Raw genomic sequence first — 115,343 nt, 5'->3', positions numbered from 1 at the left:
GACGGTATTACGTTTATGCCGTTATGTGGCTTGTTGCCGGTTATTTGAATCCCCAATAGTTGTATGCGACACTGCGTTCAACTTTGTTTTCTATATCATCGGGCAGATTGCAGAAGAAGTCGATGCCGGTGCGTTGCTCTAACTCGTCGATGGTGATGACATAGTCTTTAAGCGGGTCGTTGGAGTGGTCGGCATTTATGTGTTCTGCCCAAAATGCAAAGGCCGAATATTGGTCGCCTTTCTTTAGCAGCAGTGCCATATAGAAGTATTTTGGCACAATCATTTTTCCTTTTATGCGTGTCAGTATCTGGCTCTCGTTGTCGATGGTGCCACCTTTGCATACATATAGTGTATCGCCGATGGCGGTTGGGGTAACGTCGCGTACTTTCTGTTCCATTACAGCCCATAGTTTGGTATTGAAGGCATTGCGCTGCGGCTGCATGTTGGTCATGTGGAAAGTCTGATAGTTGGCTTCTTTGGAATACTGGCGGTCGGCCGACGGGCAGATATGTCCGTGGTCGTATCCTGAACGTACGAACAGATCATCGCTCCAACGGTACTGTTCGGGCAGTTGGGGATCCCATGGATATTGGCGTTCGTTGGGGTGATTGCCGGGATTGCTCTCGGGATTATACCGGCCTGCATCGCCTTTGTATGTATGGTTCTTGTTATACGATGTGTTGTTTTTGTCCTTATGGTCTACCATGAAATAGCACGACCATCGTTGCGACTTCTTTTCCGTATCCCATTCAACGCAGTAGTTCAGGCCGTATGTATCACCCGAATAATATTTCAGGATAATGCTCTTTCCGTCTTTTGTCTTCGGAAATTCCAATCGTGTCACTTCCTTGCCATATGTAGTCACGGTGTTTCGGTTGATGTTGGCATAGCTAGTGCCGGTGCCTGCGCTTACGTTGTCCGAATCGTCGTCGGAGCATGATGCTACCGAGACTACGGTGAATAATACAGCCAGCAAGCGGGTTGGGGTTTTAAAGAGAGTTGTCATCTTATTTCGTATTTTGTATAAAGCAGACTGCAAATATACGGAAAATCTGCGATATAGACGTATATAAGGCAAAGAAAACAGTAGAAAGAAAAACGAGGATGCCTTGTTGGGGCATCCTCGTTGATGTGGTGTATGTTGCACTATTCTTATTTGATAATAGTGGTTTCTCCGCTTGTAAAGGTGAAGTCATCGATGAGAACATCTGCACCAGGATTCTTTGAGTTCATGATAACGATGCAGTATGTACCTTCGGTGGTTATAGTGAGGTTATGTGTCACTTGTACCCATTCGTTATTGCTGATATTGTTGGTGTACTCACCATAAGCGTATGTACCTGCTTTGCCGTCAACAATAGGCACAACTCCCGGACGTACTGATGCACCGGTAGAAGTAGCGGCCTTTGCGTAGAATGTCATGGTGTATTCTCCTGCTTTCAATTGCATTTCCTTGTATCCTATTCTCTTGTTTGCAGAACTTGTTCCACCAACTTTTACTGAATATTTTCCGCTGTGTGCATCTGTACTCTGGGAGAGTGTTGCATTTCCTGCGGTAGATTCTGTTTTCCAGTTATTAGGCAATCCGCCAACCCATGTTTCAAAATCACCGTTGGTAGTGGTGATGTCACCTTCGTCATTGCCACCAGTGTTTCCGCCTTCTTCCTTACCTTCTTTTACGGCAAAGTTCTTCACTTCCCATGTTCCTGAACTTGTTTCACATTCGTAATAGAGAGCGAATACCACGCTTTCTTTACCGATGATTTCAGCGGGAACAGCAGCTGTAAATTTGGTCCATGTCTTCCAGTCTCTTACTTCTGTCAATGTTCCGGTGATATCTGTCCACTTTGTTGTTGCTGGGTCGCCTGTGTAGTCTTTGGTGACAAGTACTTTGTTGGCTATACCGTCAATAGCATCTCCGGTTGTTGTTGTTACATAACGCAAAATGTACTCAAATGTTATGGTTGCCTCTGTCGATTTCGACATATTCACGGGCTGAGCTACAAGGTAGCTTGCAGAAGGTGTTGTTGTTTTGCTTGCATTGTCATATCCTGTAGCTTTGGCATATCCATAGCTGTCAATAACCCACGGTTGTCCTTTCACGTTATTTACAGTGAATACACCAAATGAACTTGCAAATGTTTCGTTGATATACGTGCCTTCTACCGGTTTGTCATCACCACCACCGATATCACCGTTCCCGTTGAGGGAAACAACATAGTTGCCTGTAGTATATTCCAACGTCCCGTTATAGTTCATGAGTTTTCCGCATATAACAACAACATCACCTTGTTTGAGTGCATCTTCTCCGGAAAACTTCTTACGGTTAGGACCTGCATATCCGTTATATACACGGAATTGGTTTGCTGTTGTACCATCATCAGAAATGTAATATTTCAGACTTCCATACGAGGGATCATAACTGCCTTTGTCTACAGATACGACAATACCTTTTACATATACATCAGTCTCTTCATTTCCACCTTCGTTGATATATTTTATGGCAGCAGCCACATTGTACGGATTTTCTATCGTACCGCTTCCTGCAGGGTCAACGGTTTCGCTCGGGGTGTTTCCCCCTCCTCCCGGAATCTCATACGGCTCGGGAACGTCCTCACAGCTTGTGAATGTAAATGCAGCCATTGTGATGGCAAGCATTGATAATAATATCTTTTTCATAATAGTGTTTTATTTTATTTGTTTATTTTTCAGAATTAATGATTTCTTCCACGTCAGAGCCTTCGCGTAGCAGTATCTGCCATGTGTATCCATATTTGGACGGGTCGTTGGCATAGACGGTGAATATACCTGTCAGGTTGATCTTGCCCGTAGGCATTGGCAGGGCTGCGAAGTCGGCATATGTACTTGAGCGAACTACGAACGATGCATAGTTGCCGCTCATAGGCACTTTGCCGTTGACGGCAATTGAGCGGCTGACACCGTTTCCGGCATCTTTCTCTGCATCGCTTGCCCATACTTTGATCCCGTCGGCCTCGTCCATGGTCACGTTCTTAACGGTCATCAACTTACCACGGCATGCTTTTACGTAGTCGGCATCCTGCATGCGTGCCACATCAAACTCCTCGGGCTCCACCTCGTGTGTGAAGTTGGCGTCGACATATTTGAAGTGCTTCTGCCACAGTACGCGGCTCATGCGGCTGGGGAATGTCTTGCCAGATGCATTGGTGTAGGCCACGCCTATCTGCGGCTGATTGCCATACAGGCCGATGTGCAGTCCCTTGAGGTCAACGAGTATCTCCTTGCCTACGGGCAGATAACCGTATAGTCCGCCCTGTGCTATACATATAAGTATGGCGCCGGTCTCATCTTTCACGGCCACTTCGTTGTATATATTGCCTTCGATGTCGTTGCCTGTCACGATAACCTTTATCTGCACGTCTTCCTTTATCATTACGGTGTCGTTGGCGCTCTTCATAGTGTTCACATATTTGTCGAGCAGTTCCTTCACCGTGATTACGTTTGTCTCTTGCAGTTCGGCATTGCCGTAGGCATTCTCGGTGTTGGGAGCGCTCCAGTCGGTGTCGAATCCGTAGTCCTCGCCGGCCATACATCCGGCCATCATTGCGCATACGAACGCCATGAGAATATATTTCATCTTTTTCATATTCGTTGCGTTTTTTTATTTAGAATTTATATGTTAGGTTGAGCATTCCGTTGGTGCCGTAAGCGTAGAACTTCATCGGGTTCTTCGAGAACTTGTATGTACGCTGGTTGCCACCGCCTGTGTAGTCGCTGCGGCTCTGCTCGTATCCTCCCGTCACGATGTCCTGGTTGTTGAGGATGTTGGTAAGTGTTAGGTTGATTGACAGCGATCCTTTCTTCAGACGGATGTTGCGGCCGATAGAGGCGTCGAGCATGAAGCCGCCCTTGCCTTCAGCTTGTTCGAGTATGCCGGACTTGATGTTACCCTCGGCATCGTAAACATCGCCGTAAACTGTTTGGCGTGCATCCAAGGCTTTTTCGTATCTGAAACTCGGCGAGTACGACAGATAGATGCGGTCGTAGTAGTTGCCGTTTAGGTCGATAAACCATCCGTTCGCGTGGTAGCTCAGTCCGAGGCTCAGTGCTGTGAGCGGAGTGCCGCTTTCGCGCATATCCTTGTTGTAGCAGATGTCATCGTAATATTTGGCCGATGTCGAGTTCATGTAGCGTACGGTTGTGTTGTCGGTGTATTTTGCCTCGCTTATCTGTCCTAACAGCTTGATGCTGAATGCCGAGTTGAGCTTGATGTTGGCACCCAGCTCTGCACCGTAGTACTCCTTATCTACACCGGTGAACGACACGTACGAGAACGAGTTGGGGTTTTCGATGTTGTTGGCAGTGATGAGGTTGTCGAAGTAGAAATTCTGCCACTCGGATGCGTCTGTCACACGGGAGTAATATCCGTTGAGCGACAGGTTGAGCCATGAAGAGCGCAGCTGATAGCCGGCTTCGGCCGAGAATACCTTTTCATTCTTCAGGTTGCTTACGAAGTCGTTGTTGATTTCGGGAGAAACGAACGATGCCGATGCCGTAGGTGTGCGCAACTCATATCCCACGCCCAAGGCCACGGTGTTGCCTCGTCCGAGGTTGATGTTGACGCCGGCCTTGGCACCTCCGTCGAGGAATCGTGCCGTTTCGCTCTTGCCGTATGAATTGTCCTTGGCCAGTCCGTTTCGCATCTTTCCGTCGCGCTGCATTGATGTGGCACCGACGCGACCGCTGAGGAAAGCGTGTACCGAACGGAAATCGGTGGCGTATGTAGCCCATGCGTTAGCCTTGTCTACAAGCAGATTGTAGTTGTAGCCGAACTTGTCGCCTTCGCGCACCTCTGCGTTGGGGTGGTTCAGGTCATACTGCACTTCGTCCGATCCTGCCGCATACGTTCCCAAAGCATATGTGTTTATGTTGTGGAATACCGATGCGCCGAGCAGGTCTTCCATAGTCTGGTAGTGCATACCTTTCGTTGTCTGAAGAGCGGCACCGATGTTGAGTGACGAGCGCTTGTTGAGCTCCATTTTCAATGCCGAAGACAACGTGAGCATCAGTTGGTCGTTGTTCTTGGCCTGTATGTAGTACATGGCATCTTTGCCTTGTGCCGCCAACTGCTGGTTGGAGTAGTACAGACGGTCGAAGTTGATCTGACGGTTGGCTTTTGATTCCGTCCAGAAGTTGTACGAGTTTTGCCAGTCTGTAAGACACTGGTCTGTACGGCCTGAAGTGTTTGTCTCGTCCCACACATCGTAGAAACTCGACGGCAGGTTCTTCCAGTAGTTGGGGTGGGGGTTGTCCGAGTTGCTGTAGTTCAGCTTGGTACTTTTATAGTGGCTGTACTTTCCGGTGAGGGCCGTGGTCAGCTTCATGCCGTCGTCAATCTTATAGTCCCATGTCAGCATGGCCGTGGGCGCATAGTCGTTCACTACGCGCGAGTTGCGCTTCTTGCCGTTCTGATATCCCCAGTACGGATTGTAATATCTGTCGTTGGCCAGCCAGTATGCCTCGTCTGTAGCTGCACCCTGCGATGCGCGTTCCGTAGGGTTGCCCCATGTCACGAGCGAAAGGCTGTGCTTGTCGCTGATGACCTTCTCCACACCGAGGAAGTAAGACAGCGAGTTGTAGAACGTTCCTTCCACATATCCTCTGTCTGCCCAACGGTACATCACTGCTGCCGAATATGCCCATCCCTTGTCGCTGATTCCGGAGTTATAGGTGTATCCGCCGCGAAGGGTATAGTTACGGTTGGCTCCGCTCAGGGTCACGCGATGGCCTACCGGCTGTGACGAAGGCCTGAAATTGTAGTTGTTTGAACCGCCCATGGCCGACATGGAGAAACTGTTGTTCTCGAACGGCAGTGCAAATTCCATGTTGCGTGTCTGGGCGTTCAGTCCTCCAATCATGGAATATCGGAATTGCCCGGATTCGGCGTCGTTCATCGGAGCACCGTTGATGTAGATCTCGTTGTACTTCTGATTGAAGGCACGATACCTGAACCTGACAGGACTGAACAGGTAGCCCACCTGACCGGCATACAAGTTGCTGTTGGAATTGATGATGGTCACGTTCTGCGACATGTCATCGTCTTCTCCCAGCTGAGCTTCGGTAAATGTGAAAGCCTGTTCGTCATCTATCGTGACGTTTTGCTTCTGCTGCCGGTCTGTGCTTTGTGCAAAGGCCGCCGGAGTGCAACATAAGGCTAACACTGCTAATTTCAGCTTTTTCTGCATAGTTAATTTTTGATTATTATTTGTAATTACAAACGCAAAGTAACTAAATTAAAGTGATAAATAAAAGAAATTTCGATGATTTTTTAATTAAACGTGCAATTTTATCGTATAAAATACCGATATTTGCGTATCAAATATTATTATGGTATGAAAAGAAAAATATCTTTATTGTTATTGGCGCTTCTTTTAGGGGCTTTTCAGACATGGGCACAGGATAAGAAATTCAGCGTCTATGCCGTAGGTTTTTACAATCTTGAGAATCTCTTTGATACTTGTCACGACGAAGGAAAAAGAGATTATGAATTTCTTCCCGACGGCACATACAAGTGGAACGGAAGAAAATATACTCACAAACTGCACAATCTGGCGCGTGTGCTGTCAGACATGGGCACCGATATGATGCCAAAGAACATCGGTTGTGCAGTGATAGGTGTGAGCGAGGTGGAAAATGCCAAGGTGCTCGACGACCTCACGGCCCAGCCGGAACTTGCAGCCCGTGGTTATAAATACTGTCACATCGAAGGTCCTGATCGTCGCGGTGTTGATTGTGCCATGCTTTACAATCCCAGACTTTTCACCGTGCGCGATGTCAAGCTCGTTCCCTACGTTCAGGAATTGGAGAAAGACAGTGCTTTCTATACCCGCGGTTTCCTCACCGTGAGCGGCACAATGGCCGGAGAGCATGTCACTGTCGTAGTCAACCACCTGCCAAGTCGTTTCAGCGGTTCGTTCTATCGTGAGTCGGGCGGCCGTCAGCTCCGTGTGCTCAAGGATTCACTGATTAAGGACGATCCCAACGTGAAGATACTTGTGATGGGCGATATGAACGATGATCCTATGGACAAGTCGATGGCCGAGTCGCTGGGAGCAAAGCGCGAAATAAAGGAGGTCGGCGACAGCGATATGTACAACCCGTGGTGGAACGTACTGGCCAAGGAAGGCCGTGGTACGCTGATGTACAACGGTGCTTGGAATCTCTTCGATCAGATAATCCTTTCACCCTCGTTGCTATGCCGTGACGGCAAGAAAGACTATTCGACGCTGAAATATCTGAAACATCAGATTTTCCGTCGAGACTATATGATCCAGCAAGACGGCAAGTACAAGGGCAGTCCGCTGCGTACACATGCCGGTGGCGTGTGGCTCGACGGGTTTAGCGACCACCTTCCCACTATAGTATATTTGGTCAAGGAGCAGAATAGCGTGAAATAACCATATTGTAGCAGTGACACACTCGACATGAATTTTGGGGAATATAGCGGTTTTTGACTTTAAGAGAATCTGAAGAAAACCGCTATATTCGTATCATACGTACAACATCATAATCATAACATAATGAAACATTTCCTATTGTCTACACTTTTACTGACCTCTCTCGGCATAAATGCCGAACCAGCGTCTGACACTCTTTTCGTCTATCTTAAGAGTGGCGGCTTCAATGCTTTTCCGATGTCTGTTGTCGACCGGCAGACAACAGAAGAAGGATGTATTGTCGTACGTACTGCCACAGGTGAGGATTTTTCATATCAACTCACAGATGTGGCCAGTACGTCCTATACGGGGCCTGTGGAGACGTTGCCTTCCATCACATCGTTCGGCATACAGAGCAGGCATAACGATGAAGTATATGAAGACATCGGGTCAACCATTACCGATGATTCGGTAATCACTGTATCGGTGCCAACCATAGGCAGATGGCTCACTCCGTCTTTCGAACTGTCCGACGCGTTTGCCTCGGCATACATAGATGGTATCAGACAGCAGAGCGGGCTGAGCCGTAACAGCTTCCGGTCGGACAGAACATACGTTGTTGCACGTCCCGGTGAGTTTATCTTTACCCGGACGGGAACGGGTAGCAGTGCAGCATGGTCTATGTTGCCCTATGGCCGGCGCTATCGTGTGACGGCCGACTGGCTTGTGGATCGTTCCGACAATGTGCCGCGAATGGATATAGACATAGATAACGGAGAGATGGTGAGCAGCAAGGAGGTTTATCTTTCGGCCAGACTAACGATAGACGGAGCGGGAGTGTTCCCCTCGATGGCTGCCACTGATGTACAGATAAAGGGCCGCGGTAATACCAGTTGGAGCAGCAACCCTTGGGACAAGAATCCCTATCGTCTTAAATTTGTGAAGAAGCAGGCACCGTTCGGGCTGAAAAAGGCCAAGAGCTGGGTGCTTCAGGCCAATAGTCAGTCACGCTCGATGATGGCCAATGCCGTGGGGATGAAGATAGCGCGTATGGTGGGTACGGCCGCGGCAAATCATGTGATACCCGTGGAACTTTACATCAACGGCAACTATCGTGGCAGTTATGTATTCACGGAAAAGGTCGGCGTGTCGGCCAACAGTGTCGATGTGGAAGATGAAAGCGTGGCCGCGTTGCTCGAACTTGACACATATTATGACGAGGCATACAAGTTCAGAACCGACCGTTATAACCTTCCCGTAAATATAAAGGACCCCGATTTAAGCGAGAACGAGACCCGTCTTGCATTTGATGATATAAGGAAAGACTTCAACCGCCTGACCGATGCACTTTACCGTAAGGAGGACATATCGTCGCTGGTAGATGTGGATATGCTTGCACGCTATCTGATGGTTAACGACCTTATTGTCAACTATGAGATACAGCATCCAAAGAGCACTTATGTATATAAGGCCGACTTGACCGATGAAGCCGGCAAATATGTGTTCGGGCCGGTGTGGGATTTGGACTGGGCATTCGGTTACGAGACCAATAAGAACTATTGCACTGTTGACCAAAAGGTTGATTTCTGGACAGCAAAATCCAACAAGATGGAGGCATGGACGTTTATACGCGATTTGCGCCAAAATACCGGTGAGGTTGTCGACAAGGCATATTATAAGGTCTGGACGGATTTCATGGACAATCATTTGCAGGAAATCAGAGATTATTGTGGTGACTATTACCGTTATGTCCTTCCTTCGTTCCAGCATAATGCGTCGGTATGGGGCGACGGAAACGGATACGCTTCGGTGAGCGGCAATATGAGTTCGTGGATAAACACACGTGCAAGACACATATATTCCAAACTGACTCCCTACGACCTTACAGAACCGGACGACCCGGGAACAGATGGTATCGTAAACGTAAGCCGGCATGGTGGTGAGGCATCATGTGTAGATGTGTATAGCTTGTCGGGCATTCTTATGCTGCGCGACGTTCCGATAACTAAATTGCGCGGTTCGTTGCCCAAGGGCATATATATAGTCAATGGCAAGAAGTTGAAGATTTAAAAAATATAAAATCCGAAGCAATATGAATGCAGAGAAGCATCCGTTGAGTCCTTTTTTGCCGTTGGGTGCACGGGTACTGATGCTGGGAAGTTTTCCGCCGCAGCGAGTGCGTTGGTCGATGGATTTCTTTTATCCTAATTTTCAAAACGATATGTGGAGAATACTCGGATATATATTTGCCGGTGACAAGAACCATTTCATCTGTCCCGGTGAAAAAAGGTTCGACCGAGAACGGATTGAAGCATTTTGCCGTGAACAGGGAATAGCGTTGTATGACACTGCCGAAGAGGTGGTGCGGTTGAAAAACAATGCTTCAGACAATTTTCTTCAGATAGTGCGTCCTGTAAACCTGGCCGCTCTGCTTGAAGCTATTCCTATATGTAGCTCGATTGTTGTTACAGGACAGAAAGCCGCTGAGACCTTGAGTGGCATTATAGGAGTTGAAACTCCTCAAGTGGGCAAGAGTATAGAAGCTGATTTTGCAGGACGCCGGTATACGATATGGCGCATGCCGTCGTCTTCAAGGGCCTATCCGAGGCCGATAGAGTGGAAAGCAGAGTTTTACCGTAAAGTCTTCGGACTGTAGATGACATAATATATAATCAATATTAGAAATATGACAATAATAGGAATTGCAGGTGGTACAGGTTCAGGCAAAACCACCGTCGTGAAGAAGATAGCCGAGGCGCTTCCGCCACACTATGTGGCTGTGGTGCCGCTTGATTCGTATTATAATGATACCACAGGTATGACTGACGAGGAGCGTCATTCGATCAATTTTGATCATCCGGATGCTTTTGACTGGAAGTTGCTTACGGAGCATATCAAGATGCTCAAGGCCGGTTTGGCCGTCGAACAACCCACTTATTCTTATCTGAAATGTAACCGTCTGCCGGAAACTGTGCATGTGGAGCCGCACCCGGTGATAATAATCGAGGGAATAATGACATTGCTCAACAAACGTCTGCGCGAGATGATGGATTTGAAGATATTTGTGGATACGGATTCTGACGAACGCCTTATACGCAATATCCAGCGTGACGTGATAGAGCGTGGGCGTACGGTAGACATGGTGATTGACCGATATCTGAAAGTGCTGAAACCAATGCACGAGCAATTTATCGAGCCAACCAAGAAGTATGCAGATCTCATTGTTCCGCTCGGTGGAGAGAATAAGACGGGAATAAGCATTCTCAGGTCATATATAGAAGGGATTGTCACCAATGTGCGACAATCTTGAAAAATCATCAGACCCATATTCTTGTATTTGGCTGCATGAATTTATCCATAAATACAATTTTCTGCGGCAAAATGCAAGAATATGGGCCTACACTAAGAGATGGAGATGCCTTTTTTTAAATTCACCTCCAGCCATTCTTTCGCTTATTCCTTTTTGGCAGAGTCGTCTTCCATATAGTTGTCACCGGGATTATGGGCATCGGTTGTTGCCGACTGCATCATGGTCTTTTCGAAATGCCGGCGGTCGGTATTGATTTTAAGTGCGTTTATCACTTCGGTAACTCCATATAGCAATAGGCTCCAGCCTATAATGATCAGTGGAGCGCTTGCAATCCATATAGGATGTACTATTGCAACCAGTCCGATAATAAGGACAAGTGCCGGACTTATCCAGAAAAACAGCGGTATACGTTTTATCTTACCTGCCGAGACGAGACATACCATTTGGTTGACGGCCCCTAAGATAAGTATTGCTCCGAGAATGTATGCCATTGTGTCGATAACAAAGTTGGGACGCAAGGACAGAAACAGTCCGAGGATAATGCTGCCCACTCCGACGATAGGAAACGGAGGTGATCCTCCGGCAATGACATTGCCGTTTGAGTCTATGACTGTAGTGCCGCCAGTGTTGCGTCTTTCACTGATATATATTGCAACGGATATGATACCGGACAATAGAAATAGTACTCCGATGACTATTACAATCCATGTTGCTGTGACATCGGGATATTTTATGAGCAGGCCTCCGATGATGACAGAGCAGGCCGCGCGGAAAATAGAACTTTGAAGTACTTTCATAATTAATAAGATTTTTGTTCGTTTTATTTTATAATAAACTCTTGTTTGTATTTGGTAGGCTCTGTATGTCCTCAATTTTTGTATGTTGCAAAAATACGGAATATATCTGTAATGACACAATATTTTTAATACTTTTGCAGAATAAAAACGTTCATTTTATTTTAGTATTCTTACGATGAAAGTATAAAGAAGGATGAATTCTTTTTTTGATACAGGCCTTGCTGTTTTCAATATATGTCTATTCTACAGATTTGCTACAGTCTTTTGACTGCTCTCAATAAATAAAAAGGGAAAGACATGCCGGCTTGCATGCTTTCCCTTTTCTTTCAGATTGTATTAACGATTTAAACTTATACGGATGTCTGCTATTTATTGTTTTCTCATACTTATCTGTGTCCTCCGAAACCGTTGGATTTTCCGGCTTTATCAGCTCTGCCATGACTGTTGGATCTGACGCTTGCACTTGATGTGCGTATGCTCTTTTGTGTGTTCGTCGGTCGGCTTATTTTGGTATTGTTGCCCATATTGCCTCTCGAAATTTTCGTAATGCGATTGGCCGGTGCCGGTCTCGATGTGGTTGTGTTGTGTATGCGTGTGCTTGTTATTTTCTCTTTTCTTGATGAATTTATTGTGGCACTGTTTTTGGGCATTTCTGCTTGTTTCTTTGTTGCCGTGGTGAATGTCATGGTCCTGTTTCTCTCCGGCATCTTTATGTTGTGTTCATTTGATGTGCTGCGGTTTCCGCCAAACCGGTTATTGTCTTTCACCGACGGTTTGTTGCCATGGTTAAACGAGTGTTTGTCGTCTTTATTATGGTTTTTATTGTTCACGGTGATGTGTGTCGAACTGCCGCCTGTGTGGTTGTTTTGTCTATGGTGTAAATCACCTTTGTTCCAACGGTCGCGCATGCCGTGGTGTGATGCACCGTTGTGCTTGAACTCATGCCTGTGCTTGTGATAGTAGCTTCGTCCTCCGTTGCTGCGCCAGCTGTGGCCTCCGCGATAGGACACATATACTGTAGGGCGTGCAAAATAGAAGTAGTCGCGTCGCGGATATCGGGCATATATTCCGAAATGCCAGTAGCCTGCATTCCAATATAGCGGACGATAGAAATATGTGGCTGCACAGAATGCGTTCCACTGCCATTCGAGAAGAATGTGCCCGAAATCGGTGTTTCGGCGTGTCCAGTATGTGCCGTAAAGGTCGTCGCGGCTTGCCACGCTCATCAGATAGTCGAGATTAATCTCATAGGCGGCATCATATTGACGGTCGTTCAGGTTGAGTTCGTATGCCATCTTGTCTGTAAGGAAGAGTGCTTCTCTGCGTGCCTGCTCGTAGCTCATGGCCTTTACCGATACTGCTATCGTCAGTATGGTTATTATTGTCATCAATATCCTTTTCATAATTGTGATGTTTTATGTGGTTAAACTCTTTTTTATTGTCTCTGATGCAAAGTAACATCAATTTTTGAATCTATGCAAGGGATTTTCCCTAAGTAGCTGTGGGATTTTCCCTATATGATGTGATTGTTTGAGTGCCGGAGTATGACAGTCCGGTAAATTTTTATGCACATCATGGTCCGTTCTTGTTTCTTTTTTATTACCTTTGTGGGGTCTTAATCCATGCACGTGATTTTGTTTCACGTTGTTTGAAATGGTAAATACGGACTTCACAGAGTTTGTATGTATCTTTAAGAGTGCATCAAAAGTCAATTCTATATGCAGCGTTTTTGTAAACTTGTGACATTAAATATGTTTGTGGCTATGATAACCGGCTGCGGAGCGGTCGGCTATGCGCAGGAGACAGGTCAGCGGGAAAAACCGTGGAAGAATCTTGAGTATAGGGCCGGGCTGCAGACCACCATGTCAAATGGCAACACCCCGTTGTGGATCAATGCCAACAGACATGGATTGAGTTCGCTTGAGGAAGTGAACGGATATGTGCGTGGTGCGGTGGAGCGCCCTCTGCGTCGTGATTCGGCTTTCCGTTGGGGGATGGGTTATGGCGTGGACATGGCCGTTGCGTATGGTTTCACGAGCAATGTCGTAGTACAGCAGGCCTACGTTGAGGGTCGTTGGCTGCATGGGGTTATTACAGTCGGAAGCAAGGAATATCCCATGGAACTGAAGAACAACAGTCTGTCAAGCGGTTCGCAGACTTTCGGCATCAATGCACGCCCTGTCCCTCAGGTGCGCATGGCTCTGCCTGAGTATTGGACAGTTCCGCTCACACGTGGGTGGCTACACCTGAAGGGACATGTCGCTTTCGGCCGTATGACCGACGACAATTGGCAGCATGATTTCACCGGTCGCCGTAATAAGTATGCCGACAACGTTCTTTATCACAGTAAGGCTGGATACCTGAAAATCGGCAACGATGATGTGTTCTGTCCGTGGTCGGTGGAGATGGGGCTGGAGATGGGAACACTTTTCGGCGGTACATCGTATGTCCCTGCCGGTGGAGGAACAATGAATGTATTTGAAAACGGGACCGGACTGAAAGCTTATTGGAACGCCTTTATTCCAGGCGGTTCTGACGCCAATGAGACACAATACACTAACTTTGAGGGTGATCAGCTGGGCAGTTGGATGATGCGTGTCAACTATGAGAATGAAATTTTTGGTGCGCATTTTTATGTGGATAAGTTCTTTGAAGACCATTCGTCCATGTTCCAGCTCGACTACAACGGATATGGAACCGGAGAGGAATGGAACATAAAGAAGAAAAGCAAGTATCTTCTTTACGACTTCAAGGACTGGATGCTTGGTGCGGAGGTCAATCTGAAGAAAGGAATTTGGTTGCGTGATATTGTGTTCGAATACATTTATACCAAGTATCAGAGTGGTCCGGTATATCACGACCGCACTCCGTCAATGAACGATCATGTGGGCGGGCGTGACAATTTCTATAACCATGGCATATTCACAGGGTGGCAGCATTGGGGACAGGTCATCGGAAATCCTCTTTACCGGTCGCCTGTTTATAATAAGACAGGAACCATAAATGTGGACAACAATCGTTTTATGGCCTTGCATCTCGGATTGGGTGGCGCTCCATCAGACAATGTGAGCTATAGGCTTCTGGCGACATACCAGGAAGGGTTGGGCACATACGACAAACCTTATACCCATGCAAAGACAAACGTTAGTGTGATGGCAGAAGCAACATACGCGTTTAACGGCAGAAGACTGAAAGGCTGGAGTGTCCGCTGTGGTTACGGAATGGATTTCGGAGGTATCCTCGGAGATAATTACGGTGCGCAGATTACTATATTGAAAACAGGATTATTGTCATTATGAAAACAATAAAGTCTATTATCGTCATGGCATTTGCAATATCGGCCATGATGTCGTGTGAGATAGAGACATCCGGCAACGGAGACCTTGACGGCTTTTGGCATCTTGTGCGTGTGGACACACTGTCAACAGGAGGAATGTGCGACATGTCGGGCAGACGTGTTTTCTGGAGTGTACAGGTAGGTATTCTTAATGCCACAGATTATGACAGGTATCATAAAGGATATCTGTTCCATTTTGACAAAACGGATTCTTCTTTGCATATATTTGACCCATACAAGGACAACCGTACAGAAGGTGACATCAAGATAGAGGATCCGTCGGAACTGTATCATTTGGGTATAAATGCCATTGACGAGACTTTCATCATCGAACAGCTTGAGGGAAGCCGCATGACACTTGTCACTGACGTGCTCAGGCTCAGCTTCAGGAAAATGTAATCAGATCTTTTTTCCAGCGACAATACTCAGAAACGTGTTTACAAGTATTTTGGCATCAAACCACCATGAGTGATGTTCCAGATAGTACAAGTCGAATTCAAGACGCCGCAACATCTTTTCCATGGTATCCGTATAGCCGTTGTATAGTGTGGCATATGAAGTCACTCCGGGACGTATCTGATAAAGATAAATATAGCGGGGGTCGTGTTCCATTATCTGCCGGATGTAATATTCTCTTTCAGGGCGTGGACCGATGAACGCCATGTCTCCTTTTATCACGTTCCACAACTGCGGTAATTCGTCAAGATGATGGTTGCGGAGATATCGTCCGGTCCTTGTCAGCCGTGTGTCGTTTTCTTGCTGGCACAGTTCCGGTTCGTTCTTTTCCGCATCCACTTTCATGCTTCGGAACTTATATATATAGAAAGGTTTGCCGAAACGCCCTATGCGTTCCTGCTTGAATATGGCCGGCCCTTTGTCTTCCATACGCACGGCTATGTAGCAAATGAGAAACAGCGGGGAGAAGAAAACAAGGCACAGGCAGGCTATAAGGAAGTCAATCGTTCGTTTCAGACATCGTTCCACCGTGTTCATGCCGTCGTATATATGATCTGTTTTGTTTCCCATTTTTTCTTTTTCGTACTTTCTATATGTCCGTATAATGGCATCTGATGGATTCCTTTTTATTTTTCAGTGTCCAATACTTCGTATTTGGAGTGATTGCTTTTATATTCCGGTACAATCTTTTTCATCTCCGTTACGGTCTTCATATCGTCATACTTATAGCTTTCGGCTATCAGTATGTCTATCATATTCTTCACTTTGTTGAAATCATACTCTCTGACCGTTGCTATTTTTATCTTCTTGTTGAATGTCGGTTTGGTTATCTCTTGGTCGTTGAGCACTTCCTCGTACAGTTTCTCGCCGTCTCGCAGTCCTGTATATTTTATGTCGATGTTGTTGGCGCCGCTCAGCTTTATCATGCGTCTTGCCAAGTCTGCAATCTTTACCGGTGCACCCATGTCGAATACGAATATCTCTCCTCCGTGTCCTTTCGTTCCGGCTTCGAGCACGAGTTTGCATGCTTCGGGTATGAGCATGAAGTATCTGAAGATGTCAGGATGGGTCACTGTCAGCGGCCCTCCGTTCTTTATCTGTTCCTTGAACAGCGGTATCACCGATCCGTTTGAGCCGAGGACGTTGCCGAAACGTGTTGTGACGAACTGTGTAACACCGTTCTTGCTGTTGTTCTTGATGGCCTTGTCGAGACTTTGCACATATATCTCACAAATGCGCTTGGAGCATCCCATGACGTTTGTCGGGTTTACGGCCTTGTCGGTCGATATCATGACAAATTTCTTTACGCCGTATTTCACCGACAGATCTGCTATTATCCTTGTTCCGTTAACGTTGTTCTGGATGGCCTCGCATGGGTTGTCTTCCATCATCGGCACATGCTTGTAGGCCGCTGCATGGAACAGATAGTCGGGCTTGTACATCTTGAAGAGCGTTTCCATGCGGCTTTGGTTGCATATCGACGTGACAATGGTTTCGGACTTGATGTGCGGATATGTCTTTTTCATGAACAGGCGCATGTCGTGCTGAGGGGTTTCCGCCTGGTCTATCATTACAATTCTCTCCGGCATGAACTCGGCCACCTGACGTGCTATCTCGCTGCCGATGCTTCCTGCCGAACCGGTTATCATGATGCTCTTACCGCGCAGCATGTCACCGACAGCCTTGAGGTCTGTCTGTATCTCGTCGCGCGGCAGCAGGTCTTCTATTTCGATTTCTTTCAGCTGATTGGTTGAAATGTCGCTTTTACCGTCCCATTCGGTTGTGGTGTTCATTATAAGTATGGATATGCCGGCTTCTATCAGCTGGTCTGCCATTACGGGATTGTTGGCAAGTGCCTTTTGTTTCAGAGGTGAGATGAGCAGTGTCTTGACATTCAGTTCGGTCATCTTATTCACGATGTTGCTGTCGTTTCGGTACACTTTTATTCCCATCAGCTCTTTTCCCACCATGTCTTCAGCGTCGCTTATGAAGCCGTACAGCCTGAACTGTCTTGTCTCTTCGGTGTTGATGGCGCGGGCTATGCTCGTCCCTCCGTTCTTCACACCGTAGATGAAAGCCGGTTTGGCTGCCTGGTCCATCCGGTAATACTCGAACATGTATTTGACGATCATGCGTGCCGTCCACATGATTACTGTGGAGAGGACGAACGTCGATGCCAGTTCGCGCATCCTTATGGGCACGAACCAATCGTCGAAGTTGAAGAATTGTCTTAGTATGGCAATGATTGTCACTCCGATGAAATTGCCCATTGCAATTCTGCTTATATCGGAAAACGATGTATATCTCATCACTCCCGAGTAGGTGTGCATGGCTCTGAATCCGATGATATAGAATATAAGGTAGAAAGACAGCGTGCCCACTATGGGCATGAAGTTGTCTGATGTCATTTCGGCGCCATGGTCAAGTGTGTAGCACGTAAGTCCTGAGAATATGACAACAAGGCAGTCAAAGATAAAGACGCACCAATACGGCAGGGCGTCTTTTGAGAAATACCAATGTGACAGTTTGTTTAATATGCTCATCTGCTTGTTCTTTCAAGTTATATGATTTTCTTAATTGTCAGGAATATAATCTTGAAGTATTCCCTTAAATTATGATTCTCGATATACCGCATGTTAAGCCTTATCTTGTCGGGCATGATTTGTTCCACATATACTTTGTCCGGGTCGTCAGCCTGCCCTAATATTACGTTCTCGTCCGCATACTTTATGGAGGCGTAGTCTGTGATACCCGGTCTTATGCTCAGCACGCGCCGTTGTTCGTCGGTATACATGTCTGTGTATTTCCTTACTTCCGGTCGCGGCCCCACCAGACTCATATCGCCTTTCAGCACATTGAACAGTTGGGGCAGCTCGTCGATTTTGTATTTGCGGATGAAGTAGCCCACGCGTGTTATGCGTGAGTCGTGTCCGCCTATGGTTATCAGTCCCTGCCTGTCGGCTCCGATGCGCATCGAGCGGAATTTCAGAAGCCTGAATCCCGCGCCGTCTTTTCCTACACGTTCCTGACAATAGAATCCTCCGCCCTTGCTCTCAATCCTTATCATTACATAGATAATGAAGAAAACAGGCGATAGGGCTATCATTCCGAGCACGGAGAAAAATATGTCGAACAATCTTGTCAAAACGCGATGTCTGTGAAATTCTGTAATACAAAATCTGCCTGTTCGTCGGTAAGCCTTGTATGCAGCGGCAATGTTACTTCGTTGCAGAACATGTCGTAGGCATTCGGGTAGTCGCTGATGTCAAAACCCATGGCCTTGTATGCTGTCATCATGGGCAATGGCTTGTAGTGAACGTTGCAGGCTATTTCTCTCTTTGCCATTTCCGTTATCACATGGTTACGGTAGTTCTCGTCTTTGCCGAGCAGCCTGACGAGATACAGATGGCCCGACGAACGGTGGTTCGGGCCATAGTGTCCGAGCACCTGTACATCGTATTTTTTCAGCGTCATGTCATATCTCTCTATCAGCTGGCGGCGGCGCTCCAACAGTTCGGGGTAGCGCTTCATCTGTATAAGTCCGATGGCGGCCATGACATCTGTCATGTTACACTTATAGGCGGGCGACAGGATATCGTATTCCCATGCTCCGAGCTGTGTCTTGGCCAGTGCGTCCTTGCTCTGTCCGTGCAGCGACATGAGCTGGAACTCCTTGTACAACAGTTCGTTGTCGAAGCCGTCAGTGGTTTTCCACGTCAGTGCTCCGCCTTCGGCTGTGGTGAAATTTTTCACTGCATGGAAACTGAACGATGTGAAGTCGGCTATGCTTCCCACCATTTTACCGTGCCGGCAAGCCCCGAAAGCATGTGCGGCATCCGCCGCTATGACCACCCGGCCTATGGATTTCTGTATGTCGTTGGACGGCCTGAACAGGTGGCGCTTGCTTTCAACAGCGGCCATGATCTTGTCGTAGTCGCACGGAACTCCGCCCAGGTCGACGGGAATCACCACCTTGGTACGCTCGTTGATGGCATCCGCCAAACGGTCGTAATCCATCTCCCACGAGCCTTTCCCAGTGTCTACGAGCACCGGTCTGGCCCCTACGTGGCACACCACACTTGCCGATGCCGTGTATGTATATGCCGACGTGATGACTTCGTCGCCCGGTCCTACGCCTAATATTCGCAATACGAGTTCGAGACATGCCGTGGCAGAGTTGAGGCATACAGCTTTTTCCGTGTTGCAGAAAGCCGCAATCTGCCGCTCCAGTTCTTTGGTTCGTGGACCGGTAGTTATCCATCCGGACAGCAGCGCGTCGCGCACTTCGTCTGCTTCTGCCTCCGTTATATCAGGTGGTGAAAATGGTATCTTCATTATACTTGCGTTTTTTATCTGTTTGATTCTACGTTAAACTTCTTGTTCATCAACACTTTGTATATGCCTTTCAGATAGCCGCAGCCATAGCTCATGTGTATTACAAGGAACACATATGGCAGAAGCACCGTAAGGGTGGGGCGCTTGAGAGATAACGAATGTTTGAGGCCAATGGCGAGACCGATGGCAAAATACAGTGCCAGTACGGTGATATATGCATAGAGAATCAAGTCGGACAGCATGCTCATTGCTCCTCCGGCGATTATGCCGAGTACGAAGAGCATGGGAAAAAACTGTCTCATACTGGCCGGACTGCCCAGCTTCTTGTTGACCAATGGCTTGTATAGTCCGTATTGGTAGTACATCCGGCTCATCTTGCCGATTGTGTCGCGTGCGGTATAATTGATGACAAGTTGTGGTATGAGATATATCTTTCCGCCGTGATTTGTCAGGCGGGCGTTTAACTCATCGTCCTGATTGCGCGTAAGGTCGGTGTCGAACAGGCCTATTCTGTCGAAGACGTCACGCCGGTAACACCCGAACGGTACGGTGTCGGCAAGCATTATGTCGCTTGCGCCTATCTTGTGTCTCGAATTTCCCACGCCAAAAGGGTGGCTTGAGGCTATGGCTATGGCATGGCAGATGGCGGTGTCTCTGGCCGGCACCGTGTTCCAAACGGCACCGACGTTGTCTGCTTCCAGGCTGTACAGGTATCTTACCAGCGTCGACACGTAGTCGGAAGGATAAGTGCAGTGGCCGTCTATTCTGATGACGACGTCACCGTCAGACTTCCGTATGCCTTTGTTCAGGGCGTATGGCACCGTATGGTGCTCATTGTCAAGCAGGCGGATGTATGGTGCACGGCGGCTGTATGCCTTTATTATTTCGGCTGTGTTATCTTTGCTTCTTCCGTCGACAAACAGCACCTCCATAGCTTCTTTCAGGTAGTCTTGGGCTATGATGGACTCTATACATGTGCTGATGTATCGTTCTTCATTATATACAGGACATATTATCGTTACCTTTGGCTCTGCCATGACGGTTGTCTATCGTTTTTTTATTTCATGTTTATACATATATGAAACGCTTGCCGTTGCCCTTTATTGCATATCGTATTCATATTTTTTCATTCGTTGGCAGCATGCTGCCGCATGGTTGAAGCGACACCGTGAGGTGTCGGCCGTATGCGGTCACATGGTGGTCACCATTCGTACTCTTCCGTAAATCCGTCGTATACGGGCTTTTTGTCCCATCCGCATGCTTCGCAGACTGCACGGATACGTTCTTGTATGGCGGGTGGGATAGGGATGGCGCCACGGCGGTAGGTGAAGAATTTGGTGCGTCCCAGGTCGTTGATAAGGGCATTTCTTACGGACTGCTCCGTCTTGCGCGGCATTTCGTCAAAGAACAGAGTCATTCCTACGGCCATTTTCTGCTTCTTGTTGCTCTTGAAATAAGGACATTCGTTGTCTGTTGTTTTCGCGTATCGCGGATTTAAAATGCTTACAACCGGCATGTCCTCGGGTGTATGGTCTTTGATTATCCATCTGAGACATTGTTTCCGTGTCGGGCATTTGTCGTTGTAGCACAGCAGATAGCTTTGGGCATGTTTGGCGAAAAGTTCGTTGTCTGTCATTGTTTTGCAGAATTTAAGTATAAAGGAAGACAAAGGTAAGGGTTTTATTTGACAACACAAAAAAATAAATGCGGTTTCATTGTTCCTGCTTTATTTTGTGGAGGTTTTTGCATTTGCGGCTTTGATGTTATTCTGATGGATCTTCGACATTATCATAATCATATCCGAAACGGTTCGTTCTATACCCTCATTGTCATGTCGTCATGTCGGTACGGGGCTGCCGTACTGCCGGTACAAGGCCTCTGTACTAACAGTACAAGGCCGCTGTACCAATGGTTCAACGGCCTTGTGATACTTTCAGAAACGCACGCAAACCACTTAGTTTCTTTGAAATGCTCATGCTAAAGATGCGGTAAGAGCACTTTTATGGTGTCGTGTGGTGTGAACAGTTTTGCTTTTTTAAGGCATTGTGATTTCAATTCTGTTATTTTCTGCGGGCACGATGCTATTTCGTCCATCAAGCGGTGAAACTCCGCGATGTCACCGAATTTGTATCCGTATCCTGTTTTGCCTTCGTAGATTACATCATCAAAACTTTCCCATCGTGCTGCAACCACCGGCAATGCCGCTGCGTATGCGTCGATGATTGTGCCTGGTATTCCTTCTGTATAAAAGCGGGTGGGGAACACAAGGGCAAAATAGTTTTTAAGCGTATTGACGCTTTCGGTGTATGGCACACATCCTTTGTATGATATATATGGCGGAAACGTTGCCATGAGTTGCTGGAACCATTCAGTCTCGTTTACGTCTACCGGGCCGTATATGTCTAACGTATATACGGTCTTGTCGGCTTTGTCGTTGATGTCTTTTATAACGCTGATGGCATCTTCTATGCCTTTTTTTTGCATTACACGTGAGAAAATGCAGAGTTTCATGGGCAAGGTCTGCTCATGATTGCGGGTGGCTGACGATTGCTTGATGGCCGGCAATTCTTTGCTGTTGGGCATTGTATATACATTGTTGAATCCAAATGCGTGCATCCTTTTGTGTAATGACTTTGTTTCCACATATATACCGTCGAATCTTGACAGGCTGCGAGCCAATGTCTTATTGCCGGAAAGCATATCAGGCAGCCATCCGCCGATCACTACATAGTGTAGCTTCTTGTGGAAGAAAATATTCAAGAAGCAGAGCAACGGGGCTATAACTCGTATGCCGTTGTGGGCGGGGAGTATTATGACATTGTCGCATGAATGAAGCATGCGTATTCCGGTGAATGGAAGTTTTATAAGGAATTTCAGACCGTTGTGGGTATCGCAGAGTGTCACATGTTCGTCTCCCAATACGTTCTTCAGCTCCTTTGCCAGTGTTTTAGTCTTGACTGTTTGACCGTCGAGAAACTCTTTCCCGAAGCCAAAATGTCCTATCACGCCTGCCTTCTTTTTCATTTCTTTATGCCGTATATATAGTGATGTGTATATAATGTTGTCTGGTTTATCTGTTACATTCAGCCAATGCGTTTTTGATGGCGTCGAGCCATCCGTGCCCGAATTTCAAATCCGGTTCTACATAATTGCCCTCTCCCCATTCGTTCCATGCTTTCAGGAAAAGAATCTGATGCTCCGGCTGCTTGTCTTTTATCAGTTTTATCGCGTTCTTAACTGTTTCTTGAAACTTTTCAGGTGTACTGTTTACCAATGGGTCGGTCTTGATTCCTGCACGTGGCGTACGGTCCCATTGCGGGAGAAGCGTAGGATAGACATTTTCCCATGAGTCTTCTTCCACGTAATAGTGCCGCATTGCTTTTGCGTAGTCTGTCCGTATGGTTGCCGGTAGGAATGTCTGGCCTGCCATGTAGTAATACAACATCTTTAGTTTGCCGTGACACAACGACTGGGCGCGCGCAAGTCCGGATGATATTACTGCGTCGAAGCCTTTGTTCAGAATATCTTTATAGTAATCTGCCGCATGCTCTGTGTCCCACAAAGTGGCTTTGTTTGACGATACGGATTTTCCTGAAGCATTTACTGTATACCCGATGAAATGTATTCCCGGCAGCCCGTTTTCTTGTGCGAGCTTTTGCCATAATGATATGAATCCTTCAACGTCGGGAATGTCGCGTGGTGCCCAAACCGCAAAAATAGGCTTGCCGTCAACTTTTATATAACGCTTGTCTTTGAATGCGGGCAGTAGGGCATGGAAGTGGGCGATGTGGTCTTCAAACGAATATTCCATCTTCATAATCATAGAATCCCGCTTTGTACTTTTCTCTTTAATCCACGTTTTGTTTGTCCAGTCATGATTTGCCCAGCACAAACAGAACGGGAAATCGGGCTTGCCGCTTTGGAGAACCTCGTTGAACGGGCGCTCGAGAAGTTGCTTGCCGTTGCCGAACCAATAATGGTAATAGCAAAAACCCTCTATTCCGGCTTCTCTTGCAAGTTGCGCCTGTTGCTCACGCACTTCGGGAAGACGCAGATCATAGAATCCTAAATCAGCCGGAATATGTGGCTGATAGTGTCCATAGAACAACGGTTTGGCTTTTGCTACGTTGGTCCATTCGGTGAATCCTTTTCCCCACCATTCGTCATTTTCGGGAATTGGATGGTATTGTGGTAGATATAAAGCTATGATACGTGGGTTCATATATATTGTTATACTTGTTTTACAATCTTTGCAGGAATACCGGCAGCGACAGAATATGCCGGAACGTCTTTGGTCACAACGCTGTTTGCGCCGACAACGGCACCGTCGCCGATTGTGACGCCGGGCATTATGCATACGTTGTTTCCCAACCATACGTTGTTTCCTATCACAACAGCTCCCTTTGATACCGGTTTCCGTAGATACGGACATATCTCAAGTTGAGAACGTTCTGTCATTCCATGAGAGTTGTCTGTGATGAGCACATTTGTGCCTGTAAGCAGATTGTTCCCTATTCTGATACTGTTTGCCGCCGTAATATGGCAAAAGTCACGTATGCTGCAGTTGTCGCCTATCACGATTTTGGGCTTGGGGTCGGTTGTTGCGGCACTGTCAGGCCATGCTGTGAGTTGTATACCTCGTGATATCTGGGTATTATTGCCTATCGACACGAGGTTGAGGCCGTGCAGCTTGGTTGCTTTATAGGCTATGACGCAGTCTTTGCCCAAACTGGCAAAGCGGCGGCGCAGAAAGCCGGTGTAGATATGCGCTGTTACGGCCCGGCATAATTCCGGCAATTGGGCCGGTACTAAGAATGACAGCTGCCGGCCGGCCGACTCACCTGTTGTTTTTATCAGCTTGTACATCATAGTATCTCTTTATACATATTGTATACTTCGTTGACGTTGGCCTCGGTGGTATATAAAGTGTTTACTGTGTGGAAAGCTCTGTCGCGGTAGGCATCGAAGCAGTCGGTCGGCTCATTTGTCACGTTAAGCAAGTGAGCGGCCAGTTCGTCGGCGTTGTCGAACCGTAGAGCTATCTCTTCGCCAGTCAGGCAGAGGCCGGTGTTCATCTGTTCTTTGGTTCCGCCGTTGTTGCGGCCTATGGCCAGACAGCCGTTGAACATGGCCTCGGGCATTACGCGCCCGAAGCCTTCGAAGCGTGACGGAACGATGGTGGCTCTGGCTCCGCGCATCAGCGTTGCCATACCGCTCTTTTCGCCGAGCCATATTATGTGGGTGGCTGTTCCGTTGTTGCGTGTCATGCTCTTCAGTTTCTCTTCGTACCCGCTGTCGGGGCTGCCTCCGGCGATGAACAGTTTTAGTGGCTTTGCCGTGCGTGCGGCGTATATGGCGTATGCCTCTATCAGAAGGTTGAGCCCTTTGGCCGGTTCGATGCGTCCGGCAAACAGGAAGTAGTCGCCACTGGCTGTTGCGGGCATCGTTGTTTGTGTGGCCATTATTCCGTTGTATATCACCCTCGACGTAGGTTTGCCATCCTGTTTGTGATGGCGCTGTATGTCTTTTGTGATACAAATAGAGTAGGAGCGGGGCCGGCCGAGCTGTCGCTCCAGGCTGCGGTGTGACGGTATGTAATGCAGACCGAAATCGAGGTCGCCGTATTCTCGTATATGGTATATGTGGGGTATGTGCAGTGCTTGGGCCGCGTTGTAACCGATGTTTGTCACACTCACGTTTGTGTGTATAATGTCGGGCTGTAGTTCCTTCATCGCTGCTGTCAGTTGCTTTGACGAACGGTGGTTGAGGTACAGTCTTCCCACAAGTCTTGGCACGAACAGCAGACAGTCTGTCAACCCGTTGGCAGGAGGGAAGGTGCATGACCTGTAATTGAGTACTATCGTCCTTACACCGAGCTGCGACAGCGTATTGTACAGGCCGTGGGTATCGGGTAAGACGACCGTGGGCTTCACTCCCATGGTCATCAGTCCTTTCAGCATCGCGATGAATGACTTTGATGCTCCTCCGGTTTCTGTGGTGGCATTTAGTATATATACTGCGTTAATCATCAGCTTCTGTTTCTTCTATACATTCATTTTTTTTGTTGTGGGTGCCTCTGTAAGGAACATACTATATATGGGTATGAAAAAGCAGAACCACAGCGGAAAACCTCTCACTATGAAATTAAGGAAAGCCAGGATTATGCCTGATATCACCGCGCGTTTGTATGTGGCATTACGCGTTGTTACAAAGTAGAATATAATCAGCAGCATTGTTCCCACGATACCGTTCTGGTATATGAACACCTTGTAGCCGGCGTTTCCGAATCCTTCATCGTATGTCTTTCCGAACACCACGTCGGACGACGATATGAACCTTTCAAATTCAACGGAAAAATCTTCCCGTGTTCTGTTGTTTCCCACAATATCTCCGTCTTCAACCTCAAGACGCAGTAATATCAGGTCGTGCAGAAGGTTATCGCCACCATTGTATACAAAGGCTCCGGTAATGATTATGGCGATGGCAGATACGGCCAGTATAACCTGACGGGCGATATGCTTTCCCTGAACCCATAGGTTAAGGAATATCACGAACACAAGCATGACGTATGCCGCGAGCGAGAATGACATCAGCGTGGCTGCGAGCAGAACCATGTTGTACCATTCTCTCCATTTGCCGTACTGGGTGAGCAGCAGAAACACTGTGGCCGTACCCATCTGACCGGGCTCAAGGAACACCGCGTGGAAACGAGGTATGAGGGTGAACAGCGAACGGTCGTCAAGTAGGAAAAAGTAATAGTTGGTATATGAGTACAGGTCGTCACGGAAGCTGACGTTCGTGTTTGGGAGGTTGATGCCCATGAGATACTGGAAGTATCCGAAAATGGAAACAACGAGCAGTATGGCCATTATTTTTGATATAAAGGTAGACAGCTCCAGACCCACTTTTTTGTTTATGCGGAATAAAGAAAGAAATATAGTGGTGTTGAATACGTTTATAATGTACGAGTTGATATTGTCGTTGTGAGTCAGGGCCTGATATGTTACCAGTAACAGATATCCTACAGTTGGTACTATAAAATCGGTTCTTGTAAACAATGGCTTTTGCATGGTTGACGATACGAACATGGCCATTGTTACAAACATTGTAGATATGATGATATAGTAAGAAGATAATGCCCACATGAACCATGGGTTCAGTGAGCCGAAATAAGCTATTGTCATTCCTGAATAAAAAAGGAAACGTGTGAGCGAGTCTTTTCTTATCAGGTACAGACTACTAATGTCGTTTATATTAAACATACATGAAGTCTTTTGAACGTATTTTTTACAAAGTCCTGTTCTGCCTTTTCCAGTGTGAAGAACCAGGCGGAAATGAATCCGGTTGATACCGACAAAACAAATGTCAGTACAAATCTGTATGGGGCAGTGATGGCCGTTGTGCAGATGTATCCTGTTGCGGATATAACAAAGAGCGTGGGCAACAGACGTAATATGACATTTCGTACATATTGTCCTGCATTGAGCCCGGCGGCGCGTTTTATATAAGGTATGCGCATCATCGAGACAAGCAGTTCGATGATGAGGTAAAGAACCATGATGTCCTGTGCTTGTCCGCCATAATATAGTATAGCCCATGCCATCGGCAACGACAAGAGCTTGGGGGTGTACATTAGGATGGTGTAACGGCGTATGTTGCCCAAAGCCTGGTTTACCACGTTGAGGCCCATGGTAAGCTGGTCGCAAAGGAACGACACTAGAATGAATCTGCAGAACATTACCGCGTCCTCGGGCACATCTTTCAGCCACAACATGAGTATTTTAGGCATTTCTATCATGATGGGGATAGATATTATTGCCATGAGCAGTACGGAAAACTTGCTCTCTTTCTCGGCCAGAAAGAACATTCTCTCCCGGTTATTCTCTCCCTCGGCCTTGATTATTTGCGGGGTCATGGCGTTAAGGATTGATGTCACGGTGAAGGCCATGGCACCGTATATCTGGAATGCAATGCCGTAGGAGGCGTTTATGACAGTGCCGAAAAAGTGGTTCAGAACAACGGCAAATCCCTGATTGCGTGCCGAGACAGCTCCCATGCCGTAGGTTGTCCAACTGGCAAATCCGGCAATGTGCGACAGGCATTTTCTGTTGATTGATTTGGGGCGTATTATGATGCAGCTCTCTTTGAAATAGACAAGCGCGTATATTGTGAACGACAGAAAATTGACGACCAGTATGCCCAGCATCATGATTGCATATACAAACAGTTTGTCGGCGCTGATGTATGTGAGCCATATTGCAAGACCAAATTTCAGTATGCCGTCAATCACCTCTACCACCGATATATATACAATGTTTTCGCGTGCGATGAACAGCGACTTGTAAGGGGCGGTAAGTATGGTTATGAAGAGCGTCAGTGTGGTAATCACATATATGTCTTTGGCCGTTTCTGTTCGTACAGGGTCGATGTTGAGCACATTCGAGATAAGCCATTCCTTTATCAACAGCAATGCTCCACACAGAACTATACCGATGATGATGTGCAGTAACAGGCTGTTGGCAAATATCTCTTTGATGTAGTTCTCGTCTCCTTTGCCCTTGTAGTAAGATATGTAGCGCTGTGTGGTGATGACTAAAGAGTTGAGCACAAAGCCAAGCATGGCAATCAGACCGCCGATGACAGAATATAGTCCATAGTCAGATATGTTTAATGCGTCAAGCACTAATCTTGTTGAATATAAGGATAATCCAATGTTGATTATTGCTTTGCCGTATTGTGCTAAGGTGTTTACTATTATTCTCTTGGTTTGTGTCATATCGTTGTCTGTGACTCTCCTCCAACAAGGTCATATATAGATTGTAATTCTGATCTTGTCTTATTTCAGTTTGAACATATCTTTGATTGAATACACACTTATGGCGATAAAGGTCATGAAGCATATGCCCAACACAAACAACATTCTCTTTGGACCGTCAGCTTTCACGGGCATGGCAGCACCCTTGATGACTGTAAACGCCGGAGTGCGCTCCTGTAGTCGGGCTTTGGCGGCCTGATACTGCGTCATCAGTGTGCTGTATGTGTTATATTTCAGCTGCATGTCGTTTTCCAAATCATTCTGTTTGGCTCTGAAACTTTCCAACGTGATGTTGGTGTTGGCGTCGGCATAGATCCCATACTTTCTGCGTGCCTCCTCATATTCCTGCTTGGCTTCGTCGGCCAACTGCTCGTAATAATCAAGGTCTATGCGTGCTTTGTTAGTACGGTACTGCGTGATGAACACTTGCAGATGTGTCTTTACAGAGTCGGCCAGTGTCTTGCAGATTAGCGGGTCTTGAGCCTTTGTGCTTATAGTGATTACAGCAGTCTTCTTGTCTATGGATATACCAACGTTGGCTCTTATGGCATCGGCGATGTCATTTTGGGTTTTCGACAGAATGTACGGCTCGATACCGTTTCCAGAACCTCTTTTGGTCGTATCTTCTTTTTCTGTAAGTTTTGCTATGCTGCTTTTCAGCCAGCCGAGTGGAATGTTCCACCATGCCGTTTTCTGATGTTTCTTGTAGTAATCGTACAGTGTGGTGTTGATGTTACCTTCCAGGCTTTTCAACTTGACGTCAAACAGTCCTACTACGAATCCGTTGTCTTCCATCAAGTCGGGATAGAGCAGGGGAGAGATGGCATCGTTGGTCTGCATGCTTGAGATGTCAAAACCAAACGACGAAGCTATCGAACCAAGTGTACCTTCCATTCCGCTGTTGGCCACCTCGGGTGCCAGACTGAGACTGGATGTGTAGTATCGCGGCACGCATACAATCAATACACTCGACATCACAAATGCTATGGGTAAGGCCTTGAAAAACAGCTTTTTCTTTGCTAATATCTTTTTTAGTATGATTCGTATGTCGATTACTTCCGACATATTGTCGTTCACATTATTGTTTGTCATAACGTATGTCTTTTTGGGGAATGGGATTACTTAACCAGATTGGCTATCGTTATCAGCATCGTCGCTATAGATGCCGTGCTTGAGCCGATGGTCACGATTTCGGCTGTGCTCATCTTCTTCTGCTGCATCTTGCTCGGCACTATGATCTCGCATCCGGGCATAGGTTTGGTTCTGTAGCCCACACGTGCTTTCTGTCCGTTCATGTACACTATGAATGTGCGGCTTTTCTTTGCACGGTTACCCCAGCCTCCGGCCTGGTCTATATAGTATCCCACACCCTTACCCTCGCGGTAGGCAACCGTAGATGGCGACATGACGTCGCCGCTGACCTTGACCGTGCTCGAATACTCCGGCACAAGAATGCGGTCGCCCTCACGCAATATTACGTCGTAGTTGCTGCCAGGGTTTTCAATTGCTTTTTCCAAGTCTATGGCTACGTAGTAAGTGTTTCCGAAGTCGAGTTTCTTTGTGTCCAGCGTGTCTTTTTCGCCGCTTTGTGTCAGCAGCATCTTTCTCACGTCTTCCATTTTCAGACGTTCGTCTTGTGTTATTGTACGTTCCAGACGGGCTCCTTTCACGTATGCCGTGTTGGTGACGCCTCCGGCCTGCTTTATCATCTCGCTCAGTCGCGTGCTCTTCTGGGGCAGTGTGTATGTTCCGCTGTAAAGAACTTCACCTTCTATCTTTATGTTCTGTAGTTGGGAATATCCGGGCGATTTTCTTACATAGATTTCGTCATACGGCTGTAGTACGAATCCCGGTTCACCGTCGATAATGAATCCGTCCTTTATGGCAAACGAGTATGTGCGGGCAATTGTGTCGGAAGTGGTCACGGCATGATTGTCGTTCATTCGTCTCGACACGTCCACCTTCATCATAGATGCCACGTCGTTAAGTCCTCCGGCCTGCAATATCAGGTCTTCAACGGTCTCGTTGTCCGCATATTGATATACTCCGGGGTACATCACTTCTCCATATATCGTCAGTGTCTTTTCCTCCTGCAGGTCTTTCTTGCTCGGTATGTAGAGCACGTCCTCGTTGCGCAGCGGGATGTCGGCCACACGACCTTCCATTATACCGGCGACGTCCACCGACATAACCTCGAGTGTGCGGTCGGGTTTCATGCGGTGCATGACACCGTGGGCCGTAAATGCGTCCTCGGTCACGCCCTCGGCATTTTCTATAAGTGCACGCACTGTCGATATGTCACCGCCCACCTGATACATTCCCGGACGGAACACAGCTCCCTTTATTTCGACCATGTTCGAATAGCGTGGCAATATGGAATCGATGCTGAGCGAATCCTCATCTTCCAGACGGAACGAGTTCATGTCGAATTCGCCGACATTGTATACAGAATATTGCGTGCCTGCCTTACGTACCAGACGGATGGACTTTCTGTAGGCATCCCCGGCAAATCCTCCGGCGTACTTGAGCAGCGTGCCTACGCTCTCGCTCTTTTTCATTTCATAGAACATCGGACGTTTTACTTTGCCCGTGATGTTTACAATGCAGTCGTACGGTCCCACAATGATCACGTCGTTGTCCGTGAGGCGTACGTTTCCTGCGAGTTTTCCGTTAAGTATATAGTCGTAGATGTCGACAGTGGAAATCAGTCTGTTGTTGCGGTACACCTTGATGTTACGCATTGTACCTATGTCGTTGATGCCTCCTGCCATGTACAGGGCATGAAACACTGAGGCAAAGGCGGACAGGGTGTACGTGCCGGGCACGTTGACTTCGCCCATCACATTGACGGATATCGTTTTTGTCTGCCCTACGGTAAGTCTCATCTGCGAATTCTGATAGCGTGCGCCCAACTGTCTGCGCAGTGCCTTGTTGGCTTCGTCTACAGTCATTCCGCCTATGGTCACAGGTCCGAATCCGTCTATGTTTATTGTGCCGTCGGGAGATACTGTGCTCTCGAAAGTTCCGGTCGACGCTCCCCATATATCAATAAACACTGCATCGCCGGCTCCCAGACGATAGTCTTTCGGTGTGGCGATGTTCATGTTTGGCTCGAAACTTAAGTCTTTGTTATTGAAAATGTCGCGTCCGAAGATCTTACGTCTGTTCTTTTCCTGATTCATCATTTCCTCAAGATACATGCGGTCGTATATTTCCGTCGAGTCGGGCATGAACGTGCTCAGTTCTCGCTGCATCTGCATGAAATCGGGATTGGTATTGTCATAAGTACGTTTGGACTGAGATGTAATCCTGCCGTCCTTTTTACGATATTTAGATATGTCGGCATTGTCTTTCTCCTTGCCGTTGTTTTCTCTTGTGCGCACCTTGCTGTTAGGCGATGTCGTCAGATTTTTTGCACCGAGTGCACTTCCGTTGTTTTCTTTTTCATATTTGTTTTTTATGCGCTTTATCTGATCTATAGTGACACCCTTTTGCATGAGTTTAGTCACAATCTGCGACTGGGAAGTGCCTTTGCCGTGTTCTTGAATAACAAATTCCATCACGGCTTCATCACTCATCGACGATTGGGCAAAAGACGCAACTGCCATCATGGACAGCATGACAATCGAAACTAAATATTTTTTCATACTTTATTATGTCTGGTAAGTATCTTCGTTTTTTTATTTTTGATTAATACTTATTTAAACTTCATTTTCACGAATTTATTGCAAAAAAATAATGCAAATCAAGAGCATAATCACCAAATTTGTTTGGATGTTATGCCGAGATGCAGCTTATTTTCTGCAAAAATAATGCAAATCGAGAGCAGAATCACCAAACTTGTTTGGGTGTTATGCCGAGATGCTGCTTATTTTCTGCAAAGATACACAATTTATTAAAATAAAAACGGCTAATTCGGATAAAATGACTATCTTTGCAAAGTTTTTCAGCGGAAAACGACGGTATGCCGTTTCACAATACCTGGGGTTGACTGGATTTGACAGCGGGCAGAAATGGTACGTAAGCATGCGGAGTGACGACTGTTGACTCCATAATAACATCGGTCAAAAATTTATCTGGCGAAAACAATTATGCTCTCGCTGCCTAATCGAAGTATAGTAGATTATCGGCTTTATCCAGCTACAAGGTAGCAGGACGAGACATCGCTCAAAGGCTGTTGTTCCGAAGCTCTTTGGCCAAGCGGTGCAGTTAAATCGGAAATAGTCATGCCGCGCCCCGGCGGTGTGATGAAATTTTAGGGGATAAGGCTGCGATTGGTGGTCCGGATCTTGTCGCAGCACGAAAACCGAAGGCTGGAATAAGCATGTAGAAAGCGTATGGTTTCCCTGTTTGGACGAGGGTTCGACTCCCTCCAGCTCCACTTGGCGGGTCGGATAGATTCCGGCCAACAGAAGCCAAAGCAAGACTAAAGAGGAGGGTGTATCAAATTGAAGCGATTTGATACCCCCTCTTTTTATAAGGACTTGAGGGTTCAATAATTTTATGCCCTCTCTTTTTGTTTAGATTCCCCAAATATTCGACTCTCGGTGGTCCCTCTTCCGATTATACGTAAAAAACGCCGGAATCAGTGGTATTTCCCCCATTCTTAGCCGCTTTTGCTATTTTGGAGCACATTTTCTTGAGGTTAAAGGCAATGGCAAAGAAGGCAAAGTCCATTTTGACTTTGTCCAGTCCGAAGTGACGGAAGCGTTTATATCCCATGTCGTATTTCATCTGTCCGAAAACGGCCTCCGGTTCGATACATCTTCGTCCCCGGTGTTCTATACCTTCTTCCGATGTCAGCCGTTCCCGGGCCTTTCGTCGGTACTCCGCCAGAGGATGGTTGACTTCGATTATCCTGTCACCTTTTGCCTTGAAGTAGCTGCCCCTCAGAGGGCATCCCTCACATCGTCGAGCTTTGTAACGGGAGGATTTGGAAATATATCCGCTTTTGGTTTTTGTACGGGTTGTCCCTATACGTTCCATATGCTGCCCCATCGGGCATACGTAATAGTCTCCGTCGGTATTATAATAAAGAGCCTGCGCACTGAATGAATCCGGCACATAATGCATCCGCTGCTCGCGATGGAACCTGTTGTATTTGACATAGGCATCGATTCCGGCCTCTTCCATAAAGCGGTAATTTTCCTCGGAGCCGTAACCGGCATCGGCAACGCCTGTCTGCGGATGTTTGCTGTAACGGTCGAAAAACGAGTTGAAGAAGGGTATCATGGTAAGGGGATCGCTGGGAGTCTGAAACAGTCCGAAGTCAAGGATGAACTGATTCTCCGTTCCAATCTGCAGATTATATCCCGGCTTTGTCTGGCCGTTGTTCATGGCATCCTCTTTCATCCGCATGAACGTGGCGTCACAGTCGGTCTTGGAATATGAGTTCTGATTGCCCAAAATGCGCAGTTTCTCGTCATATTCGTTGAGTTTATCGGCTTGTTCCTTAAGTTGTTTTATCTGTCTCTTTCGCTCCTTGCGCCGCTCTTTCTGCTCTTTTGTCCCGGGTTTGGGTTCGTTATCAAGACTGCGGTTAAGTTCTTCCGTGATATTCTTCAGATCTTCCGGGGTGAAACTTTGACCGTTTTCTTGTTCGGCGTTTTCCTGCGCAATGGACTCGTCTATCTGTTAGAGAAGAACTTTTATTTTTTCGATAAGTTTTGCCCGGAGCTTTTCTGTTGACTTACGCCATACAAAAGTGTACTTGTTGGCTTTGGACTCAATCTTGGTTCCATCGATGTATTCAACGTCAAGTGTGATGAAGCCTTTTTCTGCAAGGACAATGACCAGCCGGGTAAAGACCAGGTTGATCTCATCCTTGACGCGGTTTCGGAAACGGTTGATGGTATTGAAATCCGGCTGCTCGTAGCCGGCCAGCCATATGAAATGGATGTCACGCTTCAGGGCCGTCTCTATCTTTCGACATGAGTAGATGTTGTTCATATAGCCTAGATGACTGCCTTGAGCATCATCTTGGGATGATACGGACTGCGGCCGCGTTCCTTGTATAGTTTCTTGAAATTTTCAAGTTTGAGATTGTCTATGACCGCATCTACAACAAGGACAGGATCGTTTTCCGCAATATCTTTGTTAAGACGCTGAGGAAAAAGTATCATTTGTTTGGGATTGTAATCCCGAAAGTGTATCTTTGTAGACATTTAATTTATATATATCACAAAGATACAGCATCCTTGCTATATGACAAAGCCCCGGCTTGGGAAAGTCGAGGCTTTGTTTTATGTTTTTCTGCAGGTTATAAAAAGAAGGTGCATCTGAATTTTGATACACCTCCTTATGTCACAACAGTCTACTGTTAAATCATTTAATTAAGACATGTCTTGAAATTTACTAAACATCAATGGATTGCAAATGTTAAAAGTAATCTTTACAACTTAAAATAATTGGCAATCTCCTTTGTCATCTCGTAGATTATGACTAATTTTGCGAAATTAATTAACTTAATATTATATCCGATATGAAAACAAGAGAAAAATTTCAGCCAGTTACAGATGGCAGAAATGAAATATTTGAGGTATTTCGAAAGAAACAGGGGGATTTAGATATTATTGGCGTAGAAAGACAAGGACTTATATATTACATTATACTATTAGGAGGTTTTAACTCTCATAAAGCGTGGGTATCCATTATGATGGACGGCGAAATGAAAAGCATATTGGACGGTTTGTTGGATACATCCATTGGAACAATCGAAGTACTAGCGCAAAAGTGTCCTCTGCTTTCTCAATCGATACTTGATGGTCTTGATAAGAGATTCAATAATGGAGCGTTTATTAATGTTGCTGGAGATTGGTTCTTTAATAGAGACTTTTGGTTCAGTATGGATACAGAAGCGTGGGTCAATCTTTCAACAGAGGTTTGTTTTGAACTTATAGAAAGATGTACTCAGATGTTGAATGAATTTTCTAATTTCAAGGGATTTAGCTTTAGCGAAAAGGCGAAAATCTCAGCAAAAGACGTCTATAGAGGATATAAAAAAATTAGACCGTATATTGCTATTGCCAAAATAGCCATACCACACTAAATTGTGATATTCTCTTTAAATGCTTGAGGTCATGAACAAAGAATTAAAAGCCATCGTATGGCTGGTTGCTTTACCAGGCTTCTTGATGGAATGTATAAACTTATTATTTTAAAGCTAAAATTATGAGTTGCCCATATTGCGAGACTGAGCTTTTGGATTATGACGAAAAGACTCTTAGGCATGTTGGAGAATTTTTCCTCAAAATGACTAAACCATGGAATATTGCTAAAGGTATATTCAATGTAGGAAAAACTATTTATTATGATTTCTCTGACATTCCACAAACAGAAAAATATCTTTATTGTAAAAAATGCGATGTTTATTTTATACGTTGCTGTCATTGCAGTCATTTGAATTGTATAGGAAGCGATATTATGGTTTCTCCTAAAAAGATTACATGTGTAAATTGTAGCAAAGATTATGTGTATGCTACCCATCCTGACCCAGATGCAGATCATGGCTTTTAATTAATTGTAATCTTTTGAATACAACCATTATATAAAAGGATGTTGTTATGACACCGGCTGTAATATTCGGAAGCATAAACATGGCGACTTCTATCGCCGCTTACTTTGGTCTAATTGAGAGTGTCGGTGGTAATGTTCAGAAATTACTTCATCAAGCATTCAAAAGTGCAATTCAAAATCTGGAGTATGCCCAAACCGCATCTTCAGATATAAATAGGTTAGATTATATAAAGACAGCGAAAGAGCGATTTATCGATGCCATTTCAGTTGAAGAAAATGAAAATCTTATTTCATCCTATGTCGGGCTTGCTATGTGTCAGCATCTGATGGGAGATATTGAAAATAGAGATATAACGATTCAAAGTATAAATGATGTGAAACTAACATTATCTGAAAAAACTAAGGCAGTATCAAAAACTGCCTTCAAAATAATAGGTATAGGCAATATTTATTCGCTTTACAAAATTGTGAAGGGTGAAAATCCATACACAACTGATTATGCGAATAGATTAGCCAAATTTGAAAATTATAAACAATTGGCTTTAGCTACAAAATAAAATGCAGACAATAACAGAACAAGTAGAAGAGATACTCGACAAACGACTTGGTCGAGGTATATATGATGGACATGGTAGGCTTCAAAAGATTGAAGCGCATATCTCCACACTTGCGACTGTCAGGGAGAAGATTGAGCAACTGGATGCACTTGTATCTACTATATCAAAACAGATAGAGACTTTTTATGTGGCTGTTTGTTTTCATCGTTGCGACATTTTTTTATTTGTATATCACCATCGGTTTTCGCTTGCTTGACACCTGCAAGGCGTGAGACACACAGAGGGGATGTTCGCCCTTTGGCTTAAAAATACAAGCTGACAACGGGAGGTCTGGAGATTTTTCAGGCAAAAGGCTAAAGAATATCCCCGTCGCCACACGTTTCCCAATGTTAAGCAAGTTAAAAATCGTTGTTGATTAGACAATAACAGGAGCCACGACTACGGAACGGTGAAAACATACTGCCACATAATCGGCATGAAATCTCATCTAAAATCGCTAATTTTGCATTATGAAGCAGATTGTAAGATGTAATAAGAATGATTATCCTGCGCTTGTCGGTATATGGGAGCGTTCGGTGAGGGCGACCCATGATTTTTTTGGATGGAACTGTCATTCAAGCGATAAAAACAGCTTTGATACTTGATTATTTTCCGAATGTTGATCTATATGCGCTGACAATAGATGATTCTATCGCAGGTTTCATCGGATTGTGTGATGACAAAATTGAAATGTTGTTCATAGACGATTGCGTTCGTGGATGTGGTTATGGCTCAGTTCTGATTGGTTTCTCCAAAACAAAGGGGGTAAGCAAGGTTGATGTGAACGAGCAAAATCCATCTGCATTTGCGTTTTACCGTTCAAAGGGATTCAGAATTATAGGCAGAGATGAGACTGACGATTCCGGCAGACCATATCCAATACTTCATCTGGCGTTATAAAACACGGCACAGTAAGCCCCGTTTGGGCAAGTCTGTTGCAATCAGATGACGAAGGAAGTGACAGCAACAGTCTTGCCCTCTAAGGTAGGGTGTCCAAAACTTGTCGCTCATTCTGAAATCATAGTCAAATAAATATATTAAGTTAGTCAACAGAATCAAACTACATAATCACTCGGATATAGGATGGATGCGCCTTGAAAAGGCAACGAGCACATAGCTCGGGGCAGAGCGAAGCGGCACCCCGGGAATAATACATCGACAATCCCCGCGCCCTGCAAGGGCAAAAGCATAAAAACATATCGAATATGAAAATGTAATTGTCTGATAATTAATGCTTTTGCCCTTTCAGGGCGAATGGATGCGATCGTGTTGTTCCCGGGGTGCCGCTACGCTTTGCCCCGGGCTATGTGCTCGTTGCCTTTCCAAGGCGCATCCATCCTATATCCAGCGACAAGTTTTGGACACCCTACCTTTTAGGGCGAGTGCGTACAATCGTGTTGTTCCAGGGGTGTCGCTTCGCTCTGCCCCGGGCTATGTGCTTGCTGCCTTTTCAAGGTGCATCCATCCTATGTCCGTATGATAATTGACGCCTTGCTTAAACGGGATTCCATTCCGAATAATCATTACTTTAACATATGTTAAGCGACATCTGAACCACAATTTCCGGCCATGGTCCCGAAAACGGCTCATTTCTGTTTAAATGGGAAGCACTGATTATCAGTGTGTTATGACAATAAGGTTTTGTCAAGAAAGCAGAGAGGGTCTTTTCGCCTTGCAATAAGGCCGTTGTTGCATTGCGATAAGGGCCCCGCCAGACTGCGAAACGGCCCTAACGGGAGTGTCGGGAGGCCCTCCCGGGAAGAAAACCATGCAAAAAATGTGTGTCAAGAAAGCAGAGAAGGCCTCCCGGCTTTTCTATTTCGAGAAAAATAAAATGAGTTTTTTTCAGAATAAAACGGACATCATTTGTTTCTCTACGTTCAGAAATATAGACTAATTTTGCTCACTTAAGTTGGTCAACAAAATTAAATTATATAATCGTCCAGATATAGGATGGATGCGCCTTGAAAAGGCAGCAAGCACATAGCCCGGGGTAGAGCGCAGCGGCACCCTGGGTGTCATGTTCTATTATCCTATTCGCCCTGCAATGGCAAAAGCATTAATTATCAGATAATTACATTTTACATATCCCATATGTTTTTATGCTTTTGCCCTTGCCGGGCGCGGGGATTGTCGATGTCGATTCCCGGGGTGCCGCTGCGCTCTGCCCTGGGCTATGTGCTTGTTGCCCCGTTGGGGCGCGTTCTATTAGGGAATGTTTTGTCCGGAGGATGATATAGTTTAATTTTGTTGACTAACTTACTTAAATACAATAAATATATGGCAACAGTTAAGACTAAGTTTCGTAAGTCCTCAGTTCGGGACAGTGAGTATTATAAGCCGGGTGGATATATATCTTATGCAAGATATGTCATAGAGCGGCTTATGGCTGCGGGCAAGCCTGTGGCTGTGAAATATGCCTCGTCATTGCGCAGTTTTATTCGTTTTAACGGCGATGTGGAAGTGTCTTTCAGCCGGTTCGATGCCAATCTGATGAGCGCATACGAGACGTGGCTGCGGGAGTCGGGCAAGTCACGCAACACCACTTCCTATTATCTCCGCAATCTTCAGGCCATCTACAACCGTGCTGCAGACGACGGTCTGGTAGGTCATGGCGCCAATCCTTTCAGGCGTGTCTATACCGGCGTTGACCTTACGGTGAAGCGTGCTTTGCCTATTTCGGTGATCAGACGTATACGTGATGCCGATCTCACTCTTTATCCGCAAATAGCCTATGCAAGGGATATGTTCATGTTCTCTTTCTGCACACGCGGCATGTCGTTTGTCGACATGGCTTATCTCAGACCATGCAATCTGCAAGACGACATGCTTTCATATCGCAGAAAGAAGACAGGACGGCTGGTCGTTGTGAAATGGAACCGGGAGATGGAAGAGATAGTCAGCCGTTATGCCAGCCGCTCGACAAACTATCTTTTGCCTATAGTTACTGCCGAGGACACCCGTTTGGCACACAGGCAGTATATCACAGCCACGCAGTGCATCAACCGACGTCTGCAGCGGCTGGCCCGAATGCTTGGCATATCCACCAATCTTACAATGTATGTCGCCCGACATTCATGGGCCACTGCCGCAAAGGCATCCGATATACCGGTATCCACAATAAGCCGTTGCATGGGGCATGAGTCAGAAAAAACTACCTATATATATCTTTCCACCATCGATACGTCAGATGTGGACAGGGCCACGGATGTGGTGATACGCTCTTTGTATGAAAAGAAAAATAACGGGTAATTCTGTAATGCAAATCTGTGTAACTCTTAAATAGAGTAGATATGAATCATAAACAATCTGATTATCAGCATATTAGAGTTTGATGGATCTAAAATTTTTCTGTATTTCCGGATTAAGTCAAATGTTTTGTAGAATTGTATAATTAGAAAAGATTGCGACAAAACCAAAAATAAGAACTTGCAATTGGTTTATTTTCAGTTTTTTGTTTATCTTTGCAAAACATTAAAGTGATAGTGAATACAATTCATATCTACTCTATTTAAGAGTTACACATATAAGGGTGTATGATATGTTAAATATATTCTGATAATGATGTCGCAGAATGATGAATGTTTTGGTATGGTCTTTCCGTTATATATGGGAACCGTTGCAGAACATAAAAGTATTGACGATTAGTGGAAGATAATCTATTGATTTTCAGTACTGTGAGTAATATCACAATCAAAAGACCTGAGAGGCTGTCCGCTTTTCGAGGGAGGTAGAGGAATGTATTTATGTGGTATATCGTCAAGACCGATTTCTATAAAGAGCAAGGGGCTATAGACGACTTGCTCAGACTTGATGGGATAGGGGAGATTTATTTTCCCGTCGTGCGTCAGGAATTGAAAGAAATCGGCATGGAAGACAGCAAACCCATCCGTTTCAGACCGGCCATCAACGGTATCTTGTTTGTATATGCCTGCGACCGGAACAAGCTCAAGGCCCATCTTACAACGAGAGGTTATTTCCTTAAACCTGACGAAACCGATCGCACCATTGCCGGCAGACACCGGCAGGTATATGGCAATGCCCATCTCTTCACGTATTCCACAGAGCCGCAAAGTCTTGACTCGATTCTTGAAAAGTCAAGTATTCCGGATGAAGACATATATCGTTACAAAGTCTGTATAGAGCAGCGTGCCGCCAATGTCGAAGACGTCAGGATTGTCGGTGAGTCGTACAATCATCTTGTCTCCGAGAATGATACAGTCATGATTGTCGACGGACCGTTTGCCGGCTTCACCGGTGTCATCAGGCAGCTGAAGTCGCACGGTGTGAAAGACCGCCATCTTTTCTTTCGTTTGGGCAACATGTGTGTAAGCCTTTCCGGCATACGGCGTTTCAGTTATATTGTCGTCAGAGAATCGGGGAAAGGAAAAAAGGCGCAGATACCCAATACCTGGAGATATATCGATTTTCTTACAGGCAGGCTCCAAGCAGCCGGTTTTGTCGATACGGCACCTGCTGTTTTACGGAACATTCTCTACCATTACAATAAGGTATCTTCGATAGACGAATGTCAGACTCTCCTTCTGCAAGTGGCTAAGGCTCGGAAGAGCGTTTCCGTAAAGCCAAATGAGCATAGCGGAACATGTATCAAATCTGCCATGGCGGGAAAACGGGTGATGGAATCTGATGAAGCTGACAGTATGGAGATTGCAAGGCAGGCCGTGTATATCGAGCAGATGAGTGATGCGGAGAGAGGGGCATTGGAGTCGCTCAAGCGGTTTTTCAACAGTGCGGACAACAGTGTGGCGCGGGCACTGGAAGATCTTGTTCCCGACATGCCGCTCCGTCCGTTTCTCACTCCCACTTCCGGCGTGCACGTACCCGAAGGCGGAAACTTTGTATTGCTCCAGCACAGTGATTTTACCGAACTGATATTGCGTGTGAATCTTAAGCATGTTTTCGTCAAGCCAAATGGGCATGGTGAAACCTGTCTCAACTCTGCCATGACAGGAAAACGTGGGATGAAATCCAAAACCGGACGTCCCGAATCATCGGACCGTAACTGTGTTTATTATGCCCACATATCCCTTAAACCGGATACCGACGGTTCCGGCATCGAGGCAATGGTAAATTGGGGAGGCTTTATCCACCGTTATGTGGGACTGACGGAAGAGGAGCGTGCAGGGTTTCTTGAAGACTTGGCCGATAAAGGTTATAACGAGACAGTCCGTCTGCTTACTCATGGCAACATCACCCATATCTCGCCCTGTCTTTGCGGCTTTGCCACTGCCGTCCATGGGTTTACGCTTGACGATGTCGTTGCACGATACGACAAATTGCCTGCTTCCGGATACCGCCTGCCAGTGTCATTGCTTCGCAGCCTTTATCCCGTGTGCCGCCTCGTCCGTGACTGCATCCCTGCCGCAATAGAGCTGTGGCAACGCCAGCGCTTCCTTGAATGGCGCCATCTTGTACAGCGCTTTGTGTTTTTGCATAATGTGGAGGGGGGAAGATGATTGTTTTTTTATATTTATATATAAGATGCTTACATTATTATGTCTCAAATAACGGATAATAAGCGTATAGTTCGTAATACTATTATGCTTTATTTACGCATGATAGTACTAATGTTTATTGGGCTTTTTACTTCAAGAGTAGTTTTACAGGCGCTTGGAGTTGAAAACTATGGAATAAATAATGTTATAGCAGGTTTCCTTTCAATGTTTGGCATTATAACCAGTTCGATGAGTAATGCAATTAGTAGATTTATAACTGTAGAATTAGGAAAAGGTGATATTATAAGGCTAAAACAGGTATTTTCAACATCTATTTCTGTGCAGCTTTTTATGAGTTTGCTTATTGTTGTACTTATTGAGAGTTTTGGAATGTGGTTTGTGAATACAAAAATGCAGATACCACAAGGAAGAGAATTTGCCACCCATTGGTGTCTTCATTGTGCAACTCTTACAACATTTATTTCTTTAATGAGCGTACCATTCAATTCTGCTATTATTGCTCATGAGAAAATGTCAGCGTTTGCTTATATGACTATTTTTGACGCTATATTAAAACTTGTAATATGCTATGTTCTTTACATATCTCCAATAGATAAGCTTGTCACTTATGCCATTGCGGGTGTTTGTGTATCTGTTATGACAACATTGATTTATTGGGTGTATTGTTTTAAAAAGTTTGAAGAAACGTCTTTTAAATTTCGTTTTAATAAGAGTCTGTTTAAGGAAATGTGGGGGTTTGCAGGTTGGAATTTGTTTGCACAGGCTTCATGGATATTAAATACCCAAGGTATAAATATGCTTATGAACCTTTTCTTTGGTGTAGTAGTCAATGCGGCGAGAGGTGTTGCAGTTCAAGTAAATGGGATTATTCAGAATTTTGTGAATAATTTTATGATTGCGCTAAACCCACAAATAACCAAGTCTTATGCAGTTGGAGATAAAGAGACAGCATTTAAACTTGCATGTAGAGGATGCCGTTTCTCTTTTTACATTATGTTTGTACTTGCTTTACCTGTTATGATAGAGTCTCATCAGATTTTACGATTGTGGTTAGGTACACCTCCGGAGCAAGCGGATGTCTTTATGGTGTGGACAATATTGTCGACATTTTCTACTCTTTTAGGAAATACGCTTGTAACTTTGCAAATGGCACATGGAAATATTATGCATTATCAGTTTTGGATTACCGTCTTTGGATGTGTACCGTTTCCGTTGACATGGATAGCCTTTAAGTTAGGTGCTCCTGCTGTTTTTTCATATTATATATTTGTTATTGTTTATTGGGGCCTTATATATGTACGTTATCATTTGGTACATTCCATGACGGGGATACCTGCGGCTATGTATCTTGGTGGAGTTGTGTTGAAGACACATGTTGTAGGTTTGTTTTCTGCTGTAGTTCCGATTATTATATTTTGGGGGATGTCAGAAAGCATTATTCGTTTGGGCATTGTTGTACTTGCAAGTTTAATTTCATCTGTTAGTGTTATTTATTTAGTTGGTTTGGACAATGACGAACGCAGGTTTTTAAAAGATAGAATATTTTCTAAAATATAATAATGAATAAAAAGTAAAATGAATATAAAATCAAAGATTAAACATATTATATCATTTATAATTCATGGTGAGACAAAGCCTATTTATGCCCATATCCATTATCTTGCTCCCAACAACCAGTTGAAAGGAAAGAAAATAGTAATCACTGGTGGCGGTCGTGGCTTGGGTTTTGCCATGGCAAAGAAATTTATAGCCGAAGGGGCTGAAGTGTTGATAGTAGGAAGAAACGAACAGACCTTGCGGAAAAGTGCATCAGAGTTAGGATGCCAATATATTACCTTGGATGTGCAGGACACGGAGGCATTTAAATCCTTTATGGAAAAAGCAGATAGAATGTTGAACGGAGTGAATTGTCTTGTCAACAACGCGGGAATATCGCTTCACGAAGATGGATTCCTTTCCGTTTCTTCCAAACAGTTTGATGCCCAAATAGACACCAATCTGAAAGGAGCTTTTTTCCTGACCCAAGCATTCATTGAGAAATGTCGTGACAAGAAAGTGGAGGAAACAAAGAAAATACTCTTCACTTCTTCCGAGACAAGCATGACAGTCGATGAACGTCCTTATGGTTTGACAAAGGCCGCTTTGAACAGTCTGGTTCAAGGTTTGGCTTATCGTTATGTCAAAGAAGGGTATCGCATCAATGCCGTAGCTCCGGGAGTGACAGTATCTGATATGGTCGGTGGTGATGCAGATGGTGATTTGCGGTATGGCAATATCACTCACCGTTATTATCTTCCGGAGGAGGTTGCTGAAGTGGCCTGCTTCTTGCTGTCTGATGCATCCAACTGTCTGAATGGTCAGATATTGGTATGCAACGAAGGAAAAACAATCAATGCACGTTGGAAATAAATGGCTGGTAATAGAGATTACAGTCTTGATGCACTGAAGATGATTCTTATCATCTTGGTTATATACGCCCATATTCCTTTATTGAATGGACTGATACCGATCGGTGCAAATGTGGAATGTGATGCGCTGACGTGGCATAGTGTTAAGGGTATATATGCCTTTCATATGCCATTGTTTGTGTTTTTGAGTGGATATTTGACTAAAAGGAAACTTTTGGCTGTACAGTTCGGAAAATCGCAAAAGTTGATAAAACTATTTGTTGTATTTCATATTGTAGATTTAGTTTTGAAATGGATTGTGGCCGGTGTCCGTCATTCACTGCATGGCATCGTGTGTCCCAGTTTTGCATTGTGGTATTTGTTGTGTCTTTTTTATTGGAGAATACTGATATCCGCATTACCGGAAAATATAAACAAGAAGTATGCCGTTTCATATTCTGTTCTGTTGAGTTTGTTGGTCGGATTCATTCCTATACAAGGTGAATTTGGTTTTCAAAGATTTTTTAGCTTTATGCCGTATTTCTTTTTAGGGCATTATTATGGAAGAAGTGTATTGAAAACTGTTGATAATAAGGTAGTTCTCCCCCCCCCCCGTACATATTTGTTATCGGGTCTTATTGTGATAGTCTTGTTTGTGGCAATACTAATCTCGTCATTTAATCCAAGATGGCTTGTTGTTATAATCTCCCCTTATCCAGACTTCAAAGGTCTGTTTTTTCGATTGATGTTTTTGTGCGGTTCTTCAATTCTATGTTATCTGATATTAATCGTATGCAAATTCAAAAGAGATTGGAGTAGGAATATACTTGCAAAGGTTGGAAGCGAGACTTTGTTTTTTATTTATTACATCCCTATGTACTTTATGTTATTGTTGCCATTTGGTCTCAGATGAATGATCATATTAATATGTTGTCTGCAATATGCATAACATCAGTCACTGTTTTTATACTTATGTTGCTAAGAAAGATAAAACCTATATATAAGTTTTTAAGATAATGGAATCAAAATTCAAATATACAACCGAGCGTAATGTTCAAATAGTCATAGCTTTATTGAAGGCTCATGGTATTCATCGCGTGATAGCATCGCCGGGTACGACTAATATGACCTTTGTGGTTAGTATTGAGAATGATCCGTGGTTTAAGATATGGTCATCGGTTGATGAACGCAGTGCTGCTTATCTTGCCTGCGGCATGGCGGCCGAGACAGGCGAACCTGTTGTGATAAGTTGTACTGGAGCAACTGCTTCACGTAATTATATGCCGGGGTTGACCGAAGCTTATTATCGCAAACTACCGATACTTGCCATAACCTCAACCCGTGGGAATCATAAGGTAGGGCATTTGGTAGACCAGCAGATAGACCGTCGCAATCTTCCAAACGATATTGCAATGGAGAGTGTTACCATTCCGATGGTAAAGGACAAGGAGGATGAACGCTATTGTGAAATAGAGGCAAATAAAGCAATGCTTGCCCTAACGATGAACGGTGGAGGTCCGGCGCATATAAATATGTATACAAAATACAGTCATGACTTCAGCATAACAGAAATACCTAATGTAAATGCAATTTATCGTCATACAGTCTTTGACAAGGAATGGCCTGCAATGCCACAGGACGGGAAAATAATTGTACGTATAGGTTCTCATGCTGATTTCACAGAATCTTTGACTAAAGCTGTGGACCGTTTTTGTGCCACTCATGATGCAGTAGTATGCTGCGACCATACAAGCGGTTATAGGGGAAAGTATGAAGTTCACGCACAGCTGGTTTGTGGACAAAAACAATGGTCTTCAGAATTGACTAAAGCGAATTTATGTGTTCATATAGGTGAGGTATCTGGTGACCAATTCTGTATTCGTGCTAAGCATACTTGGCGAGTCAGTCTTGATGGTGCTTTGCGTGATACTTTTGGTACGCTTAGAAGGGTATTTATGATGCCGGAAGAGGAATTCTTTAATCATTATTCAGATAAAGATAATGTTCATACAGAATATTTGGATAGTTTGAACTCCGAAATACAGGCACTGAAAGAAAAGTTGCCGGAGTTGCCATTTAGCAATATATGGATGGCCCAACACATGGTAGATAAATTGCCTTCCGGCTGTGAGTTGCATCTCGGTATTTATCACAGCTTGCGCTCGTGGAACTTCTTCAAACTGCCGGTTGGTATACAAGCAAAGTGCAACGTTGGTGGTTTTGGTATAGACGGTGGCGTGTCGACAATGATGGGAGCGTCGTTTGCCCATCCGGAAAAACTCTTCATAGGTGTATTGGGCGATTTGGCATTCTTCTACGATATGAATGTAGTAGGTAACCGCCATGTTGGTAATAATGTCCGCATCATGCTGATTAACAATGGTAAGGGAAATGAATTCCGTAATTACAACCATCCTTGCTATTTTCTCGGTGATGAAGCAGATAAATACATTGCTGCAGCCGGACATTATGGAAACAAGTCAGATAGATTAGTTAGGGATTATGCTACAGATTTGGGATATGAATATTTTTCAGCACGTAACAAGGTGGAGTTCAATGATGTAATTGATAGATTTCTAACTACCACAAAAATAGATAAGCCAATTCTTTTTGAAGTGTTTACAGAAACAGACGATGAAAGCTGTGCTTTGGAAATGGTTTTAAATACAGTAATAGATAAAAAAGATGTTTTTAAGCATACAGTAAAAAAGGCGATTAAATCTTTTATGGGTGATTCTGCCATTAAATGTATTAAGGGCATTGTTGGAAAATGAAAATATAAAATACAGTTGTTGAAAATATTGTTATGGTTAACAGCAAAATTATTCGGATAGGGTAATGAGAATCGGAATATTGACTCTTCCTCTCCATACTAATTATGGAGGAATATTACAGGCATACGCGTTGCAGACAGTTCTTGAGAGGATGGGGCATGAGGTGGTGATATTTGACCGTCCTTATCAATATAAAATATCTTTCCTTAAAGCATTGTTTGCATATCCCAAGAGAGCGGTATGTAAATATCTGCTTGGAAAGAAAGATGCTGTTGTTCGGTTTGAAGAACTTGCCACTTATATAAATAGCGTGAAAAGGAAATATACACAACCTTTTATCAATAAGTATATACATCGTTTTGAGTTGACAGACTTTTATGGATTGCGTAAAAAAGATTTTGATGCTATTGTAGTAGGCTCCGACCAGATTTGGAGACCTAAATACAATCCACTGATAGAGACAGCCTTTCTCGATTTTGCCAAGACATGGAGTATCAGGCGTATCGCATACGCTCCTTCTTTTGGTGTTGACAAATGGGAATACAACGATGTGCAGACCGAAAAATGTAAGAGTCTATTGAATATGTTTGATGCAGTATCTGTCAGGGAGCAGTCTGGAGTGGAGCTTTGTCTGAAACATTTAAACCATGATGCTGAATGGGTATTAGATCCTACGATGCTCTTGAATAGAGATGATTATATCAAACTGTTTGAAGAATTAGGAATTCCACAAAGCGACGGAACATTGCTTGATTATATTCTTGACAGAGATGATAACAAAGTGGCATTAATACAGCAGATAGCTGTAAAAACTAACAATAAGCCTTTTCGGTTAAACTCTCGTGTGGAAGATTATTCAGCTCCATTAGAAGAGCGAGTGCAGCCACCTGTTGAGAGATGGCTTAGAGGATTCTATGATGCCAAGTTTGTTGTAACGGACTCTTTTCATGCCTGTGTTTTCTCAATACTTTTCAGAAAGCCATTTGTTGTAGTGGCAAACAAAGAGCGTGGCATTTCAAGAATAGAAAGTTTGTTAGATTATTTTGGTCTGATGAATCGCATTGTAAATAATGCTTCCGAGGCATTGAATTTGTCTGATATAGATTATGATGCAGTATATGAAAAACTTGAAAACACGAGGGTGGAATCAATGGTATTTTTGAAAAATGCTCTCTAAAATATATTGTCCGATATACAATGAATAAGCCAAAGATAACTATCATTGTGCCAGTGTACAATGCCGAGCAATACTTACAACGATGTGTCGACAGTATCCTTGTCCAAACCTTTACCGATTTTGAGTTGCTTCTTATAGACGATGGCAGCAAGGATAAGTCGGGAGAGATGTGTGATGAGTATGCTGAGAAAGATGAAAGAGTGAGAGTGTTTCATAATGAAAATCATGGGGTCGCTTATACACGGCAATTTGGAATAAAGCATGTTTCTACAGAATATTTTGCTTTTGTTGATTCGGATGATTTCATTGATAAGCATTACTTGGCTTTGCTTTTAAGAGAAATAACTTCTGCACAGTCTGATATGGCTGTATGTGCTTATTATGAGATGGGGCAGAATGGAAGCATGATCTGTTGTGATACACCATATGATAAGATTTCTTTTATAAAGGCATTATTGTTGGCTAAGGAGTGGGGGGTGTTATGGAATAAACTTTTCAAGAAAAAAATAGTAGATGACAATTCTATTTCGTTTATTGAACATTTGCATATTTGGGAAGATTTGGCATTCGTAATAGAGTATTTGTTGGCATGTTCAGTCATTTCCTTTGTGAAAGAGCCACTTTATAGCTATGATAGGACTATTGTGGGATCACTTACAAAAAAGGATTCTATTTCTTATTATAAAGAGATAATAGATGCAGTTAATAAGATAGAGTACGTCATATCGAAATATGGATATTCAGATTTGTTTTGTAAAGAATTAAACAATTTAAAGATTTTAGTTAAGGATGGTTGTATCAAAAGAAAAATTACGAAAGAGAAGTATCATTTGTGGTATAGTACTTTTCCTGAATTGGGAAATGAATATTTTGAGAATTCGACAGAGAAAACCGGTGCTTATTTGTTAAAATATAAAATGATTGGTATTTTAAGACTATATCAAATTATAAGAAACATATATCGAAAATTTTTATAAGATGAAATATATAGATTTTTTATATTCGCTGTTGTTTTGTCTTCGATATTTACCGATAAAACAAGCTATAAAAGTACCCATATTGATATCTTTCAGGGTAAAGACGAATTTGTATAGAGGGGCGATTATTATTGACGCGCCTTCTGTTTATAGGTATATGATAACTTTTGGATATAAGGAATATTCATTGCTTCCATCTTCTGAGTCATTGCTTGCAATAGAGCGTGAAGGAAAACTGCAGATTAAAGGAAATGCGGTATTTGCGCAAGGACATAGAATTTTAATTTAGGCAAATTCTAAATTAATAGTCGGAAATAATTTTTATTGTAATAGAAATTGTCTTTTTAGATGTTCTGATAATATCGTTATGGGTGATGATGTATTAATCGGTTGGAATGTTTCTTTCAATACGACTGATGGTCATCATTTGATGGAAAATGGCGGTGAACATGTTAATCACGGTCCAATAAAAATAGGGAATCATGTTTGGATTGCTTCTGATTCCAAATTCCAGAAAAACAGCGAGATTGCTAATTCTTCTGTTGTTGCTCAGTCTTCTCTTGTTACAAAAAAATTCAAGTTGTCAAATACACTAATTGGGGGGGACCTGCGAAGGTGCTTAGAACAAACATTTCATGGAAATTTTAGTTTAAAACAATGAAATATATACGTATACTATGTTTGGATATTCGGCAAAATCTGAAATTCTATTTACTAGGCTTTTCTTTAGTTGCAAGTACAATTGTTTTTATATCTAATGGATTATTTATATACCTTTTAGGTATTGTGTATCTATTTTTCAATGCTTATAGACAAAAGAAAAGCTCATGTAGTATGGCAAGTTATTATATTTTATTCTTGGCTGCCTGCTATATCTCTGTTGTGGTATCTAGTGCTTGGAACTATAGAATATTGGTATTTACTTTAATCATTTTATCATGTACTTCTTTTTGGAATTCTAATTCTTTATTTAGATTTCGGGAAAAGTATTTATATTATTGTTTGAATGTCTTTCCTATACTTTCGATAGGCTGCTTGCTCTGCTATTATGCAGGCATTAATATGTTTGTTGTTGAAGAAGGAGATGTGTCGTGGGATTTTTCTGCTTTTTTCCCTCATCCTATGTGGATGGGAGCTGCTGTTGGATTGGGAAATGTTGTTTTAACGTGGCAAGTACTTAATGCAAGCAACAAAGTTCAAAAACTGTTGCTTGGTGTTGCGCTATTGGGTTCTATTATGATTACAGTAGTGTCTGGATCAAGAACTGCTCTGTTCGCATCCTTAATAGCAATTGTAATACTTCTGTTCACATACTTTACAAGTTTTTGGAAATTTCTCAAAATCGTACTTATTATTATTGTGCTAGTTTCTGCAACATTGCCATTTTATATGTCAAAGTCAGGAAGAATGATGGCAAAGTTTGAGGCTGGTAAAGATTCAAAATATGGTTCGCGTACAGAACGATGGGAAACTCAATATGCAAAGTTTAAAGATAACCCAATATTTGGTAATGGTTTTGCCGTCAATTACTATAATGGTTATAGGGTCATCGGCAGAAGTGAAACAGGTTCTGGGTGGTTGTCTATATTATTCCAGACAGGTCTTTTGGGAGCAGCTGGTATGTGCATAATATTAATTCCATTAATCAAAAGAAAGAAATATCTTAAGCATAGTGATAAGTTTAAACTCATATATTGCACTTTTGCTTTCTTGTCTTTTCACTCTATGACAGAAGGGTATATATTGACTGCAGGATATTATCTCTGTATATTGTTTTGGACAGAAGTCGGATATATATTGACATTCCCAAAGTTCAACATTACATCTATAAAATATGAAAATAATTGAATTTCTAAAAAGGAAAACTTTTAAATATTGGATTGACATATATCTTTATAACAATGACATTGTCTTTCCTATAGTCCGTAACGGTAATGGATGGCGTCCTTATGCTCTTCTTCTGCTGATATTGCCATATTTGTTAATTAAATATTTCTTCATTAAAGTATATGAAAATATATATGGATTTGGTAAAACATATCGAATCATGGAAGAAGAGAAAAAGAAGAACTTTATGTATGAACTTGCGGTTGTTACCTGTAGCAAAGACGAATCTCTTTATTTGTTGGAATGGATTGAATTTTATCGTTTAATGGGAGTTGACCATATTTATTTTTATGATAATGGAAGCACAGATGATACAAAGGCATTATTAAAACCTTATGTTGATATGGACTATGTGACATATACTTACATTGATGGTCGTGGCAAACAGCTTGAAGCCTATAATGATGCACTTGTCTTAGGCAAAGAGAAATGTAGGTGGATGGCGTTTATAGATATGGATGAGTATATTGTTCCTATAGATTCTAACAGAAAAATATTAGATGTCATAAATGATATAATTGGGGGGGCAGATGCAGGTGCAGCTGGTATTGCCGTCAACTGGGCTACCTATGGAACTTCTGGACATGCGAAAAGGCCTAAAGGTCTTATTACCCATAATTATACGAAACGCGCAAGCGACACTCATTTTATAAACAAGCACATCAAGACCATTTGCAATCCAAGAATGGTACAATTTTACATATCTCCTCATTATCCTTTTTATAAAAGAGGAGCTTTTTCTGTATTTGAATTCTCTGGGCATAAGCAAATGGGGTGGGCAACAAGCGAATGCCATTATAAAAAATTGCGTATAAATCATTATATGACAAAATCTGCCGAAGATTATATGGCAAAATGTAGAAGAGGCTTAGGCGACAGAGAAGAAAATTATCTTTTCGATTCATTGAAAAAGGCTGATTATAATGATGTGGAAGATACCATAGCCTGGCGTTACTCAGACGAGTTGTTGAAGCGTATGAATGCATACCTTAAAGTCACAAAATAAATATGTTAGAAGTTAGCGGACAATATTATGGAATGTAGGAAATTTGCTTCAAATTCTATTCGGGGGGGGGGGAAGACAGAGTTGTACTGTATGACATCATCAAAGGTATTGGTATCATGTTAATGGTGTTAGGTCATACCTGTGGACAACCACTTTACAATTGGATTTATAGCTTCCATATGCCTTTATTCTTTATTGTATCAGGACTGTTTTTCTCACCTAACAAATATCAGTTTAAGGCATTTGTCAGAAAGCGGTTTAAGCAGTTAGTAATACCATTGTTTATTTTTACGACTTTTATCATAGGAATAGCTTCCATATTTATTCCAGAACAAAATATCGTTGGCAATTTAGGAAGGGGGATTCTTCCTGGTGCCTTATGGTTCTTGTTCGTATTGTTTGTGGTTCAAGTTTTTTACTGCTTGTTTATTAAATGTCTTAAGGGAAATATATGGGCTTTGCTATTCATTGTATTTATTTCTGTTTTTGCGGGTTCTTGGTTGAAAATTTGTTCTTACAGAACTAATTTTTTGTATGTCGGTACGATTTTTTCTGCATTTCCGTTTTATGCTTTAGCCAATTTGTTTGGACTGAATATTATAAAAATCATACATATGCAAATAAACAATTTGAAACTATGGGTGTTGGCGGCTATTTGTCTTTTGTTTCCACTTGTTGTAGTCCTTTATACATGCAGAACAATGTCTTTATGGAATAATGAGGTTCCTTCTCCTGTAATGCTATATTACATGATTGCATGTGTTGGGAGTTTTGGAATATTTTTTCTTTCTAAGGCTATCGAAAGTAGCAATAAACATATTGTTTCTATATTGTCATTCTTAGGAAAAAATACACTTCCAATAGTTGCTCTGAACCAGTTGATTATAGATTTATCAACCAAGTATATATCATGTGATTCACATGTCTGTTTCAAAATGTTGCAACAAGTCCTGATTTGGAGTATATGTTTGTTGGTAATTAAGTTTTGCAATTGTCATTTCAGATTGGCAGTAGGAAAATGATATGTAATGAAAAACATTTTTATTTCGATTATTGTTCCTGTTTATAACGTGGAGAGATACCTTCGAGAATGCTTGGATAGTATCGTCCGATTAGAGGAATTTTCTTGGGAGGCTATACTCATAGATGATGGTTCTACAGATTCGTCGGGAGCTATCTGTGATGAATATGCTGAGAAAAATCATAAATTTAAGGTTGTTCATCAATCAAACAGAGGCGTGAGTGTGGCAAGGAATATTGGTATAGAGCTTGCACAAGGTGATTGGGTCTGGTTCGTTGATTCTGATGATATAATAATCCCTAACTTCATAATAGATAATATTGAAGTTATGAATTCGTCAGATTATATACTCTTTGATTTTTGTACATTTAGAGGAAATATCACTTCTGAAAGTGCAAGATTATTAAAACATTGCTCTTTATCTGCAGACTCGTTAAATAAAAATGATTTTCTTTTGCGTTATCGCTGTAATCATCATCAACGTATTTTCTATCGAAGGAGCTTATTGGGAAATAAAAATATAGATGGAGTTTTAAGATTTTCTCCAAAGATTAGAGTTGGTGAGGATTTAGAATTCCAATATAAGTATCTAACACGTTGTAAGAGACCAGTCCGACTTAATGCTGAATTGTATAATTATCGTTTGCGGGATGGTTCTGCTACACAAGATGGTAGCTATCGGCAAAAAAATGTTGATGACCTGCCACAGGTGTTGTTAAATATTTTACAATGGTGTAAGATGGAGTATGTACAGCCAGTGGCTTGGTTGGAAGTGCGAATGCAGCAGATGTTTCAAAACTTGTTGTATAGCGCTTCTTTGGTAAAAGATATTGATTTAAAAATATTCCAATCAACAATTCGTATTTTGTTGACCGACTTTAAGAATTATGGCTTTACATTCCCCAATAATTCGAAGATGAGATTAGCGTATTGGAGTGTAAAAACTTATTTTGTCATAAATAAGGCCTTTTTAAAAGCCAAAGGAATAAAATATAATTGAAAAATGGAGAATAAATATGCATATGTAACTTTATTAAGTTCTGAAAATTATTTGTTTGGGTGTGTTGCCCTTTATCGTTCGCTAAAAGAAACAGGAACTTCCATACCATTTTTATGTGCATGTTCTAAAAGTTTGGGTGATGAATTGATAGAACGTTTGAATAGTTACGGAATACAGACATATAAATTAAAACAATCTGCAATAGAAGGTTTGGATTTGGCTAATGAACAGTCTTTTTCTCATTGGATGTATACATTTGACAAACTGCTGTTATGGAAAAATGGGGGGGCGAAAAAACTTGTTTTCCTTGACTCTGATATGCTGATAGTTGAAAATATAGATTTTTTGTTCGAATATCCAGGTTTTTCTGCTTGTAGTGCAGGACATTTCTTAAATAGCTCTTGGATTCGTCTCAATTCTGGTATCATGGTTATTGAACCGGATGATAAAGTTTTTAGGGGACTTATGAAACAGTTGCCTTTGACGTTGAGGCGATATTCAATGGAAGGCAAAAATGTAGGCGATCAAGATGTAATTAATGATTTTATGTCTGATTGGCCTGAGCGTAAGCAATTACATCTTCCTGAGGGTTTAAATATGTTTTTTAAGTATTTAACATTTGCAAAGTCATTAGGCTTCTCTTTTAAAAATACAAATGCAGATAAACGAATTTATGTTGTCCATTTCGTTGGTGCTATAAAGCCTTGGCATTTAAATGGTACAAGGAGATTGCTTTATTTGTTGAAAGTTGTATTCAAAAACCATTATGGTTTAGGTGTGTTTAGGAGATATATGAATTTGATAAAGTAATTTAATGATGAATATATTATATGTGTTGAAACATAATCCATGGGGAATCGGAGGTGGATGTTTTGCTTGTCGCAATTATTTGCAGCTATTTACCACAATATTTTCGGATGCAAGATTTGATGTTTGTATCTGCGAAGAGTATTTAGATACAAAACGAGAAGGAGAATATTCAAATATAAATTTTATACCTATAAAAGGACGGAACAGACTGGATAAATATTTGATACCTTTCACAGGCATATTACATCGGCATAACACTGTTGTCAAAGATCTGTTGTCTCAAAAACAGTATGAATATTGTATTTTTGATCACAACAGTATAGCAGGCTCCCTTGTAGATGTATGTAGGAATAAAGGTATAAAGACGATAGTTCTTAATCATAATTTTGAATATGATTATTTTCGTGATAACAATAGTTATTTTAATTGTTTGCTATTGTTGCCACAGATTAAGAAAAACGAGCGAAAATCATATTTGGGTTGTAACTATAATATTTTCCTTACAAAGGAAGATAAAGAGCAGTTTGCTAATGTTTACGGGAAATCAAAAACCATCTCCATAGTGGGTGGATGTTTTAATGATAAAAATTATATAAGTGAAACGCACATTTGTACACCTTTTCACAAGAATGATATTACAATGATAATTAGCGGAACTATGGGCAATGTGCAAAATCTTGATGGAATTAATTATTTCTTAGATGAGTTATATCCATTAGTTCCTCAAAATGTCAAGGTGATTTTTGCGGGGAAAAATCCGCCTAATACATTGGTTTCAAGATTAAACTCTCTTTATCCTCGTGTCGAATTAAAATCCAATCCACAAAATATGGATGAAATAGTGAATCATTGTGAAATTTTTCTATGTCCTGCAAGGTTGGGAGGTGGAATGAAACTCCGTGTTATGGATGGATTAAGAAATGGGTTGCCGGTATTAGCTCATGAAGTTTCATCAAGAGGATATAGAGATTTTGAAAGAGAAGGAATATTATACAGTTTTTCCAATAAAACCGAGTTCTCACAGAAATTAATGCAAATCATTGAAAATTTACATCTTGGTAGGTTGCTGCGTAAAGATATTATGACAATGGCTAATGATAAGTTTTCTTTTGATACGGCTGTCAGTAAAATAAAATCATATTTATGAAGATAGCATATTTAATATTGGCGCATTCAGATCCGAATCAGCTCAAACGTCTTGTTTGCGCTCTATCCGTTGAGAACAAAGTTTCTTTTTTTATTCATATAGATGCAAGACAAGACATAAAATGCTTTAAAAAAGAAGTTTCATACCTAACAAATGTTTTTTTCATTAAAGAAAGAGAAGTTATTTATTGGGGGGGATTTAGTATATGTAAAGCCGAAAAGTTATTGCTGAAATATGCATTGTCTTCTAAAACAAGATTCGATAGGTTTGTGTTGCTTTCAGGTTTGGATTATCCTCTTTGGAGTAATGATAAAATGCGGGCATTCTATAAGGCGCATCCAAATATAGTTTATATGAAAGGATATAATTTATCAAAGGTATCTGTACCAAAGAAAGTTCCACAGAGAATCGAAACATATCATTTTAGAGATTTGCCAATTGAAAACGCAAAATTACGGCACTATATTATTGGAGGATTGATGGTGCTTATGAATATTTTGCCGATACATAAAAGAAAATATATAGAAGAATATGACAGACAATTAAGCATATATGCCGGAAGCCAATGGTTTAATATTCCAAGAGATTGCGCTGAATATCTATTTGAGAGAATGAATGATTCTAATATGTGCCGATATTTTAGTACATCATTTGCTCCAGATGAGATGTTTGTGCAGACTATTATTTTTAATTCTAAGTTTTTAAATAATGCTATAGATTGTCTTGAGGACGGAATTTATCCAGGTTTGGAAAAGATTACATGTACTCATTATATAGAATATGAAGGAGGTCAGAAAGTCTTTACTTTGACAGATTACGACAAATTGATAAAATCAGGTAAAATGTTTTGTCGTAAGGTTCAGACTGGTATTTCTAATGATTTGTTGAATAAAATTGATGAATATAGAAAAAATGGATAGTGTTATTCATTTACAGCCGTTCATTCCTCATTATCGTGAAGAATTCTTATCTTTGTTGGGTAAGCGGTTGAAAGTAAAAGGTATTGAAGGACAACCGATAGTGCAAAAAATCTATACCTATGAGAAAACTAAAGATATGAAATCGGCTTCCTTCAAGGTTAGTGATGTCGTGTGTAAGAATCTTCCGTGCAAACTAATTAAGGGAAAGTTGCTCTTTTACAATCCCTTTTCATTATTAGGTAAGGACATCCTTGTCTTGGTGTTGATGCTTCATTTCGCTCATGTAGGTACTTGGCTCTTGCTGTTCACTAAATGGTTTCATCATCGTAAAATTATTCTTTGGGGACAGGGCATTTCTGTACGCCGGTATCTGAAGGAAGAACATAAACCTGACTGGAAACTGAAATGTATGATTTCTCTTGCTGACGGCATTTGGTTTTATATGGACAAAGAAAAGGAACAATGGCAGAAATTGTTTCCGAAAAAGCCGATGGTTGCTCTGCACAATACCTTGACGGGTGTTGATGATATGATGAGGTATCGGGCTGAATTGTCTATAGAAGAGTTAAAGAAGAAATATGGTGTTCGGCAAGAAGTAATTTTAATTTTCTGTGCGAGATTTATTGCTGACCGTCGTGTGGACTTGCTCTTGGAAGCCATAAAGAGATTAAATAGCCAAAAATATGGTTTTGTTATCATTGGTGCAGGTGCATCTAAACCGGACTTTTCTATATATGATAATGTATATGATTTTGGTGCGGTGTATGATACTGCTGTGAAACGAGAGTTATTTGCCTTGGCAGATGTGTATTTCCAACCTGGCTGGGTTGGACTATCCATCGTTGAGGCTATGGCGTATGGCAAACCAATCTTTACATTCAAGCGAAGCGAAGAAACTTTGCAGTGTGTGGAATATTCGTATATTTATCACGGCGAGAATGGCTTGATATTCCATGATATTGACGATTGTATAAGAAATGTTGAGGCTCTTCCTGCTGAAGAAATAAAGCGTATGGGTGATAATGCTAGGGAATATGTCGCAAAGCATCTGAGAATTGAGCAGATGGTTGAGAATGCGATGAATGTTATAGATAAAGTGTGTAAAACAAAATAAATAATTGGATTTTGCTATGAATGATTTTAAAGATATAAGAATAGCGGTAGCCGGTACTGGTTACGTTGGTTTGAGTATTGCGACCTTGCTGTCGCAGCATCATCATGTAAGTGCTGTGGATGTAATCCCGGAGAAGGTGGAGAAACTGAATCAACGTATCTCACCTATACAGGATGAGTATATAGAGAAATATCTTGTGGAGAAGAATTTGAACCTTACTGCTACGCTTGACGGTAAGGCTGCATATCGGGATGCAGATTTTGTTGTCATAGCAGCACCGACAAATTATGATCCGGTCAAGAATTACTTTGATACAAGTCATGTGGAGGAGGTTATTGATTTTGTGTTGGAGGTAAACCCTGATGCCGTGATGGTAATAAAAAGTACTATCCCTGTGGGATATACCCGCAGTCTCTATTTGAAATATGCCAAGAAAGGGGTAAAGCGGTTAAATCTTCTGTTCTCACCGGAGTTCCTTCGTGAGAGCAAGGCTCTTTACGATAATCTTTATCCAAGCCGTATTATCGTGGGGTATCCTAAGATTATCGACCGTCCGGAATTTGTAGAGGAGAATAAGGCGATAAAATCGGTTACTGATGTGGAGATGATCAAGGATGCAGCCAAGACATTTGCAGCTCTCTTGCAAGAAGGGGCTATAAAGGAGAATATAGACACTTTGTTTATGGGGTTAAAAGAAGCTGAGGCAGTGAAACTTTTTGCCAATACATATTTGGCTTTGAGAGTATCTTACTTTAATGAACTTGATACATATGCGGAAGTTAAAGGACTTGATACGCAGGCTATAATTAATGGGGTAAGTCTGGACCCGCGCATCGGACAGCACTATAACAATCCGAGTTTCGGATATGGAGGTTATTGTCTGCCTAAGGATACTAAACAGTTGTTGGCTAATTATGCTGATGTACCGGAAAACCTTATTCAAGCCATTGTTGATAGTAACCGTACACGTAAGGACTTCATTGCAGATTCTGTTCTTCAAAAAGCGGGGTATTACGGTTATGCTGCCACCAACAGTTTCGATGCCGCCAATGAGCACAACTGTATAATTGGTGTTTATCGCTTGACAATGAAGTCTAACTCGGACAATTTCCGACAGAGCGCCATTCAGGGCATCATGAAGCGTATCAAGGCTAAGGGTGCGGATGTGATAATCTATGAGCCGACACTCGAAAACGGTAGCACTTTTTTTGGCAGCAAAGTTGTAAATGATATGGATGCTTTCAAAGAACATAGTCATGCCATTATAGCCAATCGTTATGACGCTTGTCTTGATGATGTGAAAGACAAAGTTTATACAAGGGATATATTTAAGAGGGATTAATTTATGACATAACACCTTCGTGATAAACTCTTAAGATATAAAGTTTTTTTAGAAAAATGTTTTGTATATTGGCAAAATAAAAAGTTATGTATCCAATTTTATTAACAGGCTCGGTTGATACACGAGGAATGAAAGGTGCTGAATTTTCTGCCGAAGAACGAGAAAAAATGTACATTGATACGCTCAACTATTATATCTCTGACCTTTCAAAGAGAAAAGATTATTTTATACTTGTTTTTGCAGAAAATTCCGGATGGGATGAATGTAGACTAAGAAAAAAGTTAGATAAAGTAAATAATGTTAGATTTGAATATGAGGCGCTGTCACCTGAACTTTTTGACCAAACAAAAGGTAAGTCGTATAACGAGATGCTGATTCTTGATTTAGTTACAGAGCGTAATAAATCAATCCGTGATGCAGGCGGTTTCTTCAAACTTACAGGACGTTTTCCTATCCTAAATCTCTATAAACTGATGAAAGAAGTGGATAAAAAATCGGGGGGGGGAATTCGTCTCTATCAAGATTGCAAAGACCACAATGTTTATGAATGGCTTCATTTACCAATAAACGGACATGCTGCTGAATGCAGATATTTTGTTGTTGGTTTGGATTTCTACAACAAATATATCCGTGGAAAATATAGGATGCTGAATGACTATGAGGGCAAATGTGTGGAGTGGTTTTTCTTGTAAATTATCCGCGAGCATAAACATGAGGATGGGGTTTATGGTAGATTTCGTACACAAGCCCATTTGTCAGGTGTTGGAGGTCACTTTTTAGGCAAAGGAAATGCTTTCTTCTATTCTACAGATAATGACAGCAATGTAATGAAGATAAAACGTGGTGTAAGACAAATGCTTAGATGGTTACTGCCATGGTGGTGGGTATAGAGGCATATTGGGGATGTTATGGATGTAAGTACTCAAATTAGGACTTAAATTACGAATATATATCTTTGCAACAGGACTAAGATGTAAAGATTATGTATAGCAGCGAAGTTTGCCAATCAATTGGTAAAATCCTGTATGAAACCTTGCGCATATCGTTGAAATATGGTATATTTGCAACAAAATACAATACAGACTTATCATGGAACAATAACAATTGCACAGTTATCCGATGGAGTCCGGACTTTTGAAAACATTATAGAGGAAACTATTTGGATGTTGTAGTACGATGGCTTAGAAGTGAAGATGTGCATTATCGGTGATTGGATGACTGAGTATGTTTATTTGGTATAGTCTATGATTGATAATCATTTTATATGTTACATTTTGAAGTTCAAGTCAAACAGGGTGCCCGTTCGGACTATTTGCAATCTGTATTAAGTCCGAGCCAATATCCGAGCTATATTCTTGTATTTAATGATGATTGGAGTGATTACAACTGCTATACTTGGTTTAGTCTTTTTCGATTTCAATCTCGAAATGATAAGAGTTTTATTGGTGAATTGAAGATTATGCGTCGTAATGAGTCCAACACTTATGACGCTTTGGATAAGAGATTCGATGAACCGTTAGCTGATGACTTTTGTTCTTTAGGAATCAGTCCTAATTATTATTCGGAGTTTTGTGAGAAGATACTGGATATCGATGAAAGACATGAGGTTCTTTATTTTCTTAGGGATTGCGCTTGGAATAGTCAGATATATGAATTGTTCGTCGACGATGAGATATTCAATAAATCCCTGTTGCGCGATATGAGTTCGGAGAAGGCCTTGCGAGACGGAAAGTTCATATTGGCTGGCAAAAATTCGAAAGAAGCCTACTCTTTTAAATTTGCTTTTTCTTATTGTCAGGATGATGAAACTATATGGGATGTTCATTTTGATTATAAAAATCCTGATTTCATGCGCTGCATAGGGCTTATCGGAGAAAATGGTATCGGCAAAACAAGAATGTTGTCCAAGATGGTTGAGGAACTTGTTGATACAGAAGAGAATGTTCTTACCCAAACCCTGTTTAACAGTTGTCTGGTTTTGTGTTCAACTCCCCTTGACAAATATCCGCTTCCCAAGATTCAAGGTAACAGGATACCTTATGAAAGGTATTCGTTGGAACAGGATACGGAGGAGACTGAATGCAAACTGATAGAAACTGCAAGAAGAATACTAAATCGTCCAAGATGGAACAACATGGAACTGCGGGAAGGATTTATGGAAAAGTTGGCGATGTATTTTGGTGGAACTACAGATAATATATACAAAGTGCAAGAAGAGGAAGATAAAGAAATATGGACTGTCAACAAAGAGGAAATAAGCAGATTGGTTACAAACTTGAGTTCAGGCGAATTACACACGTTATTGCTGCTTAGCCATATATACGCCAACATCCATTTGTCATCTTTGTTGGTGATAGACGAGCCGGAAGTCCACTTGCATCCAAGTATTATTAAAGACTTTATGATTTTTCTTTGTGACATTTTGGCTGATTTCCAAAGTTTTGCAATAGTAGCGACACATACGCCTCTGATAGTGCGTGAAATAGCAAATACTAATGTATTTCTAATGCGTAGGAACGATGGGGGAATATTGCAGATAGGGACAGTCCCTTTTGATACATTTGGTGAAGATACAACACGCCTTTTTCAAAATATATTTGGCTATGATGAAGCAGATTCGTATTTTATAAAAGTAGTGAAAGAATTGCGGAATAATATCATGAGCTATGATGAAATTGTGGATTATTTGGAGCAATATATGCAGTTGAGTTTTAATTCAAAGTTGCTGATACGTGATATATGTTCAAAATAAAAAAGAATTGAATCGATGCACAATATCGAAATATATAATGTCAATGCGGAAGATGATGTCCTTGAAAGTGGCAAGGGATTGCATGGAGAAAAGAAAGCATTTTTCGATTCGGTTAAAGATAAATTGAAAAAGGCATACATAGATTATGATGATAAGGCAATTAATGGTAATCTTGTATCTCTGTCCCCACTTTGGATATTAGGGCAAGATGATACTAATCGGAACAAAGCTTATAATCTTTATTGGTCTGGGAGAAGTCTTGTAAAAAAACATTGGGAGAATTTGGAGAGACAGAATGGTGGTGAAAGTATATTATGTCCGATTTGTGGACTTACAATTGCAAAAGAAATGGACCATTATGTACCGAGAGAGAAAATGCCGGAGTTCTCTGTACATCGCTACAATTTGATTCCTTTATGTCATGACTGTAATCATGACAAATCAGCGGGATGGCTTGATGATAACGGGCATAGGTGTTTCTTTAATGCTTTCTTTGACAAGGGCTTGCAAGATAAATTGGTTGAATGTATAATATCATTGAGTCCTAAAGATAATCAGCCCTGTATTGAGATTAAGATAAATAACTCTTTGGACATGACCAAAGAGATAAACAATCTTGTTGTTTCGACAATAAAAAGATTGAATTTGTTGGAAAAGTTTAAAAAAGAGGCGCAAATGTGTCTTCGGCAGAGACTTCAAGATATTCGGGGACGCTATGAACATATTCGCAATGAGAAGGAGGCTAAAGACTTTTGGGAAGACGAGAAAGAAAACTACAAGTATTGTCAGACCAATAACAAAGCAGATTTTATATATAATTCAACTTGTGAAGCTATATATCATTCCAATGATATTGAAGTTTGGCTTGAAACATTGTAATTTTGTTATCGCTTTATGACATAATAAGGAAGGGCTCTTTTGTATTCTCTTTTATATTTTTATTTCATGAAAATCCTTCATTATATACCCTCTATAGATCGTACTTCTGGTGGAGTGGGGGCATATATGCAGTTGCTTACTGTTGAGCTTGGCAAACTTGTGGAGTTGCATGTGGTGACGCACTGCGAGGCCAATCCTTTGGAACTTGAAAATTGTACGATTCATTACATACCGAAGAACAACAATCCTTTTTCAACTCTTGGAAAGTCGGAATTCATACGGTTGTTGAACGATATACATCCTGATGTTTTTCATAGTAACTGCTGCTGGCTGCCTATGTCGGCACGTGCTGCCATGTGGGCAAAGGATGCAGGATACAAGGTTGTATATACACCTCACGGGATGCTTGAACCGTGGATAATGAGGCGGCATTATTGGACGAAGAAGTTGCCTGCATTGCTGTTGTATCAGAAGCGCAGCTTGGCAATGGCGGATGTGATACATGCTACGGCTGAGAGTGAAAGGGCTAATATCCTGAAATTGGGTTGGAACGAAAATGTTGCGGTTATACCAAACTGTGTGCAGGTGGATAAAATCGTGATGAAAGATTCGTGGGCACGACATAAGGAGATATTGTTTCTCTCGCGTGTACATGTGAAGAAAGGTATAGATTTCCTGATAGAGGCAGTGGCCCGTTTGAAAGAGCAGTTGCATGGATATACCGTCAATATAGCCGGTGAAGGTGAGGAGGATTATATCAATGAGTTGAAGCAGCTGGCGCACAAATTAGGTGTGGCAGACATGATAAACTTTGTTGGTGGGGTGTATGGTGAGCGCAAATGGGAATTGTTCCACCGGGCAGATTTGTTTGTGCTGCCTACGCATAGCGAAAATTTCGGTATTGTTGTGGCAGAGGCTTTGGCCAGCGGTGTTCCTGTGATTACAACAAAAGGCACTCCGTGGCAGGAACTTGAGGGTGTGCCGGCCGGTAAATGCGGATGGTGGACGGAGATAGGAACAGATGCTACAGTCTCGGCTTTGCAGGATTTTCTTAAGTGTTCTGACGGATGTTTGGAGGCAATGGGACGTAACGGGCGCCGGCTTATAGAAGATAAATACTCTTCAAAGAAAGTAGCAGCCGATATGGTTGAGTTATATAGAAAAGTCAAAGGGTGAAAAGGTATGATAATCTATCTTTCATCTCACCCCAAAATTCACACAATACAGTGGTATGTTTTTCATCCATCCTTGGTCTGAGTGTGGCAGCATGGATAGACGCATGCCTTTCAGTGTAGGGTGTTTTTCAATGTATGTGCGTAGCGATTTGGATTTCACGTTTACTTCCGCTTTGACTTCAACCGGGATAATCTCAGTTCCGTTTTGTATCAGAAAATCAATTTCGACACGTGAGTCGTTTGAACTGAAATAATATATAGGTCTGTTTTGGGGAACAAGTTGAGTGTATACAAAAAGTTCGGTGAACGCTCCTTTGTATTCGCGAAATATATTATCGCCAATGATTATGGCTTCGGCCGGTGTATCGGTCATGGCCCCCATCAGTCCAACATCGAGCATGAACAACTTGAATGTAGAAAGCTCCTCATAAAATTTTAAAGGCATGACAGGACAAGTTGCGCGATGTACGCGATATACCAATCCAGCATCCAAAAGCCATTGTATGGCCATTTCAAATTCGGAAGCACGGGCACCTTTTCTGATAGCTCCATATATAAATTTCCGGTTTTCTTTGGCTAATTGTGCTGGTATAGAGTCCCATACCATATTTATTCTTGGAACTTCTGCTGTTGGAGCATGCTTTGAGAAGTCGCGGCGATAGTCGAACAATATTTGTTGTTGTATGGCACGGACGGTTTGCAGGTTCTCACTTTCTGCGTATTCACGTACAGCTGCCGGCATGCCACCGACAAAGTAATATTGTCGCAAACAGTCTGTAAGTCGTAAAGATAATGTGTCGATTATTTCTTTCTCGCCACAGCGTAATAATTCTGTCAGTTGTTCATGGCCGGTGGCTGTAAGGAACTCGTCGAATGTCATTGGATACATCTTTATCATATCCACTTTTCCCACCGGAAAAGAAACGTTGCCGTGCAATGATATGCCTAATAGTGAACCGGCTACAGCTATGTTGTATTCCGGTGCATTCTCACAAAAATACTTCAATGAATTGAGTATGATCGGATTTTCCTGTATTTCATCAAATATTATCAGTGTTTTGTCCGGTTCAATATGAATGCCGGTAAGGGCAGATATAGAGCGGATAATCCGTGCCGTATCGTAATCATGGGCAAAGATATTGCGGAGTATGTCATTGCGGTCACAATTTAGATATGCAACATTGTCATAACACAAACGGCCAAACTCTTGTAGGATATAAGTTTTTCCTACTTGTCTTGCACCATTGAGTATAAGAGGCTTCCGGTTCGGTTTTTCTTTCCACTTTATGAGTTCGTCAAGGATGTTTCTTTTCATATATTACAATAATTTGCACGAATCTTTGATGCAAAGATACACTTTTTCGCATGAATAACTACTGTTTAACCACATTTATTTGCATGAATAAAGATATTACCATAAATTTTGTTCGTATGAACGGTATACTTCATTTACAGAAGAAGACTCTGGGTAAAGTAAGTCTTGGAGTGAAATTGAAGCGTGTGGTCTGGAATGTAACAGCAGTGATATTGTTTCGTCCTTTTATTACCCCGGTCTTTCGCAAATGGCGCATCCTCGTGTTGCGACTGTTCGGGGCAAAGGTGGCATGGGATGCCAATGTTTATGCTTCGGTGAAGATATGGGCTCCATGGATGCTGAAGATGGGACATAGGGCTTGTCTCGGTCCGGATGTAATCTGTTATAATCAAGATTGGGTAGTGCTTGAGGATGATGCTATCGTGTCTCAGTACTCGTATCTCTGCACGGCGGGTCATGATATAAGCCATGCCAATACTGCCGACAGCGGACTTATCACAGCCCCCATTCTTTTGTGTCAGGGTGCATGGGTAGGTAGCAGAGCGTTTATCGGTATGGGAGTAGGGCTTGGTGAGGGTGCTGTTGTCGGTGCCACCGCCTCCGTATATAAGAGTGTTGAACCGTGGAATGTCGTTGGAGGCAATCCCGCAAAAGTAATAAAGAAAAGAGTTTTGCCCGATGAATAAAATCTATGATTTGGAGGGAAAGAATAAGGCAATTGTTGTATTCAAGTTTTTTGCTGCATTGCTTATAACCTATTCACATATGGGCTTGTTGTTTCCTAAGTTCGGTGGTTTGGTTACAGGAGGGGCTATCGGTGACGGGGTGTTTTTCTTCTGTTCTGGATTTACGCTTTTTCTTGGCAGGGATGGAGGATTTCTGAACTGGTACAAGCGCAGAGTTGGCAGAATTTATCCGTCTATTATAATGTGGGCATTGTTGTCTGCCGTGGTTTTCGGCTGGGATTGGTCGGTTACGGATGTGATAACCACTCCAAGGTATTGGTTCATTCCTTGCATTATGGTTTATTATGTTATATTCTATGTGATTCGTCGTTTTATGATAAATCGCATGAATATGGTTTTTATAGGTTCGTTGGGCATTATAATCATATTGAGTTTTTTTGTTCTTGATATGGAACATTCGTGATGTATGCCCAAGTGTCGTTCATGCGGATTTATTATTTTATGTTCATGTTGTTGGGAGCAATTACGGCAATCGACTTGACTCGTGAAGATAATAATATGATATTCAGCTGTTTATACCGAATTTCATCGGGGGGGGTAAAAAGTGATGAAGAAGTTAAAAGGCCATATGTCAGTATAAAAAGATCGTTTGCATTGTTTTTTGTTTCAATTGTACTTTATTACGTATGTATGGCAATATATAAGCTCGGGCCGTTTTTTTGTAAGTTTCAGATTGTTTCGTTGATACCGCTGCTTCTTGCAATTTACTTTTTCTTTATGTTCTGTAGCTGTGAAAAGATGATAAAGGTGTTTGATAAGACTGTACTTGGAAATGTGGTTTATGCAATATCTGCTCTTACATTAGAGATCTATTTGGTACAATACGCATTGTTTACAGACAGTATGAATGGTCTGTTTCCGTTAAATATAATCATCACTTACCTTATAATATTCTGTATGGCGTACGTTTTGAAATGTCTGTCGCAAGTGTTTTCACAAATATTTGGTGGAGGAGATTTTGAAGTACGTAAAATATTCAAATTGTAGAATATATTGGTAAGTCAATATGGCCTTTGCATTAAACCGTGCCGAGTTGGCTCTGCTCGAAATTCTAAAAGAAGAGATTTCTGAAAAAGAAAATTTTGGAGGTCATATATTGTCTGTTGAAGCCTTGACGCAAGTGATGCAACTGGCTCAGGAACATACTGTTTCTGGATTAGTGGCTGATGCCGTAATAGAAGGCAGACTGACGGTTGCTCCGGTTATACAATCAAGAACAGAGACAGCAAAACTGATGCGGACAAGGATGAACCATCTGCGGATGTATCATAAGTTTGCAACAGTTATTGGCAGGCTTGCTATTCTGATGGACAAACATAATATCCGTTATGTCATGTTTAAGGGAATGGCGGTGGCTCGGTTTTATAAATCGTCTTATGCAAGAACTATGGGCGATGTGGATTTTTATGTTCCCGATAGTAGTTTTTATAAGGCTGTTTCTGTAATAGAACAAGAATGGCATATTGCGATAGATAAAGACGATATAGACAAGCATTTTTGTTTTGAGTATGAAGGTATCCGCCTCGAAATACATTCTCGGATAGAGACATTCGGCAATAACAGGCATCAGCGGTATTTTAACAGAATGATTGATGGAAGTATCGCAAATGAAAAAGTCTGTTTTGAATTGAATGGCATCGGTGTTGAAAGACAAGCTGTCTTTGTCTCTGTGCTTTCTCCCATAGAAGACCTTATTGTTGTTTTCAAACATTGGTTCAACCATCTGATAGTTGAAGGAGTCGGTTTGCGGCAGACGGTAGACTTGGCTGTTCTTTTGCAGTCTTATAAAGGAAAGACAGATAGAAACAGGTTGCAACATCATTTGACAGAAATTGGATATCTGGATGCTTTTCTGGCAATGGCAGCCATGATGAAAAAGTATTTCAGTTTGTCATGTGTTGACAATTTGTTTTTATTGAGTAAAAAAGATGAGATTTATGGCGATATGCTGATGGCAACGGTAATGGAGAGTGGAAATTTTGGAAAGTTGGCATACAAGAATCATTCTTTTGGAGTAATGAAAAGTTTTGAGACAGCTAAAATTGCATTACGGCATTGTGCAAAGTTCTTTTGGTTCGCTCCAACAGATATATTATGTCTTATGCCCAAAAGAATCGGCATTACACTGAAGCGGAGATTTGAGTTTTTGGAAAAATCAATGATATTTTTATGAATAATACTATCGCGGCCATCGTCTTGACAAAGGATGAGGAGAAACATATTGCACGTTGCATAGAATCGCTGAAAGGAATTTGCGAAGAAGTGTTTGTTATAGATTGTTTCAGCACGGACAACACTAAAGTTGTGGCAGAGTCACTTGGGGCGAAAGTTTATCAACATCCTTGGAAAAACTATGCGACACAGTTCAATTGGGGACTTTACAACTGTCCGATAACAGCAGATTGGGTTTGGCGTATTGATGCCGATGAATTTTTGGATAACGGGTTAGGGCAGAGTGTAAGGAAAGCGATAAGTAAGTGTGATGACGATGTGAATGGTATTTATGTTCGCAAGCGTATCGACTTCATGGGGCGTCCTTTGAAGCATGGGGGATGGTATCCCAGTTATCATTTGAAAGTTTGGCGCAGAGGACATGGTGAGTGTGAGAACCGTTGGATGGATGAGCATATCTGCATTTTCGACGGACGTGTCATTACAGTAGAGCAAGGCGATCAAGTGGATGCCAATCTCAATGACTTGACGTGGTGGATGAACAAGCACAATGGGTATGCGACAAGAGAAATGGCAGATATGTTGATGATGGAATATGGACTGGATGCATCTTCGCAAGAGGTTATGCCTAAGTTCTTTGGGACAGAAGAGCAGCGCAAGCGTTGGCTGAAAGTGAAATATATCAAGGCTCCTTTGTTTATTCGCCCTTTCATCAATTTTACAATCCGTTATATATTCAAGGCAGGTTTCCTTGATGGCAAGGAGGGATTTGTATGGCATTTCTTACAAGGTTTTTCTTATCGCTTCTTGGTTGATGCCAAGATCTTTGAATTAAAAAAGAGATTTGGATTTGATGATAATAAAATAAAGGCTTATTTGAAGAAAACATATCTGTCTTGATATTCTTCAAAAGATTTTTATCCATGGACAATACTTATGAAAGTATCGATTATAACAAGTTGTTTCAACCGTGAGCGGACTATCCGTGGTTGCATAGAGAGTGTGTTGGGGCAGGACTATCCGGATATAGAGTATATCGTAGTCGACGGTGCCTCGACAGATAATTCGCTCGCTGTGATAAAGGAATATGAGGACAGAATAACGCACATCGTTTCCGAGCCGGACAGGGGGATGTACGAAGCCATCAACAAGGGAATACGCATGGCAACGGGTGACATCATCGGACTGGTACACTCAGACGATTTTCTGTATTCGCCGAACACTATCAGCCATATTGTAGAACGGATGTGTCAGACCGGGGCAGATTTTCTGTATGGCGACGGTCTGTTTGTCACTCCTGGCGACACTGACAAGGTCGTGCGTAACTGGATTGGCGGTGACTACCGTTTGTGGAAAGTGCGTCACGGATGGTTGCCGTTGCATCCTACGTGCTATATCCGCCGTGAGGCTATTGCCAAACGGGGATTGTATAATGAGACCTACAAAATAGCCGCCGACTCCGATTTCCTGTTCCGTTATCTGCTCGGTGGCGATCTTACTGTGACCTATCTGCATGAGTATATCGTCCGTATGCGTATGGGCGGATTGAGCACTGACGCCGCCAAGCGCAGGCAGATGTGGATGGAGGACATACGTATGTACCGTTCGCACGGGATGAATCCTACCGTTACGAAGTTGGAAAAGATGATGTGGAAAGTTCCGCAGTTTTTATTGGCAAAGTTCAAATGAGTGATTTCGGTATGTGTCGGATATAGCGATGGGTTGCAATAATATATAATGTTGTGCTGCTGTATATGTGGTGGAAGGTAATTATAGGGCTTTTTGTTCTTGTTTTCGTAGCTTTTCTTTGCCTTGTTATGAAGATGGCAAAGACGGAGGCAGAAGAGTTTGAACACGATCTGAGAGAAGCGGACAAGTATAGGGTTGGAGAATGAAGCAAATACAGCTTTACGATTATCAGCAAGACATGAAAGAACGGATAGAGAGGGCTTTTGAAACCTTCCGCTCCGTGATGGTCCAAATGCCTACAGGCACTGGGAAAACGTATCTGTTGGCTTCTGTCGTGTCCGAATTTCTTTCATGCAGCAAGGGCAAAGTCTGGATTGTCACGCATCGCATGGAACTTGTGTCACAGATACAGGACACTATTTCAAAATTCTCATTGGCCGGCGATTTGCGTGTCCGGGTGCTTTCCATCCAGTGGCTGTCACGACATTATCGGGATTTGAATGACGAACCGGTTCTGATAGTGATAGACGAAGCCCATCATGCTTTGGCTGATACCTACAAAGAGTTGATTGTTGCCCATCCGAAGGCGAAGAAATTGGGATTGACTGCAACTCCATGCCGGTTGGACCGTAAAGGATTTACAGACCTGTTTGATGTTTTGCTGCAATCGTGGTCCGTGGACAGATTCATTGCTGAGGGCCATTTGTCGCTTTACGATTATATGTCGGTAAAGCCCGACAGTGAAGATGTCAGGATGGTTAGCAGTTTGAAAAAGCGGGGTGCTGACGGTGACTATTCCATTAGGGAGATGAGTGAGAAACTCGATGTCAGACCCAGTATTGAACGACTCTGCGATACTGTGCTGCGATATGCCGGATGTAAGAAAGGCATAGTATATGCAATTGATATCGGGCACGCCGGACATATAGCCGACTGTTACAGGCAGAATGGTATCAATGCAGTGACAATAAGCAGCAAGACAAAAAAGAACGAACGGTGTTCGATAGTGGAGCAATTCAAGGCCGGACATCTTGACGTTCTTGTGAATGTAGACCTATTTGGTGAAGGTTTCGATTGTCCTGATGTCGAATTCATACAGTTGGCCCGTCCTACGCTGTCGTTGTCAAGATATCTGCAACAGGTAGGGCGTGGATTGAGGGTTTTCCATGGCAAGAAGTTTTGTCTGATACTTGACAATGTCGGGTCGTATCGTCTGTTCGGTCTGCCATCAGACCATCGTGACTGGCAGGCCATGTTCGATGGCCGGACTACAGGTAAGGCTGTCGTTGATGTTGAAGAAGAGGCACTATGTCAGTCGATGTCGGCAAGTCAGGAATATTACAGGATAACCGGAACCGGGCATACCGAAATGATAACTCTGCTCACACATGACGGCCAACGGTGTCTGTTGGATGCAACCTTTGGTTATCATGTAATGACGGGTATCGACGGTAAGCAGGGGGTGGCCGATAAGTATGGTCGTGAGACGGTGCCATATACATATAATAAGGTAGAGCTTTTCCCTTACGGATTTGCCCGACTTCGTTCACGGCGTAAGGCTGACATCGAACGTCCGTGGATAGATCTTGTAAACGGAGTGAGGTTTGCTGTGCGACCGAAAACCGTTAGGGCGGGATTTCTTGAAATGAGCACCTCTGACGGCTTCCGGCTGTATCCACGTGTTCATACCCGGCTGATGGACGAGGATTCTTACACTACTGCCGCCATGCTACGGTTCGGCATAGGTGTCGGATTGAGATTCAATAACTACTATGTGCAGTCATCAGAGCCGACCAAACTCTATATCTTCAAGGAGAAAGTATACAATATGACCTTGTTTGCTGACGAACAGGGCCGTTTTTTCTGTAAAAAAGACAATGAACCGGAAATGAGGCTTGTAAGTCCGGCAGAGTGGGAGACGGCAAAGGCAGGAATGGACAGGCGGATGGAGGTGTTTGTCGGTGATGTGAAAAGAAGCCGTGAGCATGGTGTGTTTCGGCAGTGTCCGGGATGGGTTGTTGAAAATAAGTACTGTCTCGGCAATTACGACGAGCTTCCAGGATTCAAGATAATGCCGGATGTGGTGAAAGGGCGGTTTGAGCTGGTGGAAAGATGTGACGGCAGGGTGTTCAGGCCAATGTCGGATGAATGGAAATATATATCCGCTCCGGCTTTCGGCCTGCGTGTAGGGCAGAAGACCAACGGCAAGTTTCAGGTGAGAACGGATAATGGTCGATGTATTCCCGGATTTCGAGAGGAGTTTGACTTTGCAGAGTTGTTGGACGGTGGTTTCATACACATTGTGGAAAATGGTTTGGAGTATTGGGCTGACATACAGAACAAGTGGCGGTATTTCAGCAAACCGGAATTTTTCAAGGATGGTTTTCTTTATTTAGTCAGGTTTGACAATATTTACATTATCCGTAATGTATTTTCGCTCAGTGGTATTGCATTTATGAAAGACGAACTTAAAACCGGCAACGGGATTTGTTTCCTTTCTGGCAACAGGCTTATCCTGAAAAGCAATTTACGTACTGTATTCAAGGTGGTGAGGCGATATGCAGACAACAGGCATTTCGATATTTGCAGTTGGAACAGGACGGATGGTGCTGAAGTCCTTTTGTATTATGACGGGGTTAATGAACCTAAGATAATGAAACGCCATGCGGAATAAAATAAAAAAACAGCGGCTGTGAATTCACAGCCGCTGTTTTTTTATTTTATTCCGCATGGCGTTTGATATTTCGTGCATGTTTATGTTTTTGTGGTGGAAATGCTGCATGATCCGTTCCTGCCGCGGAGAAACTGTTCGAGTTTGTCTTTTATCGTTTCCGGTTGGTGTTCGTTATGACAGAGTTGTTCCATGGGGCACCATCCTGTGCCGGTACGGTTAAGGATATGGTCAGTTTCGGTTTCAAATTCTACGGTAATGCCATGTTCGCGTAGCATAGCCAGTGCAGGAGTGCTTATTATATCGGCATAGATATGATCGGCACCACCGAGAATCAGCAATGCAGCGGCGGCCTTGCCGACAACTTTGTCAGCAACGAGGGCACCGCAAAGCAGTTTCGGTTCGTTCTTCAGTGTTATAAACAAATCTGCGATGCCGCGTCTTCTGAACGTGCGTATTATGCCACTATTGGATATCACGCACGAACATTGCTCGCCATGCAGTATTTCTGTCAATCGATTAATCATATTTTCCCACCTTTTTTCAATTGCTCCACATATTTGTCTATGATGTGTAACTCATGTGGAATTTTTATGTTTTGCGGACAATGTGGCTCGCACTGTCCGCAACCTATGCAGTGGGCTGCCTGTCGCAGACGTGGCACGCTGCGGTCGAGTCCTATCAGATATTCGCGGCGCAGACGGTCGTAGTCTTTGTCCTTGTTGTTGTGTGGCAGACGTCCTTCGTTCTTGCACTTGTTATAGTGTACGAATATTCCCGGAATATCCACTCCATATGGGCATGGCATACAGTATTTGCAATCGTTGCACGGTATGGTCTCCATATTGACCAGTTGTTCGGCTATGCTTTGCAGGAATTTGTCCTCGTCGGCTGTTATCGTATGTAGCGGACTGTATGTCTTCAGATTGTCTTTCAGATGTTCCATATATGTCATACCGCTAAGCACAGTAAGTACCCCGTCAGGCGTGCCGGCATATCTGAAAGCCCATGATGCTACGCTGTTTTCAGGAATACGTTTTTTCATTTCTGTGACTATATATTGTGGAACATTGGCCAATCGGCCACCAAGTAGCGGCTCCATGATGACAGCCGGTATTCCACGCTTTTTCAGTTCTGCATACAGATATGAGGCATCGGTGTTGCGTGGGTTTATCTCATCGGCATATTCCCAGTCAAGATAGTTCAGTTCTATCTGAACGAAATCCCATTTGTATTTGTCGTGCATGGATAGCAGATAGTCGTATACCTTGATGTCACCATGATATGAGAATCCGAGATTGCGTATACGTCCGGCACGGCGTTCCTCGATGAGAAAGTCGAGCATTCCGTTGTCTATGTATCGTGCGTTGAGAGCTTCCATGCCTCCCATACCGATGGCGTGCAACAGATAATAGTCTATGTAGTCGGTTTGCAGTTCCTTGAACGAGTTGCGGTACATCTTTATCGACTCCTCGCGCGACCAGGTCTCTTTGTTGAAGTTGGAAAGTTTTGTGGCCACATAGTAGCTCTTGCGCGGATGGCGGCTCAGGGCTGTTCCTGTGGCGCGTTCGGAAAAACCGCCACTGTAGGCTGGCGAAGTGTCGAAATAGTTCACGCCGTGTTCTATGGCATAGTCAACGAGGCGGTTTACCTTTTCCTGGTCAATCTTGACGTTACCTTCTGTTGCTGTGCCTTCATCCGGTTCGGGCAGGCGCATCATTCCGAATCCTAAGAGCGAGACCCGGTCGTGGGTAGTAGGATTTACCCGATAGGTCATTCTGTCTTTTGGCGGTTCGGTTTGATTGGTGTAGTCGTCGTTTGGGAATTCATTTGATTTTGGCTTTTTGCAGCCGGTGAGTGTGGCGGCTGCAGCGGCCGTCCCGATACCGAAAAGTTTCAAGAACTTACGGCGCGATATGTTGTTTTCGTTATCACTCATTATTCTAAGTTTTTTGTGGTTCATATTACCGGTGTTGTCTGACAATGAGTTGTTACAGGCAAATCTCAAATGGTTTTGTGCACTTCGTGTCCTTCTACATATATGGCAGGGAACGGTCGTGCCGGACACAGATTCTCGCATGCTCCGCAACCGATGCATCGTGTCTCGTTTATCACCGGTATCTTGGGCGACTGTTCGTTGTCCGGTTCCGACGGCACCATCTCTATTGCTCCTGTGGGGCAGTGGCGGGCACAGTTGCCGCACTCCACGTGGTCGGTCAGCGGTACACAGTTTTTCTTTATCCATACGGCATGCCCTATCTGTATGGCCGACTTGTCTGATGGAGTAATCTTTCTTATGGCTCCTGTGGGGCATATATTTGAACATCGTGTACATTCCGGACGGCAGTAGCCGTGTTCGTATGACATCATCGGTTGCATCAGCTTTGTCAGTTCAGTCGAAGGGCGAAGTACTCTGTTTGGGCATGCTGCCACACAGAGTTGGCAACCGGTGCAGTGGCGTGCCATGTGTTGTGCGCTGAGGGAGCCTGGGGGCGTGAGCGGTGTCTGACGTTCGGGGGCTGCTTTGTTTTCTATCTTTGCCAGTCCGCCGTCTACCTTTTTCTTCTCCTGCGCCATGGCTGACGTTGCAGCCAAAGTTGTGGCAAGAAGGAAAGAACGGCGGCTTTCTCTTGCTTTTGTGTCGTTCTCTTTCTTTTTTTCTTGAGAGTCGGCCTTTCCGAAGCTGATGGCACCAAAACTGCATTTGCCTATGCAGTCACCGCATACAACACAGCGTGTCGGGTCGATGGCGTGGTTCTTTACATCGATGCACGATGCCTTGCAGTTGTTGGCGCATGAGCCGCAATTGCGGCATTTGTCAGTGTCGATTCGTATTTTCATCATGGAAAACCGCGATATCGCTCCAAGCAGTGTGCCCACGGGACATATTGTGTTGCAGTATGTGCGGCCGCTGCGCCATGCAAGTGTTACGACAGTGAGCAATGTGGCTATGGCTATGATGAATGTAGGCATGCTCTTTATCCATACATCAGTGGTGTAGAATGCGTAGCTGTCCATACGTTCGGCAACGTTTGCAAGAACATTATTGCCGAATTGCCATAGCGGCTGGAACAGGTTCGAAGCAATTCTTCCGTAGGCACTGTATGGCTCAAGCATTGCTACTGCCGAACCGATACCGGCCACAAATGCTACTATCATGACGCCAAGTATGGTATAACGAAGCCATGATATGGCTTTGGAATAGGAATATGGGCGCTTGCGACCGTGATTGTGCAGCCATGCTACTGCATCCTGAAACACGCCAAGCGGACATATCACCGAGCAATATATTCGTCCGAACATAAGCGTTAGCAGCAACGGTATCAATGCGAGAGCTGCGTTGAAGAGCAGTGCCGGAACCAGTTGTATGTGGGCCATCCAGTGCAGCCATCGGTGGATGGTGCCAGTAAAGTCGAGGAACAGCAGTGTTATGCCGGTAAAAAATACTATGGCAAGCGTTGTTCTAATCTTTCTTAACATGATTTATCTGTGTATTTGTTGGTTATTTCCTGTCATTCTTACTATCAGTATGCTCAGTTCGTACAGCAGCCAGATGGGCATTGACACGACGAAGAGTGTGAAGACATCTGTGGTGGGGGTGATAATGGCGGCTACGATGACAATGGCCACTATGGCGTGACGCCGGTATAGGGTCATCATGCGGCCGTTTATTATTCCCATGCGGGCCAGAAGCCAGCTGACTATCGGCAGCTCGAACATTACACCTATCACAAGGCACATTGTTATCAATGTGTCCATGTATGACTGTAGGGTGAGCATGTTGTCCACATCCGTACTTACCTGATATGTTCCGAGGAAGTGTACCGTGAGCGGAAATATAAGAAAATAATTGAGAAGTGTACCGAGTATGAACATCACGTAGGCGCTCATTGTTATCTTTATGGCGATGCGTCGTTCGTTTTCATATAGAGCGGGAGCTACGAAACCGAACAGAACGTAGAGCACGTAGGGAGAGGAAAGCAGCAGTCCTGCATAGAGTGCTGTCTTCATGTGTATCATGAACTGCTCGGTCAGTCCGGTGTTCATCAGATGCAGCGTGAACGGCTCGGTATCAAGCAGACGATAGGTTACGAAATTGCTGTTATGCGGGGCAAGCACGATGTCAAAGAGCGTGTCTTTCATGCAGAAAGCCAAGGCCCCCATTGCTATCGTTATCATAATGATGCGTATCAGGCAACTGCGCAGTTCGTCAAGGTGGTCCCAGAACGTTGTCGTGTTCTCTGCTTTTCCGTTCATTTGTCTTCAGGGCTGTCGCTCTTGGTCTTTTGGGTATCTTTTGTACCGTCAGCTGTACCGTTCATACCGTCTTTGAAGCTTTTCACTCCTTTTCCCAGACCGTTCATCAACTCGGGAATCTTCTTCCCTCCGAAAAGCAATAATATGATGAGGGCTATCACAAGCACCTCTTGCATTCCAAGTCCAAACATATTGTTATCAGTTTTAATTTTTTATACTATTTGCAAATGTACTGAATAAAAACGGTTATTGTCGTGTATATTTCATTGATTTGCTTACCATAATTACAGAAGATACGCCACTCCGTGTTTTTGGGCAATCTGTTTGAGCAGTTCTTTGCAGCCGTCTTCGAGTAGTTCAATCACAAGTTCGAAGCCACGATCTCCGCCATAGTAAGGATCGGGCACAGCCGTGTGACCGGGATGATGTTTGCAAAAGTCTGTCATGCGTGATATCTTGCGACGCTGTTCGTCAGTGCGTGCCATGGCTGTAACGTCTTTGTAGTTTTCGTCATCCATCACTATTATGTGGTCGAAACGTTGCATGTCTTCTTGTTTTATCTGCCGTGCGCGGCTGCTGAAATCGTATCCATGGGCAGAACCGTGACTTCTCATACGTCTGTCCGGAAGTTCGCCTGCATGCCACGAACCAATGCCGGCAGAATCTATGTCGACATAATCCTCCATCATGTGTTCCTTTGTTATATGCCGCATTATTCCTTCGGCTGCCGGTGAACGGCATATATTTCCGAGGCATACAAATAACAGTGATGTCTTTTTACTGATGTCTTCACTATTCTCTTTCATTTGATTTTACGTATTATTGGTTTGTGGTATGGTGTTGCTATATATTGTCAGACTGATACTTCTGCAAACTTACATAAAAAATCTGATTTTACGTAAATTCTGCATCGTTAAAATTGTTTTTCTTTGAAGTTATAGGTCCTGTAAGTCGGATTTTTTGCGTAAGTTTGCACTGTCATTTCAAAATGTGAATATATTATTTTTTATATATGCCTGTTATAGAGATATCATCGTTGAGTTACCCGGGAGTTGAAGTGTTCAGTACACTGACAGAAGCACAGCTCCGCAATCGTATAGAGCCCGACAAGGGCGTGTTTATAGTAGAAAGTCCGAAGGTGATCAGCGTAGCACTTGATGCCGGATATGAGCCGCTTTCATTGCTTTGCGAGCGGAAACACATAACCGGAGATGCGGCTGACATTATAGAACGATGTGGGGATATACCGGTGTATACCGGTGAGAGGAAGTTGCTTGCAGAATTGACAGGATATGTACTGACACGTGGTGTTTTGTGCGCAATGCGTCGGCCACAGGAAATAAGTGTCGGGGATGTGTGTAGTGGTGCACGACGTGTGGTCGTTATCGATGGAGTGGTCGATACAACCAATATTGGGGCTATATTCCGTTCGGCGGCAGCTCTCGGTGTTGATGGGGTGTTGCTTACGCGAAATTCCTGCGATCCGCTTAATCGGCGTGCGGTACGTGTTTCGATGGGGTCTGTTTTTCTCGTACCCTGGGCATGGATTGACGGACAGATATCCTCTTTGAATCAATACGGATTCCGTACTGCGGCAATGGCGCTTAGTGACAATTCCATATCTATAGATGCTCCTGAACTTGCCGCAGAACCGCGGTTGGCTGTTGTGATGGGTACGGAGGGTGACGGACTTCCTTTGGAGACTATCGCTTCTGCTGATTATGTGGTGCGAATCCCGATGTCTCATGGTGTCGATTCGCTTAACGTCGCAGCGGCTTCGGCAGTAGCATTTTGGCAACTCTGTAAATGATGGTTTATGTATGCGGATTTTCCAAATCATTTCCCAACCGGTAAAATAGGTTGTCCCGAAAATATCTGCTGACTTTTGATTTTTGTGAGGCATGTGACAAGGCGTAGTGCCGGTGTTTATATATAAAAGAAAAGGAGATTTCCATTTGAAATCTCCTTTTCTTTGGGTGGAGGGTGGGGCTCGAACCCACGACATTCAGAACCACAATCTGACGCTCTAACCAACTGAACTACATCCACCGTGTTGTTTTGGTTGCTTTCTTAAAGCGAGTGCAAAGGTACGTGATTTATTTTAAACTACCAAATAAATCACGTACTTTTTTGCCGTTTTTATTATTTTGCCTTATCTGAAACTTTTTCTGCATTGTTTGTTGCAGGAGCAGCCTTCTCAGCGTTGTCTTGAGTCGTAGGAACAGCCTCTTGAGTCTTGCTGGCACCGAAGCCGGGCAGATTGTTGGGGTTGGTTGTCGGGTTCTCAATGTTCTCCATTACCGACATGTTGGTTGTTGCCTGTGGAGCGAAATGTGCGCATGCCACGCTGATAATGACCATGGCGGCAGCCAGTCCCCATGTTGTTTTTTCAATGAAGTCGGTGGTCTTGCGGACACCGCCAATCTGATTGTAAGAAGCGAAATTGGAAGAAAGTCCTCCTCCCTTTGACTCTTGAATCAGCACTATACCAATCATAGCAAGTGCAGCTAAAACGATAAGAGTTACTAATACTGTGTACATTGTTACTTTATTTTTTTATTGTTATTTATTATCAATTTTTCTAAGAAACGTATTTGGTCTGCAAAGTAAGCATTTTTTTTTGGATAATTCAAACTTAATCGCCTAATAATTTCCAAAGCCTTTGAATATCTGCCCTGTTTTATGTAAATTCGGGCTAAAGTCTCTGTAAAATAGCTTTCGTCTCCACCTTTTTCTTCTTTTTCTTCAGAGTCTTCTATCTGTGGTACAAACTGTGGCGTATCACTGAGAACGATTTTTCCCTTGTCGTTTTCAATGAAGCTGTCTATCAGATTTTGGCCTTTCAGCAACGGAACTTTTCCATTGTCCGACGGTTTTTCTTCACTGTCGGTTTCAAGCAGATATGCCACATAGTCCACTGCGGCATCAGCAGGTGTGGGACGTCGTTTTTTCTTTTCCTCTTTCTGTTCTTCTTGTGGAATGGAATCAAGGAAATTGTCTATCAGCGATATTGTCCTGCTTGTATTCTTTTCGGCTGAATTGTTTTTGGGGGCTGTCGGTTTGTTATGTTTATGTGCCGCTGCAGGTAATTTATAGTGGGCTGCTTCTACAAGCTGGAATATGACTTTCCGGTCGGTTATGTATATAGCGGCTTTCCGCAGCTCTTCGTCGAATGACGGGTCGTGCAGCAGATACAGATTTTTAAGCATCAGTAACCGTGCGGTCTGGAAATACGGGTACAGCGCTATGACAGAGCGCAGTTCGTATAGAGTGTCCCTGTCGAGTCGTTCCGGATGGTTTATCAGCTCGGTTATTTCCATAAATGTTTTTACCAGTTGGCTACTGTTGCATTGAAAATTTGATCGGTTATTTCTTTTACCATTTCAGTCACAAGTTGTTCCTGTACGGAGTTGAGCGACTGTGTCGTCTCGTATGTCGATGTGGCCGTGAACTGACGTTCAAAGTCTTCCGTATGATTTTTGTTGTTTGTGAATCGTACGTTTACCGTCATCGACAATTCCGTCTGTGCCGAATATCCCTCGCTTGATACGGCCTTGTTACGTTGCTCGTAGCGTGTAATCTCACCCTCTATTTTGAGGTCCCCGTTGCGTCTTACTTGTATCAGGCGTGTGTGGTTGGCAAATATGTCTTTCAGTTGGTTGTTGAAAATACTTGCCATCGGACCCCATACATAGCTGGAGCGTATGGGGAAGTCTGCTATTTGTATGGTTTTGGTAGTCGAGTAGTCTATGCTTGCACCGTTGAACTTGTATGAAACAGAGCACGATATCAGTAGTACTGTCAAAAGACAAAACGATATGAGACGATAGCACAGGCATGATTTCCCATCAGTCTGTGACTTGCTGTATGTATCTTTTTTCGTTTCTTTCATATTTCGTTGTTGTCTTTGACTTTCGAATCTCTACTCCAGTCCATATTGTTTTATTCTCCGGTATAGCGTACGGTCGGATATTCCCAGTTCCTGTGCAGCCTTCTTACGGTTGCCGCCGTTGCGTTCCAAAGCCTTTTCAAGCATCTGTCGCTCAATGTTGCTCAGGTTGAGATTTTCCGGTTCCTTTTCCAGTTCGATATATTCTTCCGCAATGGCATCTTCGGCCATGGGTTTTTGCTGTTGCGGGTTTATGTATATCTGTTGTGATGTTATGGCTGGTGTGCTGTTGCCTATTGGTACAGGCTTGTCGTCCTTCTGTACGATTTGTGCGGCCTGTGTTTCTTCCAGTCTTTTTTTGAGTATCCCCATATCGCGTCGCAAATCATTTACATTGCCACGTAATTCGAACAATATTTTGTAGAGAATCTCTCGTTCGTTTTCAAAACTGTGATCCCCGCTGCTTTTATGTATGGTGGCAAGCTGGGTGCTCTCTTGGTCTTGTGGAATGAAATTGCCTAATATTTCAGGAGTTATCTGTCGTACGGTGCTCAGTATCGAAATCTGTTCCGTTATATTTTTAAGTTGTCTCACGTTGCCAGGCCATTTATACTTCATGAGAAGTTGTTTGGCCTCTTCCGTCAGCACCACTTTTTCCATTCTGTACTTCTCAGCCATTTGCATGGCAAACAGGCGGAACAGCAGAACGATGTCTTCTCCGCGATCGCGCAACGGAGGCATTTGTATTGGGATGGAGTTCAAGCGGTAGTAAAGGTCTTCGCGGAAGCGTCCTTCGCTGATGGCTTTGCGTATGTTTACGTTTGTGGCTGCTACGATACGTACATCGGTCTTTTTCACATCCGTAGCTCCCACCGGTATGTATTCTCCCGTTTCGAGAACGCGTAGCAGTCGGGCCTGTGTCGCCAATGGCAATTCGCCTACTTCATCGAGAAACAGTGTACCCTTGTTGGCCACACCGAAATATCCCTGACTATCGTTTATAGCGCCTGTAAAAGAGCCTTTTACGTGTCCGAACAGTTCGCTGTCAATAGTGCCTTCGGGTATGGAACCGCAGTTGATTGCAAAATATTTCTCGCGTCGGCGTGGTGAGTTGTCATGAATGACACGCGGAATGATTTCTTTTCCCACACCGCTTTCTCCGACAATGAGCACACTTAAGTCTGTCGGCGCAACCTGCAGGGCCACATCGAGTACATGATTCAGCGCCTCGCAGTTGCCCACGATGTTGTACCGCTGTTTTATCTGTTGCAGTTCTGATGTCTTCATTTAGCTGACAAAATTACACATTTTATTCGATATACAGACTTTTGGACAGCGATTTTTTGAATACGGCTTTATTTTCCGGCTTACTTATATATATATGTACAAATTTAGGGGCTGTCTCGGATATATCAGGTGATGTCAATGTCATTATTGTTTTGAGCCGAACTTTATCAGTAGCAGTCCTATGGCAGTCCATATCAGTTCGCGCAATCTTACGATTACGGCTACGAAAATACCGGCACTTGCAGTCATGGCAAGTCCTTTGGCCGACATCAGGAAACCGCCTTCCCTGCCTCCGAGTTGCAGGGGCAGAAAGAACAGCATATTGGCAAATAGAGATGTGAATGCCAAGATAAGTATGCACTGCAGATAGTTGGCGTCGGGCATTATGACAAGCAGTATAAAATATATTTCCAAAGCCGAAACCACACGGCATGCCAGTTCGAGCACCACGGCGCTTACGAAAGTGCGGGGATTCTGATTGTGCAGGGCGGCAATCTGGCGGTCTATAGATGCCAGTTGTTCCTTGTGGTTTTCAAAGAATCGTTGTGCTTTGCGCTTAATTAGCGGGAAATGGCTCAATATACCCATGCAGCGCACGGTGATGCCCTTTTTATATCCCTTGATGAAAAACCATATAGCAGCAGTGCAGAATGCTCCCACGGAAGTCAGCATAATACCCATAGGCATGTTCACCTCTTGCGTGACGATGTATAGTAATATAGACAACATCCAAAACCAAAAGTGCGAGAAGATGTGGGTCATGGCATAGAGGATTACTGATGAAGATGCTCTTTCCGTACCAATCTTTGGTGAGAGTGACATTATCCTGTACGGTTCGCCTCCCATTAATCCTCCCGGGGTGGCATAGTTTAGTGCAAATCCGCTGATGGTGATTTTGTATAACCACCAGAATGACACCTTGCGTTCAGATGAAAGATCCGGGCTTATCCTGTTTTTCGACTGTTCTTCCTGACTGTTTATGATGATATACCATGCTGACGTGTTGAACATGTAAAGGAAAAACCACAATACAATGACGGCGACAAACCAATAACCGGCACGCTGCAACCCCGCCCAAACCTGGGCGAAGTCGAGCTGCGTTACCATAATCAGCAGAACAGTGATTCCGAAGATAAAAAATCCGTTCTGATATTTTTTCTTCATTCTGCTGTCTGTTGTTTATTTTCCGGGGCTGTCTGTTGGTCGTTTTCAGTCTGTGTAACTGTCGGTCGGTTGCTTCCCTGTGTATTTTGTTTGCCGTCGACCGTGGGGGCTATCTTGTCGTTTTCGTTTGTTTCGGTCTGTTTGCTTGCTTTTTCTTCACGTGTTTGTCTGTTGCCTTCGTGTTTGAACTGGTCACGTGCTTTCGGTATTGAGAATCGGGTCTTCTCGCTTTCGTCACGTTTTTCGTGATACAATTTCGGAAGCGGGTTTGCCATAGGTTCGTCATACTTCTTCCTGTTGCGGTATATGTCGATGGCTGTATATATAGCCTGACGGAAAGAACTCTCGTTGGCTATGCCCTTGCCTGCTATGTCGTATGCCGTGCCGTGGTCGGGTGATGTGCGTACGATGGGCAGTCCTGCTGTATAGTTTACACCATCCTCGGCGGCGAGCGTCTTGAACGGAGCCAGTCCCTGATCGTGGTACATCGCCATTACACCGTCAAATTTGGTATACATTCCGCTACCGAAAAAGCCGTCGGCAGGATATGGACCGAAAGCCTGTATGCCGGCCTCTTCCAATTCGGCAATTGCGGGAACAATCTGTTCCTGTTCCTCCTTACCCAACAGTCCGCTGTCTCCGGCGTGCGGGTTGAGTGCCAGTACGGCAATACGCGGATTGGATATCCGCATGTCGCGTTTCAGACTGTTGTGGAATATTCTGACTTTTTCCACTATTGCCTCCTTGGTTATGGCATTTGCCACATCCTTGATGGGCAGATGTGTAGTTACCAATGCTACGCGCAGGCTTCCGTTCATCAGTATCATCAGTGCTTTGCTGCCTTCACCGACACAGTCTTCTATGTATTCAGTGTGGCCGCAGAAACGGAACATGTCGCTATGTATGCTGTTCTTGTTGATTGGTGCCGTGACGAGTACGTCGTATTTATCCGAACGGAAATCGGTCATGGCACGATCAAGTGCTTTAAGAGCTGCCTCTCCGGCTTCTGGCGAAGGTTGTCCCATATCTATTTTAACTTCGTCGTCGAATGTTGTCAACAGGTTTACCCGTCCGTCTCTGGCTTCTTCTGCTGTGTTTATGATGCTGAAATTGGACTGTAGATTGAGCGCTTTTCTGTGATATGCCGCAGCCTTGGGCGACCCGTATATAATAGGCGTGCAGAGTTCGAGCATGCCCGGTTCTTCAAATGTTTTAAGAATCACTTCATATCCGATTCCGTTGGTATCACCGTGCGTGATAGCCACGCGTATAAGTCTATCTTCCATAATTGATTTAATTGCTTTATTTAAATGTATATAATACAGCTTCAAGCTGTTTGATAATGTTCCTTTTGGCTGTTCCCGGAGCGTATACGAATGCTTCCGCCACGGTGATGCGCTGTTTTGTGCTGTCAATGAGGCAACGGCTTATGAACGGGCCACCCATTATGTCGCCTTTCATTACCCATTGACCGCGCAGTTCCATAGTTCTCCGTCCGTTGTGTTGTGTCGTGCGGGCTGTTGGAGCGGGTGAGTGTACTGTGGTCATGAACATTTGAGCAGTCTCGCCCGGTATGTTCTTGCGCATAACGCTGTCACGCTTTCTTGCGGCACCCTCCGGTAGCGTGACGTTGTCGTAAGCGTATGTATATATGCAGATGTTGCGCATGGCAGACTTTCCATTGTCCGATAGCCAGATGAAGTCATGTCCCTTTTTCATGGCCGTCAGCTCTTCCGGAATCCATATCTGCACATCTCCGAACATCTTTTTTACGGCCTTTTCCGCTTTGATGTTGCGATGACGTGACAGACGGGTTATGCCGGCTTCCAGTTCGAATCTGTCGATAATCCCTTTTATATCGTCCTGTCGGCTTCTTATGTCTGTGGTCAGTTGTCTTGCTGACGGCGAACAGATGTTTATCACTATTTGCGGTTTCGCATAAACATCCAGCCTGTGGCTCATCCTCGTTTTGCCAGTCATTTCAGGGTCGATATTCACATTGATGATGCTGCGTGCATATTTTGTGGCCTGTCCGATGCCTTTTGTTGTCTGTGATATATCGAAAGTCGGCTCCCGTTGAGGCAATCCTGCCACAGTCAGCGCGCCAAGCAACGTGCTCACCGCCCTTACCGCTTCTTCAGTGTTTCCCGTCACCACCACCTCGTAAGGTTTTCCGCCACTTTTGGGCAGCAGTGCTCCGTCATCCGTACAGGCCGTCATCACTATCAGCCAGCATAGCAACAATGCAGCGTTGCATATCGGTTGCAGGGTCTTGTGCATCATTATCCTGATTGTTGCTGTTTGTGTGCCGTTGACAGCAGGCCACAGGCCGCAAATATATCCTGTCCGCGACTGGCACGTATTGTTGTAAATACCCCATGGCTAGTGAGATAATCGCGCATGATCTCCATCTTGCTGTCGTCGGTGCCGTGCAGATTGACATCGGGTATGGTGTGGAACCGTATCAGATTGATACGGCATTCCAGTCCGCTCACCAGCCGGATAATCTCGCGGGCATGGGCCGGCGAATCGTTCACTCCGTCGAACACGATATATTCGAACGAGGCGCGCCGCTGGTGTGTGAAGTCGTACTGCTTCAGAAGTTCCACCACTTCTTTTATCGGCATCTGCTTCTCGGCCGGCATCAGTTGCATGCGCTGTTCGTGCAGTGGTGAGTGCATGCTGATTGCAATGTGGCATTCGCTCTCGTCGAGAAAGCGCTTGAGCTTGTTCTTTATGCCCACACTGCTCACGGTGATGCGTTTCGGACTCCATGCGTATCCGTAGTCGGATGTGAGAATCTCCGTGGATTTCAGAACATTGTCAATGTTGTCCATCGGCTCGCCCTGTCCCATGAACACCACATTGGTGAGGCGCTCGCGCTCGGGCAGAGAGTATATTTGGTTGAGAATGTCGCCCGCGGTGAGATTGCCCTCGAATCCCTGCTTGCCAGTCTGACAGAACAGACAGTTCATCTTGCAACCCACCTGCGACGATACGCACAAGGTGGCACGCTCTCCGTCGGGGATGAACACCGTTTCGACAAACTTGCCCCCGGCAGTGGGAAACAGATACTTCACCGTGCCGTCTACCGAGCGCTGGCTGTCGGCCGGTTCCATCGTACCCACGGTACACACCTCGTCAAGACGTGCGCGGTTGGCTTTCGACAGATTGGTCATCTCGTCAATACTCTTCACGTGCTTCGTATACAGCCATTTGGCTATCTGGCCTGCCGTAAATTTGGGCATACCCAGTTCTGCTGTCAACTCTTTCAGTTCTTCGGCAGTCATGCCGATAAGCACCTTTTTACCGCTTTCCATTGCCTGTGTAAATTATATTGTCTGCAAATTTACAGCAATTCGGGCTAAAAACAAAATAAATTGCGTATAAACAGAGAAAATGTTTAACTTTGCAGTGTCAAAACTGAATAAACATAATGGGTATAGAGAAAGCATTGCTTAACAGATCCCGGCTTCTGCTGGGCGACGAGACTATGGACCGTATTGGTAGGGCGCGGGTTATTATATTCGGCGTGGGAGGCGTGGGTTCGTGGTGCGCAGAGAGCCTTGTGCGCTCGGGTGTGTGCCGGCTGACGATTGTAGACAGCGACCGCGTGTGTATCACCAACATCAACCGCCAGCTTATGGCCACTATCGAGACCATCGGACGGGTTAAGGTGGAGGCGCTCAAGGAGCATTTGCTCACGGTGAATCCCGCTGCCGAGATTGATGCGCGGCAGGAGGTATTCACCGAGGAGACGGCCGCCGGCTTCCGGCTTGACGACTACGACTATATCATTGACGCCATCGACTCGCTCACTGACAAGGCGCTGCTCATAGAGATGGCTTGCCGTACGCGGGCCAAGTTCTTCTCGTCTATGGGCGCGGCGCTGAAGCTCGACCCCACCCGCATACGTGTGGCGGAGTTCTGGCATGTGGAGGGCTGTCCGCTGGCACGTGCCTTGCGCCAGCGGTTCAAGCGTTTGAAGCGGAGCCCGGCCCGTAAGTTCAAGTGCGTTTACAGCGACGAACTGCTCACCAACAAGGGCACTGCCGGCCCATGCGGTGCCGAGGAGTGCGTGTGTGCCAAGGCTCACGCCGAAATCTCGCCCCTTGCCGCCAGCGGTCACACCCGCAAGGCTCAGACCAACGGCTCGCTGATGCACATCACGGCCATTTTCGGCCTCACCATCGCCGGCCTTGTGATACAGGATTTGGCGGAGCGGGTATCTCAGAAAGAGCAGTAGTCTTTCTGCACCCGTATTTTCATTACCGGTATTATCGTGATAATCAGGAGAATCGGTGGAATGTCTTTTTCCGGGTGTATATCATTTGATTATTATGAGTTTGCGTTGTATATTGTGTTGGTTATAATGCGTTTCCTGGCGGTCGCATTTCTGTTTGGTGAAGCCGGGAACTCCTATTTATTTTTACAAATTACTTTGTCGCTCGTCACAAAATCGCCATTTGCGCACTACGGCCCGAAAAACGCGATTTTTGCGCTAAAATAGGACACGCTGATAATCAACTACTTACGCTCATTACATTCAGATATTGCCGTGTAAGAAAAGCAGAGAGGCCCTCCCGAGGTTGCCGCGGCGGCCTCCCGGCTCTGCAACGAGGCCGTCGCGGGAAGACAACAACGCCGTAATGGGAGAGCCGGGAGGCCCTTATGGCAAAACTTCGACACCCGAAATGCGTGTCAAAAAAGCAGAGAAGGCCTTACGGCTTTTCTATTTCGACAAAAAAGAAGTGCGCTTTTTTAAGAATAAAATGTACATTATGATTTATCCGCCATACTTTCCTGTTACAACAGGGTCGGAACCCCTTCGCTTAGGCAACACAGACTATGAATATATAAAAACAGGCAATGACTATATAAAAAATGCCCACCGTTAAGGACGATGGGCCAACCTGAATGTTTTCACAACGGAATAATCCTTATTGTGATTTGCTTAAAATTCACTGCAAATATACGAAAAAATAATTATATACAGCGTATTTTTTATTATTTTTCACTATATTTGCAGTTGTAATATAATCTGAAACCTAAACTATAGATTACGCATTATGAAAAGAATATTAGGACTTGACCTCGGAACGAGCAGCATAGGATGGGCGCTTGTTAACGAAAGTGAAGATGAAAGGGAACAGTCATCCATCATAAAACTTGGAGTAAGAGTGAATCCTCTTACTGTTGACGAACAACGGAATTTTGAAGCAGGCAAACCGATAACCACCAACGCCGAAAGGACTCTGAAGAGAAGTATGAGGCGTAATCTGCAAAGATATAAGCTGAGACGTGATAATCTGATAGAGATACTTACAGAGCATGGATTTATAACTCCAGAAACCATTTTGGCTGAGCAAGGCAACAAATCCACATTCGAGACATACAGGCTTAGAGCAAAGGCTGTTACGGAAGAAATATCGTTGGAGGAGTTGGCCCGTGTACTGCTTATGATAAACAAGAAGCGTGGATATAAGAGCAGCAGAAAGCTGGATACCAATGAAGACGGTAAGATTATAGACGGCATGGAGGTGGCAAAGCAGCTCTATGACGAAGGGCTTACCCCGGGGCAGTATATGTTGAGGCTGATGGATAGCGGCAAACGTTATACTCCAGATTTTTATCGTTCGGATTTGAAGGATGAGTTCGGGCGGATATGGGATTTTCAGAAGACATTCTATCCGGAACTGCTCACCGATGAATTGCGTCAAGAACTTGCCGGCAAGAACGAGAAGCAGACATGGGCTATATGTGCCAAAACTTTTTCGCTTGTAGGATTGAAACGTACAGCAAAAGGAGAAGAACTGAAGCGTGAAAACTATAAATGGCGTGTGGACAGCCTTAGTGAAAAGATGGATTTGGAAAGCCTGACCGTTGTTCTTCAAAAGATAAACGGGCAGATAAACGGGTCGAGCGGTTATCTTGGTGAAATGAGCGACCGAAGCAAGGAACTGTATTTCAAAAAGCAGACCGTAGGCCAATATCTTATGTCGCGACTTGACAAGAATTCGCACTACAGTCTGAAGAACAAGGTGTTCTACCGTCAGGATTATCTTGATGAGTTTGAAATGATTTGGGAAAATCAGGCCCGGTATCACAGTGAACTTACCGACAGCTTGAAACATGAGATTCGCGATGTAGTGATATTCTATCAGCGTTCGTTGAAATCGCAGAAAGGACTGATAAGTTTCTGTGAGTTTGAAAACAGACAGATGGAAACGGTAAAGTACGGAAAGAAAAGACTGAAAACCGTGGGACTGCGTGTGTGTCCGAAGTCGTCACCGCTGTTTCAGGAATTCAAGATTTGGCAGATTCTCAACAACATACAGGTATCGGGAAAAGTGGTTCGCAAACAGTCTGTCGATTTGTTTGGTGAGACTGTTGAGATGGCGAACGGCAAACGTTTCCTTTATCAGGAAGAAAAAGAAAAGCTGTTTCGTGAATTGAATATCAAGGCCAAGATGTCGAAAGCCGAAGTGCTCAAACTGCTTTTCAAGAATCACAAGGAACTTGATTTGAACTATAAGGAGATAGAAGGCAACAGGACGCAGGCTGCGCTCTTTGCCGCCTATCAGACGATTATCGACATGAGCGGGCACGGCACACACGACTTTTCAAAGATGTGCGCGGACGACGTTATGGATATTGTAAGCAATGTTTTCGGCGGGTTGGAATTCGGTACGGACATACTGTGTTTCGACTCGTCTCTTGAAGGCAAGGCCTTTGAGCGGCAACCGGCTTACCGGCTTTGGCACTTGCTGTATTCTTTTGCCGGTGACAACTCGAAGACCGGAAACGAGAAACTTATCAGTAAGATATCAGAGCTTTATGGTTTCGACAGGGAGTATGCGGCGATAATTGCCGGTATAAGTTTTCAGTTGGATTACGGTAGTCTGAGCGCCAAGGCTATACGCAAGATTCTGCCTTACATGAAAGAAGGCAATGAATACAGTGTGGCTTGCGGATATGCAGGATACCGCCATTCAAAAAACTCTTTGACCAAAGAAGAACTTGCCAACAAATTGCTTTGCAACCGTCTTAAGCCGTTGCCCCGCAACAGTCTGCGTAATCCTGTTGTGGAAAAGATTCTCAACCAAATGATTAATGTGGTAAACTCTGTTGCCAATGTATATGGCAAGCCAGACGAGATACGCATAGAGATGGCACGGGAGTTGAAGAACAGTGCAAAGGAACGCGAGGAAATGACAAAGGCCATAAGCAAGGCTACGGCCGACCACGAATATTACAGGCAGATTCTGAAAAATGAATTTGGCATAGAAAATGTGAGCCGTAATGATATAATAAGGTATAAGCTGTATATGGAGTTGAAGGACAAAGGATTCAAGACTCTGTATTCGAACACGTATATCCCTCGGGAAAAACTTTTCAGCAAAGAGTTTGATATAGAACATATTATTCCGCAGGCACGGCTTTTTGACGATTCGTTTTCAAACAAGACAATCGAAGTGCGGAGTGTAAACATTGAAAAAGGCAATATGACAGCATACGACTATGTATGTGGCAAATATGATGCAGATAAGGTGAGCGCCTATAAAGTAAGGGTGGAAGAACTGTTCAAAAACGGAACTATAAGCAAGACCAAGCGCGACAAGCTGCTGATGAGTGAGGCTGATATCCCATCCGGATTTATCGAGCGTGATTTGCGCGATTCGCAGTATATCGCGCGAAAAGCACGTGAGATACTGGAGAGTTTGGTAAGGACTGTTGTCCCCACGACCGGCAGCATCACTTCGCGTCTGCGTGAAGACTGGCAGCTTGTGGATGTGATGAAGGAATTGAACTGGGACAAATACAACCGTCTTGGACTTACAGACTTTGTTGTCGACAAAGACGGGCGGCGTATACGTCGCATAAAGGACTGGACAAAGCGAAACGACCACAGGCATCACGCCATGGATGCACTGACCATAGCTTTTACCAAGCCAAGTTATATACAATATCTCAACAATATGAATGCCCGTAGCGACAAAGGCAGCAGTATATATGCAATAGAGAAGAAAGAACTGTATCGTGACAATGGCAAACTCAAATTTCAGCCACCCATGCCGCTCGATGTGTTCAGAGCAGAGGCAAAACGTCATCTTGATGGAATACTGGTGTCGATAAAGGCAAAGAACAAGGTTGTGACACGAAATACGAACGTATCGAAAATCAAAGGAGGAACGAAAAAGAAAGTACAACTCACTCCTCGCGGGCAGTTGCATAACGAAACTGTATATGGACGGATAAAACGGTATGTGGTGAAAGAGGAGAAAGTGAATGCTTCGTTCGATATGCAGAAGATAGACACTGTGGCCAATATGCGTTATCGCATGGCGTTGAGTGACAGACTGCAGCAGTATGGCGGAAATGCCAAGAAAGCATTCACCGGCAGTAACAGTTTGCAGAAGAATCCGCTGTATGTCGATGATATGCACATCATAGCAGTGCCAGAACGTGTAAAGACAGTGGGATTTGAGTATGTATATACAATACGGAAAGAGGTTACGCCCGATTTGAAAATAGACAAGGTTGTAGATTCCAAAGTGCGTAACATACTGAAAGCACGGCTTGAGCAATTTGGCAACGATGCAAAGAAAGCATTCGTTAATCTTGACGAGAATCCCATCTGGCTGAATAAGGAAAAAGGCATTGCCATAAAGCGCGTTACGATAACCGGTGTAAGCAATGCCTTGGCATTGCACGACAAACGTGATAATAGCGGAAAGCCAATGCTTGATGTCAACGGTCACAAGATGCCTGTGGATTTTGTCAGTCCCAGCAACAATCATCATGTGGCAATATACATGGATGCGGATGGAAAGATGCAAGACGACATCGTTTCTTTCTATGAAGCAACCATGCGCGCCAATCAGGGTTATCCTGTAATAGACAGGGATAAGAACAGAAGTGAGGGGTGGCAATTCCTGTTTACGATGAAGCAAAACGAGTATTTCGTCTTCCCGAATGAAGAAACAGGCTTTGACCCTAATGAGATTGATTTGCTTGATCCGAACAACTACCCGATAATCAGTCCAAATCTTTTCAGAGTTCAGAAGCTATCGAAAACAGAAGGGAGGATCTATATGTTCAGACACCATCTTGAAACTACAGTTGATGACAAGAAAGAATTACAGGAAGTGACATGGAAGCGAATAAACTCGCTTGATAAACTGAAAAATGTGGTGAAAGTGCGTGTAGATCACGTCGGTAGGATTGTGTCTGTAGGAGAGTATTAAATTAAAAACATTGCGCCATGATAAAGAAAACACTGTATTTCGGAAATCCGGCATATCTGTCGCTCAGGCAGGGGCAGATGGTTATCAAACTGCCGGAAGTGGAGCGTAACGACAGTCTTCCGGAACACATGAAACGCCGGATGGAGGTGACAAAGCCTGTGGAGGATATAGGAGTTGTGGTATTGGACAATCGTCAGATCACCATCACCCAAGGTCTGATAGAGGCGCTGCTTGACAATAACTGCGCCATCATCACTTGCGATAGTCGCAGTATGCCGGTGGGACTTATGCTTCCGTTATGTTGCAATACTGTGCAGAGTGAGCGTTTTTCCGACCAGCTAAAAGCCTCACTTCCGCTCAGAAAACAACTGTGGCAACAGACTATCAAGGCTAAAATAAGGAATCAGGCGGCAGTCCTTTCTGCCTGTACCGGCAATGAGGCGAAGAACATGTTGAGGTGGGAGGATGATGTGAAGAGCGGCGACCCTGACAATCTCGAAGGGCGCGCGGCTGCGTATTACTGGAAGAATATCTTTGCCGGATTTCCTGAGATAAATGATTTCACACGTGGTCGTGATGGTTTTCCGCCCAACAATCTGCTGAACTATGGTTATGCCATATTGCGTGCTGTGGTGGCCCGCGCTTTGGTGTCGAGCGGAATGTTGCCCACGATGGGCATACATCATCACAACAGATACAACGCATATTGTCTGGCTGACGATATAATGGAACCTTACCGTCCGTACGTAGATGAACTTGTCTTTGGTTTAATAGCCGAAAATGATGGATGTGTGCCCGATATTACAAAGGAGATAAAAGCACGGCTGCTTTCGGTGCCGACGTTGGAAGTGGTTATCGGTGGCAGGCGCAGCCCGTTGATGGTGGCTGTCACTCAGACCACGGCTTCGTTATATAAATGTTTCAGTGGAGAGTTGCGCCGTATATCATATCCTGAGAGATAACGTATTGATTTTTATGGACCGGTTTAGTGAATATCGCATTATGTGGGTTTTGGTGTTTTTCGATTTGCCTACCGAAACGAAGAAGGATAAGAAAGAATATGCCTTGTTTCGTAAGAATTTGCAGCGCGATGGATTCACCATGTTCCAGATGTCCATCTACGTACGGCATTGTGCAAGCATGGAAAATGCTGAGGTTCATATAAAGCGTGTCAAGGCGTTTCTTCCAAAGTTCGGGCATGTGGCCATAATGTGCATCACCGACAAGCAGTTTGGAAACATCAGCGTGTTTTATGGAACAAAACCGATGGCACCAAATGCACCGGGACAGCAACTTGAACTTTTTTGATTTTTTAACTTCAGAAGATGGAGTTTGTAGCTCATTTTGTCTCGTTTTTATAGGATGAAACAAACCGAATAAGATAATTGCTGTTTATATTACACTAATGGAATCCTGCATTAATGCAAGATTCCGTTAGCAAGACATACATTCTTTTCTTTTTCTGATTTCTAAGATATATCTTTGATATACAGAACGTTACATCAACTGTGATGTTAGTCTCAATGCAAAGATACGAATTTTAAAGCAAATCACAACGCCGTTTCGTCGTCCGCCGGGTCGTCAACGGATGTTAGTCTCAATGCAAAGATACGAATTTTAAAGCAAATCACAACAAATACCAAAGGTTTTATCTTTTATTTTTGATGTTAGTCTCAATGCAAAGATACGAATTTTAAAGCAAATCACAACTGCGGTTGCTTGTGCATTTTCTGCGGCTGCGATGTTAGTCTCAATGCAAAGATACGAATTTTAAAGCAAATCACAACGGCTTTCAACAGATGAAAGAATTGAACAAGGATGTTAGTCTCAATGCAAAGATACGAATTTTAAAGCAAATCACAACCCGTTCAGCTTTAGTCATGTTGTTTAAATAGATGTTAGTCTCAATGCAAAGATACGAATTTTAAAGCAAATCACAACTGGTTGTCCGTTATCCACTCCGAAAAACGGGATGTTAGTCTCAATGCAAAGATACGAATTTTAAAGCAAATCACAACAACCCCTCAAAGTTTATGCGCACCCACGCCGATGTTAGTCTCAATGCAAAGATACGAATTTTAAAGCAAATCACAACGGTCCCAAAGAAGTTATTTTCTTGGAATTTGATGTTAGTCTCAATGCAAAGATACGAATTTTAAAGCAAATCACAACACCCTCAAAATGTCATTTGAAACATCATTGGATGTTAGTCTCAATGCAAAGATACGAATTTTAAAGCAAATCACAACACCTGTTGTGCGCTTTCGGTGCGTCCCTCCGATGTTAGTCTCAATGCAAAGATACGAATTTTAAAGCAAATCACAACAACCCCCAATATTCGGGTTGCCGGGTTCTGATGTTAGTCTCAATGCAAAGATACGAATTTTAAAGCAAATCACAACGGTTCCAAAGAAGTTATTTTCTTGGAATTTGATGTTAGTCTCAATGCAAAGATACGAATTTTAAAGCAAATCACAACCGACTGCTTGTGCATTTTCTGCGGCTGCTTGATGTTAGTCTCAATGCAAAGATACGAATTTTAAAGCAAATCACAACGGTATCGCCAAGAACGGAACCGAAAAAACGGATGTTAGTCTCAATGCAAAGATACGAATTTTAAAGCAAATCACAACGGGCTTCGGGTTCCTTGTTTCCGAACGTGGGATGTTAGTCTCAATGCAAAGATACGAATTTTAAAGCAAATCACAACGCATGGAGGTAGTTCCTACCGCACTTCTTGATGTTAGTCTCAATGCAAAGATACGAATTTTAAAGCAAATCACAACGGGTAGCATGAACTTTGATTCAAAGTCTGGATGTTAGTCTCAATGCAAAGATACGAATTTTAAAGCAAATCACAACATGTACTCACTTTGCGTAAATGATGTTTTGGATGTTAGTCTCAATGCAAAGATACGAATTTTAAAGCAAATCACAACTGCCACGGTTAGCGGCTGGTTTGTCGGGTAGATGTTAGTCTCAATGCAAAGATACGAATTTTAAAGCAAATCACAACACCCCATGCGAGATATATCTTTAACAATTAGATGTTAGTCTCAATGCAAAGATACGAATTTTAAAGCAAATCACAACTGAAAAGTATGATAAGGTCTTCTCCGAACGGATGTTAGTCTCAATGCAAAGATACGAATTTTAAAGCAAATCACAACTACTTCTGTAGTACTGTACCACTTGCCGTGATGTTAGTCTCAATGCAAAGATACGAATTTTAAAGCAAATCACAACTATTGACGAGGGGTTCGCTATTGCTGACGAGATGTTAGTCTCAATGCAAAGATACGAATTTTAAAGCAAATCACAACTTCCCTCCTTAAATTAAAAAATCCTTGTAAGATGTTAGTCTCAATGCAAAGATACGAATTTTAAAGCAAATCACAACACATCTGATATACTCAGTCTACCTCCTGTTGATGTTAGTCTCAATGCAAAGATACGAATTTTAAAGCAAATCACAACTAGAGACAATACAGATACCCGTACGCGAGGGATGTTAGTCTCAATGCAAAGATACGAATTTTAAAGCAAATCACAACTATCTTTCTTACTACTCATTGTAAAAAAGCGATGTTAGTCTCAATGCAAAGATACGAATTTTAAAGCAAATCACAACTTGATGCTATCTACAAAGTCATTGATTGTGATGTTAGTCTCAATGCAAAGATACGAATTTTAAAGCAAATCACAACTTGACCCGCTTGTCATAACTACTTCATTGCGATGTTAGTCTCAATGCAAAGATACGAATTTTAAAGCAAATCACAACTCGCTAACAATTCTTCTGCAGACAGGAATCGATGTTAGTCTCAATGCAAAGATACGAATTTTAAAGCAAATCACAACGTACCGTTATTAGTCCGGAGGGACAACCTGGATGTTAGTCTCAATGCAAAGATACGAATTTTAAAGCAAATCACAACCTCTTGAGAATCTCTCTAAGGCTATTCCAGGATGTTAGTCTCAATGCAAAGATACGAATTTTAAAGCAAATCACAACAGAGCTTTCACCATTGAGCATGCAGGCTTCGATGTTAGTCTCAATGCAAAGATACGAATTTTAAAGCAAATCACAACTGCTGATTATCTTGTTAATTATATTTCTAGATGTTAGTCTCAATGCAAAGATACGAATTTTAAAGCAAATCACAACCAGGAACGCGAGAGCCACACACCCTTATTAGATGTTAGTCTCAATGCAAAGATACGAATTTTAAAGCAAATCACAACTTATTTGCTCTGTAGGAATGATCTACATAGCGATGTTAGTCTCAATGCAAAGATACGAATTTTAAAGCAAATCACAACAGTAATGGTATACTTATCGCCAGTCCGCAAGATGTTAGTCTCAATGCAAAGATACGAATTTTAAAGCAAATCACAACCTACTAATGGTGGATCTTTTATCGCATCTAGATGTTAGTCTCAATGCAAAGATACGAATTTTAAAGCAAATCACAACGTACGTTGAGTTCTCGGGCAACATGAACTTGATGTTAGTCTCAATGCAAAGATACGAATTTTAAAGCAAATCACAACTTGATTTGATTAATTATTTGAAGACCTTGAGATGTTAGTCTCAATGCAAAGATACGAATTTTAAAGCAAATCACAACTATGTTTGTTACACTTACTTATGATAGATGATGTTAGTCTCAATGCAAAGATACGAATTTTAAAGCAAATCACAACCTAAGGCTATTCCAGCTGGAGAGTATACCGATGTTAGTCTCAATGCAAAGATACGAATTTTAAAGCAAATCACAACTCATTGCGTTGCGTTTGCTCTCAAGCGGTTGATGTTAGTCTCAATGCAAAGATACGAATTTTAAAGCAAATCACAACAACCCGGATGAAGCTTTTGACTTTATTCGCGATGTTAGTCTCAATGCAAAGATACGAATTTTAAAGCAAATCACAACTTGGCTTGGAGCCCTTGTTTATCAATGATTGATGTTAGTCTCAATGCAAAGATACGAATTTTAAAGCAAATCACAACTTTTCATCTAGAGGCAGCTTCACGACTGCCGATGTTAGTCTCAATGCAAAGATACGAATTTTAAAGCAAATCACAACTAGAGACTCTCGCGGTTGTATTCTTGTCGGGATGTTAGTCTCAATGCAAAGATACGAATTTTAAAGCAAATCACAACAGAATCATCACGTAAACTCCATAGCCGGCTGATGTTAGTCTCAATGCAAAGATACGAATTTTAAAGCAAATCACAACAGGAAATACTTGGAAGAGACGCCGTAAGACGATGTTAGTCTCAATGCAAAGATACGAATTTTAAAGCAAATCACAACTGATTGATGTCTTTTTGAAAGACTTTTCGCGATGTTAGTCTCAATGCAAAGATACGAATTTTAAAGCAAATCACAACCGCTTCCGGAGGCTCTCTCGGGGGCATTTGGATGTTAGTCTCAATGCAAAGATACGAATTTTAAAGCAAATCACAACAATATTGCTTTTGACAATTCTTTTACAGTTGATGTTAGTCTCAATGCAAAGATACGAATTTTAAAGCAAATCACAACGTACGGAGCCAGTTAAAACAGCTGCGCTTAGATGTTAGTCTCAATGCAAAGATACGAATTTTAAAGCAAATCACAACACGCTGATAATTGTATATCACGGACAACTGGATGTTAGTCTCAATGCAAAGATACGAATTTTAAAGCAAATCACAACAGGGAGTTCACGCCGCAGCAACGCCGCAATGATGTTAGTCTCAATGCAAAGATACGAATTTTAAAGCAAATCACAACAACTTGCGGATAGCCTATTTTCACAAGGCTGATCAGCCGTGAGTCTTTTTACATCATCGGCTTGACATCGTTATTTGCTTTCATAAGAACAAATCGGAGTGTTTTCCCGTGCGCATGAGTGTAACCATTTTAAAGGTTTCCTGTTTGGAATATATCAGCAACCAATCAGGGGATATATGACATTCTCGATAACTTTTATAGTTTCCTACAAGGACATGGTCGCGATATTTGGCTTCAAGTGGTTCTCCAGCGGTGAGTTTGGTAATAACGCCAATGAGTTTCTTTTCGTCAAGTCCTCGCTTGCGTGCAAGTTTCAAGTCCTTTAGATATTGGCGTGTAAATTCAATCCTGTATGCCATACCCAACGGCTTTTAGATATTCATCTATATTGTCACAAACAATGGTATCTCCGTTTTCTGCTTCTTGAAACGCTTTGAGCGTATAGGCATTTGGTGTTTCGGAGCGTTTGGAAACTTTTACCGCAGCTACACCGCGAATCATTCGGATGGCTCTTTTTATGTCGGCCATCATCGTTGGATTTTCTATTGATACAATAAGTTCTGTCATAATATTAATTATTATTTGTGATGCAAAGATAATAAAAGGTATATATTTATACAAATCTTCGGCAATTTTTTCGGTTTTTTATTTGGTGGTTCGGGAATTTTTTGTAATTATGCAACGCTTACGGATTATAATTACATTTATTCCGCAGACCAGCAGAGCAAGCGGTCTGTTGTGATGTTAGTCTCAATGCAAAGATACGAATTTTAAAGCAAATCATAACTCACGCGTGTGTGGATGCCATCGGAGGCGCACGGCTGAACCGTTCCACGCTTTTTTTGCTAAATATCCTTAACGAATAAAACAACATTCCAGATATTTAATTATCTTTGCAAAAACTATTTGCGGGGTGTTACTATTATTCGCGCCCCGCGCGGTCTTAAGGAAGTTAGAAGAACTTCACCGTTACGGTGATTATTCTTATTTTCCAAAACCGCAACACAATTTTTACGCTCATTGTATCAAATGGTTTTTTGGACGGTTGAGGCCGCCCGCCTTTGCCTGCAATATCGCAGGACTTTAACAGGGTGTTGGTCGCACCCTGTTTTTTATCGTCTCCGCGAATCACTTAAACGTGTCGTTGGGATTACGTGCCTTATCTTATATACCGCTTATATGCACCCGTGCGGCCTGATTGTATTATACTGTAAGGCAGAAGCCTTGTGTGTTTCTGTAATTTCATTCATAAGTTCAAATTCTATGAGAATAAAAAATTGTAGTGAAGAAAGCAAGGCATTTGGAAATAAAGATATTCATTGCCTTGAACAATCATGGAGAAGTCTCGTATGATGATAACGGACAGTACAGAAGATTGAACTTATACCGTATAGGCATCCAAATAATGTATGACAAAGTTGTAAAAATAGGGATAAACGGTTGGATTTCCTCTAAAGAAAAATCATTTTCTTAATCCTGCCGGTGTATAATCTCGCGATTTTATTGTACATTTGCAAAGAATAAGGATGCGGAGTGTACATGCGATGTGTATGTACGCAGCCTGTGTAAAAATAGAGAAACATAACAAACATTGCATATAAAAATATGAGAGGAAAGATAGACTGTTTTCTGGCGTGTGGAGATGTGCGTGGTGTAAGACCGCTGGTAGAGACGCTGCGCGACAGCAGGACGGTACATAATATAAACCTGATAATGACAGCCGCACATGCCGGTACAGCCGTTGATGTGCCCGAGGGATGCACGGTGATGACGGCAGACAGCGTGATTTGCAGCGCCACGATACGTGAGATTGCCGTGCGGGCCACGGCCGAGTATGTGATGCTGCTGACAAAGCCCGTCAACGTGACATTGGGCATGTCGGCAACTGAACGTGTGCTGCGCGTGGCAGACGATTCCGACGCGGCATTGGTGTACAGCGACCACTGGTCTGTAGAGAATGGCGTGCGGTGTCCGCATCCGGTGCCCGACTACCAGGAGGGCAGCGTGCGCGACGATTTCGATTTCGGTTCGCTCCTGCTCATCAATACCGCGCTGCTGCACCGCTATGTGGAGGACGCGTCGGCCGACTACCGCTATGCCGGACTCTACGACCTGCGTCTGTATTTGAGCAGGGTGGGGCGGTTGTTCCACATCAACGAGTATCTGTATACCGAGGAAGAGACCGATCTGCGTGCCAGCGGTGTGAAGCAGTTTGACTATGTGAATCCGGCCAACCGCGACGTGCAGATAGAGATGGAGCAGGCCGTTACTGCGCATCTCGAAGCCATCGGGGCGCTGATAGACACGCACAACTATGCCTGTCCAGATTTCGGAGAGCAGGATTTTGCGGTGGAGGCATCGGTGATAATACCCGTTCGCGACCGGGTGAAGACTATACTCGATGCTGTAAGGAGCGCTTTGTCGCAGAAAGCTACGTTTGCCTACAACGTGATTGTGGTGGACAATCATTCCACCGACGGCACCACAGAGACTATAGCCACACTGGCCGCTACCGACGCACGCCTTGTACACATCATTCCCGAACGCACCGACCTTGGTATAGGCGGATGCTGGAACATGGCCGTGAACGACGAGCTCTGCGGGCGTTTTGCCGTGCAGCTTGACAGCGATGACCTGTATAGCTCGGAGTATACACTACAAACCATAGTCGATGCCTTTCATGAACAACAGGCAGCTATGGTGGTTGGCTCATATCGCATGTGCGACTTCGACCTGAACACGCTGCCGCCGGGACTTATAGCCCATCGCGAGTGGACCGACGAGAACGGACCCAACAACGCTCTGCGTATCAACGGACTTGGGGCGCCGCGTGCTTTTTTCACGCCGTTGTTGCGCCAGATTCAGTTCCCCAATACTAGCTACGGTGAAGACTATGCGCTCGGCCTGATTTTTTCACGCCGTTACCGCATAGGCCGCATCTACGACGAGTTGTACCTGTGCCGCCGATGGGCTGGCAACAGCGATGCCGCACTGAGCATAGACAAGATTAATGCCAACAATACGTATAAAGACCGTTTGCGCACACTTGAGATTTCGGCACGCCGACGGATGTTGCAGGGTAAGGCAGACATTCTGGCCGACTCGTCTCTGCACCGTTTCTTCAACCTTCAGTTGGAGCGTTGGGACGATGCCCGTCAGCGCTACCGCGAATTGCAGAGCGTGGAGACGCGCGAGTTGCAAGGCGATACATTCACGCTTGTGGCGCAGTGGAATCCGGCGCGCATGGTGTCAACCGGAGCGTCCGTTGACCGTCGCACGGTGGAGACGCGCCCCTGTTTCCTCTGCGAGAAGAACCGACCGGCGGAACAGATAAAGAAGGTGCTCGACGCACGTTTCGAACTGCTTGTCAATCCGTTCCCCATACTGCCCATGCACTTTACCATCCCTGCCCGCAGCCACCGCCTGCAACATATAAGTGACTGCTACGGCGAGATGTATCGTCTGCTCTACGATTTTCCTGACCTTACCGTGTTCTACAACGGACCGAGATGTGGAGCGTCGGCCCCCGATCATGCCCATCTACAGGCCGGCACGACCGGTGTTCTGCCATTGCAGCGCGGTTGGCAGCGGCTCAGTCGCAATCTGGTGCCCGTGCTCACGCTCGACGATGGCAGTGGCATCTGGCACGTGTCTGACTATCCGTGTGCGGCGCTCGTCATACGTACGACCGATACTGTGTGCGGCGAGAAGCTGTTCCGCACGCTCTACGATGCCCTGCCCGTGGCCGATGGCGACACCGAGCCGATGATGAATATTGTGGGATGGCGCTCGGCCGACGAATATATCATGGTGGTGATGCTGCGCCGCAAGCACCGCCCCGACTGCTATTCGGCCGATGGCGACGCACGCTTTGTAGTGAGTCCCGGTGCGCTCGACATGGCCGGACTTATCATCACGCCGCGTGAGGAGGATTTCCGTCGGCTTACGCCCGAGGTGGCTTTCGGCATATTGCGCGAGGTGTCGCTCACCGACGATGAACTGGCGGCTGTGGTGGCACGAATCAAGCCCGCTTCCGCGGAATCGTGCCCGGTGTCGTTCTCTTCAGTTATTGGCGAAGACATGCCTGAGGTTCAGGTAGGCATTGTGAGTTGCAGCCGTATTGGCTTCACTCTAAATACTCCGTATATGGCTAAAGGCAAGACGATAGAGGGAGAACAGGTGGTGGAGTTCTCGGAGGGCGGCATACTGTGGAACGGCAACCAATACCGCGAACTGACATTCGCGCCGCTGACCGATGATGCCTCGTTCTCGCTACACGACGTCACCATAGGTGTAAACTTCCACTGGGAACGCAAGGAGACGCAGGTGTTCCGCGGTACCTTGCGCCTTGTGGTCGAGGCCGACAACATCACGGCCGTCAACCAATTGCCGGTAGAGGACTATCTTGTGAGCGTGATATCAAGTGAGATGAAAGCCACCTCGTCGGTCGAATTTCTGAAAGCCCATGCCGTGATATCGCGCAGCTGGCTGCTGGCACAGATGGACAAGCGACGCCGGCTGAAGGACGGACAGGACAGTTTCTTCTCGTTCATAAAAAAGGATGACGAACTGATACGTTGGTACGACCGCGAGGACCATACCATATTCGACGTCTGTGCCGACGACCATTGCCAGCGCTATCAGGGCATAACCCGTGCCGGCAACACATCGGTGGCGGAGGCCGTCAGGGCTACGTCCGGACAGATACTGGTATATGGAAACGAGATTTGCGACGCACGGTTCAGCAAGTGTTGCGGCGGTGTGACGGAAGAGTTTCAGTATTGCTGGGAAGACACACCGAAGCCGTATCTCGTTTCTGTGAGAGACTGCGGTGCCGACGGTCATGACTTCTGCGACACATCGGACAGGGATATATTGGCACAGGTGCTCAACGACTATGACCGTGAGACTCCGGACTTCTACCGTTGGCATGTGGAATATACGCAGGATGAGCTGTCGCAGTTGATAAACGGCAACATGAAAGATGATTTCGGCAGCATCGTAGACCTTGTCCCATTGGAGAGGGGTAAAAGCGGACGCATCAGCCGGCTGAAGATTGTGGGTACGAAGAAGACGTTCACCATCGGAAAAGAGCTTGAAATACGCCGCACACTGAGCCGCACGCATCTGTACAGCAGTGCGTTTGAGGTAGAACGTATGGATGTCAAGGACGGTATTCCGCTGCACTTCACGCTTCATGGGACAGGATGGGGCCATGGTGTGGGACTGTGTCAGATAGGTGCAGCCGTAATGGGAGCACGCGGATACAAGTATGACAGCATATTGCTTCACTATTATCGTGGGGCGGAGATAAAGAAGATATATTAAGAAAATGGAAAACTTATGCCTTTCCGTTTATGCCGGTTATTGTTCGTGGTGAAGGGCCGGCGTATCCGGAAAGGTGATTTTATCGATTATGAAGCAGCAGCGCAATCCTTGGGCATGGGTGCCCTCATTGTATTTTGCCGAAGGCATACCGTATGTGGCCGTGATGACAATATCGCTGATTATGTACAAGCGTCTTGGCATGTCGAATACAGACATCACTCTTTATACCTCGTGGCTGTATTTGCCGTGGGTTATCAAACCTTTCTGGAGTCCGTTCGTGGACATAATGATGACCAAACGGTGGTGGATAGTGGCCATGCAGTTGCTTGTCGGGGCGGCTCTTGGCGGTGTGGCTTTTACCGTTCCGGGGCCGTTCTGGTTGCAGGGCACACTGTTTTTCTTCTGGCTGATGGCCTTTTCGAGCGCCACCCACGACATTGCTGCCGACGGTTTCTACATGCTTGGGCTTGACCAGCACAATCAGGCGTGGTTTGTGGGCATACGCTCCACGTTCTATCGCATAGCGACAATTTTCGGACAGGGACTGCTTGTCATGCTGGCCGGAAATCTTGAGGTGCTCACACGCAATGTGCGCTATTCGTGGAGTCTCATGTTTTATTTCATGGCAGGTCTTTTCATTGTGCTGTGGCTGTATCATAATTGGGCGCTGCCGCGGCCGGTCGAGGACATGAAGAAACAGCGGATGACAATGAAAGTACTGTTTTCAGAACTTATCCGTACTGTAGCTACCTTTTTCCGGAAACCGCAGATGGTGGCCGGAATATGTTTCATGCTTTTCTATCGTATGCCCGAAGGGTTGCTGGCCAAGGTGTCCGCTCTATTTCTTATTGATGCCGAACACAATGGAGGATTGGGACTCTCGCCTGCAGAGTATGGCTTGGTACAGGGCACAGTGGGAGTGGTAGGATTGACACTGGGCGGCATATTGGGCGGTATGGCAGCCGGTCGCGACGGATTGAAGCATTGGTTGTGGCCTATGGTGTGTGCCATTACTCTGCCTGATGTGGTATATGTATACCTCAGCTATGTCATGCCATCGGATCTGATGGTCATCAACGTCTGTGTGTTTGTGGAGCAGTTTGGCTATGGGTTCGGTTTCTCAGCCTATATGTTATATCTTATATATTATAGTCAGGGTGAGCACAAGACGTCTCACTATGCTCTGTGTACGGCCCTTATGGCTCTTTCGATGATGATACCGGGATTCTTTGCCGGTGCCTTGCAGGAGACAGTGGGTTATCGTATGTTCTTCATTATCGTAATGTTTGCCTGTTCGCTTACGTTTATAGTTTCGGCTTATTTGAAGATTGACCCTGAGTTCGGGAGGAAGTCGGACGACGCAACACTCCGGAAAGATAAAGTACGGAATGGTGAATGACAGTTCTTCCAAGGGCATGACTGCTGATGGGCTGTCGGTTTAAATATGAAAATCCCTAACGACGAATAGGATAAACTATTTTGCCGATAGGGATTTTTTGTATATCTTTGTTCCCGTAAATCATTAAACCTTATATTATATGAAGAAAGTATACAATTACATTATGGTGATGATGCTGGTTACATTCACGGCACTGTCTTTGACAAGTTGCCAGGATGATGATGTTGACCAGGCATACGACATGAACGGGATATGGCAGGGGACGATTGAAGGTATGTACTATCACGACCGCTACGGGCGTGACGGACGTTGGGACACCGAGATACAGTTTGTGCAAGACGGTGATTTCTCGCGCGGAGGCTATGGCGAGGAAGTGGATTATTCGTACGACACTCATCGCATATACAGTTCGCAGTTCTATTGGGAGGTGCGCAATGGCAGGATACTGCTCGAATATGACGATGGCTACAGTGTGATAATACGCGACTACGAACTCTATCCGGTGGGTAGCGGAATGCGTTTCCGCGGATTTTTTGACGACTATAAGACTGGTGAGCCTATGGCTTCATTCAGTCTTGTGAAGGTTTCTGACTGGACGGACTGGACCAGAAGCAATGTCGGGTTGTCGTCGTCTGAAGACAATGATGACGGCCGGTAGGCGCTTTTTCGGCCGGTTTTCTTTCGATGTTTTATCGGATGAAGGTGAAAAAAGAATGTGAAATGTTTGTTTATATCGCAAACAATTATTACTTTTGCACAGTAAACAGACAGATAGGGGCGTAGCCCAGTTGGTTTAGAGCGCTGCAGTCACATTGCAGAGGTCCCCGGTTCGAGCCCGGGCGTCCCTACTTATATCAATTGAGATTTGAGAATGGATAATGGAGAATTATGATTACTCTTGTCGGTGGAATATAGAAACCAGATATTCGTATCCGTAAACAAGGCAAATCATAATTCTCCATTCTCACTTTTCAATTCTCAATTGATTGTATCCGGCCATGCATAGAGTTGTCCGTATGCTTCACGATATTCCCGGAGCAGCTGTTTCATGATTAGGCTCACGGGTCTTATTTCGTCCACGGCCGATGCAATCTGTCCTATTTCCAGTTCGCCGGTCTCTATGTCTCCTTCAAATATTCCACGCTTTGATGCCGCACGTCCCATTATTTCGCGCAGCTCATCGGTTCCGGCTCCGCGTGATTCAGCCTCGGCAATACGTTCGTACAGGCTGTTCTTTACAAGTCGGGTGGGAGCGAGCTTTTTCAGACACAGCATGGTTCCGCCCTCGTTGAGCGACAGACAACGCCGTTTGAATGCTTCGGATGCCGAGCTTTCTGACGATAAGGCGAATAGCGTTCCTATCTGTACACCTTCGGCGCCAAGTGCCTGTGCCGCCATCATAGCCCTGCCGCTGCCGATGCCGCCGGCTGCAATGAGTGGCAGGGTGGTGGCCCGGCGCACTTGGGGGATGAGCGCGAGTGTGGTGGTCTCCTCACGTCCGTTGTGTCCTCCTGCCTCAAATCCCTCAGCTACAACGGCGTCAACTCCGGCTTCTTCACATTTGCGGGCGAAAGTGCTGCTCGACACCACGTGGGCTACGGTGATTCCGGCCTCATGAAGTAGTGGTGTAAAGCGTTTCGGACTGCCTGCCGACGTGAACACCACCCGTACACCGCTGTCGGTCACTATTTTCATGAGCCGGTCTATCTCCGGATACATCAGCGGAATGTTGATACCCCAAGGCTTGTCGGTGGCGGTTTTCATCTTGCCGATATGTTCCTGCAAGGTTTCCGGATGCATCGAGCCGGCACCGAGCAGTCCGAGTCCTCCGGCATTGCTTACCGCTGCAGCCAGACGCCATCCGCTGCACCACACCATTCCACCTTGCACTATGGGATATTCTATTCCGAAAAGTTCTGTAATCCTGTTCATATTCATTCTGTATATTATGTTTGTTATATTTTGTATTAAGCGCAAAGATAATGCAAAGCGAGAGCAGAATCTCCAAACTCGTTTGGGAGTTATGCCGAGATGCAGATTGTCTTATGCAAAGATAATGCAAAGCGGCGGAATAAACGAACGTATGTCTTCTTTTGTGATAATTTGTTGGTTTATAGCGGTTTTTAATCATATTACGGATGGTTTTCGAGTGAAAGCTCATATCTTGTCTTTGTGCCGGTGCTTTACCTTAATGTGGTTTTTCTGCGTTACAGCCTCTTTCTTTTTTTTCTTTCCTCTAAAGAAAAAATCATTTTCTTTATCCTGCCAGTGTATAATCTCGCGATTTATATGTAAATTTGCAACCGTGGTTGAATCAACCGCCGTTGCAAATATGAATCTAATATGAAATTCTATAACCGAGAAAACGAAATAGCCGAGTTGAAGCGAATATGCAATCTGTCATATACTCAAAACTCGCGCATGACAGTAGTGACAGGCCGTCGGCGCATCGGCAAGACGAGTCTTATTAAAAAAGCGTTTGAAGACAGTGACGAGCCGATGCTGTATTTTTTTACAGGGCGCAAGGCCGAAGCGGCACTTGTGGACGATTTTGTCCGGGAAGTACACAGCACCTTGCACGGATATGTCCCTGAAGGCTTGAAATCCGTAACAGGAGTATTGAAACATCTGTTTGAACTGGCAAAGACAACGAAGTTCACTCTGGTCATTGATGAGTTCCAAGAGTTCATGACCGTTAATCCGTCCGTGTTCAGTGACCTCCAGAACCTATGGGACAGTTACCGTTCCTGTACAAGAATGAACCTTGTCCTGAGCGGTTCGGTTATGTCGATGATGCGCCGGATTTTCACCGATGCACACGAGCCGCTGTTCGGACGAGCTGACAATATCATCAACCTCCGGCCTTTCAGGATAAAAGTGGTAAAGGAGATTTTGAAGGATTACAATCCTGAATACAGCAACGATGACCTTCTGGCATTGTATTCCATAACGGGAGGAATACCGAAGTATATCGAGCTTTTTTGCGACAATGGCCATGTGACGGTCGAGTCCATGCTTTGCTTTACCGTATCATACATGTCTCCATTTATCGACGAGGGACGCAACCTGCTCATTACCGAGTTCGGGCGCGATTACGGCACTTACTTTTCCATTCTTCTCGCCATAGCGCAAGGGCATACGTCACAGGCTGAAATCACTGCGGCATTGGGCGGAATGGCTATCGGTGGTCATCTTGACCGGCTTGAGAATACATATAACATATTGTCTAAATACCGTCCTGTCCTGTCCAAACCCGGCAGCAAGAACACGGTGCGTTTTCGTATCTGTGATAATTTTTTGCAGTTCTGGTTCCGCTTCATAGAACGAAACCGTTCCATGATTGAGATTGAAAACCATGACGATTTACGGGATATTGTCATACGGGACTATCCGACCTATTCCGGCCTGACACTTGAAAAGTATTTCCGGCAGAAGTTGACGGAGGAAGGCGGATTCCGCGAAATGGGTTCGTGGTGGGAGGCTAAAGCCGGAAAAGAAGCCTGCGAGATAGACATTGTAGGCATACGTACAGAAGGCAAATCGGCACTCATTGCCGAAGTAAAGCGTAATGCACGTAATTACGACCACAAAGCTTTCAAGGCCAAGGTAGAGCACATAAAGTCCAAGATACTATCAGGGTATGAAATAGAATCCCGACTTTATACCATAGATGATATGTGACACAGTTGTGGGATTCTTCATTGGCATAAGGTATGGGATTGTCGAAAATCCCGTGCAGACCCGTACCTGTGGTTTTGTCGGTGGTCCGATGCTCCAGCCCGTAAATGATAAAAACATGTTCCATCACATCTGTATCTCAAAAAAAAAGAGTAACTTTGCGGCATAATTACATAACGCCGTGACAGGACAAGATGACTGACAACAATATCACGAACGACAGACTTAGAATGCCCGCCGAGTGGGAACCACAGAGCGCGGTACAGTTGACATGGCCGCACGAGGCTACCGATTGGCAGCCCATATTGGCCGAAATCACAGAAACTTACGTAACGATTGCCGTTGAGATAGTTCGGCGTGAAAGACTTATCATTGTCGCTCCCAATCCCGAAGAGGTTATGGAACGGATAAGGTGCGGCGGTGCTTCAGAGGAGATGACGGACAGGATTACAACCCTTTCATGTCCCACCAACGACACATGGGCGCGCGATCACGGATTCATAACCCTTGTCGGCAGCGACGGTGAATTGCGTCTGCTCGACTTCCGGTTCAACGGATGGGGCGATAAATTCGAGGCAACGCTCGACAACGCCATAAATCGACGTATGTACGAAAGCGGTATTGTCGACGGAGAATATGAAGACCATCTCGACTTTGTGCTTGAAGGCGGGGCTATAGAAAGCGACGGCCGGGGTACGGTGTTCACTACATCAGGCTGTCTGCTTGCTCCCAACCGCAACCAGCCTCTCGCCTTGTCTGAAATAGAGACGGAATTGAAACGTCGGTTGCACGCACACCGTATAGTCTGGATAGACCACGGCAATCTGACAGGTGACGATACGGACGGCCATATCGACACATTGGTGCGTGTGGCTCCCGATGACACTTTATTATATGTAGGATGTGACGATACGTCGGACGAGCAGTACGCCGGACTGCAGTTGATGGAGAGTCAGCTCCGTATGCTGCGCACGGATGCCGGCAGGCCGTTCCGTCTGCTCCGACTGCCGTCACCGTCACCGATATACGACGACGGCGAGCGTCTGCCGGCTACCTATGCCAACTTTCTTGTCATCAACGGTGCCGTGCTGTGCCCTACATATTCACAGCCGGAAACAGACAGCAAGGCACTCCGGATTATCGGTGAAGCCTTTCCCGGTCGTGAGATAGTGCCGGTAGACTGCCGTAGCATAATACGTCAGCACGGTTCGCTTCACTGTTGTACGATGCAGTATCCGATGGGTGATACACGGAGATAACACTTTTTGATTATGAAGATAGGATTTTTGCAGCAGCATAACACTGCTGATACACGCGACAACATTTTGCGCCTGGCAGAGGGTGTTGCCGATCTGGCCAGACGCGGTGCGGAGCTCATAGTGCTTCAGGAACTTCACAACTCGCTCTACTTCTGTCAAGTGGAGAGTGTGGACAATTTCGATTTGGCCGAACCTATTCCCGGGCCATCGACAAATATGTTCGGCGAACTGGCCCGCGACTACGGTGTGGTGATAGTGACTTCGCTCTTCGAGCGCCGTGCGCCCGGACTGTATCACAACACGGCTGTGGTGATAGAGCGCGACGGGACCATTGCCGGCAAATACCGTAAGATGCACATACCGGACGACCCCGCATATTATGAGAAGTTCTATTTCACTCCCGGTGACCTTGGCTTCAAGCCTGTCGAAACCAGTGTAGGGCGTCTTGGCGTGATGGTGTGCTGGGATCAGTGGTATCCGGAAGCGGCACGGCTGATGGCGTTGCAGGGCGCTGAGATTCTTATCTATCCCACAGCTATCGGATACGAAAGCAGCGACGCACCTGAAGAGCAGCAGCGCCAGCGCCGTGCATGGCAGACTGTCCAGCGCGGTCATGCCGTGGCCAACGGTCTGCCTGTGGTGGCCGTAAACCGTGTGGGGCACGAACCCGACCCGTCGGGACATACCGGCGGCATACAGTTTTGGGGCACTTCATTCGTTGCCGGCCCGCAGGGCGAGATATTCTATGAGGCATCAGAAAACGAAGAGGAAAGCATCGTCGTGGATATAGACATGCGCCACAGTGAGCAGGTGCGCCGTTGGTGGCCTTTCCTTCGCGACCGCAGGATTGACGAATACGGTGGGATAACAAGACGGTTCATCGACGCCCCTTTATGATACAGGGCCATCATAATAAAAGAAACAACAAAAAAGAAATATAGCATTATGTCTTCAAACTTAAGATTTCAGGTAGTAGAAGAGGCCTTCAAGAAACAGGCTGTCGATGTAAAGGCTCCGGCCGGCAGACCGTCGGAGTATTTTGCCAAATACGTCTTCACACGCCAGAAAATGTACAAGTATCTGCCGGCGGATGTCTACGCCAAACTTATTGATGTGATAGACAACGGCACACGCCTCGACCGTTCGATAGCCGATGCCGTGGCTGCCGGTATGAAGCGGTGGGCGATGGAGATGGGTGTCACCCATTACACACACTGGTTTCAGCCGCTTACCGAGGGGACGGCCGAAAAGCACGATGCCTTCGTGGAACACGACGGCAAGGGCGGTATGGTGGAGAACTTCAGCGGCAAATTGCTTGTGCAGCAGGAGCCCGACGCCTCGTCATTTCCCAATGGCGGAATCCGCAACACCTTTGAGGCCCGCGGATATTCGGCATGGGACCCCACATCGCCTGTCTTTATCATAGACGACACTCTGTGCATACCCACCATCTTCATTTCATACACCGGCGAGGCGCTTGACTATAAGGCCCCGCTGCTTCGTGCACTGCATGCCGTGGACAGGGCTGCCACCGACGTCTGCCGGTATTTCTATCCCGAAGTGAGCAAGGTGAAGTGTAACCTTGGTTGGGAACAGGAATACTTTCTCGTAGACGAGGGGCTTTATTCGGCCCGCCCCGATCTGATGCTCACAGGCCGCACGCTCATGGGGCACGAAAGCGCAAAGAACCAGCAGATGGACGACCATTATTTCGGAACAATCCCCGACCGTGTGCAGGCATTCATGAAAGACCTCGAGATACGTTCTCTCGAACTGGCCATACCCTGCAAGACACGTCACAACGAGGTAGCCCCGAATCAGTTTGAGCTGGCTCCGATATACGAGGAATGCAATCTGGCTGTCGACCACAACATGCTCCTGATGTCACTGATGAAGCGTGTGGCACGGAAACACGGATTCCGTGTGCTGCTGCACGAAAAACCATTCGACGGCATCAACGGCTCCGGCAAGCACAACAACTGGAGTCTGTGTGCCGACAACGGTGTGCTGCTGCACGCTCCGGGAAAGACACCCGAGGAGAATCTGCGCTTCGTGACATTCATCGTAGAAACCCTTATGGCGGTCCACAAGCACAACGGACTGCTCAAGGCAAGCATAATGAGTGCCACCAACGCCCACCGTCTGGGAGGCCACGAGGCTCCGCCGGCCATCATATCGTCGTTTCTCGGCAAACAGTTGAGCGAACTGCTCGACCACATCGAGACGTCGGACAAGGACGAACTGTTCAATCTGAAAGCCAAACAAGGCATGGAGCTTGACATCCCGCAGATACCGCAGCTCATCATAGACAATACCGACCGCAACCGCACAAGTCCTTTTGCCTTTACCGGCAACCGCTTTGAGTTCCGTGCCATCGGTTCGGAGGCCAACTGTGCCTCGGCCATGATAGCCCTTAACTCGGCCATGGCCGAAGCCCTTGTCAGCTTTAAGGAGCGTGTAGACATGCTCATGGCAAAGGGCGAGAGCAAGATAAGCGCCATTCTTGACGTGTTGCGCGAAGACATCAAGGCTTGCCGCCCGATACGCTTCGACGGCAACGGATACAGCGAGGAATGGGTGGCGGAGGCACGCCGGCGCGGACTGGACACAGAGCGGAGCTGTCCGATAGTGTTCGAGCGGTATCTCGATCCGGAAAGCATTGAGATGTTCGAGCGTCTGGGCGTCATGTCGCGTAAGGAGCTTGAGGCCCGCAACGAAGTGAAGTGGGAGACATATGTAAAGAAGGTCCAGATTGAAGGCCGGGTGATAAGCGATATGTCGATGAACCACATAATCCCCGTGGCAACCCATTATCAGAGTACGCTCATCCGCAACGTACAGAGCATGAAGGCTGTATTCCCGCCGGAAAAAGCCGAAAGCCTTTCCGCCCGTAATATGAAACTGATAGAACAGATAGCCGGCAGTACCGAGGCTATAGAGCGTCTTGTGGAAGAACTGACAGAGGCCCGCCGTGTGGCAAACCGCATAGAGAGCATCCATCAGCGTGCGATAGCCTATCACGATACGGTCGAGCCTAAGATGCAGGCCATACGCAAGGAGATTGACAGCCTGGAAATGATAGTTGAGGACGGTCTTTGGACATTGCCCAAATATCGCGAACTGCTGTTTATAAGATAAGCATATCCGATTGTCATCCGCAGTGGAAGAATTTTCTCACGAGTTTCATCATTTCCTCGGCATCGTTTTCGACGTCCCGGCGTAGTGTCCGGTCGTTGTATGCACGCAGACGGCTTATCGTACCGTCGAGCATGGCCGGACTGAATACGCCGTTGTGTTCGTATATCTTGCGTTGATGTTCTAGGCTGTCGGCTGAAGCTGCGCAACTGTCGGGCAGCTGTGTCAGCGACGCAAGGCATTGGCGGTTCTTTTCCGTATGGATATTCACATTGACATATTTGCGTCGGGCAATGTCAAGGGCATTGTCAAGCTCGAAGCCATGGCGGCAGGCAACAGCCAATGAGGCCAAAAGCAGATAGATGTCTGCCGAGCCGTCTGCCGAGCGTATTTCCACCGTCTGTTTGTCCGTGGTGTCGCGGTGGGCAGGGGCCTCCAGTGGGTTGGCCGTAGCGCACATGTCGGTCTGTGCCGACCATCCCAACGGAACACGTACGAGGACAGAGCGGTTGCGGTCGCCCCAGCAAATGTTTGTAGGAGCCTCCTGGTGCGGTACGAGACGGAAATAGGATGTGGGATTGGTGTTGCCGAATGCCGTTATCGACGGTGCCAGTTCCATCATGCCTGCTATGGCGCGGAGTGCTGTGTCGGAGAGGCTGCCGGCGGACAGCATCATGTTTTCCCCGTTCTGAGTGATGCGCATGTGTATATGCAGACCGGAGCCGGCTTTTCCGGTGGTAATCTTAGGAGCGAAGGTAATGTCGTATCCGTATTGCCGTGCAAGATTGCGTATAATCCATTTGGCCACCATCAGTTGGTCGGCAGCCTCTTCTGCCGGAACAGGAAGGAACTCGATTTCGTTTTGCTCATATATCATCCCGTCAAGTGTGAAGTTGCCTACTTCCGAATGGCCGTATTTGATGCGTCCTCCGGCTTGGGCTATGTATGCCATACACCTGGTACGGAAATCGCCGAACTTCGCGTACGGTGCCGACTCATGATATCCGCGTTGGTCGGTGGCGGGAAACATTCTGCAGTCAGGGGCAATTACGTAATATTCCAGTTCGCCCATGGCTTCGAATGTCATGCCGGTGGTGTCGGTGAAAGCGCAACAGGCTTTGTGCAGAGTCTGTTCGGGCGCACTTTCGAGTGGCTGTCCGTCTTTGTTGAAGAACGAGCAGAGCATCGTTATCGTGGGAATTTCGGCGAAAGGGTCGAGGAATGCTGTTCGGAAACGCGGTACAACGTATAAATCGCTGCTGCCGGCCTCGATGAACGGGAAGAGGCTTGAGCCGTCCACACGCTCTCCGCACGTCAGTATGGCCTCTAAATATGCCAGATCGTTTATCACAAAGTTCAGCGTCTTCAACCGTCCGTCAGATGCGGGATACATGAAGTTTACCATTCTTATCCCCTCTTCACGGATATATTTTACGATGTCTTCCATCGTAAATTCTGTGTGTTGTTTGCCAAGGATGGCAACCAGTCTGTTGGGGTTCATTTCTATTTCCTTTTTCATCATAAGATTGTTTTTAGTTATTTGTTGTATGAATGGTTGTTTTGTGTTATGGTATTATATCGGACAAAGATAATGATTTTTTTTGTCTATATATCATAAATGTAATACTTTTCTCTGTAATAAGTAGGTATTCAATTAATCGTAAGTTAGTCAACAAAATTAAACTATATCATCCTCCGGACAAAACGTTCCTTGACAGAACGCGCCCCAACGGGGCAACAAGCACATAGCCCGGGGCAGAGCGCAGCGGCACCCCGGGAATCATACATCGACGAACTCTGCGCCCTGCCTATTCCCGGCACTGATGTCACGATCCTGAACACTTCGGCCAGCTCCCCGTCGGATTCTATGAGCGATGCAATCTTCTTGTCGATCTTATCTA

Annotated in this window: 90 protein-coding genes, 2 tRNA genes, 1 other RNA gene, 2 pseudogenes and 1 CRISPR repeat array; of the genes and pseudogenes, 53 read left to right on the top strand and 42 right to left on the bottom strand. The window is 44.4% G+C overall.

Annotated elements, in window-relative coordinates; translation table 11 throughout:
• Window positions 1-40: 40 nt before the first annotated feature.
• The 4 genes from HPS55_RS03100 to HPS55_RS03085 all read right to left on the bottom strand — a co-directional run bounded on the left by HPS55_RS03100 (window position 41) and on the right by HPS55_RS03085 (window position 6,224).
• Window positions 41-976, bottom strand: a complete 936-nt coding sequence (locus HPS55_RS03100; RefSeq protein WP_253947646.1) for a DNA/RNA non-specific endonuclease — start codon at window positions 974-976, stop codon at window positions 41-43.
• 176 nt (window positions 977-1,152) lie between these two features.
• On the bottom strand, window positions 1,153-2,679 hold the full coding sequence (locus HPS55_RS03095; protein WP_172175879.1) for a carbohydrate binding domain-containing protein: 1,527 nt from the start codon (window positions 2,677-2,679) through the stop codon (window positions 1,153-1,155).
• 22 nt (window positions 2,680-2,701) lie between these two features.
• On the bottom strand, window positions 2,702-3,625 hold the full coding sequence (locus HPS55_RS03090; RefSeq protein ID WP_172175877.1) for a DUF5689 domain-containing protein: 924 nt from the start codon (window positions 3,623-3,625) through the stop codon (window positions 2,702-2,704).
• 19 nt (window positions 3,626-3,644) lie between these two features.
• A complete protein-coding gene (locus HPS55_RS03085) occupies window positions 3,645-6,224 on the bottom strand; it encodes a TonB-dependent receptor (protein ID WP_172175875.1) in 2,580 nt (859 codons plus the stop codon).
• A gap of 147 nt (window positions 6,225-6,371) precedes the next feature.
• On the opposite strand from HPS55_RS03085, the gene HPS55_RS03080 reads away from it, so the two are divergent.
• The 4 genes from HPS55_RS03080 to udk all read left to right on the top strand — a co-directional run bounded on the left by HPS55_RS03080 (window position 6,372) and on the right by udk (window position 10,725).
• Window positions 6,372-7,436 (top strand): endonuclease/exonuclease/phosphatase family protein, encoded by a 1,065-nt coding sequence (locus tag HPS55_RS03080; protein ID WP_172175873.1) that lies wholly within the window; start codon window positions 6,372-6,374, stop codon window positions 7,434-7,436.
• A 123-nt stretch (window positions 7,437-7,559) separates the two neighbouring features.
• On the top strand, window positions 7,560-9,485 hold the full coding sequence (locus HPS55_RS03075) for a CotH kinase family protein (protein WP_172175871.1): 1,926 nt from the start codon (window positions 7,560-7,562) through the stop codon (window positions 9,483-9,485).
• Window positions 9,486-9,507: 22 nt separating this feature from the next.
• Window positions 9,508-10,071 (top strand): uracil-DNA glycosylase family protein, encoded by a 564-nt coding sequence (locus HPS55_RS03070; protein ID WP_172175869.1) that lies wholly within the window; start codon window positions 9,508-9,510, stop codon window positions 10,069-10,071.
• A 30-nt stretch (window positions 10,072-10,101) separates the two neighbouring features.
• Complete coding sequence (gene udk / locus HPS55_RS03065; RefSeq protein WP_172175867.1) at window positions 10,102-10,725, top strand: uridine kinase; 624 nt, start codon at window positions 10,102-10,104, stop codon at window positions 10,723-10,725.
• Between the two features lie 143 nt (window positions 10,726-10,868).
• Here udk and HPS55_RS03060 read toward each other — a convergent pair whose 3' ends face one another.
• Entirely contained in the window at window positions 10,869-11,522 is a 654-nt protein-coding gene (locus HPS55_RS03060; RefSeq protein ID WP_172175865.1) for an HdeD family acid-resistance protein, read from the bottom strand.
• Between the two features lie 386 nt (window positions 11,523-11,908).
• Window positions 11,909-12,925, bottom strand: a complete 1,017-nt coding sequence (locus HPS55_RS03055; RefSeq protein ID WP_216653116.1) for a hypothetical protein — start codon at window positions 12,923-12,925, stop codon at window positions 11,909-11,911.
• Window positions 12,926-13,240: 315 nt separating this feature from the next.
• Between HPS55_RS03055 and HPS55_RS03050 the strand changes: the two genes are divergently transcribed.
• Together HPS55_RS03050 and HPS55_RS03045 are read left to right on the top strand one after the other, a co-directional pair.
• Window positions 13,241-14,821 carry a capsule assembly Wzi family protein gene (locus tag HPS55_RS03050; RefSeq protein WP_172175863.1) on the top strand — a complete coding sequence of 527 codons (1,581 nt, stop codon included), beginning with the start codon at window positions 13,241-13,243 and terminating at the stop codon, window positions 14,819-14,821.
• Window positions 14,818-15,258 (top strand): lipocalin-like domain-containing protein, encoded by a 441-nt coding sequence (locus tag HPS55_RS03045; protein ID WP_172175861.1) that lies wholly within the window; start codon window positions 14,818-14,820, stop codon window positions 15,256-15,258. Before HPS55_RS03050 ends, HPS55_RS03045 begins: the two co-directional genes overlap by 4 nt.
• On the opposite strand, the gene HPS55_RS03040 is transcribed toward HPS55_RS03045, so the two are convergent.
• From HPS55_RS03040 to HPS55_RS02975, 14 genes are all read right to left on the bottom strand, one after another.
• On the bottom strand, window positions 15,259-15,885 hold the full coding sequence (locus tag HPS55_RS03040) for a sugar transferase (RefSeq protein ID WP_172175859.1): 627 nt from the start codon (window positions 15,883-15,885) through the stop codon (window positions 15,259-15,261).
• A gap of 56 nt (window positions 15,886-15,941) precedes the next feature.
• Window positions 15,942-17,858: a polysaccharide biosynthesis protein gene (locus HPS55_RS03035; RefSeq protein WP_172175857.1), complete on the bottom strand. Its 1,917-nt coding sequence runs from the start codon at window positions 17,856-17,858 to the stop codon at window positions 15,942-15,944.
• 17 nt (window positions 17,859-17,875) lie between these two features.
• The gene (locus tag HPS55_RS03030) at window positions 17,876-18,460 is read right to left on the bottom strand and encodes a sugar transferase (RefSeq protein WP_172175855.1); all 585 of its coding nucleotides are present in this window, start codon (window positions 18,458-18,460) and stop codon (window positions 17,876-17,878) included.
• Window positions 18,457-19,653 (bottom strand): DegT/DnrJ/EryC1/StrS family aminotransferase, encoded by a 1,197-nt coding sequence (locus HPS55_RS03025; RefSeq protein WP_172176219.1) that lies wholly within the window; start codon window positions 19,651-19,653, stop codon window positions 18,457-18,459. Before HPS55_RS03025 ends, HPS55_RS03030 begins: the two co-directional genes overlap by 4 nt.
• A gap of 11 nt (window positions 19,654-19,664) precedes the next feature.
• Entirely contained in the window at window positions 19,665-20,687 is a 1,023-nt protein-coding gene (locus tag HPS55_RS03020; protein ID WP_172175853.1) for a glycosyltransferase family 2 protein, read from the bottom strand.
• Between the two features lie 164 nt (window positions 20,688-20,851).
• Window positions 20,852-21,286 (bottom strand): DUF6078 family protein, encoded by a 435-nt coding sequence (locus HPS55_RS03015; RefSeq protein WP_172175851.1) that lies wholly within the window; start codon window positions 21,284-21,286, stop codon window positions 20,852-20,854.
• 341 nt (window positions 21,287-21,627) lie between these two features.
• Window positions 21,628-22,674, bottom strand: a complete 1,047-nt coding sequence (locus HPS55_RS03010; RefSeq protein ID WP_172175849.1) for a glycosyltransferase — start codon at window positions 22,672-22,674, stop codon at window positions 21,628-21,630.
• A 46-nt stretch (window positions 22,675-22,720) separates the two neighbouring features.
• Window positions 22,721-23,872, bottom strand: coding sequence for a glycoside hydrolase family 99-like domain-containing protein (locus tag HPS55_RS03005; protein ID WP_172175847.1), 1,152 nt, complete (start codon window positions 23,870-23,872; stop codon window positions 22,721-22,723).
• Between the two features lie 8 nt (window positions 23,873-23,880).
• Entirely contained in the window at window positions 23,881-24,519 is a 639-nt protein-coding gene (locus HPS55_RS14305; protein WP_285816190.1) for an acyltransferase, read from the bottom strand.
• Complete coding sequence (locus tag HPS55_RS02995) at window positions 24,516-25,679, bottom strand: glycosyltransferase (protein WP_172175845.1); 1,164 nt, start codon at window positions 25,677-25,679, stop codon at window positions 24,516-24,518. The genes HPS55_RS14305 and HPS55_RS02995 overlap by 4 nt, the downstream gene beginning before the upstream one ends.
• A 15-nt stretch (window positions 25,680-25,694) precedes the next feature.
• Window positions 25,695-26,912 (bottom strand): hypothetical protein, encoded by a 1,218-nt coding sequence (locus tag HPS55_RS02990; RefSeq protein WP_172175843.1) that lies wholly within the window; start codon window positions 26,910-26,912, stop codon window positions 25,695-25,697.
• Window positions 26,900-28,426, bottom strand: coding sequence for a lipopolysaccharide biosynthesis protein (locus HPS55_RS02985; protein WP_172175841.1), 1,527 nt, complete (start codon window positions 28,424-28,426; stop codon window positions 26,900-26,902). Before HPS55_RS02985 ends, HPS55_RS02990 begins: the two co-directional genes overlap by 13 nt.
• 60 nt (window positions 28,427-28,486) lie before the next feature.
• Window positions 28,487-29,557, bottom strand: coding sequence for a chain-length determining protein (locus tag HPS55_RS02980; protein ID WP_253945807.1), 1,071 nt, complete (start codon window positions 29,555-29,557; stop codon window positions 28,487-28,489).
• Window positions 29,558-29,583: 26 nt separating this feature from the next.
• Window positions 29,584-32,112: an SLBB domain-containing protein gene (locus HPS55_RS02975; RefSeq protein WP_172175839.1), complete on the bottom strand. Its 2,529-nt coding sequence runs from the start codon at window positions 32,110-32,112 to the stop codon at window positions 29,584-29,586.
• 336 nt (window positions 32,113-32,448) lie between these two features.
• Between HPS55_RS02975 and ssrA the strand changes: the two genes are divergently transcribed.
• Window positions 32,449-32,849: a transfer-messenger RNA gene (gene ssrA / locus HPS55_RS02970) on the top strand.
• Between the two features lie 179 nt (window positions 32,850-33,028).
• On the opposite strand, the pseudogene HPS55_RS02965 reads toward ssrA, so the two are convergent.
• Window positions 33,029-34,629 (bottom strand): annotated as a pseudogene (locus HPS55_RS02965) (IS1182 family transposase).
• A 317-nt stretch (window positions 34,630-34,946) separates the two neighbouring features.
• Here HPS55_RS02965 and HPS55_RS02960 point away from each other — a divergent pair.
• From HPS55_RS02960 to HPS55_RS02830, 27 genes are all read left to right on the top strand, one after another.
• Window positions 34,947-35,513, top strand: a complete 567-nt coding sequence (locus HPS55_RS02960; RefSeq protein WP_172175837.1) for a hypothetical protein — start codon at window positions 34,947-34,949, stop codon at window positions 35,511-35,513.
• Between the two features lie 122 nt (window positions 35,514-35,635).
• Window positions 35,636-35,980: a hypothetical protein gene (locus HPS55_RS02955; RefSeq protein ID WP_172175835.1), complete on the top strand. Its 345-nt coding sequence runs from the start codon at window positions 35,636-35,638 to the stop codon at window positions 35,978-35,980.
• Window positions 35,981-36,027: 47 nt separating this feature from the next.
• The gene (locus HPS55_RS02950; protein ID WP_172175833.1) at window positions 36,028-36,537 is read left to right on the top strand and encodes a hypothetical protein; all 510 of its coding nucleotides are present in this window, start codon (window positions 36,028-36,030) and stop codon (window positions 36,535-36,537) included.
• A gap of 1 nt (window position 36,538) precedes the next feature.
• On the top strand, window positions 36,539-36,793 hold the full coding sequence (locus tag HPS55_RS02945) for a hypothetical protein (RefSeq protein WP_172175831.1): 255 nt from the start codon (window positions 36,539-36,541) through the stop codon (window positions 36,791-36,793).
• 332 nt (window positions 36,794-37,125) lie between these two features.
• Window positions 37,126-37,476 (top strand): GNAT family N-acetyltransferase, encoded by a 351-nt coding sequence (locus HPS55_RS02940; protein WP_253945806.1) that lies wholly within the window; start codon window positions 37,126-37,128, stop codon window positions 37,474-37,476.
• 1,380 nt (window positions 37,477-38,856) lie between these two features.
• Window positions 38,857-39,828 (top strand): tyrosine-type recombinase/integrase, encoded by a 972-nt coding sequence (locus tag HPS55_RS02935; protein WP_172175829.1) that lies wholly within the window; start codon window positions 38,857-38,859, stop codon window positions 39,826-39,828.
• A gap of 494 nt (window positions 39,829-40,322) precedes the next feature.
• Window positions 40,323-42,053: a transcription termination/antitermination protein NusG gene (nusG, locus tag HPS55_RS02930; RefSeq protein WP_172175827.1), complete on the top strand. Its 1,731-nt coding sequence runs from the start codon at window positions 40,323-40,325 to the stop codon at window positions 42,051-42,053.
• An 84-nt stretch (window positions 42,054-42,137) separates the two neighbouring features.
• Window positions 42,138-43,610, top strand: coding sequence for an MATE family efflux transporter (locus tag HPS55_RS02925; protein WP_172175825.1), 1,473 nt, complete (start codon window positions 42,138-42,140; stop codon window positions 43,608-43,610).
• Between the two features lie 18 nt (window positions 43,611-43,628).
• Window positions 43,629-44,462, top strand: a complete 834-nt coding sequence (locus HPS55_RS02920; protein ID WP_172175823.1) for an SDR family NAD(P)-dependent oxidoreductase — start codon at window positions 43,629-43,631, stop codon at window positions 44,460-44,462.
• A complete protein-coding gene (locus HPS55_RS02915; protein ID WP_172324678.1) occupies window positions 44,463-45,353 on the top strand; it encodes an acyltransferase family protein in 891 nt (296 codons plus the stop codon).
• Window positions 45,354-45,456: 103 nt separating this feature from the next.
• Window positions 45,457-47,214: a thiamine pyrophosphate-binding protein gene (locus tag HPS55_RS02910; RefSeq protein ID WP_172175820.1), complete on the top strand. Its 1,758-nt coding sequence runs from the start codon at window positions 45,457-45,459 to the stop codon at window positions 47,212-47,214.
• A gap of 64 nt (window positions 47,215-47,278) precedes the next feature.
• Window positions 47,279-48,391: a polysaccharide pyruvyl transferase family protein gene (locus tag HPS55_RS02905; protein ID WP_172175818.1), complete on the top strand. Its 1,113-nt coding sequence runs from the start codon at window positions 47,279-47,281 to the stop codon at window positions 48,389-48,391.
• Window positions 48,392-48,411: 20 nt separating this feature from the next.
• Window positions 48,412-49,368 (top strand): glycosyltransferase family 2 protein, encoded by a 957-nt coding sequence (locus HPS55_RS02900; protein ID WP_172324676.1) that lies wholly within the window; start codon window positions 48,412-48,414, stop codon window positions 49,366-49,368.
• A 367-nt stretch (window positions 49,369-49,735) separates the two neighbouring features.
• Window positions 49,736-50,029, top strand: a complete 294-nt coding sequence (locus HPS55_RS02895) for an LbetaH domain-containing protein (protein ID WP_172175814.1) — start codon at window positions 49,736-49,738, stop codon at window positions 50,027-50,029.
• Window positions 50,026-51,216 carry an O-antigen ligase family protein gene (locus HPS55_RS02890; RefSeq protein WP_172175812.1) on the top strand — a complete coding sequence of 397 codons (1,191 nt, stop codon included), beginning with the start codon at window positions 50,026-50,028 and terminating at the stop codon, window positions 51,214-51,216. Before HPS55_RS02895 ends, HPS55_RS02890 begins: the two co-directional genes overlap by 4 nt.
• On the top strand, window positions 51,203-52,261 hold the full coding sequence (locus HPS55_RS02885; RefSeq protein WP_172175810.1) for a glycosyltransferase family 92 protein: 1,059 nt from the start codon (window positions 51,203-51,205) through the stop codon (window positions 52,259-52,261). The genes HPS55_RS02890 and HPS55_RS02885 overlap by 14 nt, the downstream gene beginning before the upstream one ends.
• A 41-nt stretch (window positions 52,262-52,302) precedes the next feature.
• Window positions 52,303-53,283, top strand: a complete 981-nt coding sequence (locus HPS55_RS02880) for an acyltransferase family protein (RefSeq protein WP_349771969.1) — start codon at window positions 52,303-52,305, stop codon at window positions 53,281-53,283.
• A 6-nt stretch (window positions 53,284-53,289) separates the two neighbouring features.
• A complete protein-coding gene (locus HPS55_RS02875) occupies window positions 53,290-54,282 on the top strand; it encodes a glycosyltransferase family 2 protein (protein WP_172175806.1) in 993 nt (330 codons plus the stop codon).
• A 3-nt stretch (window positions 54,283-54,285) separates the two neighbouring features.
• Entirely contained in the window at window positions 54,286-55,092 is an 807-nt protein-coding gene (locus HPS55_RS02870) for a glycosyltransferase (protein ID WP_172324672.1), read from the top strand.
• Between the two features lie 4 nt (window positions 55,093-55,096).
• A complete protein-coding gene (locus tag HPS55_RS02865) occupies window positions 55,097-56,239 on the top strand; it encodes a glycosyltransferase (RefSeq protein ID WP_172175800.1) in 1,143 nt (380 codons plus the stop codon).
• Window positions 56,236-57,159, top strand: coding sequence for a beta-1,6-N-acetylglucosaminyltransferase (locus tag HPS55_RS02860; protein WP_172175798.1), 924 nt, complete (start codon window positions 56,236-56,238; stop codon window positions 57,157-57,159). Before HPS55_RS02865 ends, HPS55_RS02860 begins: the two co-directional genes overlap by 4 nt.
• A complete protein-coding gene (locus HPS55_RS02855) occupies window positions 57,137-58,273 on the top strand; it encodes a glycosyltransferase family 4 protein (protein WP_172175796.1) in 1,137 nt (378 codons plus the stop codon). Before HPS55_RS02860 ends, HPS55_RS02855 begins: the two co-directional genes overlap by 23 nt.
• A 16-nt stretch (window positions 58,274-58,289) precedes the next feature.
• On the top strand, window positions 58,290-59,615 hold the full coding sequence (locus HPS55_RS02850) for a UDP binding domain-containing protein (RefSeq protein ID WP_172175794.1): 1,326 nt from the start codon (window positions 58,290-58,292) through the stop codon (window positions 59,613-59,615).
• Window positions 59,616-59,701: 86 nt separating this feature from the next.
• The gene (locus tag HPS55_RS02845) at window positions 59,702-60,307 is read left to right on the top strand and encodes a hypothetical protein (protein ID WP_172324670.1); all 606 of its coding nucleotides are present in this window, start codon (window positions 59,702-59,704) and stop codon (window positions 60,305-60,307) included.
• A 572-nt stretch (window positions 60,308-60,879) separates the two neighbouring features.
• Entirely contained in the window at window positions 60,880-62,367 is a 1,488-nt protein-coding gene (locus HPS55_RS02840; protein ID WP_172175790.1) for an AAA family ATPase, read from the top strand.
• A 15-nt stretch (window positions 62,368-62,382) separates the two neighbouring features.
• The gene (locus HPS55_RS02835; protein WP_172175788.1) at window positions 62,383-63,246 is read left to right on the top strand and encodes an HNH endonuclease; all 864 of its coding nucleotides are present in this window, start codon (window positions 62,383-62,385) and stop codon (window positions 63,244-63,246) included.
• Window positions 63,247-63,312: 66 nt separating this feature from the next.
• The gene (locus HPS55_RS02830; RefSeq protein WP_172175786.1) at window positions 63,313-64,422 is read left to right on the top strand and encodes a glycosyltransferase; all 1,110 of its coding nucleotides are present in this window, start codon (window positions 63,313-63,315) and stop codon (window positions 64,420-64,422) included.
• A gap of 21 nt (window positions 64,423-64,443) precedes the next feature.
• Here HPS55_RS02830 and HPS55_RS02825 read toward each other — a convergent pair whose 3' ends face one another.
• Window positions 64,444-65,736 (bottom strand): ATP-binding protein, encoded by a 1,293-nt coding sequence (locus HPS55_RS02825; protein WP_172175784.1) that lies wholly within the window; start codon window positions 65,734-65,736, stop codon window positions 64,444-64,446.
• Between the two features lie 116 nt (window positions 65,737-65,852).
• Between HPS55_RS02825 and HPS55_RS02820 the strand changes: the two genes are divergently transcribed.
• The 6 genes from HPS55_RS02820 to HPS55_RS02795 all read left to right on the top strand — a co-directional run bounded on the left by HPS55_RS02820 (window position 65,853) and on the right by HPS55_RS02795 (window position 73,017).
• A complete protein-coding gene (locus HPS55_RS02820) occupies window positions 65,853-66,422 on the top strand; it encodes an LbetaH domain-containing protein (protein WP_172175782.1) in 570 nt (189 codons plus the stop codon).
• The gene (locus tag HPS55_RS14180) at window positions 66,415-66,885 is read left to right on the top strand and encodes an acyltransferase family protein (protein ID WP_253947645.1); all 471 of its coding nucleotides are present in this window, start codon (window positions 66,415-66,417) and stop codon (window positions 66,883-66,885) included. The genes HPS55_RS02820 and HPS55_RS14180 overlap by 8 nt, the downstream gene beginning before the upstream one ends.
• 603 nt (window positions 66,886-67,488) lie before the next feature.
• A complete protein-coding gene (locus tag HPS55_RS02810) occupies window positions 67,489-68,655 on the top strand; it encodes a nucleotidyltransferase family protein (protein ID WP_172175780.1) in 1,167 nt (388 codons plus the stop codon).
• The gene (locus HPS55_RS02805; protein WP_172175778.1) at window positions 68,652-69,554 is read left to right on the top strand and encodes a glycosyltransferase family 2 protein; all 903 of its coding nucleotides are present in this window, start codon (window positions 68,652-68,654) and stop codon (window positions 69,552-69,554) included. The genes HPS55_RS02810 and HPS55_RS02805 overlap by 4 nt, the downstream gene beginning before the upstream one ends.
• A gap of 36 nt (window positions 69,555-69,590) precedes the next feature.
• Complete coding sequence (locus HPS55_RS02800; protein ID WP_172175776.1) at window positions 69,591-70,343, top strand: glycosyltransferase family 2 protein; 753 nt, start codon at window positions 69,591-69,593, stop codon at window positions 70,341-70,343.
• Window positions 70,344-70,545: 202 nt separating this feature from the next.
• Window positions 70,546-73,017: a DEAD/DEAH box helicase gene (locus HPS55_RS02795; protein ID WP_172175774.1), complete on the top strand. Its 2,472-nt coding sequence runs from the start codon at window positions 70,546-70,548 to the stop codon at window positions 73,015-73,017.
• Between the two features lie 80 nt (window positions 73,018-73,097).
• Here HPS55_RS02795 and HPS55_RS02790 read toward each other — a convergent pair whose 3' ends face one another.
• The 6 genes from HPS55_RS02790 to HPS55_RS02765 all read right to left on the bottom strand — a co-directional run bounded on the left by HPS55_RS02790 (window position 73,098) and on the right by HPS55_RS02765 (window position 78,077).
• Window positions 73,098-73,541, bottom strand: coding sequence for a DUF1893 domain-containing protein (locus HPS55_RS02790; protein ID WP_172175772.1), 444 nt, complete (start codon window positions 73,539-73,541; stop codon window positions 73,098-73,100).
• The gene (locus HPS55_RS02785; RefSeq protein WP_172175770.1) at window positions 73,538-74,953 is read right to left on the bottom strand and encodes an aldo/keto reductase; all 1,416 of its coding nucleotides are present in this window, start codon (window positions 74,951-74,953) and stop codon (window positions 73,538-73,540) included. Before HPS55_RS02785 ends, HPS55_RS02790 begins: the two co-directional genes overlap by 4 nt.
• A 65-nt stretch (window positions 74,954-75,018) precedes the next feature.
• Entirely contained in the window at window positions 75,019-76,494 is a 1,476-nt protein-coding gene (locus tag HPS55_RS02780; RefSeq protein ID WP_172175768.1) for a 4Fe-4S binding protein, read from the bottom strand.
• A gap of 3 nt (window positions 76,495-76,497) precedes the next feature.
• Complete coding sequence (gene tatC / locus HPS55_RS02775; RefSeq protein WP_172175766.1) at window positions 76,498-77,271, bottom strand: twin-arginine translocase subunit TatC; 774 nt, start codon at window positions 77,269-77,271, stop codon at window positions 76,498-76,500.
• Window positions 77,268-77,462 carry a twin-arginine translocase TatA/TatE family subunit gene (gene tatA, locus HPS55_RS02770; protein ID WP_172175764.1) on the bottom strand — a complete coding sequence of 65 codons (195 nt, stop codon included), beginning with the start codon at window positions 77,460-77,462 and terminating at the stop codon, window positions 77,268-77,270. Before tatA ends, tatC begins: the two co-directional genes overlap by 4 nt.
• Before the next feature lie 93 nt (window positions 77,463-77,555).
• Window positions 77,556-78,077 carry a low molecular weight protein-tyrosine-phosphatase gene (locus HPS55_RS02765; protein ID WP_172175762.1) on the bottom strand — a complete coding sequence of 174 codons (522 nt, stop codon included), beginning with the start codon at window positions 78,075-78,077 and terminating at the stop codon, window positions 77,556-77,558.
• Between the two features lie 206 nt (window positions 78,078-78,283).
• On the opposite strand from HPS55_RS02765, the gene HPS55_RS02760 reads away from it, so the two are divergent.
• Window positions 78,284-79,081, top strand: coding sequence for a TrmH family RNA methyltransferase (locus HPS55_RS02760; protein ID WP_172176213.1), 798 nt, complete (start codon window positions 78,284-78,286; stop codon window positions 79,079-79,081).
• 164 nt (window positions 79,082-79,245) lie between these two features.
• Here HPS55_RS02760 and HPS55_RS02755 read toward each other — a convergent pair.
• From HPS55_RS02755 to rlmN, 9 genes and pseudogenes are all read right to left on the bottom strand, one after another.
• Window positions 79,246-79,321, bottom strand: a tRNA-His gene (locus tag HPS55_RS02755).
• A gap of 92 nt (window positions 79,322-79,413) precedes the next feature.
• Complete coding sequence (secG, locus tag HPS55_RS02750) at window positions 79,414-79,812, bottom strand: preprotein translocase subunit SecG (protein ID WP_172175760.1); 399 nt, start codon at window positions 79,810-79,812, stop codon at window positions 79,414-79,416.
• 2 nt (window positions 79,813-79,814) lie between these two features.
• The gene (locus HPS55_RS02745) at window positions 79,815-80,591 is read right to left on the bottom strand and encodes a tetratricopeptide repeat protein (RefSeq protein WP_172175758.1); all 777 of its coding nucleotides are present in this window, start codon (window positions 80,589-80,591) and stop codon (window positions 79,815-79,817) included.
• A gap of 8 nt (window positions 80,592-80,599) precedes the next feature.
• Complete coding sequence (lptE, locus tag HPS55_RS02740; protein ID WP_172175756.1) at window positions 80,600-81,163, bottom strand: LPS assembly lipoprotein LptE; 564 nt, start codon at window positions 81,161-81,163, stop codon at window positions 80,600-80,602.
• 30 nt (window positions 81,164-81,193) lie between these two features.
• On the bottom strand, window positions 81,194-82,447 hold the full coding sequence (locus tag HPS55_RS02735; protein ID WP_172175754.1) for a sigma-54 interaction domain-containing protein: 1,254 nt from the start codon (window positions 82,445-82,447) through the stop codon (window positions 81,194-81,196).
• A 144-nt stretch (window positions 82,448-82,591) separates the two neighbouring features.
• A complete protein-coding gene (locus HPS55_RS02730; protein ID WP_172175752.1) occupies window positions 82,592-83,611 on the bottom strand; it encodes a lysylphosphatidylglycerol synthase transmembrane domain-containing protein in 1,020 nt (339 codons plus the stop codon).
• A gap of 215 nt (window positions 83,612-83,826) precedes the next feature.
• Window positions 83,827-84,897: pseudogene (gene pdxA / locus HPS55_RS02725) on the bottom strand (4-hydroxythreonine-4-phosphate dehydrogenase PdxA); the annotation flags it as partial.
• A 16-nt stretch (window positions 84,898-84,913) separates the two neighbouring features.
• A complete protein-coding gene (locus tag HPS55_RS02720) occupies window positions 84,914-85,894 on the bottom strand; it encodes a DUF4837 family protein (RefSeq protein ID WP_172175748.1) in 981 nt (326 codons plus the stop codon).
• A complete protein-coding gene (gene rlmN, locus HPS55_RS02715; RefSeq protein WP_172175746.1) occupies window positions 85,894-86,931 on the bottom strand; it encodes a 23S rRNA (adenine(2503)-C(2))-methyltransferase RlmN in 1,038 nt (345 codons plus the stop codon). The genes HPS55_RS02720 and rlmN overlap by 1 nt, the downstream gene beginning before the upstream one ends.
• 116 nt (window positions 86,932-87,047) lie before the next feature.
• On the opposite strand from rlmN, the gene HPS55_RS02710 reads away from it, so the two are divergent.
• The 4 genes from HPS55_RS02710 (at window position 87,048) to cas2 (ending at window position 94,167) form a co-directional block, all read left to right on the top strand.
• Complete coding sequence (locus tag HPS55_RS02710) at window positions 87,048-87,857, top strand: tRNA threonylcarbamoyladenosine dehydratase (RefSeq protein ID WP_172175744.1); 810 nt, start codon at window positions 87,048-87,050, stop codon at window positions 87,855-87,857.
• Between the two features lie 823 nt (window positions 87,858-88,680).
• Window positions 88,681-92,859, top strand: a complete 4,179-nt coding sequence (gene cas9 / locus HPS55_RS02705; protein ID WP_172324668.1) for a type II CRISPR RNA-guided endonuclease Cas9 — start codon at window positions 88,681-88,683, stop codon at window positions 92,857-92,859.
• A gap of 17 nt (window positions 92,860-92,876) precedes the next feature.
• Window positions 92,877-93,821 carry a type II CRISPR-associated endonuclease Cas1 gene (gene cas1 / locus HPS55_RS02700; protein ID WP_172175740.1) on the top strand — a complete coding sequence of 315 codons (945 nt, stop codon included), beginning with the start codon at window positions 92,877-92,879 and terminating at the stop codon, window positions 93,819-93,821.
• Window positions 93,822-93,834: 13 nt separating this feature from the next.
• A complete protein-coding gene (gene cas2 / locus HPS55_RS02695) occupies window positions 93,835-94,167 on the top strand; it encodes a CRISPR-associated endonuclease Cas2 (RefSeq protein WP_172175738.1) in 333 nt (110 codons plus the stop codon).
• Window positions 94,168-94,369: 202 nt separating this feature from the next.
• Window positions 94,370-98,643: a CRISPR direct-repeat array (repeat unit 47 nt; unit sequence GATGTTAGTCTCAATGCAAAGATACGAATTTTAAAGCAAATCACAAC).
• An 80-nt stretch (window positions 98,644-98,723) separates the two neighbouring features.
• Here the strand turns inward: cas2 and HPS55_RS02690 are convergent.
• Both HPS55_RS02690 and HPS55_RS02685 read right to left on the bottom strand, forming a co-directional pair.
• On the bottom strand, window positions 98,724-99,002 hold the full coding sequence (locus HPS55_RS02690; protein WP_172324666.1) for a type II toxin-antitoxin system YafQ family toxin: 279 nt from the start codon (window positions 99,000-99,002) through the stop codon (window positions 98,724-98,726).
• Window positions 98,986-99,210: a hypothetical protein gene (locus HPS55_RS02685; protein ID WP_172324664.1), complete on the bottom strand. Its 225-nt coding sequence runs from the start codon at window positions 99,208-99,210 to the stop codon at window positions 98,986-98,988. The genes HPS55_RS02690 and HPS55_RS02685 overlap by 17 nt, the downstream gene beginning before the upstream one ends.
• Window positions 99,211-100,248: 1,038 nt before the next feature.
• Here HPS55_RS02685 and HPS55_RS02680 point away from each other — a divergent pair.
• The 4 genes from HPS55_RS02680 (at window position 100,249) to HPS55_RS02665 (ending at window position 106,218) form a co-directional block, all read left to right on the top strand.
• A complete protein-coding gene (locus tag HPS55_RS02680; RefSeq protein ID WP_172175736.1) occupies window positions 100,249-103,971 on the top strand; it encodes a DUF4922 domain-containing protein in 3,723 nt (1,240 codons plus the stop codon).
• Between the two features lie 88 nt (window positions 103,972-104,059).
• Window positions 104,060-105,370, top strand: coding sequence for an MFS transporter (locus HPS55_RS02675; protein WP_172175734.1), 1,311 nt, complete (start codon window positions 104,060-104,062; stop codon window positions 105,368-105,370).
• A gap of 139 nt (window positions 105,371-105,509) precedes the next feature.
• Complete coding sequence (locus HPS55_RS02670; RefSeq protein ID WP_172175732.1) at window positions 105,510-106,028, top strand: hypothetical protein; 519 nt, start codon at window positions 105,510-105,512, stop codon at window positions 106,026-106,028.
• 115 nt (window positions 106,029-106,143) lie between these two features.
• Window positions 106,144-106,218, top strand: a tRNA-Val gene (locus HPS55_RS02665).
• 130 nt (window positions 106,219-106,348) lie between these two features.
• On the opposite strand, the gene HPS55_RS02660 is transcribed toward HPS55_RS02665, so the two are convergent.
• A complete protein-coding gene (locus tag HPS55_RS02660) occupies window positions 106,349-107,302 on the bottom strand; it encodes an NAD(P)H-dependent flavin oxidoreductase (RefSeq protein ID WP_172175730.1) in 954 nt (317 codons plus the stop codon).
• Window positions 107,303-107,713: 411 nt separating this feature from the next.
• Here HPS55_RS02660 and HPS55_RS02655 point away from each other — a divergent pair, with 411 nt between their 5' ends.
• From HPS55_RS02655 to HPS55_RS02640, 4 genes are all read left to right on the top strand, one after another.
• Window positions 107,714-109,051 (top strand): ATP-binding protein, encoded by a 1,338-nt coding sequence (locus tag HPS55_RS02655; RefSeq protein WP_172175728.1) that lies wholly within the window; start codon window positions 107,714-107,716, stop codon window positions 109,049-109,051.
• A gap of 191 nt (window positions 109,052-109,242) precedes the next feature.
• Window positions 109,243-110,307, top strand: a complete 1,065-nt coding sequence (locus HPS55_RS02650) for an agmatine deiminase family protein (protein WP_172175726.1) — start codon at window positions 109,243-109,245, stop codon at window positions 110,305-110,307.
• Window positions 110,308-110,319: 12 nt separating this feature from the next.
• Window positions 110,320-111,204, top strand: coding sequence for a carbon-nitrogen hydrolase (locus HPS55_RS02645; protein ID WP_172175724.1), 885 nt, complete (start codon window positions 110,320-110,322; stop codon window positions 111,202-111,204).
• 48 nt (window positions 111,205-111,252) lie between these two features.
• Window positions 111,253-113,445 (top strand): glutamine synthetase III family protein, encoded by a 2,193-nt coding sequence (locus HPS55_RS02640; protein ID WP_172175722.1) that lies wholly within the window; start codon window positions 111,253-111,255, stop codon window positions 113,443-113,445.
• Window positions 113,446-113,458: 13 nt separating this feature from the next.
• On the opposite strand, the gene HPS55_RS02635 is transcribed toward HPS55_RS02640, so the two are convergent.
• Window positions 113,459-114,961, bottom strand: a complete 1,503-nt coding sequence (locus tag HPS55_RS02635) for a glutamine synthetase family protein (protein WP_172176211.1) — start codon at window positions 114,959-114,961, stop codon at window positions 113,459-113,461.
• 164 nt (window positions 114,962-115,125) lie between these two features.
• The coding region (locus tag HPS55_RS02630; RefSeq protein WP_216655532.1) for a hypothetical protein at window positions 115,126-115,343 on the bottom strand (218 nt) is incomplete at its 5' end.

The sequence above is a fragment of the Xylanibacter rodentium genome (assembly GCF_013166575.1).
GTDB lineage: Bacteria > Bacteroidota > Bacteroidia > Bacteroidales > Bacteroidaceae > Prevotella > Prevotella rodentium.
This window is presented reverse-complemented; position numbering and strand designations above follow the sequence as displayed.

What these genes read in the sequence shown, in the direction of transcription:
- HPS55_RS02840 (WP_172175790.1), top strand. Translation starts at nt 60,880, where the DNA reads ATGTTACATTTTGAAGTTCAAGTCAAACAGGGTGCCCGTTCGGACTAT.
- HPS55_RS02710 (WP_172175744.1), top strand. Translation starts at nt 87,048, where the DNA reads ATGGGTATAGAGAAAGCATTGCTTAACAGATCCCGGCTTCTGCTGGGC.
- HPS55_RS02940 (WP_253945806.1), top strand. Translation starts at nt 37,126, where the DNA reads ATGATTTTTTTGGATGGAACTGTCATTCAAGCGATAAAAACAGCTTTG.
- HPS55_RS02910 (WP_172175820.1), top strand. Translation starts at nt 45,457, where the DNA reads ATGGAATCAAAATTCAAATATACAACCGAGCGTAATGTTCAAATAGTC.
- HPS55_RS02865 (WP_172175800.1), top strand. Translation starts at nt 55,097, where the DNA reads ATGATGAATATATTATATGTGTTGAAACATAATCCATGGGGAATCGGA.
- HPS55_RS02905 (WP_172175818.1), top strand. Translation starts at nt 47,279, where the DNA reads ATGAGAATCGGAATATTGACTCTTCCTCTCCATACTAATTATGGAGGA.
- HPS55_RS02795 (WP_172175774.1), top strand. Translation starts at nt 70,546, where the DNA reads ATGAAGCAAATACAGCTTTACGATTATCAGCAAGACATGAAAGAACGG.
- HPS55_RS03005 (WP_172175847.1), bottom strand. Translation starts at nt 23,872, where the DNA reads ATGAACCCACGTATCATAGCTTTATATCTACCACAATACCATCCAATT.
- tatA (WP_172175764.1), bottom strand. Translation starts at nt 77,462, where the DNA reads ATGTTTGGACTTGGAATGCAAGAGGTGCTTGTGATAGCCCTCATCATA.
- HPS55_RS03070 (WP_172175869.1), top strand. Translation starts at nt 9,508, where the DNA reads ATGAATGCAGAGAAGCATCCGTTGAGTCCTTTTTTGCCGTTGGGTGCA.
- HPS55_RS02885 (WP_172175810.1), top strand. Translation starts at nt 51,203, where the DNA reads ATGAAAATAATTGAATTTCTAAAAAGGAAAACTTTTAAATATTGGATT.
- HPS55_RS03040 (WP_172175859.1), bottom strand. Translation starts at nt 15,885, where the DNA reads ATGGGAAACAAAACAGATCATATATACGACGGCATGAACACGGTGGAA.
- HPS55_RS02900 (WP_172324676.1), top strand. Translation starts at nt 48,412, where the DNA reads ATGAATAAGCCAAAGATAACTATCATTGTGCCAGTGTACAATGCCGAG.
- HPS55_RS02685 (WP_172324664.1), bottom strand. Translation starts at nt 99,210, where the DNA reads ATGACAGAACTTATTGTATCAATAGAAAATCCAACGATGATGGCCGAC.
- HPS55_RS02980 (WP_253945807.1), bottom strand. Translation starts at nt 29,557, where the DNA reads ATGACAAACAATAATGTGAACGACAATATGTCGGAAGTAATCGACATA.
- HPS55_RS02660 (WP_172175730.1), bottom strand. Translation starts at nt 107,302, where the DNA reads ATGAACAGGATTACAGAACTTTTCGGAATAGAATATCCCATAGTGCAA.
- HPS55_RS03090 (WP_172175877.1), bottom strand. Translation starts at nt 3,625, where the DNA reads ATGAAAAAGATGAAATATATTCTCATGGCGTTCGTATGCGCAATGATG.
- HPS55_RS02635 (WP_172176211.1), bottom strand. Translation starts at nt 114,961, where the DNA reads ATGAAAAAGGAAATAGAAATGAACCCCAACAGACTGGTTGCCATCCTT.
- HPS55_RS03020 (WP_172175853.1), bottom strand. Translation starts at nt 20,687, where the DNA reads ATGGCAGAGCCAAAGGTAACGATAATATGTCCTGTATATAATGAAGAA.
- secG (WP_172175760.1), bottom strand. Translation starts at nt 79,812, where the DNA reads ATGTACACAGTATTAGTAACTCTTATCGTTTTAGCTGCACTTGCTATG.
- HPS55_RS02825 (WP_172175784.1), bottom strand. Translation starts at nt 65,736, where the DNA reads ATGAAAAGAAACATCCTTGACGAACTCATAAAGTGGAAAGAAAAACCG.
- HPS55_RS02745 (WP_172175758.1), bottom strand. Translation starts at nt 80,591, where the DNA reads ATGGAAATAACCGAGCTGATAAACCATCCGGAACGACTCGACAGGGAC.
- HPS55_RS02730 (WP_172175752.1), bottom strand. Translation starts at nt 83,611, where the DNA reads ATGAAGAAAAAATATCAGAACGGATTTTTTATCTTCGGAATCACTGTT.
- HPS55_RS14305 (WP_285816190.1), bottom strand. Translation starts at nt 24,519, where the DNA reads ATGATGTACAAGCTGATAAAAACAACAGGTGAGTCGGCCGGCCGGCAG.
- lptE (WP_172175756.1), bottom strand. Translation starts at nt 81,163, where the DNA reads ATGAAAGAAACGAAAAAAGATACATACAGCAAGTCACAGACTGATGGG.
- HPS55_RS03055 (WP_216653116.1), bottom strand. Translation starts at nt 12,925, where the DNA reads ATGAAAAGGATATTGATGACAATAATAACCATACTGACGATAGCAGTA.
- HPS55_RS02810 (WP_172175780.1), top strand. Translation starts at nt 67,489, where the DNA reads ATGGCCTTTGCATTAAACCGTGCCGAGTTGGCTCTGCTCGAAATTCTA.
- HPS55_RS03035 (WP_172175857.1), bottom strand. Translation starts at nt 17,858, where the DNA reads ATGAGCATATTAAACAAACTGTCACATTGGTATTTCTCAAAAGACGCC.
- HPS55_RS02820 (WP_172175782.1), top strand. Translation starts at nt 65,853, where the DNA reads ATGAACGGTATACTTCATTTACAGAAGAAGACTCTGGGTAAAGTAAGT.
- HPS55_RS02985 (WP_172175841.1), bottom strand. Translation starts at nt 28,426, where the DNA reads ATGACACAAACCAAGAGAATAATAGTAAACACCTTAGCACAATACGGC.
- HPS55_RS02945 (WP_172175831.1), top strand. Translation starts at nt 36,539, where the DNA reads ATGCAGACAATAACAGAACAAGTAGAAGAGATACTCGACAAACGACTT.
- HPS55_RS02835 (WP_172175788.1), top strand. Translation starts at nt 62,383, where the DNA reads ATGCACAATATCGAAATATATAATGTCAATGCGGAAGATGATGTCCTT.
- HPS55_RS03060 (WP_172175865.1), bottom strand. Translation starts at nt 11,522, where the DNA reads ATGAAAGTACTTCAAAGTTCTATTTTCCGCGCGGCCTGCTCTGTCATC.
- HPS55_RS02785 (WP_172175770.1), bottom strand. Translation starts at nt 74,953, where the DNA reads ATGAGTGATAACGAAAACAACATATCGCGCCGTAAGTTCTTGAAACTT.
- HPS55_RS02680 (WP_172175736.1), top strand. Translation starts at nt 100,249, where the DNA reads ATGAGAGGAAAGATAGACTGTTTTCTGGCGTGTGGAGATGTGCGTGGT.
- HPS55_RS03095 (WP_172175879.1), bottom strand. Translation starts at nt 2,679, where the DNA reads ATGAAAAAGATATTATTATCAATGCTTGCCATCACAATGGCTGCATTT.
- nusG (WP_172175827.1), top strand. Translation starts at nt 40,323, where the DNA reads ATGTGGTATATCGTCAAGACCGATTTCTATAAAGAGCAAGGGGCTATA.
- HPS55_RS02855 (WP_172175796.1), top strand. Translation starts at nt 57,137, where the DNA reads ATGAATATAGAAAAAATGGATAGTGTTATTCATTTACAGCCGTTCATT.
- cas1 (WP_172175740.1), top strand. Translation starts at nt 92,877, where the DNA reads ATGATAAAGAAAACACTGTATTTCGGAAATCCGGCATATCTGTCGCTC.
- HPS55_RS02890 (WP_172175812.1), top strand. Translation starts at nt 50,026, where the DNA reads ATGAAATATATACGTATACTATGTTTGGATATTCGGCAAAATCTGAAA.
- HPS55_RS02995 (WP_172175845.1), bottom strand. Translation starts at nt 25,679, where the DNA reads ATGATTAACGCAGTATATATACTAAATGCCACCACAGAAACCGGAGGA.
- HPS55_RS02655 (WP_172175728.1), top strand. Translation starts at nt 107,714, where the DNA reads ATGAAATTCTATAACCGAGAAAACGAAATAGCCGAGTTGAAGCGAATA.
- cas9 (WP_172324668.1), top strand. Translation starts at nt 88,681, where the DNA reads ATGAAAAGAATATTAGGACTTGACCTCGGAACGAGCAGCATAGGATGG.
- HPS55_RS02870 (WP_172324672.1), top strand. Translation starts at nt 54,286, where the DNA reads ATGGAGAATAAATATGCATATGTAACTTTATTAAGTTCTGAAAATTAT.
- HPS55_RS02640 (WP_172175722.1), top strand. Translation starts at nt 111,253, where the DNA reads ATGTCTTCAAACTTAAGATTTCAGGTAGTAGAAGAGGCCTTCAAGAAA.
- cas2 (WP_172175738.1), top strand. Translation starts at nt 93,835, where the DNA reads ATGGACCGGTTTAGTGAATATCGCATTATGTGGGTTTTGGTGTTTTTC.
- HPS55_RS02975 (WP_172175839.1), bottom strand. Translation starts at nt 32,112, where the DNA reads ATGAAAAAATATTTAGTTTCGATTGTCATGCTGTCCATGATGGCAGTT.
- HPS55_RS02780 (WP_172175768.1), bottom strand. Translation starts at nt 76,494, where the DNA reads ATGTTAAGAAAGATTAGAACAACGCTTGCCATAGTATTTTTTACCGGC.
- HPS55_RS02735 (WP_172175754.1), bottom strand. Translation starts at nt 82,447, where the DNA reads ATGAAGACATCAGAACTGCAACAGATAAAACAGCGGTACAACATCGTG.
- HPS55_RS02760 (WP_172176213.1), top strand. Translation starts at nt 78,284, where the DNA reads ATGCCTGTTATAGAGATATCATCGTTGAGTTACCCGGGAGTTGAAGTG.
- HPS55_RS02800 (WP_172175776.1), top strand. Translation starts at nt 69,591, where the DNA reads ATGAAAGTATCGATTATAACAAGTTGTTTCAACCGTGAGCGGACTATC.
- HPS55_RS02950 (WP_172175833.1), top strand. Translation starts at nt 36,028, where the DNA reads ATGACACCGGCTGTAATATTCGGAAGCATAAACATGGCGACTTCTATC.
- HPS55_RS02875 (WP_172175806.1), top strand. Translation starts at nt 53,290, where the DNA reads ATGAAAAACATTTTTATTTCGATTATTGTTCCTGTTTATAACGTGGAG.
- HPS55_RS03085 (WP_172175875.1), bottom strand. Translation starts at nt 6,224, where the DNA reads ATGCAGAAAAAGCTGAAATTAGCAGTGTTAGCCTTATGTTGCACTCCG.
- HPS55_RS02860 (WP_172175798.1), top strand. Translation starts at nt 56,236, where the DNA reads ATGAAGATAGCATATTTAATATTGGCGCATTCAGATCCGAATCAGCTC.
- HPS55_RS02805 (WP_172175778.1), top strand. Translation starts at nt 68,652, where the DNA reads ATGAATAATACTATCGCGGCCATCGTCTTGACAAAGGATGAGGAGAAA.
- HPS55_RS02670 (WP_172175732.1), top strand. Translation starts at nt 105,510, where the DNA reads ATGAAGAAAGTATACAATTACATTATGGTGATGATGCTGGTTACATTC.
- HPS55_RS02645 (WP_172175724.1), top strand. Translation starts at nt 110,320, where the DNA reads ATGAAGATAGGATTTTTGCAGCAGCATAACACTGCTGATACACGCGAC.
- udk (WP_172175867.1), top strand. Translation starts at nt 10,102, where the DNA reads ATGACAATAATAGGAATTGCAGGTGGTACAGGTTCAGGCAAAACCACC.
- HPS55_RS02925 (WP_172175825.1), top strand. Translation starts at nt 42,138, where the DNA reads ATGCTTTATTTACGCATGATAGTACTAATGTTTATTGGGCTTTTTACT.
- tatC (WP_172175766.1), bottom strand. Translation starts at nt 77,271, where the DNA reads ATGAACGGAAAAGCAGAGAACACGACAACGTTCTGGGACCACCTTGAC.
- HPS55_RS03075 (WP_172175871.1), top strand. Translation starts at nt 7,560, where the DNA reads ATGAAACATTTCCTATTGTCTACACTTTTACTGACCTCTCTCGGCATA.
- HPS55_RS03080 (WP_172175873.1), top strand. Translation starts at nt 6,372, where the DNA reads ATGAAAAGAAAAATATCTTTATTGTTATTGGCGCTTCTTTTAGGGGCT.
- HPS55_RS02765 (WP_172175762.1), bottom strand. Translation starts at nt 78,077, where the DNA reads ATGAAAGAGAATAGTGAAGACATCAGTAAAAAGACATCACTGTTATTT.
- HPS55_RS14180 (WP_253947645.1), top strand. Translation starts at nt 66,415, where the DNA reads ATGAATAAAATCTATGATTTGGAGGGAAAGAATAAGGCAATTGTTGTA.
- HPS55_RS02790 (WP_172175772.1), bottom strand. Translation starts at nt 73,541, where the DNA reads ATGATTAATCGATTGACAGAAATACTGCATGGCGAGCAATGTTCGTGC.
- HPS55_RS03010 (WP_172175849.1), bottom strand. Translation starts at nt 22,674, where the DNA reads ATGAAAAAGAAGGCAGGCGTGATAGGACATTTTGGCTTCGGGAAAGAG.
- HPS55_RS02690 (WP_172324666.1), bottom strand. Translation starts at nt 99,002, where the DNA reads ATGGCATACAGGATTGAATTTACACGCCAATATCTAAAGGACTTGAAA.
- HPS55_RS03050 (WP_172175863.1), top strand. Translation starts at nt 13,241, where the DNA reads ATGCAGCGTTTTTGTAAACTTGTGACATTAAATATGTTTGTGGCTATG.
- HPS55_RS02845 (WP_172324670.1), top strand. Translation starts at nt 59,702, where the DNA reads ATGTATCCAATTTTATTAACAGGCTCGGTTGATACACGAGGAATGAAA.
- HPS55_RS02830 (WP_172175786.1), top strand. Translation starts at nt 63,313, where the DNA reads ATGAAAATCCTTCATTATATACCCTCTATAGATCGTACTTCTGGTGGA.
- rlmN (WP_172175746.1), bottom strand. Translation starts at nt 86,931, where the DNA reads ATGGAAAGCGGTAAAAAGGTGCTTATCGGCATGACTGCCGAAGAACTG.
- HPS55_RS03015 (WP_172175851.1), bottom strand. Translation starts at nt 21,286, where the DNA reads ATGACAGACAACGAACTTTTCGCCAAACATGCCCAAAGCTATCTGCTG.
- HPS55_RS02960 (WP_172175837.1), top strand. Translation starts at nt 34,947, where the DNA reads ATGAAAACAAGAGAAAAATTTCAGCCAGTTACAGATGGCAGAAATGAA.
- HPS55_RS02850 (WP_172175794.1), top strand. Translation starts at nt 58,290, where the DNA reads ATGAATGATTTTAAAGATATAAGAATAGCGGTAGCCGGTACTGGTTAC.
- HPS55_RS03045 (WP_172175861.1), top strand. Translation starts at nt 14,818, where the DNA reads ATGAAAACAATAAAGTCTATTATCGTCATGGCATTTGCAATATCGGCC.
- HPS55_RS02650 (WP_172175726.1), top strand. Translation starts at nt 109,243, where the DNA reads ATGACTGACAACAATATCACGAACGACAGACTTAGAATGCCCGCCGAG.
- HPS55_RS02955 (WP_172175835.1), top strand. Translation starts at nt 35,636, where the DNA reads ATGAGTTGCCCATATTGCGAGACTGAGCTTTTGGATTATGACGAAAAG.
- HPS55_RS02915 (WP_172324678.1), top strand. Translation starts at nt 44,463, where the DNA reads ATGGCTGGTAATAGAGATTACAGTCTTGATGCACTGAAGATGATTCTT.
- HPS55_RS02720 (WP_172175748.1), bottom strand. Translation starts at nt 85,894, where the DNA reads ATGATGCACAAGACCCTGCAACCGATATGCAACGCTGCATTGTTGCTA.
- HPS55_RS02990 (WP_172175843.1), bottom strand. Translation starts at nt 26,912, where the DNA reads ATGTTTAATATAAACGACATTAGTAGTCTGTACCTGATAAGAAAAGAC.
- HPS55_RS02675 (WP_172175734.1), top strand. Translation starts at nt 104,060, where the DNA reads ATGAAGCAGCAGCGCAATCCTTGGGCATGGGTGCCCTCATTGTATTTT.
- HPS55_RS02920 (WP_172175823.1), top strand. Translation starts at nt 43,629, where the DNA reads ATGAATATAAAATCAAAGATTAAACATATTATATCATTTATAATTCAT.
- HPS55_RS02895 (WP_172175814.1), top strand. Translation starts at nt 49,736, where the DNA reads ATGGGTGATGATGTATTAATCGGTTGGAATGTTTCTTTCAATACGACT.
- HPS55_RS02935 (WP_172175829.1), top strand. Translation starts at nt 38,857, where the DNA reads ATGGCAACAGTTAAGACTAAGTTTCGTAAGTCCTCAGTTCGGGACAGT.